101 protein-coding genes and 4 pseudogenes (1 of these 105 running past the window's edge) are annotated in these 115,343 nt (G+C 43.3%); 52 read left to right on the forward strand and 53 right to left on the reverse strand.

Translation table 11 applies throughout. From position 1 onward, the window contains the following. Positions 1–323 precede the first annotated feature (323 nt). Entirely contained in the window at positions 324–1,469 is a 1,146-nt protein-coding gene (locus CH367_RS00005; RefSeq protein WP_100760480.1) for a sensor histidine kinase, read from the forward strand. A 30-nt stretch (positions 1,470–1,499) separates the two neighbouring features. Here CH367_RS00005 and cyoE read toward each other — a convergent pair whose 3' ends face one another. Both cyoE and CH367_RS00015 read right to left on the reverse strand, forming a co-directional pair. Further along, entirely contained in the window at positions 1,500–2,369 is an 870-nt protein-coding gene (gene cyoE / locus CH367_RS00010) for a heme o synthase (protein WP_100760481.1), read from the reverse strand. A 15-nt stretch (positions 2,370–2,384) separates the two neighbouring features. Continuing rightward, positions 2,385–3,338 carry a COX15/CtaA family protein gene (locus CH367_RS00015; RefSeq protein ID WP_100761281.1) on the reverse strand — a complete coding sequence of 318 codons (954 nt, stop codon included), beginning with the start codon at positions 3,336–3,338 and terminating at the stop codon, positions 2,385–2,387. 183 nt (positions 3,339–3,521) lie between these two features. Between CH367_RS00015 and CH367_RS00020 the strand changes: the two genes are divergently transcribed. From CH367_RS00020 to CH367_RS00070, 11 genes are all read left to right on the forward strand, one after another. Next, positions 3,522–3,671: a hypothetical protein gene (locus tag CH367_RS00020; RefSeq protein ID WP_100760482.1), complete on the forward strand. Its 150-nt coding sequence runs from the start codon at positions 3,522–3,524 to the stop codon at positions 3,669–3,671. A 30-nt stretch (positions 3,672–3,701) separates the two neighbouring features. Then, a complete protein-coding gene (locus CH367_RS00025) occupies positions 3,702–4,541 on the forward strand; it encodes an SCO family protein (RefSeq protein ID WP_100760483.1) in 840 nt (279 codons plus the stop codon). Positions 4,542–4,551: 10 nt separating this feature from the next. After that, positions 4,552–5,553 (forward strand): cytochrome c oxidase subunit II, encoded by a 1,002-nt coding sequence (gene coxB, locus CH367_RS00030; RefSeq protein ID WP_208861961.1) that lies wholly within the window; start codon positions 4,552–4,554, stop codon positions 5,551–5,553. An 8-nt stretch (positions 5,554–5,561) separates the two neighbouring features. Beyond that, positions 5,562–7,166: a cytochrome c oxidase subunit I gene (ctaD, locus tag CH367_RS00035; protein WP_100760484.1), complete on the forward strand. Its 1,605-nt coding sequence runs from the start codon at positions 5,562–5,564 to the stop codon at positions 7,164–7,166. Further along, positions 7,153–7,803, forward strand: a complete 651-nt coding sequence (locus tag CH367_RS00040) for a cytochrome c oxidase subunit 3 family protein (protein WP_100760485.1) — start codon at positions 7,153–7,155, stop codon at positions 7,801–7,803. Before ctaD ends, CH367_RS00040 begins: the two co-directional genes overlap by 14 nt. Positions 7,804–8,033: 230 nt before the next feature. After that, complete coding sequence (locus CH367_RS00045; protein WP_100760486.1) at positions 8,034–8,339, forward strand: hypothetical protein; 306 nt, start codon at positions 8,034–8,036, stop codon at positions 8,337–8,339. Between the two features lie 84 nt (positions 8,340–8,423). Further along, complete coding sequence (locus CH367_RS00050; RefSeq protein WP_100760487.1) at positions 8,424–9,116, forward strand: hypothetical protein; 693 nt, start codon at positions 8,424–8,426, stop codon at positions 9,114–9,116. Positions 9,117–9,201: 85 nt separating this feature from the next. Then, positions 9,202–9,750, forward strand: coding sequence for a CarD family transcriptional regulator (locus CH367_RS00055; protein WP_010573325.1), 549 nt, complete (start codon positions 9,202–9,204; stop codon positions 9,748–9,750). Positions 9,751–9,791: 41 nt separating this feature from the next. Beyond that, a complete protein-coding gene (locus CH367_RS00060; protein ID WP_100760488.1) occupies positions 9,792–10,826 on the forward strand; it encodes a PIN/TRAM domain-containing protein in 1,035 nt (344 codons plus the stop codon). Positions 10,827–10,887: 61 nt separating this feature from the next. Continuing rightward, positions 10,888–12,480 carry a phosphoenolpyruvate carboxykinase (ATP) gene (gene pckA, locus CH367_RS00065; protein ID WP_100760489.1) on the forward strand — a complete coding sequence of 531 codons (1,593 nt, stop codon included), beginning with the start codon at positions 10,888–10,890 and terminating at the stop codon, positions 12,478–12,480. 247 nt (positions 12,481–12,727) lie between these two features. After that, on the forward strand, positions 12,728–13,048 hold the full coding sequence (locus CH367_RS00070) for a phasin-related domain-containing protein (protein ID WP_100760490.1): 321 nt from the start codon (positions 12,728–12,730) through the stop codon (positions 13,046–13,048). Positions 13,049–13,152: 104 nt separating this feature from the next. Here the strand turns inward: CH367_RS00070 and CH367_RS00075 are convergent, their stop codons facing one another. The 4 genes from CH367_RS00075 to CH367_RS00090 all read right to left on the reverse strand — a co-directional run bounded on the left by CH367_RS00075 (position 13,153) and on the right by CH367_RS00090 (position 17,486). Then, a complete protein-coding gene (locus CH367_RS00075) occupies positions 13,153–13,839 on the reverse strand; it encodes a hypothetical protein (RefSeq protein WP_100760491.1) in 687 nt (228 codons plus the stop codon). Between the two features lie 4 nt (positions 13,840–13,843). Further along, on the reverse strand, positions 13,844–15,673 hold the full coding sequence (locus CH367_RS00080; RefSeq protein ID WP_100760492.1) for a CHAT domain-containing protein: 1,830 nt from the start codon (positions 15,671–15,673) through the stop codon (positions 13,844–13,846). A 143-nt stretch (positions 15,674–15,816) separates the two neighbouring features. Next, positions 15,817–16,545 carry a hypothetical protein gene (locus tag CH367_RS00085; RefSeq protein ID WP_100760493.1) on the reverse strand — a complete coding sequence of 243 codons (729 nt, stop codon included), beginning with the start codon at positions 16,543–16,545 and terminating at the stop codon, positions 15,817–15,819. Positions 16,546–16,580: 35 nt separating this feature from the next. Beyond that, the gene (locus CH367_RS00090) at positions 16,581–17,486 is read right to left on the reverse strand and encodes an RNA polymerase sigma factor (protein ID WP_100760494.1); all 906 of its coding nucleotides are present in this window, start codon (positions 17,484–17,486) and stop codon (positions 16,581–16,583) included. An 85-nt stretch (positions 17,487–17,571) separates the two neighbouring features. Between CH367_RS00090 and CH367_RS00095 the strand changes: the two genes are divergently transcribed. Beyond that, positions 17,572–18,423 carry a M23 family metallopeptidase gene (locus CH367_RS00095; protein WP_100761283.1) on the forward strand — a complete coding sequence of 284 codons (852 nt, stop codon included), beginning with the start codon at positions 17,572–17,574 and terminating at the stop codon, positions 18,421–18,423. 121 nt (positions 18,424–18,544) lie between these two features. Here CH367_RS00095 and dnaE read toward each other — a convergent pair whose 3' ends face one another. Together dnaE and gatB are read right to left on the reverse strand one after the other, a co-directional pair. Further along, positions 18,545–22,063, reverse strand: a complete 3,519-nt coding sequence (gene dnaE, locus CH367_RS00100; protein WP_100760495.1) for a DNA polymerase III subunit alpha — start codon at positions 22,061–22,063, stop codon at positions 18,545–18,547. A gap of 207 nt (positions 22,064–22,270) precedes the next feature. After that, a complete protein-coding gene (gene gatB, locus CH367_RS00105) occupies positions 22,271–23,731 on the reverse strand; it encodes an Asp-tRNA(Asn)/Glu-tRNA(Gln) amidotransferase subunit GatB (RefSeq protein ID WP_100761284.1) in 1,461 nt (486 codons plus the stop codon). Between the two features lie 119 nt (positions 23,732–23,850). Here gatB and CH367_RS00110 point away from each other — a divergent pair, with 119 nt between their 5' ends. The 4 genes and pseudogenes from CH367_RS00110 to CH367_RS00125 all read left to right on the forward strand — a co-directional run bounded on the left by CH367_RS00110 (position 23,851) and on the right by CH367_RS00125 (position 26,403). Then, positions 23,851–24,627: a ParA family protein gene (locus CH367_RS00110; RefSeq protein ID WP_100760496.1), complete on the forward strand. Its 777-nt coding sequence runs from the start codon at positions 23,851–23,853 to the stop codon at positions 24,625–24,627. Between the two features lie 244 nt (positions 24,628–24,871). Continuing rightward, positions 24,872–25,405 (forward strand): annotated as a pseudogene (locus CH367_RS00115) (hypothetical protein); the annotation flags it as partial. 34 nt (positions 25,406–25,439) lie between these two features. Further along, positions 25,440–26,171, forward strand: coding sequence for a toxin-antitoxin system YwqK family antitoxin (locus CH367_RS00120; protein WP_100760498.1), 732 nt, complete (start codon positions 25,440–25,442; stop codon positions 26,169–26,171). A gap of 4 nt (positions 26,172–26,175) precedes the next feature. Continuing rightward, positions 26,176–26,403 carry a hypothetical protein gene (locus tag CH367_RS00125; RefSeq protein ID WP_100760499.1) on the forward strand — a complete coding sequence of 76 codons (228 nt, stop codon included), beginning with the start codon at positions 26,176–26,178 and terminating at the stop codon, positions 26,401–26,403. A gap of 13 nt (positions 26,404–26,416) precedes the next feature. On the opposite strand, the gene CH367_RS00130 is transcribed toward CH367_RS00125, so the two are convergent. Genes CH367_RS00130 through CH367_RS00140 form a run of 3 tightly spaced genes read right to left on the reverse strand, consistent with a single transcriptional unit; the run spans position 26,417 to position 29,626 of the window. Next, a complete protein-coding gene (locus CH367_RS00130) occupies positions 26,417–27,571 on the reverse strand; it encodes a tetratricopeptide repeat protein (protein ID WP_165783184.1) in 1,155 nt (384 codons plus the stop codon). A gap of 16 nt (positions 27,572–27,587) precedes the next feature. Further along, on the reverse strand, positions 27,588–28,595 hold the full coding sequence (locus CH367_RS00135; RefSeq protein WP_100760501.1) for an LIC_10230 family protein: 1,008 nt from the start codon (positions 28,593–28,595) through the stop codon (positions 27,588–27,590). A 14-nt stretch (positions 28,596–28,609) separates the two neighbouring features. Continuing rightward, positions 28,610–29,626 carry a hypothetical protein gene (locus CH367_RS00140; RefSeq protein WP_100760502.1) on the reverse strand — a complete coding sequence of 339 codons (1,017 nt, stop codon included), beginning with the start codon at positions 29,624–29,626 and terminating at the stop codon, positions 28,610–28,612. Positions 29,627–29,750: 124 nt separating this feature from the next. On the opposite strand from CH367_RS00140, the gene CH367_RS00145 reads away from it, so the two are divergent. From CH367_RS00145 to mtaB, 7 genes are all read left to right on the forward strand, one after another. Then, the gene (locus tag CH367_RS00145) at positions 29,751–31,124 is read left to right on the forward strand and encodes an ABC transporter permease (protein ID WP_100760503.1); all 1,374 of its coding nucleotides are present in this window, start codon (positions 29,751–29,753) and stop codon (positions 31,122–31,124) included. 1 nt (position 31,125) lies between these two features. Continuing rightward, complete coding sequence (locus CH367_RS00150; RefSeq protein ID WP_100760504.1) at positions 31,126–31,803, forward strand: ABC transporter ATP-binding protein; 678 nt, start codon at positions 31,126–31,128, stop codon at positions 31,801–31,803. A 180-nt stretch (positions 31,804–31,983) separates the two neighbouring features. Next, on the forward strand, positions 31,984–32,784 hold the full coding sequence (locus CH367_RS00155) for an ATP--guanido phosphotransferase (protein ID WP_100761285.1): 801 nt from the start codon (positions 31,984–31,986) through the stop codon (positions 32,782–32,784). A gap of 138 nt (positions 32,785–32,922) precedes the next feature. Continuing rightward, on the forward strand, positions 32,923–35,472 hold the full coding sequence (locus tag CH367_RS00160; RefSeq protein WP_100760505.1) for an ATP-dependent Clp protease ATP-binding subunit: 2,550 nt from the start codon (positions 32,923–32,925) through the stop codon (positions 35,470–35,472). 2 nt (positions 35,473–35,474) lie between these two features. Continuing rightward, the gene (locus tag CH367_RS00165; protein ID WP_100760506.1) at positions 35,475–35,900 is read left to right on the forward strand and encodes a hypothetical protein; all 426 of its coding nucleotides are present in this window, start codon (positions 35,475–35,477) and stop codon (positions 35,898–35,900) included. A 73-nt stretch (positions 35,901–35,973) separates the two neighbouring features. Then, on the forward strand, positions 35,974–36,717 hold the full coding sequence (locus CH367_RS00170; protein WP_425268791.1) for a tetratricopeptide repeat protein: 744 nt from the start codon (positions 35,974–35,976) through the stop codon (positions 36,715–36,717). Continuing rightward, positions 36,698–38,011: a tRNA (N(6)-L-threonylcarbamoyladenosine(37)-C(2))-methylthiotransferase MtaB gene (gene mtaB / locus CH367_RS00175; RefSeq protein ID WP_100760508.1), complete on the forward strand. Its 1,314-nt coding sequence runs from the start codon at positions 36,698–36,700 to the stop codon at positions 38,009–38,011. The genes CH367_RS00170 and mtaB overlap by 20 nt, the downstream gene beginning before the upstream one ends. 11 nt (positions 38,012–38,022) lie before the next feature. Here the strand turns inward: mtaB and CH367_RS00180 are convergent, their stop codons facing one another. Next, positions 38,023–40,131 (reverse strand): ATP-binding protein, encoded by a 2,109-nt coding sequence (locus tag CH367_RS00180; protein WP_100760509.1) that lies wholly within the window; start codon positions 40,129–40,131, stop codon positions 38,023–38,025. Next, on the reverse strand, positions 40,121–40,882 hold the full coding sequence (locus tag CH367_RS00185; protein WP_100760510.1) for a response regulator transcription factor: 762 nt from the start codon (positions 40,880–40,882) through the stop codon (positions 40,121–40,123). Before CH367_RS00185 ends, CH367_RS00180 begins: the two co-directional genes overlap by 11 nt. 76 nt (positions 40,883–40,958) lie before the next feature. Between CH367_RS00185 and CH367_RS00190 the strand changes: the two genes are divergently transcribed. Both CH367_RS00190 and CH367_RS00195 read left to right on the forward strand, forming a co-directional pair. Beyond that, the gene (locus CH367_RS00190) at positions 40,959–42,284 is read left to right on the forward strand and encodes a sugar transferase (RefSeq protein ID WP_100760511.1); all 1,326 of its coding nucleotides are present in this window, start codon (positions 40,959–40,961) and stop codon (positions 42,282–42,284) included. Positions 42,285–42,403: 119 nt separating this feature from the next. Continuing rightward, positions 42,404–43,186 (forward strand): prohibitin family protein, encoded by a 783-nt coding sequence (locus CH367_RS00195; RefSeq protein ID WP_100760512.1) that lies wholly within the window; start codon positions 42,404–42,406, stop codon positions 43,184–43,186. 60 nt (positions 43,187–43,246) lie between these two features. Here the strand turns inward: CH367_RS00195 and CH367_RS00200 are convergent, their stop codons facing one another. Further along, positions 43,247–43,909, reverse strand: coding sequence for a class I SAM-dependent methyltransferase (locus tag CH367_RS00200; protein ID WP_100760513.1), 663 nt, complete (start codon positions 43,907–43,909; stop codon positions 43,247–43,249). A gap of 109 nt (positions 43,910–44,018) precedes the next feature. Between CH367_RS00200 and CH367_RS00205 the strand changes: the two genes are divergently transcribed. Then, positions 44,019–45,581: a fibronectin type III domain-containing protein gene (locus tag CH367_RS00205; protein ID WP_100760514.1), complete on the forward strand. Its 1,563-nt coding sequence runs from the start codon at positions 44,019–44,021 to the stop codon at positions 45,579–45,581. Then, positions 45,578–46,714, forward strand: coding sequence for a tetratricopeptide repeat protein (locus CH367_RS00210; RefSeq protein WP_100760515.1), 1,137 nt, complete (start codon positions 45,578–45,580; stop codon positions 46,712–46,714). The genes CH367_RS00205 and CH367_RS00210 overlap by 4 nt, the downstream gene beginning before the upstream one ends. A gap of 42 nt (positions 46,715–46,756) precedes the next feature. On the opposite strand, the gene CH367_RS00215 is transcribed toward CH367_RS00210, so the two are convergent. After that, entirely contained in the window at positions 46,757–47,725 is a 969-nt protein-coding gene (locus CH367_RS00215; protein WP_100760516.1) for a metalloenzyme, read from the reverse strand. A gap of 58 nt (positions 47,726–47,783) precedes the next feature. On the opposite strand from CH367_RS00215, the gene CH367_RS00220 reads away from it, so the two are divergent. The 5 genes from CH367_RS00220 to CH367_RS00240 are packed head-to-tail and all read left to right on the forward strand — an operon-like array spanning position 47,784 to position 52,047. Continuing rightward, positions 47,784–48,716: a hypothetical protein gene (locus CH367_RS00220; protein ID WP_100760517.1), complete on the forward strand. Its 933-nt coding sequence runs from the start codon at positions 47,784–47,786 to the stop codon at positions 48,714–48,716. Further along, positions 48,713–50,818 (forward strand): hypothetical protein, encoded by a 2,106-nt coding sequence (locus CH367_RS00225; protein WP_100760518.1) that lies wholly within the window; start codon positions 48,713–48,715, stop codon positions 50,816–50,818. The genes CH367_RS00220 and CH367_RS00225 overlap by 4 nt, the downstream gene beginning before the upstream one ends. Positions 50,819–50,837: 19 nt before the next feature. Continuing rightward, positions 50,838–51,440, forward strand: a complete 603-nt coding sequence (locus CH367_RS00230) for a tetratricopeptide repeat protein (RefSeq protein WP_100760519.1) — start codon at positions 50,838–50,840, stop codon at positions 51,438–51,440. Continuing rightward, positions 51,440–51,634 carry a CopG family transcriptional regulator gene (locus tag CH367_RS00235; RefSeq protein WP_010573361.1) on the forward strand — a complete coding sequence of 65 codons (195 nt, stop codon included), beginning with the start codon at positions 51,440–51,442 and terminating at the stop codon, positions 51,632–51,634. Before CH367_RS00230 ends, CH367_RS00235 begins: the two co-directional genes overlap by 1 nt. Beyond that, on the forward strand, positions 51,631–52,047 hold the full coding sequence (locus CH367_RS00240; protein ID WP_100760520.1) for a hypothetical protein: 417 nt from the start codon (positions 51,631–51,633) through the stop codon (positions 52,045–52,047). Before CH367_RS00235 ends, CH367_RS00240 begins: the two co-directional genes overlap by 4 nt. On the opposite strand, the gene CH367_RS00245 is transcribed toward CH367_RS00240, so the two are convergent. The 4 genes and pseudogenes from CH367_RS00245 to serC form a co-directional block, all read right to left on the reverse strand. Then, a complete protein-coding gene (locus CH367_RS00245; RefSeq protein ID WP_244284438.1) occupies positions 52,009–53,916 on the reverse strand; it encodes a glucanase in 1,908 nt (635 codons plus the stop codon). The two genes, CH367_RS00240 and CH367_RS00245, sit on opposite strands and share 39 nt — an antisense overlap. Before the next feature lie 11 nt (positions 53,917–53,927). Further along, a complete protein-coding gene (gene rpiB / locus CH367_RS00250) occupies positions 53,928–54,365 on the reverse strand; it encodes a ribose 5-phosphate isomerase B (protein ID WP_100760521.1) in 438 nt (145 codons plus the stop codon). An 87-nt stretch (positions 54,366–54,452) separates the two neighbouring features. Then, positions 54,453–55,052: a hypothetical protein gene (locus tag CH367_RS00255; protein WP_100760522.1), complete on the reverse strand. Its 600-nt coding sequence runs from the start codon at positions 55,050–55,052 to the stop codon at positions 54,453–54,455. Further along, positions 55,052–56,178, reverse strand: a pseudogene (serC, locus tag CH367_RS00260) (3-phosphoserine/phosphohydroxythreonine transaminase). Before serC ends, CH367_RS00255 begins: the two are co-directional and overlap by 1 nt. A 125-nt stretch (positions 56,179–56,303) precedes the next feature. Here serC and CH367_RS00265 point away from each other — a divergent pair. After that, entirely contained in the window at positions 56,304–57,977 is a 1,674-nt protein-coding gene (locus tag CH367_RS00265) for a P83/100 family protein (protein WP_100760523.1), read from the forward strand. Between the two features lie 82 nt (positions 57,978–58,059). Continuing rightward, positions 58,060–58,716 (forward strand): hypothetical protein, encoded by a 657-nt coding sequence (locus CH367_RS00270; RefSeq protein WP_100760524.1) that lies wholly within the window; start codon positions 58,060–58,062, stop codon positions 58,714–58,716. A gap of 27 nt (positions 58,717–58,743) precedes the next feature. On the opposite strand, the gene fliE is transcribed toward CH367_RS00270, so the two are convergent. From fliE to flgB, 3 genes are all read right to left on the reverse strand, one after another. Beyond that, the gene (gene fliE, locus CH367_RS00275; protein ID WP_100760525.1) at positions 58,744–59,127 is read right to left on the reverse strand and encodes a flagellar hook-basal body complex protein FliE; all 384 of its coding nucleotides are present in this window, start codon (positions 59,125–59,127) and stop codon (positions 58,744–58,746) included. A 2-nt stretch (positions 59,128–59,129) separates the two neighbouring features. Continuing rightward, a complete protein-coding gene (flgC, locus tag CH367_RS00280) occupies positions 59,130–59,591 on the reverse strand; it encodes a flagellar basal body rod protein FlgC (RefSeq protein WP_100760526.1) in 462 nt (153 codons plus the stop codon). A 65-nt stretch (positions 59,592–59,656) separates the two neighbouring features. Further along, entirely contained in the window at positions 59,657–60,088 is a 432-nt protein-coding gene (gene flgB / locus CH367_RS00285) for a flagellar basal body rod protein FlgB (protein WP_100760527.1), read from the reverse strand. Between the two features lie 123 nt (positions 60,089–60,211). Here flgB and CH367_RS00290 point away from each other — a divergent pair, with 123 nt between their 5' ends. The 3 genes from CH367_RS00290 (at position 60,212) to CH367_RS00300 (ending at position 62,067) form a co-directional block, all read left to right on the forward strand. Beyond that, a complete protein-coding gene (locus CH367_RS00290) occupies positions 60,212–60,502 on the forward strand; it encodes an STAS domain-containing protein (RefSeq protein ID WP_100760528.1) in 291 nt (96 codons plus the stop codon). 116 nt (positions 60,503–60,618) lie between these two features. Beyond that, positions 60,619–60,966 (forward strand): LIC10301 family lipoprotein, encoded by a 348-nt coding sequence (locus CH367_RS00295; protein WP_100760529.1) that lies wholly within the window; start codon positions 60,619–60,621, stop codon positions 60,964–60,966. Positions 60,967–61,002: 36 nt separating this feature from the next. Beyond that, entirely contained in the window at positions 61,003–62,067 is a 1,065-nt protein-coding gene (locus CH367_RS00300) for a tetratricopeptide repeat protein (RefSeq protein ID WP_100760530.1), read from the forward strand. 51 nt (positions 62,068–62,118) lie between these two features. Here CH367_RS00300 and CH367_RS00305 read toward each other — a convergent pair whose 3' ends face one another. The 12 genes and pseudogenes from CH367_RS00305 to CH367_RS00360 all read right to left on the reverse strand — a co-directional run bounded on the left by CH367_RS00305 (position 62,119) and on the right by CH367_RS00360 (position 72,094). Further along, a complete protein-coding gene (locus CH367_RS00305) occupies positions 62,119–62,535 on the reverse strand; it encodes a YbaN family protein (RefSeq protein WP_100760531.1) in 417 nt (138 codons plus the stop codon). Between the two features lie 110 nt (positions 62,536–62,645). Continuing rightward, on the reverse strand, positions 62,646–63,248 hold the full coding sequence (locus CH367_RS00310; protein WP_100760532.1) for a hypothetical protein: 603 nt from the start codon (positions 63,246–63,248) through the stop codon (positions 62,646–62,648). A gap of 715 nt (positions 63,249–63,963) precedes the next feature. Further along, positions 63,964–64,158 (reverse strand): annotated as a pseudogene (locus CH367_RS21105) (WGR domain-containing protein); the annotation flags it as partial. 153 nt (positions 64,159–64,311) lie between these two features. Continuing rightward, positions 64,312–65,292, reverse strand: a complete 981-nt coding sequence (locus tag CH367_RS00320; protein ID WP_100760533.1) for a dienelactone hydrolase family protein — start codon at positions 65,290–65,292, stop codon at positions 64,312–64,314. A gap of 146 nt (positions 65,293–65,438) precedes the next feature. Continuing rightward, entirely contained in the window at positions 65,439–65,960 is a 522-nt protein-coding gene (locus CH367_RS00325; RefSeq protein ID WP_100760534.1) for a hypothetical protein, read from the reverse strand. Positions 65,961–66,198: 238 nt separating this feature from the next. Beyond that, a complete protein-coding gene (locus tag CH367_RS00330) occupies positions 66,199–66,660 on the reverse strand; it encodes a hypothetical protein (RefSeq protein ID WP_125226074.1) in 462 nt (153 codons plus the stop codon). Positions 66,661–67,234: 574 nt separating this feature from the next. Further along, positions 67,235–68,635, reverse strand: a complete 1,401-nt coding sequence (locus tag CH367_RS00335) for an NAD(P)(+) transhydrogenase (Re/Si-specific) subunit beta (protein ID WP_100760536.1) — start codon at positions 68,633–68,635, stop codon at positions 67,235–67,237. 4 nt (positions 68,636–68,639) lie between these two features. Next, a complete protein-coding gene (locus CH367_RS00340; RefSeq protein WP_100760537.1) occupies positions 68,640–68,924 on the reverse strand; it encodes an NAD(P) transhydrogenase subunit alpha part 2 in 285 nt (94 codons plus the stop codon). A 66-nt stretch (positions 68,925–68,990) separates the two neighbouring features. Further along, positions 68,991–69,740 carry a 7-cyano-7-deazaguanine synthase QueC gene (gene queC / locus CH367_RS00345; protein ID WP_100760538.1) on the reverse strand — a complete coding sequence of 250 codons (750 nt, stop codon included), beginning with the start codon at positions 69,738–69,740 and terminating at the stop codon, positions 68,991–68,993. A 9-nt stretch (positions 69,741–69,749) separates the two neighbouring features. Continuing rightward, positions 69,750–70,136 (reverse strand): 6-carboxytetrahydropterin synthase QueD, encoded by a 387-nt coding sequence (gene queD, locus CH367_RS00350; protein WP_100760539.1) that lies wholly within the window; start codon positions 70,134–70,136, stop codon positions 69,750–69,752. A gap of 83 nt (positions 70,137–70,219) precedes the next feature. Beyond that, on the reverse strand, positions 70,220–70,405 hold the full coding sequence (locus CH367_RS00355) for a hypothetical protein (RefSeq protein ID WP_100760540.1): 186 nt from the start codon (positions 70,403–70,405) through the stop codon (positions 70,220–70,222). A gap of 96 nt (positions 70,406–70,501) precedes the next feature. Beyond that, positions 70,502–72,094 carry a DNA ligase-like domain-containing protein gene (locus CH367_RS00360; RefSeq protein ID WP_100760541.1) on the reverse strand — a complete coding sequence of 531 codons (1,593 nt, stop codon included), beginning with the start codon at positions 72,092–72,094 and terminating at the stop codon, positions 70,502–70,504. 314 nt (positions 72,095–72,408) lie between these two features. On the opposite strand from CH367_RS00360, the pseudogene CH367_RS00365 reads away from it, so the two are divergent. After that, positions 72,409–74,952: pseudogene (locus CH367_RS00365) on the forward strand (penicillin acylase family protein); the annotation flags it as partial. A gap of 56 nt (positions 74,953–75,008) precedes the next feature. Here CH367_RS00365 and CH367_RS00370 read toward each other — a convergent pair. Both CH367_RS00370 and CH367_RS00375 read right to left on the reverse strand, forming a co-directional pair. Continuing rightward, entirely contained in the window at positions 75,009–75,953 is a 945-nt protein-coding gene (locus tag CH367_RS00370) for an ankyrin repeat domain-containing protein (protein ID WP_125226075.1), read from the reverse strand. Positions 75,954–76,271: 318 nt separating this feature from the next. Beyond that, positions 76,272–77,291, reverse strand: coding sequence for a ligase-associated DNA damage response exonuclease (locus tag CH367_RS00375; RefSeq protein WP_100760544.1), 1,020 nt, complete (start codon positions 77,289–77,291; stop codon positions 76,272–76,274). A 46-nt stretch (positions 77,292–77,337) separates the two neighbouring features. On the opposite strand from CH367_RS00375, the gene CH367_RS00380 reads away from it, so the two are divergent. Next, the gene (locus tag CH367_RS00380; RefSeq protein WP_100760545.1) at positions 77,338–77,949 is read left to right on the forward strand and encodes a uracil-DNA glycosylase; all 612 of its coding nucleotides are present in this window, start codon (positions 77,338–77,340) and stop codon (positions 77,947–77,949) included. Here CH367_RS00380 and CH367_RS00385 read toward each other — a convergent pair. From CH367_RS00385 to CH367_RS00415, 7 genes are all read right to left on the reverse strand, one after another. After that, positions 77,915–78,880, reverse strand: a complete 966-nt coding sequence (locus CH367_RS00385) for an alpha/beta hydrolase (protein ID WP_100760546.1) — start codon at positions 78,878–78,880, stop codon at positions 77,915–77,917. The two genes, CH367_RS00380 and CH367_RS00385, sit on opposite strands and share 35 nt — an antisense overlap. A gap of 20 nt (positions 78,881–78,900) precedes the next feature. Further along, positions 78,901–79,974, reverse strand: a complete 1,074-nt coding sequence (locus CH367_RS00390) for an alpha/beta hydrolase (protein ID WP_100760547.1) — start codon at positions 79,972–79,974, stop codon at positions 78,901–78,903. A 45-nt stretch (positions 79,975–80,019) separates the two neighbouring features. Continuing rightward, a complete protein-coding gene (gene msrA / locus CH367_RS00395; protein WP_100760548.1) occupies positions 80,020–80,550 on the reverse strand; it encodes a peptide-methionine (S)-S-oxide reductase MsrA in 531 nt (176 codons plus the stop codon). Positions 80,551–80,618: 68 nt separating this feature from the next. Beyond that, positions 80,619–81,914 carry an outer membrane beta-barrel protein gene (locus tag CH367_RS00400; protein ID WP_425268773.1) on the reverse strand — a complete coding sequence of 432 codons (1,296 nt, stop codon included), beginning with the start codon at positions 81,912–81,914 and terminating at the stop codon, positions 80,619–80,621. 175 nt (positions 81,915–82,089) lie between these two features. Continuing rightward, entirely contained in the window at positions 82,090–83,244 is a 1,155-nt protein-coding gene (locus CH367_RS00405) for a hypothetical protein (RefSeq protein ID WP_125226076.1), read from the reverse strand. Positions 83,245–83,266: 22 nt separating this feature from the next. Further along, positions 83,267–84,193, reverse strand: a complete 927-nt coding sequence (locus tag CH367_RS00410) for a DMT family transporter (protein WP_100760550.1) — start codon at positions 84,191–84,193, stop codon at positions 83,267–83,269. After that, on the reverse strand, positions 84,190–84,600 hold the full coding sequence (locus CH367_RS00415) for a MerR family transcriptional regulator (RefSeq protein ID WP_100760551.1): 411 nt from the start codon (positions 84,598–84,600) through the stop codon (positions 84,190–84,192). Before CH367_RS00415 ends, CH367_RS00410 begins: the two co-directional genes overlap by 4 nt. Before the next feature lie 134 nt (positions 84,601–84,734). Between CH367_RS00415 and CH367_RS00420 the strand changes: the two genes are divergently transcribed. From CH367_RS00420 to CH367_RS00430, 3 genes are all read left to right on the forward strand, one after another. Beyond that, complete coding sequence (locus tag CH367_RS00420) at positions 84,735–88,160, forward strand: hypothetical protein (RefSeq protein WP_100760552.1); 3,426 nt, start codon at positions 84,735–84,737, stop codon at positions 88,158–88,160. A gap of 182 nt (positions 88,161–88,342) precedes the next feature. Continuing rightward, positions 88,343–90,055, forward strand: a complete 1,713-nt coding sequence (locus CH367_RS00425) for an acyl-CoA dehydrogenase family protein (protein WP_100761289.1) — start codon at positions 88,343–88,345, stop codon at positions 90,053–90,055. 82 nt (positions 90,056–90,137) lie between these two features. Then, positions 90,138–90,788 (forward strand): CatB-related O-acetyltransferase, encoded by a 651-nt coding sequence (locus CH367_RS00430; protein ID WP_100760553.1) that lies wholly within the window; start codon positions 90,138–90,140, stop codon positions 90,786–90,788. Between the two features lie 15 nt (positions 90,789–90,803). Here CH367_RS00430 and CH367_RS00435 read toward each other — a convergent pair whose 3' ends face one another. Continuing rightward, positions 90,804–91,259 (reverse strand): hypothetical protein, encoded by a 456-nt coding sequence (locus CH367_RS00435; protein WP_100760554.1) that lies wholly within the window; start codon positions 91,257–91,259, stop codon positions 90,804–90,806. Between the two features lie 86 nt (positions 91,260–91,345). On the opposite strand from CH367_RS00435, the gene CH367_RS00440 reads away from it, so the two are divergent. Continuing rightward, a complete protein-coding gene (locus CH367_RS00440) occupies positions 91,346–92,140 on the forward strand; it encodes an SDR family NAD(P)-dependent oxidoreductase (RefSeq protein WP_100760555.1) in 795 nt (264 codons plus the stop codon). A gap of 20 nt (positions 92,141–92,160) precedes the next feature. Here the strand turns inward: CH367_RS00440 and map are convergent, their stop codons facing one another. Continuing rightward, positions 92,161–92,919, reverse strand: a complete 759-nt coding sequence (gene map, locus CH367_RS00445; protein WP_100760556.1) for a type I methionyl aminopeptidase — start codon at positions 92,917–92,919, stop codon at positions 92,161–92,163. Between the two features lie 221 nt (positions 92,920–93,140). On the opposite strand from map, the gene CH367_RS00450 reads away from it, so the two are divergent. Further along, positions 93,141–94,178, forward strand: coding sequence for a cyclic nucleotide-binding domain-containing protein (locus CH367_RS00450; RefSeq protein ID WP_100760557.1), 1,038 nt, complete (start codon positions 93,141–93,143; stop codon positions 94,176–94,178). Between the two features lie 23 nt (positions 94,179–94,201). Here CH367_RS00450 and amt read toward each other — a convergent pair whose 3' ends face one another. From amt to CH367_RS00465, 3 genes are all read right to left on the reverse strand, one after another. Continuing rightward, complete coding sequence (gene amt, locus CH367_RS00455; RefSeq protein WP_100760558.1) at positions 94,202–96,304, reverse strand: ammonium transporter; 2,103 nt, start codon at positions 96,302–96,304, stop codon at positions 94,202–94,204. 276 nt (positions 96,305–96,580) lie between these two features. Beyond that, positions 96,581–97,675 carry an MltA domain-containing protein gene (locus CH367_RS00460; protein WP_100760559.1) on the reverse strand — a complete coding sequence of 365 codons (1,095 nt, stop codon included), beginning with the start codon at positions 97,673–97,675 and terminating at the stop codon, positions 96,581–96,583. Between the two features lie 10 nt (positions 97,676–97,685). After that, positions 97,686–99,299, reverse strand: a complete 1,614-nt coding sequence (locus tag CH367_RS00465; protein WP_100760560.1) for a 7TM-DISM domain-containing protein — start codon at positions 99,297–99,299, stop codon at positions 97,686–97,688. 402 nt (positions 99,300–99,701) lie between these two features. Between CH367_RS00465 and CH367_RS00470 the strand changes: the two genes are divergently transcribed. Both CH367_RS00470 and CH367_RS00475 read left to right on the forward strand, forming a co-directional pair. After that, positions 99,702–100,295, forward strand: a complete 594-nt coding sequence (locus CH367_RS00470) for a TetR/AcrR family transcriptional regulator (RefSeq protein ID WP_100760561.1) — start codon at positions 99,702–99,704, stop codon at positions 100,293–100,295. Further along, positions 100,282–100,788: a PaaI family thioesterase gene (locus CH367_RS00475; RefSeq protein ID WP_100760562.1), complete on the forward strand. Its 507-nt coding sequence runs from the start codon at positions 100,282–100,284 to the stop codon at positions 100,786–100,788. The genes CH367_RS00470 and CH367_RS00475 overlap by 14 nt, the downstream gene beginning before the upstream one ends. Before the next feature lie 18 nt (positions 100,789–100,806). Here the strand turns inward: CH367_RS00475 and CH367_RS00480 are convergent, their stop codons facing one another. Further along, a complete protein-coding gene (locus CH367_RS00480) occupies positions 100,807–101,751 on the reverse strand; it encodes a cation diffusion facilitator family transporter (RefSeq protein WP_100760563.1) in 945 nt (314 codons plus the stop codon). Between the two features lie 186 nt (positions 101,752–101,937). Further along, positions 101,938–104,457 (reverse strand): SpoIIE family protein phosphatase, encoded by a 2,520-nt coding sequence (locus CH367_RS00485; RefSeq protein ID WP_100760564.1) that lies wholly within the window; start codon positions 104,455–104,457, stop codon positions 101,938–101,940. Positions 104,458–104,759: 302 nt separating this feature from the next. On the opposite strand from CH367_RS00485, the gene CH367_RS00495 reads away from it, so the two are divergent. The 5 genes from CH367_RS00495 (at position 104,760) to CH367_RS00515 (ending at position 112,765) form a co-directional block, all read left to right on the forward strand. Then, positions 104,760–105,770 (forward strand): hypothetical protein, encoded by a 1,011-nt coding sequence (locus CH367_RS00495; RefSeq protein ID WP_100760566.1) that lies wholly within the window; start codon positions 104,760–104,762, stop codon positions 105,768–105,770. Then, the gene (locus tag CH367_RS00500; RefSeq protein WP_100760567.1) at positions 105,755–106,189 is read left to right on the forward strand and encodes a hypothetical protein; all 435 of its coding nucleotides are present in this window, start codon (positions 105,755–105,757) and stop codon (positions 106,187–106,189) included. The genes CH367_RS00495 and CH367_RS00500 overlap by 16 nt, the downstream gene beginning before the upstream one ends. A gap of 27 nt (positions 106,190–106,216) precedes the next feature. After that, on the forward strand, positions 106,217–107,941 hold the full coding sequence (locus CH367_RS00505) for a GMC oxidoreductase (RefSeq protein WP_100760568.1): 1,725 nt from the start codon (positions 106,217–106,219) through the stop codon (positions 107,939–107,941). Between the two features lie 119 nt (positions 107,942–108,060). Continuing rightward, on the forward strand, positions 108,061–112,260 hold the full coding sequence (locus CH367_RS00510; protein WP_100760569.1) for an adenylate/guanylate cyclase domain-containing protein: 4,200 nt from the start codon (positions 108,061–108,063) through the stop codon (positions 112,258–112,260). 112 nt (positions 112,261–112,372) lie between these two features. Next, positions 112,373–112,765 (forward strand): hypothetical protein, encoded by a 393-nt coding sequence (locus CH367_RS00515; protein ID WP_100760570.1) that lies wholly within the window; start codon positions 112,373–112,375, stop codon positions 112,763–112,765. Positions 112,766–112,864: 99 nt separating this feature from the next. On the opposite strand, the gene CH367_RS00520 is transcribed toward CH367_RS00515, so the two are convergent. The 3 genes in view from CH367_RS00520 to CH367_RS00530 are tightly spaced (at most 48 nt apart) and all read right to left on the reverse strand, a layout consistent with a single transcriptional unit that may run on beyond the window. Further along, positions 112,865–113,575, reverse strand: coding sequence for a class I SAM-dependent methyltransferase (locus CH367_RS00520; protein ID WP_100760571.1), 711 nt, complete (start codon positions 113,573–113,575; stop codon positions 112,865–112,867). Between the two features lie 15 nt (positions 113,576–113,590). After that, entirely contained in the window at positions 113,591–115,159 is a 1,569-nt protein-coding gene (locus CH367_RS00525) for an FAD-dependent oxidoreductase (protein WP_100760572.1), read from the reverse strand. A 48-nt stretch (positions 115,160–115,207) separates the two neighbouring features. Continuing rightward, positions 115,208–115,343, reverse strand: partial view of an alpha/beta fold hydrolase gene (locus tag CH367_RS00530; RefSeq protein WP_100760573.1) — the 3' portion only. It continues 3,278 nt past the right edge of the window; only the last 136 of its 3,414 coding nucleotides appear in the window; its start codon lies beyond the right edge, outside the window — the gene reads right to left on this strand; it ends in the stop codon at positions 115,208–115,210.

A 115,343-nucleotide genomic window follows, 5' to 3' on the forward strand; every position in this document is an offset into this window, starting at 1 on the left:
TCAAGAACGGGTGGGGGTAGCGTTGTATTATGTGGTGGTGGGGGGGGCCACAGCTGTGGGGGCGGGGGGGGTCATAGCGGCGGCGGAAGTGGAGGAGGAAGCGGTGGTGGTCACGGAGGCGGAGGCCATGGCGGAGGTGGAATTTTGACTCTTTGACGTTCTCCAAAAATTGCGCGATGCGATGCGATGCGATCCGATTCGTTCTCGTTCGTTTAAAAAAATGCAATCGAATGTCCCGCCGATTTGTGGAAAAATAATTTCTCTTTGGGTCTCATTGTATAGAATACACAAAGGCGCTTTCGGCGATCGCCTCGGGAACTCGAATGGAACTTTCAGGAATGATTCGAAAAATCTATAAGGATCGGGATTATCTGACGCGAAAGAAAGCGGTTCATCTTTTCATATTCAACATCGCATCCATTCTCTTGGGGATTCTCGTAAATTGCTATATATGGATGACAAAGGGATATTTTATACGTCCCGGTTTTTCGCTCATGATGGTTTCTTCCATCGTATCCCTGATCTTTTTGTTTCGAAAAAAATTCGAAGTCGCTTTAAAGATCATTTTGATTACGAGTGTAGTGTCCGTCAGTGTGGGATGGTATTACGGCGCTTCCGGAGAGATCGCCGCCGTGGACGAGGCGAATCGAAATATCGTACTTGCGATATTTATAATGATCTTTCTCTACTTTACGAACGTAAAACAAACTTTCTTGATCGCACTCTATTGTTTATTTTTGATTTTTGCGGACGAGTTTTTTCAGGAACGAAATAACGGCATCGTTCACATCGCCGATCGGATTGCGTTGTTCGTAATGTTTTCCATCATCTCGATCATCGCGGTACAAACGTTGCACGGATCCGTTGAGGAAAAGAACGAACTGATTCAGGAAATTCATCATAGAGTAAGAAACAATCTTCAGGTTTTATCCGGTTTGGTGGAAATTCACAGCGGTTCGGATAAGGATAAGGTCGAGAACATTCTTTCGGATTTTCAGGATAGAATTCTCGCCATTTCACAGGTTCACAATTATCTCTATAAGTCCGAAAATTATTTCGACATCGATTTTTCCGAAGTGATTGAGGAAATCATCAAAAACCTTTCGGATAAATTCGATAAAAGAACGATCCGAGTGCGGGTCGAAAATTCCGCCGAACCCGTTTTTCTAAGAATCGAAAGCGCTCTTCCATGCGCGATGATCTTCAGCGAACTGATTTCAAATTCTTTGAAACATGCATTTCCCGTGGAAGCGGATCACGGAAACGTCAACGTGCTCTTTCAAAGAGAGGGAAACAAATATAGACTTCAAATCACGGATGACGGCGCGGGAATTTCCGATTCCAATTTATGGATGAAGCCGAAAACTTCCGGTTTTACATTGATTCAAATTTTAACGAAACAGATTAAGGGAAGTTTTCGAATCGTATCCGGGTCCGGATTTACCGCGATTCTCGAGTTCGGTAGTTGAGAAACGTCGAACCTGCGTTGATTCGATCGTTTAGAGGAGATGATCGATTACGATCATAATGTTCACCGCAAACAAATGAAGAATGGAAAAGAAGAAAAACTTTCTCGCGGATTGACGTTCCGGGTTTTGAATTAAACGATAGGAAAGAATTCCCATCCAAATACAAACCGATACTGTCGTAATCAAATACAACGGTCCCATCGAAGGTTCCAAGAAATAAAAACTAATGCAGGAAATTGAATATAGAATCGTGTAAAAGAAGATTGATTTAGCGGTTTGTTCGATTCCTTTTACGACGGGAAGCATCGGGAAGTCGGCATCCGAGTAATCCTCTTTGAGGAAAATCGCAAGAGCCCAGAAATGCGCCGGGGTCCATAAGAAAATCATTGTGAACAAAATCCAGGCTTGGATCGGTAAAGAATTTCCGATCGCCGCGTAACCGATCAAAGGCCCCACACAACCCGCAACTCCACCGATCACGATATTCTGAGTGGTTCTCGGCTTCAAAAGAATCGTATAAAGAAAAACGTAGGAAATCAAGGCCGCGAACGCACACAACGCGGTCAAAAGATTTACATAAACCGTAAGAAGATAAAAAGACAAGCCGGTCATTGCAAAGCCGACTAACGTGGCTTCGACGATTCCGATTCTTCCCGCGGGAATCGGACGATTGGAAGTCCGTTTCATTTTCGCGTCCCGGTCTTTTTCAATCACCTGATTGAAGATGAAGGAAGCGGAAGACATCAAAAACGTTCCGAAAAGAGTTACTGCGATCAAAAACCCGGAAGGGGATTGTTCCCCCGCGAGATACAAACCCGGAATGATCGTCGCCAATACGAGAGAGGTTACTCTCGGTTTAATCATCTGATTCCAATCGGAAAAGAAAGTGGAACTTGTCATCATACTATCCTGAAATTATCTTTCAGGCCTCCGTTCGTTTTCCGAAGTCAATGTTACGGCTCTGGAAATTAGGGAAAGATAAGAAGTCGTAAGAAGAAGAACCGCAAATCCGGTGTGAAGAGCGGTCACCAATTTCGGAAGTCCGAAAAACACATTCAGAATTCCTAAAATGATCTGCGCGACCAAAAGATACATGGAAATCTGAAGAAATCGTTTCGCGTTGGTCGGGAAATTCTTCCAAATCGAAAAGCCGAGTGCGATCGCAAGAAGGACCGCGACCGAATAAGCTCCAAATCTATGGATGACCTGAATTTTAACGATTTCTAATGGATGATCCGGAAGCCATTGTCCCCAGCAGGTCGGAAAATCGGGACAAGCAAGACCCGCGTAATGAGAACTAACGCGTCCTCCGAGAACAATCTGGGTCACAATTCCGATCAAAAGAAGAAAATAAAAAATATTATCTTTTCTGAATATGGTTTCGCTCTTAACAAAAATTTCCCTTTGATGAACCGCTTTCTCTCTTGAGTCGATCGACACGGTGAGGATCACCAAAAAGAATGCGATTGCGTTCAGCAAATGAAGATTCACGGAAGTCGGATCGAGTTTTAAGGTCACCGTCAATCTTCCCAAGTTGATTTGCGAAGCCAAAAGAAGATCCGCGAGCACCAAGTAGATAACGAATTCTTTCCTAAGGGTTTTATCCACAAAGGTCCAAATGGTAAGCCCTAAAAGAATCAATCCTATAAAACCGGAATAATAGCGGTGAGAGACTTCCATAAAAATCTGAAAGTCGAAAGTTGGAAATATTTTACCGAAACAAAAAGGCCAATCGGGACAAGCAAGCCCGGAGCCGGTCGCTCTCACTAAAGGTCCGTAGAGCAAATTCAAAAAGATGAGAATGCTCAAGAATAGGGAGATTTTATAAAACAGGCGAAATTTAGATGAAAGGTCCAAGTTAGAGTTCATTCTTTCCCGTGAACCCTCGCAAGAGGTTCTCAATTACCATACTCGGAGAACGGTCCTTAAGGGCAATGAAAGTAAAAATTAAATATTACTTCCAAAAAAACAGAATCATCCAATCCTGTCCTTGAATCTTTAAGATTTTCTTCTCTTCAAGAGAATGAGAATCAATTACAGGAGCCTTCTTCCATGGCACAACACGATTATAATAAACCAGGATTCTGGACGTTCATCGTCGTTCTTTTAGGAAATTTGGTATTCTTTACTTATATTTCTTTTTTCCATCCGGGAGTAAAAGAACATTCTCTCAATCTTCCTGCGAACATTCAGGCGAAGTAAAATCGGGAGTTTATTCCGGAGTTAAGAATCTTGATTTTCAAAAATTCCCTAATTTTAGGAATCGTTCTTTGCTTTTTCGCGACTTCTCTTTATTCGTACGATCCCGCGGCTCGGTTTGATAAGAATGAAAAACCGAAAGAGCTCGAAGGAGTCGGAGTTAAAGAGAAGTTGGGAAATCAACTTGATCTTTCTCTTTCTTTCCGCGATGAAACGGGAAAGCCCGTTCTTCTAAGTTCCTTTTTTAAAAAAGACAAACCGGTTCTACTTTCTCTTGTTTATTACAAGTGTCCTACTTTATGTAACTTTCATCTCAACGGAATTACAGATACTCTCAAAAAATTAAATTGGGAAGTGGGAAACGAATTTGAATACGTTGCAGTTTCCTTTGATCCGAAAGAAACCGCGGATCTTGCACAAGCAAAGAAGAATTCCTACATCAAAGATTACGCTCGCGGCAACGGAAAAGGTTGGCACTTTCTCACCGGAGATCAAAAAGAAATCACCGCTCTTTCCGAGTCGGTCGGATTTTCTTATCGATGGAATCCTGAGAACGAGCAATGGATTCATTCTTCCGTTGCTTATGTCATCACACCTTCGGGAAAGATTTCCCGTTATCTTCACGGCATCACGTTCGATGAAAGAACGTTGAAACTTTCTCTTTTGGAAGCTTCCGACGGTAAAATAGGGGATTTCACCGATCAATTTGCCCTTTTTTGCTTTCAATTTGACCCAGGCAAAAATACATATACTTTGTACGCTTATAATATGATGAAGTTGGGTGGTTTCTTCACTCTTCTCATTCTGGCGGCGTTCTTGATCCCATTCTGGATCAGGCATAACAGAAATTCCGAACTCATTAGGAAGGAGTAACTTCAAAAAAATGACCTGGTTGAACCTCATTACGGCAACAAGTTTCATGCCGGTTCAGGCTTCCGAAGTAGCTAAGAATGTAGATAATCTCTATGTCTTTCTACTCGTATCCAGTCTGATCTCCTTTGTCATTCTCATCGGGGGAATGACTTGGTTTATTTTTAAATACAGGAGAAAGACCGACAACGATAAGACTGCCTATATCACTCACAATACTCTGGCAGAATTTCTTTGGTCCTTTATCCCCTTAGTAATCATGATCGTGATTTTCTGGTGGGGCTGGGTAATTTTCGCAGACCTTAGAAAAGTTCACGATAAAGGCGATATCGAAATTCACGTTACTGCAAGACAGTGGCAGTGGACTTTCAAATATCCGAACGGTGTTACCGTTGTTTCTCCTAACGCGACTGAAAAGTTGGATACTCTTTTTCAGCCGAACGGTATTTACGTTCCCGTTGGAAAAACGGTTCGTCTTGTTATGACTTCTCAGGATGTTCTTCACTCCTTTTATGTTCCTGCCTTCCGGAATAAGATGGATGCGATCCCTGGACGTTATACTACTTTGACCTTCACTCCTTCGGAAAAGGGAGATTTCGTAGTTTATTGTACGGAATTTTGCGGAACTTCTCACTCCAACATGCTTTCCGCAATTCGTGTTGTGGATTCCGAAACTTTTGATAAATGGTATGCGGCCGCCGGTAGCGTGGATCTTTCTAAAGTTCCTCCTGCTGAACTCGGTAAAAAACTCTACGCTGAAAAAGCTTGTGCGGGTTGTCACTCGATCGACGGTTCTCGTCTGGTCGGTCCTTCCTACAAAGGTCTTTTCGGAAGCGCGAGAGAATTTGAAGCCGGTGCGGGTGTAAACGCGGACGAGAATTACATTCGTAAATCCATTCTGCAACCAACCGCTCAAGTCGTAAAAGGTTATCCGCCTGCGATGCCTTCTTATCAGGGACAGCTTTCCGATGACGAAATCAACGCTCTGATCGAGTATATTAAAACCCTTAAATAGGAGAGGACATGTCTACAGCAACTGCAAGTCATACTGACAACTACCTCAACCACGAAAAGGGAATCTGGTCCTGGCTCACTACGATCGATCACAAGCGGATCGGGATCATGTATTTCTTTGCGATTATGTCGTTCTTCCTTTTGGGAGGAATTTTCGCTCTTCTGGTTCGTATCGAACTTTTTACTCCGGGACAAACTCTCGGTTTCGTAACTCCGGACATTTACAATAGAATGATGACTTATCACGGCGCCATTATGGTGTTCATGGTAATCGTTCCCGGAATTCCTGCGATCTTCGGAAACTTCATTCTCCCGATTCAATTGGGAGCAAAGGACGTTGCGTTTCCAAGATTGAACCTCGCAAGCTGGTATATCTTTATGAGCGGCGCGGCGATCGCGGCATTCTCCCTTTTTACTCAAAAAGTGGATACCGGTTGGACGTTCTACACACCTTATTCGATCTCAAACTCCGTTTCCAACGGGGTGATCATGTTGGTAATGGGTGCGTTCGTAATGGGATTTTCTTCCATTCTTACCGGGTTGAACTTCATCGTAACCACTCATAAACTGAGAGCACCTGGAATGACAATGAACCGTATTCCTTTGATGGTTTGGGCGCTTTATGCAACTTCCATCATTCAGGTTCTTGCAACTCCGGTTCTTGCGATCACTCTTCTTCTGCTTGTTGCGGAAAGAACTTTGGGCGTCGGGATTTTTGATCCGACTCTCGGTGGGGATCCGGTTCTCTTTCAACACTTCTTCTGGTTCTATTCTCACCCTGCAGTTTACATCATGATTCTTCCTGCGATGGGTGTGATTTCCGAACTCGTGTCCACTTTCTCCAGAAAGATCATTTTCGGTTACACTGCGATTGCGTATTCTTCTCTTGCGATTGCGGCGGTTTCCTTCTTGGTTTGGGGACACCACATGTTCGTATCCGGTCAGTCCGAGTTTGCTGGGGTTCTATTCTCCTTCATCACGATGCTCGTGGGAGTTCCTACGGCGATCAAACTCTTCAACTGGATTTCAACGATGTATAAAGGATCCGTTCGTTTGGACGCTCCTATGTTGTTCGCAATCGGATTTATGTTTCTCTTTACCATCGGCGGTTTGACCGGCGTGTTCCTCGCATCCACAGGGATGGACGTTCACTTCCACGATACGTATTTCGTAGTGGCTCACTTCCACTACGTGATGGTGGGTGGAACGCTGATGGCCGTGATGGGAGCGATTATCTACTGGTTTCCTAAAGTTACCGGTAAAATGACTTCCGATCTTTTAGGAAGAATTTCCTGGGTCTTTATCTTCACCGGATTTAACGTAACTTTCTTCCCACAGTTCATTCTTGGAAACATGGGAATGCCGAGAAGATACTACGACTACTTACCTGAATTCACAAGCCTCAACCAGATTTCCACTGTGGGATCTTGGCTGATCGGAATCGGATTCTTAGTAGGTCTTACAGCCGTGATTCACGGATTGATCGCAGGAAAAGAAGCTGGAGCAAACCCCTGGGGTGGAAAAACCCTCGAGTGGACCATTCCTTCTCCACCTACACATGAAAACTTTGAAAAAACTCCGACAGTAACGGGAGGGCCTTATGAGTACCGCTAAGCACGCGGAATTTCACCATGCTCATCACTTTGATAGTGCTGAGCATCAGTATGACGCTTCTAAACAAGGAATTTGGTTATTCCTTGTTACGGAAATTCTAATGTTTGGCGCCCTCTTCGTAGGTTACACCATTTATCATTCTTTGTATCCTGAAGTGTTCCACGCAGGAAGTCATCACTTGTCCGTTCCGATGGGAGCGTTCAACACTGTGGTTCTTCTCTTCAGCTCGTTTACGATGGCGTTGGGAATTCACTACGTTCAAGTAGATAAGAAAAAAGAAGCGATCATCGCACTTGCGGTAACCGTTCTTTGCGCTCTTACGTTTATGGTTGTGAAGTATTTTGAATATTCCGCGAAGATCCACCACGGACTTCTTCCTGGAAAATTCTTTACAAACACCGAGATGGGCGACATCAAAAACGCGGCTATGTTTTTCGGTTTTTACTTCGTAATGACCGGGATTCACGGATCTCACGTTTTGATCGGAGCCGGACTGATCGTATGGGTCATGATCAAAGTGATTAAAGGAGAAGTGAATTCTTCCTATTACACTCCGGTTGAAGGTGTTGGTCTTTTCTGGCACGTAGTCGACTTGATCTGGATCTACCTCTTTCCGCTTCTTTACTTAGTAAGCTAAGGACGTAGTTCCGACCTGAATTGCGATCGAAAGAAAGCGATTTCACAAAGAAGACCCCGGCGAACCCGGGGTTTTTTATTTTCTTCCGGTGGCTTCTTTGTTCGTCGCTGGCGTTGTAGTTCCTACAATTTTGAACCGAGACGTGAAAATTCCTTCTCCCTTCCGTCGAAAAATTCTTTCCTAAAAAACCAAGCAATGGTCGGAACTCCGTCCTGTTGTTCAAACGAAGCATGAAAATACGATGGATCAACGAAGAAGTAAAACCGATTTCCGGCTCTCCTAAGTGGGTTCAGTTCACCGCCAAATATCCGTTTGTTTTATTTTTACCGGCCGCGGTTCTTTTCATCTACGCACATTACTGGAATCGATGGATTTTAGAATGGGAGTCCGGTGAAACCGAAAGTCTTCATCTGGGTTCTTTAAAACTCGCATACAATCTGTTCGGTCGAAACGGGGTCGTGGGATTTTACGTTCTACTCGGGGCTTGTTGTCTCTGGATTTTTTGGATTTTCGCGATCGGCAAACCCAAACGTTAAATCGAAACTTCTCTTCGTTTATCAAATTTTTTCGACGGAATTTGGGCATTTAAACCGATTCTTAATATAGAATCCAGGATTCCAATGCAGAATATCGATTATTCCAGAAGACTCAAACAATCTTCGATCCGAATGCCGGTCCGAGAAAATTCGGACTTTGATAGAACCATACAAACGGTCCAACATTCAAAAAAATCGGGATCACCGATTCAGATCTTTTCATCCACACGTTCCGCTTTTGTTTTACTCTTAGGATCGATTTCGCTTTTTACCGCGGGATTGGTTGTCGGACTCAAGTTGGATCAAAAAGAAGAAACCTTCGCACAGAACGAACTGCAGACTTTTAGAAACGTATCTTCTCAAGAAAAAAAGAATGAGAATGGAGGTCTGAGATCTTTGTTTTCTTCTTCGAGAGAAAATGACTCCGTTGAATCCTTAAAAAATCAGGAAACTCTTTCCAAGCTGAGTTCCAAAGAACCTTCTTCCGACAATGGAGCGAAGCAAAACGATTCGAAACTTCTTTATCCACCTCAAACCGGAGAAACGAATTATCTGGTCGTTGTTCCGACCTCCGATTCTTTACAAGCCGTCGAACTCGGGAAGAGATTGCTCATGGCTCGAAACGAGTTTAAGGGAAGAATTTTTCGTTCCTCAAAAGGTGAGTTGTATCTGGGATATTTCTATTCCGAAGATGAGGCAAAAGAAGCGCTCGAAAAAGTTCAACCTCTCAATGATCCTGCATTTCATTCCGCAAAGGTTCGTTCACTCAAACTTTAGTAGCCTTTTGGGATAATTTTGTTGACTTTCGCCAAATTTGTGCTATTTTCTTAGGCAGAGTTTTAACGGAAGTTATCATACTTACTTGGCTGCCAAAAAGAAAAATTCCGAGATCGAACACAAGGTAGGCGACTACGTAGTCTATCCCATCCATGGAGTTGGAGAAATTCTCGAAATCTCCAAAAAGAATATCCTTGGTAAAAAGAAGGATTGCTACGTTCTCGAAATCCAGGGTAGTAAGATGAAGGTTATGATACCTGTTGACAAAGCAGAACAGGTTCGAATTCGCCCTATCATCGATAAAAAAGAGATCAAGAAAGTCATCGCACTCCTAAAAAAAGACGAAGTCGACACGGAAGAAGACTGGAAGATCCGCTACCAAAATAACCTCAACAAGATCAAGTCCGGATCGATTTATGAGGTCGGAGAAGTCTGCAGAAACCTATTTCGTAGAGCAAATGGAAAAGAACTCTCTATTATGGAGAGAAAGCTTTACGAAAGCGCCTATAATCTTGTGAAAATGGAAGTTGCATTGAGCAAAGGTGTTACGCAAGAAGAAGCGGGGAATCTCGTTTCCGATGTATTGGCGAGCACCCTCTCTCCTAGTGAAAGAAAGGCAGAAGAAGAAGAGTAAAAAATTCCGCAAAAACTCAAATACAATTAAGGATTTGAGTTATGATTCATCTCTATAAAGTACTCACGTCTCTATTCCTCTCCGGTATTACCTTTGCGGTAACACACAAACAAGCCGGAGATCTTTACTTAGCCGGTCCTATAGCCGGAGTTGTCCTGGTAGTTTCCTTAATTCTTCTTTATGGAGAATCCAACCTTTTTCCAAAGCTCAAAGCCGACGTGCTTTTCTGCGCGGGTCTCGGGACTCTTCTCGGTCTTGCAATCGCATGGTTTATAGGCGAGGTCGTTCACTTTGAAGAATTGAACGTTGCACTTTACTTTCTATTTGCGCTTTTCGGAATTCTTGCCGGAGTCTCTTTCGCGAAAGAACCCGGTCTTGGAATTTTCGGCGGTGGCGGCGGTTCCGGAAACGGATTCGGAGTAGGAATCGAAAAGGAAGAAGTAAGAGATAAGATTCTCGATACTTCGGTTGTGATCGACGGAAGAATTTTAGACATCGCCGATACGCACTTCTTGGACGGTCCGTTGATTCTTCCTAACTTCGTATTGAGAGAGATCCAACTTATCAGCGATTCTTCCGATCCGATCAAAAGAGCAAGAGGAAGAAGAGGCCTTGAGATGTTGAACAAACTTCAACGCAAAGGTTCCATCGAAGTAAAAATCACTTATAAGGATTATTCCGATACCCGTGAAGTCGATGCGAAGTTGATCAAACTCGCAAGAGATACCGGCGGAAAAATCGTTACCAACGACTTTAACCTAAACAAGGTTGCGGAATTGCAGGGCGTAAAAGTTCTCAATTTGAACACTCTTGCGAATGCGTTGAAACCGGTCGTTCTTCCCGGTGAGGAACTTGGAATTCAAGTCATCAAGGAAGGAAAGGACGAAAATCAAGGAATCGGTTATCTCGAAGACGGCACTATGGTCGTAATCGAAAACGGCGGTCATCTCGTTGGAAAAGAAGTCAAAGTGACAGTAACTTCTATCATTCAGACCGCGGCAGGAAAGATGATCTTCACGAAAGCGAACCCAAATGGGGCTTCTGAGAAGGGAAATCGCCAACCTCATTCCTCTTGAATCGGTTGACTTTCAGCTTTATCGTAAAATAATTGAAATAGAATTCCCAAGGAGCAATCAAATGCAGGCCCAGACTCAGGTAAAAGGCTTGAAGGAACTCGGACTCGAACCTTCTGAAATATTCCATAACCTTTCCTATGACGAAATTTATGAGCATGAGAAAAAAAACGGAGAAACCGTAGTTTCCAGCAACGGAACCATGATGGTAGACACCGGAATTTTTACCGGTAGATCCCCAAAAGATAAGTATTTCGTAGATGAATCTTCTTCCAATGAAAACATTTGGTGGAGCCATATCAATTTCAAAGTTTCCGAAGCGATCTTCGACGAACTTTATAAGAAATGTGTTAATTATCTGAGTCACAAAAAACTCTACGTTTTCGACGGTTACGCAGGTGCGAACCCGGAAACCAGAGTAAGTCTTCGTGTTGTTTCCGAAAAGGCTTGGCAACACCACTTTTGCACAAACATGTTCCTTCGTCCTTCTAAGGAAGAATTAGCAGGTCTTGATCCTGAATTTACGATCATCAACGCATGCGGTATTAAGAACGAAAAGTTTAAAGAACACGGAATGAACTCCGAAGTGTTCGTAATTTTCAATCTTGCAAAGAAGATTTGTATCATCGGTGGAACCGAATACGGCGGAGAAATGAAGAAAGGTATCTTCTCCGTTATGAACTACAAACTTCCTTTACAGGGAATTTTGAGCATGCACTGTTCCGCAAACGTCGGTAAAGACGGTGACACCGCTCTTTTCTTCGGTCTTTCCGGAACCGGTAAAACCACTCTTTCTACGGATCCGAATCGTAAACTGATCGGTGATGACGAGCACGGTTGGGATGACAATGGAATCTTCAACATCGAAGGCGGTTGTTACGCGAAGGTAATCAATCTTGATCCTAAGACCGAGCCGGACATTTACGAAGCGATTCGTAAAGACGCTCTTCTTGAGAACGTGGTTTACGATCCTCAAACGAAAGTTGTGGATTATTCTTCCGCCGCAAAAACGGAAAACACGCGCGTTTCTTATCCGATCTTCCACATCAACAATATCCAAACTCCTTCTAAAGGAGATCATCCGAAAACCATTATATTCTTAACTTATGATGCGTTCGGAGTTCTTCCTCCCGTTTCCAAACTGAGCATCGAACAAGCGATGTATCACTTCCTTTCCGGTTATACTGCGAAGGTTGCGGGAACTGAAAGAGGAATTAAGGAACCGACTGCGACTTTCTCAGCATGTTTCGGCGCCGCGTTTATGACTCTTCACCCGACCAGATACGCAAAATTGCTCGGTGAAAAAATGAAGAAACATAACGTAAGAGCTTACCTTATGAACACCGGTCTTGTCGGCGGATCTTACGGAGTCGGAAAGCGTATGAACCTTCCTTCTACTCGTAAAATCATCGACGAGATTTTGAACGGAAACATCGAGAAGTCCGAGTTCGTGACTCACCCGGTTTTCCAAATGGCATATCCTAAAACGATCAACGGTGTTGATACTTCTATCCTCGATCCAAGAGAAGCTTGGGCCGACAAAGCGGCTTATGACGAAACCGCTAAGAAGTTGGGAGAAATGTTCATTAAAAACTTTAAGCAGTATGCTGAAGGTTCTAAGGACTTCGACTTTACCGCTTTCGGTCCAAAAATCTAAGATTCGATTTTACAATCGGTTTTTGATAAAAAGGAGATCCAATTGGGTCTCCTTTTTATTTTGTGAGAGGTCCTACAACGATTTGATTCAGCAACGATTGAGAATTTTCTTATGTCCCAATAACTTCGAAACGAAATTTGGACAAACAGTTCGGGTTTTTCGCCGCTTCCAATTCCCACTTGACACCTTATTGTGCGCCGCATAAAATTGGCGTATATTCTCAGTGTAGAAGACAGAGGAAAAAACTATGGAAAAAGAAATCAAGGAAGCGCTTAACTTTGCGATTGGAGCGGCGAAATCTCTCCGTGAGCAAGCTGACAGCATTCTCCTTAAAGTTGAAAAAGAATTCAAGGAACTTGCATCCAAAGGAGCTCAAGATCAATCCGAGGTTGCAAACAACCTTAGAAAATATATCGAAGAAGCTCTTCATTCAGTTGAAGGTGTTGCAGGTCAAGTCAACTCTAAGGTAGAGGAAGTTAAGTCGAAAGTTGGCCAAGGCGTTTCATCTGCAAAAGCTACTTTGAACGGTGCTTCAAAGTCTAAAGCAGACTCTACCACTAAACAATAATCGTTTTCCTTCCTGTGTTTTTACATGCAGGAAGGATTTTATCTCCCTTTTTTTCACACTCAATTCGTTTATTCCGAAAAAATAAACCGGAACATTCAAAAATTCTAAAATTCGAAGTCGTTTAACAAATCGGGAGCCAAGGTTAGGTCTAATCTCGCGATCAATCTTTCTTTGGCCGGAGTTTTTTCCACTTCCATCGGAATTTCAAAAGACGTATTCATCATCGCGACATTCGTATCGATTTTTCTTTGAACCAATCGTTTCAAAAGATCCTTGTGATTTTCGAACAGTTCTTCCGTAGAAATTCCTTTTTCAATGAAGGTATCTTCTATCAGATCGAGGGTTTTGTAATCGGAAGCGATTGCGGAATAAACGAAAGAATCCAAATCCATTTCACCTAAAAGATTTTCCCACAGTTTGGAACTTTTACGTTCCATGTTTCTGCATTCGTAACCTTGACAAATGGAAGACCCGTAAAAGGAATAATTCTGACTGAGAGGATCGCCGCTAAAAACGGGATGAATCATACATCCGATTTTTTTTCCGAAAGCGCCTAAGAAGGGACAGTTGTATGTGAGCTCGTCTTTTCTTACGATGGATTCTTCTTTTTTTTCGCGGACCTTTCTGTACTCGGCCATCGTCCAAGGTTTTTTAAAGTCGACGGACTTTTTAAATTCTTCCGTTCTTTCTTGGATTAATTTTCGGATCTCGTCGGGTTTTAAATCCAGATTGAAAATTCCGCAACAGGAACCGCATGAAAAATTACCCTGATCGGGTTGGCAAAGACTCAATAGATTAAAGATTTTGAATGGAGTTTTTTTCCGATTTAAAACCCGGGAAACTTAGCTCGAGATCCTTCGTTTCGGGATTTTCTATGACGCTACAAAGCATAGGAATGATCGTCATTCTATTCTCGTTGAATACGATCACCTTACCGCGGAACTTTTCGATTTGTTCCCCGATGTAATCCTGTTTTACTACGGGCGCGACCACCAAAGAAGTTTCGGGTTTTATTCCTCTGAAAAATAGATGATTATTCGAGTTTGTCGAAACGAGAAAGATGCTCGTTTTTTCCAATTCTTCCAATTCCATCAAAAGGTTTTCGTAGTAGTACTGAAATGAAATCAGATAACCGTCCGCGGAATCTCGGAGAATTTGACCTCGTCTATAAAGTTCGATCCATTGAATCATCTTTTGGATCGTATCCTTGTTCACTTGAAGGACTTCCTGGATATTGCTGATCAACGGACTGATCTCGAGCTTTCTGAAATCGGCAAGACATTGATAGATCAGCTCCCACCATTTTTTAACTTCAACGGCGTCGTCCGGATTATTGGGAATGTATTTTCCCAAAGAATGATGTTGATGATCGCTGAAAATGATCCCGCCGACGATCTTCGAAAATTCCTCAAAGGCAAGAATCAAAGACTGAATCAACTCGAAGGAACTTTCGGTTTCTTCTTTTTGTTTTTGAGTGAAGTTATAGTAAGAAGCGGCGATGTTCGAAGGATAGAATTTGGAAATGAGTGAAGGGTTGATAATCTTCTGAATCGGTTTTCCTTTTGTTGGATCCATCATCACTTGTTGATTCGGAATTCCGTGAAGCGAATAGTTGGTCCAAGTCAGGTCGTTCGTATCGAAAATTCTTCGTGCGTATTCTTTTGCGAGGAAGAGAGATTCTCCTATACTTCGATCGCTGAAAAGATAAGAATAAAACTGGATCGTAAAGTCGATCGTATTCTGGTTATCGATGATTTCCCAATTGGTTCCGATGAAACTTTTAATCCCGGACATCAAGAAGGCTCCGGCGAAATTGTTCATCAGGTCGGAGTTGAGAGTTCTCGATGCGTTCGAGTTCGATTGGCAAGAGTTTGAAAAAACCAAATCTGTATTAAACCCGGAGTTTTTGATTTCTCTTGCTTTGAGAACCTTTCCTTCCGATATCAACCATCCGTTTTCAAGAGGATCGTCCGAGAAGTAAAGATGGCCGGAGTAATGAATGATATTCTTCCCTTTGATCAAGGAAAGAAGTTTGAGTTTGGTTACTTGTTTTCCGCCGATGAACTCAATTTCCAATCGGGACGGTGAAACTTTTTCACTGAGAACCTTGAAGAGTTGTTCCCCTTCTTTTTGCGCCCATTCCAAATCCTCGGTCGGATCGGCGATGATGAGCATTCTCAACTTTTCCTTTTCTTTGAAGGAACTCTGGCTGGATTCTCCCCGAACCGTTTTTCCGATAAAGAATTTATCCGACAAAAAACAAGTTCCGTCGTGCAGGAGTTCCCACGGAATCACTCCGAGTTTCGGATCCATATTCAAGTGCAGATATTTTTCGGTCGTAAGTCGGAGTTTTTCTTGGATCGGCGCCGGGAAAAACTGATCGTAAAAAGTTTCTCCGAGGATTTTCAGCTCGTGAAGGATTTCGGTTTCGAGGGTTTTATGACTTACGCCTTTGGAGTTGACCGCATTGGAAACACGAACTAAATTTTCGATTTCCTTAATGTATTCTAAGATGAGATCTTCGTCGATCGTGGATTGAAGATGCGATTCCGAGCCGCTCCCCGAAGTATCCATGATGTTGAATACGTTTACGGTTCCGACTCTATCAATAATTAGGTTCAGCATGGTTCAAAATCCAGGGATCAGATTATAACACTGGAGTGTTTTTTCCAGAATTCTTTTTCTGCAGAAAATTAAAAACAAATTCCCTCACTGCAAAATCGATTTCGAGCAGTGCGGGAATTTTTTATCCGGAGATTCTTTCGGGTTTAGGCTTCTAACAGAATGAAAAGATCCAATGACTTGGAATTCTCTTTTCCCTGAAATTCTACCGTGTATTTTCCTTCTCTGAGTCCGGAGAAGTTCGCGATTCCTTCGTTGTTGAATTGATTCGAAAGAATAAATCTCGTGTCCTTATAAAGATTCACTCTTTGAAAGGAATCCGCATCGGGGGATTCTATCTTAACGCTTAGAAATGCGGTTTCGGGAGTTTCTTGAACCAATTGATACGTGAATTTGGAATTATCGAGAACCTTTTCCTCAAATACGACAAACTCGGAAGGGTCCTTTGTCACAGCGGAACGCATAGAAGGCGCGTAATCCACTCTTGTGTTAATTTGAAGAGATTCTACAAGACTTTCAAATATACGGGCGCCGGACTTCCCTAACTTTACCACGATGGATTCCTTAGAAGGGGATTTTCTCGCGAGTTCGAGTGTGACATAACGTCTGAGGTACTCGGGAACTTCTTTTGAAAGATAACCGCTGAGATCGGCCTTTTGAAGATCTATCGCTTCCTGAAGATCGGAAAACTTTCCCTTATGAGAGGCTTGGTCTAAATAAGACAGTGTTGCGGCGTTGATTCCCGCTTGGATCGACTCTTCCATTTGGATGAGTTGATTTTGCAGCTTTATATCTGTTGCCGCATTGGCTTCTTCTCCGTTTAAGAGTGAGAGCAGAAGCTCGTTTTTTTGATTCATTTCAGATCCCGAATCCATTTTGGTTCTCCAATATCATAAAAAGACGGAAAATTTTAAAAATCCAAATCACTAAAATCTAGCTTTTTCTGAATTTTTTCAATTAAACGAAGTAGAGTAACGCTTACGTTTCCCTCGGAAATTCCGATCAGGTCCGCAACCTCTCGATAAGGGGTTCTCGCGAGAAAGTGGCCTTTCTTTTTCTTTTCCAAAAGTTTCTTACGCTGTTCGTATTTCTTCTTCAAAGCGTGAGAAGTTTTGTCCACTTCCATAGGGAGAATCGGTGCGATCTTCGCCGTATTCTGTTGTTTTTCTTTTAGATCGAGAATATTCAAATAAAGAGACGTAATTTTGTCCTCCATTCTTATATTCTCTTCCTCTCGATTGGAAAGTTCCGAACGAAGATGAAGAATTTTTTCCTTAAGCGCGTCCGGAGAAAGCGCCGTTTTTTCCAGAAGATATTGAACTTCGTCTTCGTTTAGATTTAAGTAATAGATATAGGAAAGTTTAAAGATAACCCGTTTATCGACCCCGATTTCTTCCAAAGCCTGGTTGAATCTGTCGGAAAGTTCGCTCGCTTCTTCCTGCATTTCCGGACGAGTGTCGGGTTCGTCTTCGATCGTCGCGTATTCTTTCCCTTCTTTGCTGATTTTACCGAGGTTTGTGACCTTCAGTTCTCGTTTGGTTCTTTGCCAATCGATCAGCATGTTTCTGAGAACCGAATAGAACCAGGTTCTGAAGCTGGATTTGCCCTTGAAGCTACCGAATCGAGCTCCGGTTTTCAATCTTTCGAATGCATAGATAAAAAAATCGCCGGCGTCGTCTTCGCTTAGATGAAAGATTTTCATCGGGAAGTTGTATATGTCCTCCGAATAAATTTCGAAGAATTGTTTGAGCGCCTCTTCCTCTCCGTCTCCGCACCGAGAGACAAGATCCAGGGTTTTATCTTTTGACAAATTCATTTTGTATGAGTTACTTGCACTAGGGTTTGGGTCCTGAATGAAAAGAATTCTCTTTATCGCCGTCTGGACCGCGTTCCATCTGAGCATGGAAGCGGAAAATAATAAAGTAATAAATTATCTTGTCCCCGTCAAAACCGATCAGCTGGAAAACAAAATCACCTCGACTTTCGGAGAATCCAGGGGGGATCACTTTCACAACGGGATGGATATATCTTCCATGAACGAACCCGTTCTTGCGATGGCGGATGGAAAAGTTTTGTACAGCCGTTATGCGGAAGATCATCCTTTCGAGGACGAACTCGGAACCGGTAATTCCGTTTGGTTGGATCACGGATCGGGAAATTTTACGGCGTATTACCACTTGAAAGACGGTAGAATTTCGAAACTCTTAAAACCGGATCTGATCAAAGGCGGTGAAAAAATCGCGGTCACCGGAAATTCCGGTCACTCAAGCGGAGCGCACCTCCACTTTGTTGTACTTCGGAAATACGGTCTGGAAATTTTGGATCCTATGAAATTTCTTTCTCCGATTCCTGATAGTGCACTTCCGGAAATATCGAGTCTTCTCGTTCACGTAAACGGAAAGTTTACGAACATCAACGACGGAGACAATATCAATCTTTCGAAAGAGTTTCCTTTTACCGTTTCGATTGTCGACGCCGGCGAAAAAAAATCGCAGAGAAGGGGAATCACAAAGGTTCAATATTTTCTAAACGGAGAAGCTTTGCGTTCCGCCGACTTCGGTGCCTTACAATATTCTTCAGCGGAATGGAAGAATCCGGACGGTTTCTCCTTTACGAGTCTTTATCATAAGGATCAATATTTGGTCGGAAATCTGAATTTGAAATCGGGCGAGAATACGATCAAAGTAGTCGCCTGGGATTTCAGAGGAAACGTAAACGAAAGAAGTTTCACCTTTTACGTTAGTCGTCTTTGATTGAAGAATTCTTTTCGGTTAAGAATGGAAAGCCGATTGATTTTTTAGAAATTCGCGCGTCGCGCAGGCATCTTGCACCGCGCGCCGAATGATAATCAATTCATCATCGGCGATTTTTGAATCAACCGACGTTGCCCGCGACCTGATTCTTGTTGATCGCTTTGAGTTGTTCTCCCACCGAATAGAAAACGGAACGATCTCCTAAAAGATCGGCCAATCGAAAAAAGAGTTCGTTGATCGGTTGGATCGAATACGCGTCGTGCGCGCGGATCACTCTTTTCTCTTCCTCATTTTCCACGATGTGAAAGTAAACAGAAGATTCTCCCTTGTAACAAGCGAGTAACGCGTAAAGTTTAGGAATCAGTTCCGGGTCTTCCGTATGTCTTTCTTCGAGACGAAGATGAAGCGACTTTTCGAGTTTATCTTCGATCGTAGTATCGTCCAAAATTTCGATGCTGTTTACTTTGATCTGTCCGCGCAGTTCCGCGTCGCCGACCTCGATCTTATCCAAATCACCTTTGATAAAGATCGCTTGGTCTTCTTTTATGAATTCCTTAAATTTCTGATATACTTTCGAGAACGCGACACATTCGATTTCTCCGGTTCTATCTTCGAGTTTGAAATTGGCGAATTCTTCGTTTCGTTTACTGAGTTTGATGTTCTTGGAAGAAATCACACCCGCCACTTCGACCTTACTTCCTGATTTGAGATCGTCGAATTTTTCGATCGGGATAGTTCTAAGACTTTTTAGTTGTTTCTCGTATTTATCCAGAGGGTGGCCGGAAAGATAAAGACCCGCGACGGTTTTTTCACGTTTTAATTTTTCGTCGATTTCCCATTCGAGCGCGTCTTTCGGAAGATTGAGTGTGAAAGAACTTTCCGCGCCGCCGAACAAGGAGAACTGTCCTTCGTTGGCTCTTTCTTGTTCCCTTTGAGCAAAGGTAAGAATGGAATCCACGGATTCAAAAAGACATTTCCGAGTATAGCCGAAAGAATCCAACGCGCCCGCTTGAATCAAAGCTTCGAAAACTTTTTTATTGATCAATCTCGTATCGATGTTCAATGCGAAGTCTTGTAGGGTTTTAAAGTTTCCGATCTTGGTTCTCGCTTGAATGACGCTGTTTGCGGCGGTTTCACCCACACCTTTCATCGCGGAAAGACCGAAACGAATCGTTGTGTCGTCGATAACGTTGAACGAAACTTGAGATTCGGTAACGTCCGGGTTGAGAATTCGAATCCCCATCTCCCTTGCGTTGTTGATATACTTTACGATGTCCGTCGTTTTACCGTGATCGGATGCGAGTAACGCTGTAAGATATTCGATCGTATAATTCGCTTTTAAGAATGCGGTTTGATATGTGATGATCGCATAAGCTACAGAGTGCGACTTGTTGAACCCGTAACCACCGAATCTTTCCAACTGTTCGAATAGATCCTTAGCGACTTTTTCCTGATGTCCGAGTTTTACCGCGCCTTCCACAAACTGAACTTTCAGTTTTTCCATCATGTCGGCTTTTTTCTTAGCCATTGCTTTTCGGAGCATGTCCGAATCCCCGACGGAGAATCCACCGACAACTCGCGAAATACTCATCACCTGTTCCTGATAAACGGGAACTCCGAAGGTTTCTTTTAAGATCGGTTCACAGGAAGAAACGGGGTAGGTGACTTGTTTTTTACCGGACTTACGATCCAAGTATTCGTCCAACATCCCTTCACCCATCGGACCGGGACGATACAATGCGATCAAGGCTACGATTTCGTCGAAGTTGTTTACCTGACTTTTCGCTACCAGATCCGTGATTCCGGTGGATTCAAGCTGGAAGATTCCCAACGTATTCGCTTTTCTTAATAGAGCGTAAGTGTTCGAATCCTCGTACGAAATCTCGTCGAGATTGATTCGAATTCCCCTTCTTTGTTCGATGAGTTTTATCGCGAAATCCAGGGTTGTTAAGTTTTTCAGACCCAAGATATCCATCTTGATCAACCCAATACTTTCCAAGTTGTTCTTGTCGTATTGAGTTACGATGGATCTAAAACCGGGTCTTTCTTTTTCCGCAACCGTCGAAAGCGGAACGACTTCTTCCAATGGATAAGGAGAAATCACGACACCGGCCGCGTGTCTTCCAGGCTGGCGATAGTTTCCTTCGAGTCTTTGAGCGATCGCAAAAATCTTATGATTGATATCGTCTTTTTCGGAAAAGTTTTTCAACTCCGAAGAGGTCGTAAGCGCTTCCGCGATGGACATTCCCAGTTTGTTTGGAAACGCTTTTGTCATTTCGTTCGCTTCCCCGAACGGAAGATTCAAAACTCGCGCAACGTCTTTGAGTGCGGCCTTTGCCGCGAGGGAATTGAATGTGATTATCTGACCGACTCTTTCTTCTCCGTATCTTCTACGGATGTAATTGATGACTTCTTCACGGCGTTCCACGCAGAAGTCCGTATCGATATCGGGCATGTCCTTACGATCGGGGTTTAAGAATCTTTCAAAAAGAAGGTTGTGTTGTAGAGGTTCTACGTTTGTGATTCCAAGCGCGTAGGCTACGATCGAACCCGCCGCCGAACCCCTTCCCGGACCGACCGGAATTCCGTTTCTTTTTGCGTAGTTGATATAATCCTGAACGATCAAAAAGTAACCGGCAAACTTCATGTTCTTGATCGTGTTGAGTTCGAATACTACGCGGTCCTTGATTTCCGGAGAAAGGCTCGGGTATTTTCTTTCGATTCCTTCCCAGATCAGTTTTTCAAGATAAGAATCGGCGTCGTATCCGTCCGGAACTTCGAACTCGGGGAGAAGATAATTTCCGAATTGAAGTTTAAGATTTACTTTATTACTGATTTCTAATGTATTATTGAGCGCTTCGGGGATTTCGGGGAATAATCTGGACATTTCTTCCCGATTTTTAACGTAGAATTCTCCGTTGAATCCGAATTCCATCGGATCGGTGATGCGTTTTTGCATTCCGATTCTGAGAAGAATGTCCTGCGCTTCCTGGTCGTTCTTCTTTAAAAAGTGAGAATCGTTCGTAACTACGAGAGGAATCCCGGTTTTTTTTCCGAATTCGTAGATCTGTTTTGCCACGGTCATCTGTTCGGGAATTCCGTGGTTTTGGATTTCCATGTAGAAATCTTCCTTTCGGAAAATTTCGTTCAGCTTGCCCGCGAGTTGAAAGGATTCGTCGATTTTTCCTTCGAGAATTTTTCGGTTCACTTCTCCCGCAAGACAAGCCGTTAAACAGACAAGGCCGTCGCTGAATCTATCCAGAAGATCGTAGTCGATTCTCGCCTTTTTATAAAAACCTTCCGTATAAGATTTACTCGAAAGACGTATTAGATTTTTATAACCTTCTTCGTTCTTAGCAAGTAGGATGAGATGATACGCGTTTCCGTCCGCGATCTTCACCATTTCCGTTTCTTGTTTTCTGTTCGGAGAAACGTAGAACTCGCTTCCGATGATCGGCTTGATACCCTGTTTCATCGCCTCGTTGTAAAATTCCACCGCGCCGAACATGTTTCCGTGATCGGTCATCGCAACCGAAGACATACCGCAGTCCTTTACGTGTTGCATCAATTCTTTGATACGGATCGCTCCGTCGAGCATGGAGTAATTCGTGTGCAGATGTAGGTGGGCGAAATCCTGCATTGTAAGGGACATAATAGAATTTCGGCGAACTCGACGTCAAGAGTCTAATCGCTTAAAACCTATAGGTTAGACCAAATTCCGATACGTTTTATAAGATAGAATTTTTCGAATGTGCTTGGAAAAAGGAAGCGCGGATTTGAGGTAAAATATCTTCGGTCGAAGGGCGGAGCCAAGCCGCGCCGTTTTGGCACGACTTGGAATGTCCGATTAACCTTTTGGTGGGAGCGGCCCGAGTTTATCGAGTAACATTTGGTTGACCAATTCCGGATCGGCCTTACCTTTTGAGACCTTCATAACGTAGCCGACAATGGCGCCTAACGCGCGATCCTTTCCGCTTTTGTATTTCGTAACCGCGTCCTGATTGTTCGCGATCGCTTCGTCCACGATTCTTTCTATTTCCTTATCGTCTCGAACCACGATCAGATTTTTTTCGGTTACGATCGTCTCCGCGTCCTTATCGCTAATAAGAAGTTCTTCGAATACGGTCTTCGCGATCTTACCGGAAATTTTTCCGTCGGCGATCAGTTTTACAAGTCCGCCGATTCTTTGAGCGGAAACGGTAAATTCAGAAATTGTAATGCTTTCTTTGTTTACGATTCCGAGAATTTCATCCTTCACCCAGTTCGAGGTTTTTTTCGCGTCACCCGAAACTTTCAGAGCTTCTTCGAAATAATCCGCGATTTCTCTTTCCGCCGTTAAAACTTCCGCGTCGTATTTCGGAAGTCCCAACTTCTCCACAAAACGATTCTTTCTTTCGTTCGGAAGTTCGGGAAGTTTTGTGCGCACTTCTTCCACGGTTTCTTTTTGAAGAATGATTACGGGAAGATCGGGATCCGGAAAGTAACGATAGTCGTGACTCATCTCTTTGGTTCTCATCGTAACGGTTTTGTTCGCGACTGAGTCCCAAAGTTTCGTTTGTTGTTGGAAGGTCTTTCCTTCCAGAGCCATTTCGGTTTGCCATTCCACTTCGTAGTCGATGGCGGCCTTTACCGCTTTGAAAGAGTTTAGGTTTTTGATTTCCACTCTCGTTCCGAATTTATCCGAACCTTTCGGACGAATGGAAACGTTTGCGTCACAACGAAGAGAACCTTCTTCCATATTACAATCGGAAACGCGGATGTATTTCAAAACGGCCTTTAAGGAATTTAGATAATAATACGCTTCGTCCGAAGAACGCATATCCGGTTCGGAAACGATTTCGATCAGAGGAGTTCCCGCTCTGTTTAAATCGACATAAGATTGAGGAACGTTCGGATCCGCAGAGTGAATCAACTTGCCCGCGTCCTCTTCCATGTGAATCCGAGTGAGTCTTACGAAGCGGGGAGATTCTTCCCCCTTGATCGTAAAAGTAACTCCGCCTCCGGTGCAGATCGGTTTATCGAACTGAGAGATTTGATAACCTTTGGGAAGATCTGGATAAAAATAATTCTTACGATCGAATTTAGTAAAAAGGGTGATGTCGCAACCGAACGCAAGTCCAGCCAAGATCGCTTTTTCCAAAGCGACTTCGTTGAGGACCGGAAGGGCTCCCGGTAAACCTAAACACACCGGGTTTGTTTGAGAATTCGGAGGAGCGCCGAACTTCGTCGCGCTTGTAGAGAATATTTTCGATTCCGTGTTGAGCTGTGCGTGAACTTCCAGCCCTATGATCGTTTCAAATTCCGCCAACTGTATCTCCTTTTCCGGATTGTCATCCAAAACCGATTGAGGATTCTATCCCTAATCCTTGGAGAACGATCTCTAAATGTAGTCTCGGGAAAGCGGAATCTACGGGCAACGGATTTTTTATGAAACAGATCCTCTGTATAGCAAACCAGAAAGGCGGAGTCGGTAAAACGACGACTGCGGTACATCTCGCTTTCGGGCTCGCGCTCAAAGGAGAAAGAGTTTTGCTTTTGGATTTGGACGCTCAGGGAAATGCGACTTCCGTTTTTGCGCCTGAGAATTCCTTCTCCGTTTCGACGGAAGAAGGAAGGGAAAGAAGTCTTTATAAAATTTTTAGGGATGGAGGTGATCCGAGAGAGATTTTGATTCCGACTCGGATCAACGGTTTAAAGATCGGGCCGTCCCATTCTTCCCTTGCGGAAGTCGATGTAATGCTTTCGGGAAAGATCGACGGATTTTTTCATCTCAGAGATTCTTTGGAGTTGATCAAGGATGAATTCGACTACGCGGTCATCGATTGTCCTCCGAGTCTTTCGATGATCACCCTCAACGCGTTCGTCGCGTCGACCGGTTTGTTGGTTCCACTGCAGGTTTCCAAGTTTTCTCTCGATGGAATCGAAGCGATTCTCGAAGCTCATAAGAATACCGTGAAACGATTCAATCCTTCTTTGAAAGTTTTCGGAGCCGTACTTACGATGTTCAATCCGAGGACGACTCTTTCGCAAACGCTCGAACCGATGATCGAACCATATTTGAAATTATTCTCATCCAGAATTCCTCCTTCGGTCAGCGTGGAAGAAGCGCACATGATGAAACAAACCCTCTTCGAATATCAACCGAAAGGAAAGGCGACAAAATCCTATCAAGGTTTTGTGGAAGAGGTTTTGGCTCTTGGCTAAGAAGGATCTTTTAAAACAAGCCGCGGGTGCGCACGTTCGAAAGACTTTGGGAGGAGAATCGTCTCCGACGGAACCTTCGTCTTCGTCCGCTTCATCCGCGTTGTCGCCTTCGCCTTTATCGACGGACACGAAAGAAACGTCTGCCATCGAACCACAAGAACAAGAAATTGATTCTGCGGAAACCGCGGATCAAGGTCCGATCGGTTCCATTCAACCTTCGTCCACAACAACGGACGGCGATGTATCGATTCGGAATTTATCCTCTTCCGAGGCAAGAGAGGAAAAACATTTGCCCAAAAAGAACCACCTCCACAGGATAAGCAGTGTCATGAGATTGGAAGACTATACAAGACCGGAATCTCCCGAAAGAGAAGGTTCCTCGCGCTTTTTAAAGATTGCCGGAGTGATTCTTCTGGCGCTCGCCATTTGGTTTTTCTGGCCCGCAAAACATGAAATCTATATGGACATCGATAAGATGACTCCCGAAAAAGTTTCCGGAATGAGTTCTCAAAAGGAATATCATTTTTCTCATGGACAGGACTTTTTCATTTACTACAAAAAAGGTTGGTCCACTCCGAAAAGAGTCAGACTTACCATTTATCGCACTGACGGCGGTAAGGAAGAATTCTCCATCCAAGAAAAGGACTTCCGCAAAAGTTTCGAAAAATTTCAGACTTACTACGACGATACTTTTTTCGATCAACAAGGATCGTATGAAGTCGAGATCCGCGACGAAGACGGAGAATTGCTCGTGAATAAAAAGTTCACGATCGACTGAGTCTATTAGAAATTAAGTATATACAAAAAATAGAATGAACCTTAAATCTAAATCTTTTCTCGGAAGAATTTTCTTTCTTTTGATCTCCGTCGCGATATTCGGCGCCTGCGTGAAGGAACCGGTTCCTGAAAATATTCCTGCCGGCGCGAAGTTTCGAAAAGAATTCAACGCGTATGTTCTTTCCGAACCCGGTAGAAGACGAATTTATTACGACAACGGAAAGATCTATCAGGATTGTTCCGTAAATGAGCTTGGTTTGGAAAACGGTCTTTGCAGATTCTATTCCAAATACGACGACAAAGTATTAGCCAAAGGTCTTTTTGAAAACGGGGTTCGCAGGGGAGAATGGACTTGGAACTTCGACAGTGGAAATCTTTACATTCGTCAGAACTACGGAAAAGGCGCACGCAAACCCGAAGTGATGATGAGCGGCGACGAAGGAAACGAAGAAGGTCTTTACGAAAGATTTTACGAGAACGGTCAAGTGGAACTTCGCGGAACTTATGCGGACGGTTTTAGAAACAATCTTTGGCAGAAATATTTTCCGGACGGAGAATTGGAATACACGGGTTATTTTAAGAACGGAAGAAAGATCAGAACCTGGTTCTATTATTACCCGACGCATAAAACCGAAACGATCGAAGTTTTCGACGACAATGGCGGTTTTATTTCCAGAACCACTTATCTTCCCGACGGAACGGTCAATTGTGAAATCAAAAAAGGATCGGAAACGACCTGTAAAACTCTGACTTCTTTTAAAAAATAGAATCGTGAAAACGATCTTCGGAATTTTCTTTCTTCTTGTCGTTTATCTCAGCGTTTATTTTTCGCTGACCGTTTCAAATCTTACGATTTTAATTTCCACGTTTTCGGTCGTTCATATCGGACTTTTTCAAACGTTCCGCGAACATCTCAATCTTAAGTTCTATCTTTTCGCGGCGATTTTTCATCTAACTGCCGTTTTATGTTTGAATTTGTATTTCAGACAAGCCGGTTAAGTAGCGTTAACGATTAGCCGCAAACGTCCCCTTCATATCCTGCGTTTCTTGCTTTGGATAGATCCGCGCAACCCTTGGATTTATCCCCTTCGGCAATCGTCGATAATCCACGAATATAAAATCCGAGACCGCTTTTAGGATAAAGTTTTAAATACTGATTCGAAAGAAGAATTGCTTCCTTATGGTCGCGTTTTTTGTAAGCGGATAATGCGCCCATGATCAAAGCATCGTGATTGGATTTATTCAGAGAGTAGGCTTTCTTAAAATTTTGATGACTTTCATCATATCTCTTAAGAGATTCCAGGATGAGACCCTTGTTATAGTATCCGTCGTGAAAGCCCGGATCCAGTTCTACGGCTTTGTTAATATCAACCAACGCTTGATCGTATTTTTGAACTGCTCGGTAAACCAATGCTCTGTTCATGTAAGCGAGAGTAAAGTTAGGATCGATGGATATGGCTTTTGTATAACTTTCGATCGCACGATCGAAAATTTTAAGAGCGTTATATGAGTTACCACGATTGTAGTATGGGAATTCATTTTCCGGTTGCAGGCTAATCACTTTATCAAAGTTTTGAATCGCCTCCGCATATTGACCGGCCTTATTGTTTTCCATACCCTTTTTCATATACGTATTGTAAATATGGAATTTATACGATTCTTCGCTGAATTCGCCGTTTATTCCGTCCAGAAATAGATAATTCGTTTTGTCAAAAGTATTGTAGAACGCAAAGATCACGTTAGTCGAAATTTCTTTCTCTCGTCCTGCATAACCTTTAAGCGTGGAAAGGAATTCTTTCGGAAAGAATATCTTAATTTTTTGACTGTCTTTTTGATACGAGAATTCGTGCGTAAATTGGGCCATATAAAAGGAAGGTAAGGTTTTTAAACGCGCGTAAGAGTCGGTTAGGAACGTTTTATTAAAATCTGAAATTTCAGATATATTTTCAGGAACTCTAAGATTTAAACGATACGGATTAAAATAGAGTCCGATGCCGGAGCCGCTTAATTTTTCATAATCGATTGTTTGCGCGTATATTTCCGGCATATCGATCGCTTCATAAGAATTCGATAGGTGTGCATCCGTTCTTTTTTGGAAAGAACATTGAAACGAAAAGACAACCGCAAAAAAGAGAAGGTAATATTTTGTATTCATAGCAATTTGCAAAACGGATTTTCCGTTCTCACAAACCTTTGCTGGACGCGAAGTCCAGAACCCAGGTGTTCATCGAAAGAATCGTAAACAGAAGAACGACAAAAAGGATCACACCCAAAATCGCGAAAGTGATAAAGATCGTATTCCGAATAACTCTGAACTGAAGATAACTTACGGATAACGTAATGTTTCCGGTCGAAGTCAGTTCGTCGCTTTTTCCCATTCTGAAATAATTGCGGATATAAAAAAGCATCATCAGCATCAAAAGAAATATCAGAAGAATTCCGAATTCGAACGAGTAGTGTTTTTGAAGAAGAAAAATCGGAATGTAGATCAGGTTTCCTAAAAGAATTCCCGCGAACATAATCGCCGCAAAATGAAACAAAACGGGAATCCAGGAGATTTTAGAGGAAGAAGAGGATTGAATTTCTCCTTCTTCCCCGTTTTGAGCGGACTGAAGCACGGAAAAACGATCCGCGGTTTTGCTATCGTAAACCTTCGAAATCCCAAAAATCATGTAGATTAACAAAATCGTTAATGCGAACAAAAACAGAGAAGCGATCGATCCGATGATCGGAGTTTGTTGAATGCTCCGAACCGGATGTTGTAAGGACATCAGAACCGGAAGAACTGAAATCAAATATAAACTTCGATTCAAAAAGGAATAGAACCAAGCCTTGTAGTAGAGCGTTAGAAAGGATGTTACGGATAAGAATATTAGAAATCCGTAAATAAACAACATGATCTTTTGACCGAGAAGAATTCGATTCATTCTGTCCACGGTGGCTTCGAGCTGAGCGTCCGCGGGGATCGTCTTCTCGTTCAATTCTTCCATAACCTTGGAAGTGAGTCGTATTTTTGAAATTAAACCTCTTTCGATTCCCCACTGAGGAGCGAGTTCCCTTCCCGAACCTTCGAGAAGCGCCTCCATAGAATCCATATCTCTCGGATCGTAAAAGATCGGTTCAAAGGAGATGTTCACGAGACAAAAGAATAAAATGATAAAAGGAATGATCTGAGCGAGTTTTGTTTTCATGTTTGATTTGATTGTTAAAAAAGAAATACGAAGATTGCGGTCATTGCGATTCCGAGAACACCGAGAGCGATTAGGATCGTAATCAACAACCCCGAATCTTCGGAAGATCCCGAACCTTGAGAAGAACTTTTTGAAGAAGACTTGCCGCCGGTTGTCGCGATCGGCTTTTCACCCGTGTAGGGACGAACCTTGATCGAGTTTTCTTCTTCATAAATTTTTCCGAATATATCCGAACCGATTTGAACGACGGTTTCATTTTCAACGCCGTTGTTTTTGGAGGAGACAACCGTTCCGGGAACGGGACGAATTTGTCCTTCCGGAGTTTCCAATTTCATAGCTTCAATGATGCTCTGAGAAGAAGTATCGGACTTTAACAACTGGATCATGATCTTATCGCCGGGTTTCAGAGCGTTGACCTGAATTCCGGAAACCGGAGAAAGAACATACTTCATCGGAATCACTCTGGAACCTGCGGGAATGAATTGTTCCGTCGATTCGATCGGTCTGCTCGTTTCAATCGGAGGCGGTTCGAAAGTGGGAAGATCGGAATCCGATTCTTCCGAAGAAGAATCTTCTAAAGGACTTCCTTGATTCGTTTCATCGAGTCTTGCGCGATCCACGATCATATAAAATATCTGAATGTCCGGTTTGGAATTTCCGGTAGCTTCGTTGATTACTTGATTGAGAATATAAGAGATTTTGTTGTCGTCCTTACTCTTAAAGTAATGAATCAACTGTTCCATGAAGTCGTCGGATTTACCGTTCGACTGAAACAGTTCCATCAGTTTATTCGTAAGATTCTTAAGTTGTTTGCCTTCGTATTTTAATTTTTGGCAAACGTTGGCTACGTCTTTATGAGTGGAAACTGAAAGTTGAATCGAGCCGATGTTTTCGGATTGTCCGACCGCAATGACTTCGATCTTATCCATCTTCGCTTGTTGGATATCGATGACGCTCGTGAATAGAATATGAATGGAAGAGGCTGTGTCTCTCGAGATGAATTGAAACGAATAGACCTGATTGGAGCTCATGTATTTTTAACTTAAGAAGGCTCCGATTGGGAAACTTTCTTCTTTATTTTTGACATTCTGGTTCGGATTCAGAGAATTGTCAAACTAAGGAAGGATTTCACCTTCTAATTTTAAGAGTTTTTTGATGAAGTCAAATTTGTTCCGGGGTTCTTTGATATTTCTGGTAACCTCCCGTTATATTCGGGGTTCCCGGGTCGCTGGTCTCCTCTCATTAAAGTCTAGACTATCGTTCATCGTTATGACGGTCGGAGTTTCTCTTTTGATCGTCGTCTTATCTATCTTCAACGGTTTTCAAAGACAGGTTAAAGAATCTCTTTGGCAAGGCGGACCTCATATCACGATCGAAAACAATTTCGATTCCGGCGATATTCAAAATTATGAAAAGATAGTTTCTTGGTTAAGTAAGAATCCTTATTTAAAAGATAGAATTGTTTCCATCGGCGGAAGCATCACAAGTCACGGTTTAATTCAAAACAGCAATTCGTTTATTCCCATTATGGTTCGCGCTCTTCCCGTTGAAAATATTCAGGACCTGATCGGAAACAAACTTCCCAACTTCCCGAGAATCGTTCATCACAACCGCGAAGAAATCGTAAAATACAACGTAGACAATCAGGTATTGATCGGCAAGGAAATGGCCGGTCTTTATAACTTCGATCTCGGAGCCAATTTGACGATGGCCGTTCCGGGCGGAAGATTCTCCTTAGGAAAGGGAGTGGACGTTTCCATCAAAACGTTTAGAACCGTCGGATTTTTTAAAACCGGTTATTATAACTACGATACACATTACGTTTTTCTTTCGCTTCCAGTCGCACAACGTTTCTTTAATTTAAAGAATTCCGTGAATCAGATCGCGATCAAAGTTAAGTCTTTGGACGATTTACAAAATTGTAAAAGAGAAATCCTAAAAGAATTCAGAGATCCCGAATTCGAAAACGAAATCGGTTACTCCGCTTCTTTCAGCGTAAGAACGATCGCGGAAGAACAGGAAAACTTTTTCACCGCGTTGAAGTTGGAAAAGACGATCATCTCTATTATAGTTTTCTTATTTATCATTCTTGCCGCTTTGGGAATGGTCGCGAGCGTTTACAGTTTGGTAAGAGCGAAACGAAAATCGATCGGAGTTTTGAAAGCGCTCGGTCTTCCTTCTTCGGGAATCTTATTGATCTTTACTTTGAACGCGATGGTTGTCGGAGTTCTTGCTTCTCTTGTCGGAGGAGTTTCGGGAATTTTTATCGCGGGCAATTTGGAAACGATCGTAAACGGACTTTCCGAACTCATCAACATGGTCGGATTTTATTTTTATCATTCCGAGTGGACCAACGTAGAATTGGTTCCGAAGGACGTTTATTATTTCGATCACATTCCGGTCGATATAGACATTTCATTCATTTTTATGGTGACGACGGCCGCTACGATTTTATCGGGAATCGCGGGCTATTTCCCGGCGCGATGGGCGGCCGGACTCAATCCTGTGGATACGATAAGGAACGACTAACGTGAGTCTGATCAAAGTAAGAAATTTAGTAAAAAATTATCATATTCTCGATAAGGAATTTAAGATTCTCGATCATCTCGATCTCGATGTCGAAGAAGGTGAGATCGTTTCCGTGGAAGGAAAGTCCGGAATCGGGAAATCCACTCTTCTGAACATCTTGGGTTCTATGGATTCTTCCGATAGCGGAGAAGTCAGCGTTTGTGGAGTTTCCCTCGATCAAATTTCCGAAAACGGAAAAGAAAGATTTAGAGCGGAGAAGGTTTCCTTTATCTTTCAACATCATCTTCTTCTTCCGGATTTTACCGCGTTGGAAAACGTAAGCATTCCTCTTCTGATCAACGGTGTTCAACCGGGAAAGGCGAGACAACTTTCGATCGAGATGTTGGATCGTGTGGGTCTTAAGGATCGTCATGAAAATTTTCCTTCTCAGCTTTCGGGCGGAGAAAGTGCGAGGGTGGGAGTTGCGCGCGCGCTCGTTGCCGGAAAGAAACTCGTTCTTGCCGACGAACCTACCGGAAACTTGGATCGTGAGAATTCCCGCAATCTGATGGCCTTAATTTTGGAACTTCAAAGAGAACTTCGTTTTTCCATGGTGATCGTAACACACGATATGGAACTGGCATCGCTCGCTCACAAAAGAAACCAGATGGCTGGCGGAAAGCTCCAACCGATTTCTTAAAGTAAAGAGGAATTTCGCTTTAACGTTTGTTCCGACAAAGCATTTCGGTTGAAATCCCGCTTGCGTGGGAACGCCAACCCTGTTGTTCTAAAATTGTAGAATGTAGGAACTCATACTTCGATTTCTCGTAAAATTCGGAGTTGCGTGGTAGTTCCTACATTTCACAAAATAAAACTGCCGATGCCTTCTTCCGAAACTTGTATCTATTGTGGAACGACCTCAACGGTCTGGAATCAAAAAGGAAAAATCGGTTGCGCCTATTGCCTCAAAATTTTCCGCAAAGAATACCAAGCCCATCTCAGACAAAAGGACTTTGAATTTTCTTCCCGATTTTTGCAGGGCGCGGAGCTGAAGAATTTTCTTCGTTTCGAATCCCTTTCCGAGTCGGAAAAGATTCTCGAGTTGGATCGGATTTCTCCTCCGTTTACGTTTCGGTTGAGAATCGGGCGTAACCTAAAAGGGAGAATCTATCCGACTGCGACAAAGAGCGCCGGAGTTCCGACCCAAATCCTAAAAGAATTCCTAACGCAGACTTTAAACATAGACCCTACGCTTCTTAACCACAAAGAATTACCCGCTCGAATTCCTTGGGGAGAAGGAAATCTATTCTTCGGAGACGAGGACCATCTTCGTTGGGAAACCTTAGCCCCGACGGTTTCGGAATTATTTCGACAAATCGAAAATTCTCCCTTAGAAAAATGGGAGAATCAAAAACTTTTTGACTACGATCCGGACTTCGGTTATGTCACCTCCTGTCCGACCAATGCTGGTTCGGGAACAAAAATCAGCTTAAAGCTCTCGATGAAGTCCTGGAAGAATCAAAATTCTCCGTCGTTTAAGGTTCCCGGCTTTTTGGAGTTTTACCTTGAGAATTCATCCGAATTCGCAGTTTTTTATCTAAAAAATTTTGCTTTTTCTCAAAAAAATTCCTTTTTAAATTTAGTTTATTATTTAGCCTTACAGGTGGAACCGGCGTTGTAAGCCCGGAATTTACTCGAACTTCCGATCCTTTTTCGAAAACGTTCCGATACTGAAATTAAAAGCAGAGTTCCGCTCCTGGGTGGGAATTTCGAAGCGAATTCAGTCTAATCATTACAAATAAAAATCAAAGGCGCTGTTATGCTGGAATTTACTAAAAGAGCCAAAAGAGTCATCAACGAGATTGCTCAGGATGAGGCCAAGCGTCTTGGTAGCGACTATATCGGACCGGAGCATATTCTGCTCGGACTTCTTAAGGAAGAAGATTCGGTCGCTATCAAAATCCTGAACAACCTCAACATTAACCTCAACGAATTGCGTAAAGAGGTGGAAAGAAGAACGCGCGAAGCTTCCGGAGCATTGCTCATGGACGTCGCCGGAGGTCAGGATCGATATCAAAAAATTATCGAACTTTCCAAAGAAGAAGCAAAACGTCTCAAACACAATTATGTGGGAACGGAACACATCCTTCTTGCGTTGTTGAGAGATAACAACAACATCGCGGGCGGAGCGCTTTATTCTTTTAGCGTAAATTATAATGTTATAAAGAGCGAAATCTTACGTTTGCTCGGAGCTCCTCCAACAAGCTCCGTCGGAGTAAGTTCCGCCGCTCAAACCGGTCCGCAAGGAACTCAACCTCGTCAGGAGAAAACCAAAACTCCGATCTTGGACGAGTTCGCACGCGACCTCACTCAACTTGCCAGAGATAAAAAACTGGATCCGGTTGTGGGAAGAGCGATTGAAATTCAAAGAGTGATTCAAATTCTTTCCAGAAAAACGAAAAACAATCCCGTTCTCGTTGGAGAATCCGGTGTCGGTAAAACCGCGATTGTGGAAGGACTTGCACTTGCGATCGTTGAGAAAAGTGTTCCCGATCTTTTATTCGAAAAGAGAGTTCTTTCTTTGGATCTCGCGTCTTTGATCGCGGGAACAAAATACAGAGGAGAATTCGAAGAACGTCTGAAAAAGATCATGAAGGAAATCACTTCCTCCACGAACATCATCATCTTTATCGACGAGCTTCACACTCTAATCGGAGCAGGGGCCGCTGAAGGAGCCGTTGACGCGGCGAATATTCTCAAGCCCGCTCTTGCGAGAGGAGAACTCCAGTGTATCGGCGCGACTACAAGCGCGGAATATCGTAAGTATATCGAAAAAGATTCCGCTTTGGAAAGAAGATTCCAAGTCGTGAAAGTTGCGGAACCTTCCGTGGACGACGCGATTCAGATTCTCCAGGGATTGAAAAAAGCGTACGAGGCTCACCACAAAGTGAGATACTCCGATAAGGCTTTGGAGCAATCCGTGAAACTTTCTCACAGATATATCAATGATCGTTATCTACCTGATAAGGCGATCGATATCATCGACGAGGCCGGAGCGAAAGCGCGTTTGGCGAACTGTGCTCGTCCTCAAACGATCAAGGATCTCGAAGAGGAAATCAAATCTCTCGCGACCAAAAAAGAAGAATTGGTCCGCGCTCAAGAATACGAAAAAGCCGCCGGAGTTCGCGACGATGTGAACCGGAAAAAACAGGCTATGGAAGAAAAGATTCGTTCTTGGCAAGAGAAGATGGAAGACTTCGCGGTCAACATCGAGGAAGACGATATTCTTTCCGTAATCTCATTATGGACAGGAATTCCTTTGGAAAAAATGGAAGAATCCGAATCCGATAAACTTCTCAGACTCGAAGACGAACTCAAAAAACGCGTCGTTGGTCAGGGAGAAGCGATCGAAAAAATCGCAAAAGCGGTTCGTCGTGCAAGAACCGGATTCAAGAGCGAAAGACGTCCTACCGGATCTTTCATCTTCTTGGGACCTACGGGAGTCGGTAAGACCGAGCTTGCAAAAGCTCTTGCGAACTTCCTCTTCGGAAACGACGACGCGATGCTTCGTGTGGATATGTCCGAATACATGGAACCGCACGCGGTCAGCCGTTTGATCGGAGCGCCTCCCGGTTACGTTGGTTATGATGACGGAGGTCAGTTGACCGAGTTCGTCAGAAAAAGACCTTACTCCATTATTCTTTTGGATGAGATTGAAAAAGCGCACCACGACATTTTCAACATTCTCCTTCAAATCATGGAAGAGGGAAATCTGACCGATACGAAAGGACGCAAGGTCAACTTCAGAGATACGATCATCATCATGACTTCCAATATCGGCGCGAAAGAAATTCAAGCCGGTGGAAGACTCGGATTCGAGGATCGTAAAGACGAAGCTTTGAAATACAAGTCCGATCAAACCCGCGATCAGTTGAAGAAATACTTCAACCCGGAATTTCTGAACCGTGTGGACGAAGTCATCTACTTCGGATCTCTCACCAAAGAGAATATCATGTCCATCATCGATATTATGGTGATCGATACGAACAAAAGATTCCATGAAAAGACGATCCAAGTGTCCATCACTCAGGCCGCTAAGGATCATATCATGGATATCGGTTACGATGAGAAGTTCGGCGCGAGACCGCTTCGGAGAGTTTTCCAAAGAGAACTCGAAGATCACATGGCGGTTCAGACGCTCAAAGGCGCTTACAAGGAACCTACTAAAATCGAGATCGATTTCAAAGAAGGCAAACTGGACTTTGTGGAAACTCCGTGGACCGATTACAAACCGGCTGATACAAAAGCCGGAGGAGACGACAATTCTTCCGGTAATCCCGAAAGGTCGGAAGAGATTGCCTTAGTCTAAGGATGCCTATACTCATCCCTGTATTGATTCTGATTTCCTATCTTCTGATTCGGAAGATTTGGTTCCATCTTAGGAAAATCAGGACCATTGCAGGGATCGAGAAAATTTCTCTCTGCGTTTTTCACCCCGATTTATTTCTTCCCGAGGTACGGGTCTTTTACAAGTATTACTTTCAGGGCGGAGTTTACTACGGCTCCGGGTATATGCTCTTGGCCGATTTTCTCGGTCAGGAAGAATATTCGATCTATCGAAACGCCGATGGTCTTCCGGTTTTGGAAATGGAAGATCAGGTGGTTCTTTCGGAAGAACAGATCGAACATTTTCTGATGCAGAAGTATCCGAGTATCATCGTTTATATCGATCCGGTAGAACCGTTTCATTCTCTCATCGATTGTATCAATGCGAAGTCGATGAGCATGACCGCCTAAAAGAATAGAGAGTTTAGAAATGCAAATCCGTAATTTTCGATCCTTGTTTTTCATTCTGTGTTTAATCGTTCCGATGTTTTCCTCCCAAGTTTTCGCACAGACCGGGGAAGAATATTCTCTCGCGTTAAAGGAATACGAGAATCGCAACTACGAAAAATCCTTGGAGATAATACGCGCTCTTCACGATAAGGGCGGACGTTCTTACGAATCTCACTATTTGGCCGGACATTGTCATTTCGCTTTAGGTAGAACTAAATCCGCGGGAACACATTGGTCCGAAGCGCTTTCCATCAAACCGGGCGACGCGGCGGTCAGCTTGGATTATGCAAGATATCTTTTGAATAACGGAAGAGAAGACGACGGTCTGCAAGTAATCGCTCGCGCTTACGAACTCAATCCTCGCAATAAAGACATTCGTCTTCTTTTTGGAACCGCGCTTCTTTATAACGGAAAAGCGAGAGACGCGTTGAGCATCACCGAAAAATTAAAAGCCGAAGATTCGAACGACTATCGTCCTCTCGTTTTGGAAGGTCAGATTTATTATTATCTCGGAAGTATAGAAAAGGCCGAGGTGAGTTTAAAATGGGCGAACTCACTCGTTCCGAACAACGCGAACGTATTGAACAATCTCGCGCTCGTTTATGAAAAGGCTTCCAATCAAGAAAACAAAAAGGGCAAGTTGAACAGCGCGAAGAATTATCTGAACTCCGCAAAAGAACAGATCGAATCGGCGCTCAAACTCGAACCCGAAAATTCTCACTTTAAAGATAACTTAAGAAGAATCGAAGCAAAACTCAATGCTCTCTCCAATAGCTGAACAAACCGTTTTATTCAATACTCTCGGATGTAGACTTAATTTTTTCGAGTCCGACGGTTTGTTTGCTTCTCTCACAAAACACGGTTATCGTTCCGCCGAAGCGGAGGAACATCCGGAAGTTGTAATCATCAATACATGTACCGTAACGAATAAGGCCGATTCGAGAAATCGAAACACGATTCGAAACGCGATCAAGAAATTTCCGGGTTCTCAAATTTGGGTCACGGGTTGTTACGCGGAAACCGATCGCGGTTCCATCGAAGCGATTCCCGGAGTTGCGGGAGTAGTCGGCAACACGGAAAAATCCAAACTTCCCGCAATGATCTTGGAAAAGAAAGGTTTGATCGATTCGGAAGAATTGATCCGGGTTTCTTACGATCGTTTTTCCTATTCGGACGTTTTACCGAACGGACATACGCGCGCGTACTTGAAAATCCAAGACGGATGCAATCGTAAATGTTCTTATTGTAAAATTCCTCAAGCGCGCGGCCTCGGAGTCAGTAGAAAGTATCAGGACGTTTTGGATCAGGTCCGTTTTCTGCAAGACAACGGAGTCGGCGAAATCGTTTTAACCGGAGTCAATCTCGGTTGGTTTCGCGACGGAGAAAACAAAAAGGCTTTCAACAAAATTCTCGGCGATATATTAAACATTTTAGAATATTCAAGAATTCGAATTTCCTCCATTGAACCTCCCGATGTCGGGAACGAACTCGCGGAATTGATGTCTCATCCGAGATTTACTCCGTTTTTACACATTCCATTACAAAGCGGAAGCGCAGAAATTCTAAAAAGAATGAAACGCACTTATACGCCCGATACCTTTCGCAAACGTGTGGAAACCGCAAAAGAAAAAATTCCGGGATTGTTTTTGGGAACCGACGTGATCGTAGGTTTTCCGGGCGAAACCGAAGATATGTTTCAGGATTCCGTAAGAATGGTTCGCGAGCTTGGGTTTGCTAAAATTCACGCGTTTCCGTTTTCGGTAAGAAGAAATACGTTAGCCGAAACCTTTCCCGATTCCGTCAGTAAGGAAACCAAAAAGGAAAGGGTTCATATTCTCAACGCTTTGTCGAGAGAACTCCATCAAAATTACGCGATCGGAGAGAGCGGAAAAACCAGAGAAGCCATTCTCGAGCAGGGTGGAACCGCGGTTACGGACAATTATCTAAAAGTAAAATTGGACGAACCTGAACTTCGCAACCTCAAAGTGGGTCAGTTTTTAAACGTGGAACTTCTTGAATATCGAACCGAAGACGATAAAGAAGGCACGTTCGACGGCAGAGTTTCGAGATAAAAAGAATCTTCTCAAACTTGTTCCGGTAAAAAAATCTCGACCAACGCTTCGTTCGTATTCAAAAATTCTAAAGTAAGATAACCCCCGAAAATTTTCAACAAGGCGCTGTGGATTCGTAGTCCTTGTCCCGCTGATTCAAAGGAAGAATTTCGATCGGTTTCAATCCGATTTTTGATTCGTACTAAAACGCCGTTTCGAGGATCATTCCTTGCAAAAAACGAAACCGAAATGTCGTTTCGACCGCTTTCTCTCGAATACTTGACCGCGTTTCGAATCGATTCCCTACACGCATAAAAAAGAATTTCCAATGCTTCCGGTTTGGAAATCGGAAACCGCTCTTTCAACTCGGGTTCGAAATTCCAATCAAAACGAGAAGCCTCCCATTCGGCGCCGATTCTTCGGATCAACGCGTCGATCAAACCAAGCCTTGCGATTTCCAAACTCGTATCGGGAAGTTCTCTTAAAAAACTCGAAACACGTTTGTGTAAATTCGTAAGAAGTTGGATTTGTTCCGAAAATTCGTTTTCGTTTTTCAATTGAGAAAGAATTAAAATCGAGGAATGGATTTCGGGAAGAATTTCATCGTGAAGAATTTGTCTCGTTTTGTAATCTGAGATTCTCTGCTCTTCCATATGTTTTCTTTGTAAAGAACTTAGGGCCAACGAATTGCTCTCCGTAAAAAGAGAAGACAAGATCCAAGACACGGCGGCCTTTGCGGTTTCGATTTCCTCTTCCGCATACAAACCTCCGTTTCTTTTTTGACCTAAGAATAAAAGACCGTCTCCGGATTGATCGTTCTCGACCTTGATACAAAGTGCAAAATCGGAATGATTCTCCCGTTCCAAATAGGAAAGGCCGTCCTTTTCGAAAATCAGATTCAAATTTTTGAATGTTATTAAGTTTACGTCCGCGATTTCGGGTTTTTGGGATTCTTTAAATTCTTCGGTTGTGCCCGTGTTCGGATAACGTAGAATCATGTCCGCGATAAACGGAACTCTGCTTTCGTTAATAAATAGAGCCGAGGATGTTTCCAAAATATCCGAACAAAGAATGTCGAAGGATCTTTGGAATTTTTCCTTTAGATTTTTCGAATTCTCCAGAAGGTCGCCTTTAATTTCCTCCGTCTTTATGATGGAACTTAAGACGGAACTTTTCTCCAATCGCAAATCCTTGCTTTTTTTCAAAAGAAAGGTTCTTGCTACGCAATAAACGTAAGAACCGGTTAAGAACAGTTCAATTTTAGGAAAACTGAATGTAGCGGTTGCAAAGTAAAAAAGAGCCAGGATGAAAAAACCGAAGTTCGCGTTTCTCCATTCTTCCCTGAGGCTGATTTTCGGAAGAATTCGGCCCGTAAATATTTCGTAAGAGATCAACGCTTGTCCCAAAACGAGGATCGAGATCGAAACCAAAAATAAGATTCCGATGAGGAAACCGTAAAACGGAATCGGATCCCGGTCCGATCGGGCCACCGGGTCTTCTATGATACCGGTTCCTTGTCCTAAAAATAAAAAGAACACGAGTATAAAAACTCCGAAAAGGAGCAAGGAAATCGTTTTTAAAAAGGGGACCGCCTTGTTTCGAGCGATTTCGGGAAGTACGTTTTTGGAAACACGAAATGAAAAAAGCGCTATGATCGGAATCGTAATGCAGAATAGAATATAAACGAGATAGGAAAGTCGAAACGAGAACGGAACTACATTCCAAAAATGGAATAAAGATAACTTCAGGGAAATTTTTCGACTCCATACGAAAAAGAAAACGACCGCGGAGATTTGTGCGATCAAAAGAAGCCAAAAGAAAATTCTATAAATTCTTTTTTCTCTTAAAAAACCCAAGAACCAAACTACGATAAAAAACCAACCGAATGGAATTAAAATCAAACCGAAGATTCCCGGAAGAAAATAAACCGCCGAATAATTTGAAACGGTGATCAGACCCGATTCTCCGATCCAAGAAAAAAAACCGAACAATGCGGAAACTGAAATCAGAATCCAAATCGTAAACGTCGCGGAACGATCTCTTCTTTCCAAATTGACGAGAGTTGTGGACGCGAGCCATAACAGAATCGAGGATAAAAACAGAAATACGGAACAGATGAAAATTTCCGGATTAAGATTCAAGATTCGATTCCCAACGAACCCATTCTCCGGATCCGTTTCTATAATAAGCGCTTCCGTCCTCTTCCCATTGTAGAAAACGATTTTCTCGAACGATCAGCGCGGCTCTTGTGCGCGCGACTTTTTCGTCGACGTTGGATTCGTTTAAATCCCAAGCCGCGTAGATTTGTCCGTTGATTCTGCTGATCGTTCTTTTGTCTTTGAATCCGAGTCGAGCGGCAATTTGTTCGTTGCTTTGGCCCGTAGCCAACATTCTTGCCACGACCTTTTCGTTCGGTTCTAAGATCGCCATCGGGGAATTTTCGTCCTGATCCTTAACTTCCACGATTCTCGTTTCGATTTCGGGATCGATAAAACTTTTACCTTCGTATGCAAGATCGATCAAAGGAACGATCATCTTGGGTAACAGATAATTCGATTTGCGCACGTATGCGTAATGACTCAAAATTCCCGCTTTTCGAAACGTTCGAAAGTATTCGTCACTGTCTTGGATCGAATAGATGACGACCGGTTTTCTGGGAAATTCCTTTCGAACGGCGACGATCGTTTCGATTCCGTTTAACGTTCCCGCTAAACGGACGTCCGCGAGTAAAACGTCGAATTCGTTCTTTAAAGCGAAGTCGATCACTTTTTCGCCGGTCGCGCAGTCATAGACTACATTCAAACGTTCGAATTCTTTCAAACCTTCGATCAGTGATTTTCTCAGCTTTTCGTTGTCTTCCACGATCAACAGATTCAAAACTTTATCTTTCATAACGAAGACCCGATTTTAAGTTTTTGGAAGCGACATTGTCAAGCACTTGAGTGTCTTTGAGTCCGCACTCGAGAGGATGAAGTCCTTGAGAAGTTTTAGTATATTCTCAGGTATGAAAAGAATCATCGAATCCGTTTTATCCGTTCTCGCTTTGGCGTTGTTTTCTCCGATCCTGATCGGAGTCGGTTTGTTCATCCTTTTGATCGACGGTCGCCCCGTTTTCTTTTTACAGGACAGGCTCGGTCTTTTTAAAAAGCCGTTCCGAATTTTCAAGTTCAGAACGATGCACAACGGAGAAATTACGAAGCTCGGTTTTTGGTTGAGAAGAACCGGAATCGACGAACTTCCTCAGATCTGGAATATTCTGATCGGCGATATGAGTATCGTGGGTCCGAGACCGTTGACTTCGTATGATACGGATCGTTTGCGGTGGAATGAAAAGTTTCATGAAGTTCGTTGGTCGGTTCGTCCGGGAATCACGGGCTTATCGCAGTTATATTCGGGTTTGGGTTCTCGAATTTCTTTTTGTTTCGATCGTTCTTATCTCAAGTTGAGAAGTTTTAGTTTGGATCTTCGGATCGTACTTTTGACTTTTGTAATGAACTTATTCGGGAAGAATAGAGTTCGCGATCGATTGAAATTCTCTCTTAAAAACCGCAAAAGAAGAATCGAATGGAAAACTTGGAGAGATCATTTTCGTAAAAACGAACATCGGCCTTTGCCGAAAATCGTGTCCGAAGTCTTGGAACTTCGTCCCAACGAAATGAGTTCGATCGCTTATTCTCTCGCCATATTCCAGTTAGGCGAATCTGGCGAAGGAAGAATCGCAAAAGAAATCGATAAGACCATTCTTTTCGGAATCGACGATTTTTACAGGGAAGCGTTGAAACTTTTCGTAAAGGAAGAAGGAAGACACGCAAGAATTTTGGGGGAATGTGTGCGCGCCTTGAAGGGAGAATTGATCGAATCCAATTGGACCGAACGATTGTTTCATTTTGGTAGAAGATTGTTAGGAGTTCGACTTAAGTTGATGGTTTTGTTAGCCGCCGAAGTGGTTGGAATTTGTTTTTATCGTAAGATCGCGGAAAAAATTCCGAACGGTTTCGTGAAGTCGGCCTTGCTCGAAGTCGTAAAGGACGAGGAGAAACATCTCAAATTTCACGGAGATTTTTTTAGAGTTCGAGTGAAGACGTTCTTATCGAAGATTCTTTTTAGAATCCTTTGGAGAACGATTTCCATAGCCGCTTGTATCACGGTGATTTTGGATCATCGCAAAACGTTCCGTATATTAGGTATTTCTAATTATAAAACGTTTCAAAAATTTCGTGAAATTTCAGTTTCGGCGGAGGAATTTATCATCGAAGGTTTGACTTGGAAATTGAACCGGGCCTTTCGTTCGTAAGGACGACTTCGGTTTATCGGGAGCAGAGATAAAAAAGATTTTTTGAATTCGTCTTAAAAAAACTTGTCCGCGTTTTTTGGATTCGTTTATATTCGTATTCTCCAAAAAAAGAGGTGATTATGGAACAGGTTTTGGCGTTTCTCAAAAAACATTGGATCAAAGGATTCGGGTTGTTTTTGGTTTTCATTTTTAATCCGCTCGTTTGTATCGGGACCGGGCATCGCGGGGTTGTTACGAACCTCGGTTCCGTTTCCGATCGGATTCTCGGGGAAGGAATCAACTTCATCACTCCGGTCGTTCAATCTGTGAAAAGTATCGACGTAAGAATTCAAAAAGTCGAAGCGAATTCCACGGCTCCGTCGAGCGATTTGCAGGAAATTCATACGATGATCACTTTGACGTATCATCTTTCTCCGAATCAAGTCAACAAACTCTATCAGGAAATCGGAATGGACTACGAAGACACGATCATCGTTCCCGCGATTTTGGAAACGATGAAACACGTAACCGCTCAGTTCACCGCGTCCGATCTTGTTACAAAAAGAGAAAGTGTATCGTTGAAGATTCACGAGTTACTCCATACGAAACTCGGTAAGTTTTATATTCTCGTGGACGAGGTTTCCATGAAGGATTTTGAATTTTCGAAAACGTTTTCTGAATCGATCGAGCTAAAACAAAAAGCGGAACAGGACGCGCTCCGTGCAAAAAACGAATTGGAAAGGGTTAAAATCGAAGCGGAACAACAGATCGTAAACGCAAGAGCGGAGGCGGAAACGTTGAGACTGAAATCGCAACAGATCACTCCGATGATGGTCGAGATGGAACGGATTAAAAAATGGAACGGTAAATATCCAGATACGTATTTGGGAAGCGGTTCCAACACGCTCTTTCAATTAAAGTGATTCAAACATAAGGCCGGGTTATCCCGGCTTCTTTTAGATTTGTTAAGCGACTTCGGTTTATCACGAACGGATGAATTCTTCCGTTGTGTCTTCCTCTTCCCTAAGATCGTAAAAGCCGTATTCGAAATCTTTTCCCGCGACCACTTCCAAACCGTAGACGTGTTCGGAAATGCGGACGTTTTTAACGATGTCGAGATGATAGAGTTCGGCTAAGAATTTCATTTTGTCCAAGGAGATCTTATCGTTGATTTTAGGTCCGATCGTGTATTCGTTTTTGACCCAATCCAAAACGATCAACTTCCCGCCTTTCCTCATTGAACGAATGAGTCCGTCCATCGCGAGACCCGGATCGGGAAACGTGGACAAAACCAAAGAAGCAAAAACGGCGTCGGGTGTGGGAATCCATTCCGGTAAAAGAGGGTGATCCGATTTTTCGATAAAGAATGGAGTAAAGTTCGAGACTTCTTCCCGATTCTTCCAATGAAGAACCTCGTCGATTAAGTCCTGTTGACATTCTCCGCCCCAGATCCAAGCGTCTTTGGGCAGTTGTTTTTTCAGTTCCAAAGTGAAATACCCGAGTCCCATTCCGAAATCCACTAAGTGCATTACTTCTTTAAAGCTGAAATGTTTGAACACTACCTCGGGAGGCGTGAGTTCGCGGCGTTTACTTGAAATCAGAAAGTTCTGATATTCGGGGTTTTCGTAGTAATCCAGGTCGCCCATAATTCTTACTTGAATTATGTCTAATTCATCGTTTCCGAAATGTCAAATCCGAATTGGTGTTAAATAACGCGGTTTGGACTGTCGATATAATTACCAAGACATTCCTTTTATGAAAAGTCGTACCCGGATCATATTCATAGTATCATTCATAACGTTGGTTTCCTTTCCGGGAGCTCAGGACAATTCGTTCAATCAAAATCCTGTAGAAAACTATAGCATAGCCAATTCCATCAGCGCGGAGATTTTAAGAAAGGACGAGAATTCGATTCGAATTTCTTGGGATGCTCCGAGAGAAACGGGTGAGATCATCGTGGCTCGTTCTTCCAGCATGATCGATTCCGTGGAAAAATGTATGGTCGCTGATTCTCTCGGTAAGTATCCGAGCGGCATCGCGGGCGGAGTGACTCAGATCTTCGATTACAATCTCAAACCGGGAACTTATTATTACGCGGTTATTCTCGCGCATCACGTTAAGAAGAATACGATCCGTCTGGTTCCCGGAAGAAATTTTACCACGATTCCAATCGTCATTGAACACGCTCTTACTCCCGGAACTCCGAACACGGAAAATAAAACTCCCGAAATTCCGGACGACGCAAGAGTCGCCGATTTAACGGTTAAAAAAGAAGGCAAACATCTCAGACTCAATTGGTCTCCGTATGAGAAGGCGATTCCGAACGCGACCGTTTACACCGTGTATCGTTCTTCGGAACCTATGTCTTCTTTGTCGTTGATGAGAAAAGCGGAGAAGCTTACCGAGTTGAGCCATCCCGAATCGACTTTCTTGGATCAGGATTTGGGAAAGTCTCAGACGATTTACTACGGGGTCAGCGTTCGATCCGGTGCGAAGGAAATTCTTCCCTTGGTCAACGGACAATCGTTTACTCGATTCTTTTACATTGGCGGACCGAACAAGGGCGGCAACCAGAATCAAGAAGGTATTACAAGTCCTGAATATTCGGATGATGAAATGCACGTTCGCGATCTTACCGCGGTCGTCGACGATATGAACGTCAAACTCGAATGGAAGGCACCCGATAAGGCGGACGAGAATACGGTTTATACGATCTATCAAGCCTTGAAACCTTTGAGCGGAGGAACCGCGACCTTTCTCGGCGGAAACGTTCGTAAACTCGGAGAACTCAATCACCCGGATATTTCGGCTCAGATCCGTTTGAAGTCCCTCGATTCCAAAATTTATTTCGGAGTTACCGTAAAACATCAGGACAAGGAAGGATTCAACCTCGTCGAAAACGAATCCTACGTCGCGATCAACGGGGATAAGGAAGAATCATCGGTTGCGGATAACGCGGAAGAGAAACAACAACCCAAGGTTCAGGACAATCAAAAGAATCCTGTGGAAGACAAAAAAGAGGAAGAAGAGGAATTTTCAGGAAACGACGACGAGCTTGATAAGATCTTAAAAAAGACTTATTGGAAACGGGAATACACCGATGCGATCCACGATTTAAAACCTTATACGGGAAACGGAAATTCAACGGGAGTGAGAGGAAAGGCGAAGTTTTTCACTGGACTGTCCCACTATAAAAAACGGAATTATAAAGAAGCTCTCAAGTATTTCATCAATAAAGATAGTAAATTTTACAATTCAGAACGCTCGGAGTTTTGGTCGAAGCGTTGTCTGTCTCGGATCTCCGGAGGAAATCCATGAACCGCTCCATCATCTTAATTACTGGATTCTTATTTATCTGCGCCGGTCTTTTAACCGGAGTTTATCAAACCACGGTTCAAGACGAGGATTCCAAACGGAAGAACGTCTTGGAGCGGATTAAAGAAGGCGAGGAATATCTAAAGCAGACTAACGCGAAAGCCGCGGAGAAGGCAGTGGATATTTTTTCCGAGTTATCCGCGCGCGAAATTCCCGAAGAACATTCCTTTCGCGTAAAATACGATATGGGAAGAGCCTTGGAAAGAAATCAGGACAGCCTTCTTGCGCTCGGAATCTATCGTGAACTCAATCAAAAAGAGGGCCTTGCAAGGGACGAACGTTCCAAGGTCGCTTATTCGATGGGAAATCTTCTTCTGCAACTCAATCGCGACGAGGAAGGAAAAGGCCATCTCGAAGAAGTTCTGAGAATTTCCGCGGACGCAAAACTTCGTTCGAGCGCGTTATCCGCCATCGCGGACTATTATATGAAGAAGGGAAATTACGATCTTTCCCGTAAGAACTACGTTCTCGCTCTTCAAGAAGATCCTGAAAACGTAAAAGCCCGCGTTCGCTGGGGAAAATCCTTACGAAGAATGGGCAAGGATTGGTCCGCATACGACGTTTACGACGACTATGCGCAGGCGGGATTCTACTTCGATCCTGAAAAGGAAAAGGTAAGTTCCGAGTTTAGAAGCGGCATCTTGGAAAAGGCAAGACAACTCTACGTTCGCAAACAATACTACGGTGCGATCGAAACTTTCAGAAAGGCTCTTGAAATGGGAGTCAGTCCGAAAGCGGAAGAGCAGGCTTTGTTTTATATCGCTGAAAGTTACGAAGCGATCGGAAAGTCAGATTCTTCCCTTCAATTCTTAAATCGTGTTTTAGGAAACCAAGACGGTTCTTTGGATCAAACCGCTCTTTTTAGAAAGGGAACGATCTACTTTAAAAACGGAAAATACGAAAAAGCGGCCGCGTTATTCCAAGAAGCAACGGATAAGTATCCTGATTCTCCGGTTGGAAGAAAGGCGAGCGCTTGGAAAAAAGAATCTCTCGATCAAGTAGAGGATAATCTTCATTATAAGAACAGCGATAAGGAAAAAAGCAAAGAGGACTTGGAACAGGAACGATTTGATTGAAGGTTTTGATCGAAGAAATTCAATTGAGAATATTGTAATATTCTAAGGCTCCGTTTTGATAAACTCTTCGTCCCTGAGCTCTATCTTGATTCCGAGCGCGTCGTAAATCGCGTGTGGGATGTCCACGATCGCGCGGATTTTCTTTTCCATTTCGGACGTGTATTTGCCGTAAAGAACGGTCGGAACCTGATTGACCGTGTGAACGTCCACGCTCAAATCCTCTAAGTTTCCGTGATCGGAAGTAACGATCAGTTGATCTTCTTCCGGATTCAATTCCTCCAAAACCCCCGCGAGAAACTCCTCCAATTCGCCGATGTATTTTTCGGCGGCTTCCCAGTGCATCTTGTGACCGACCTTATCCGTTAAAAAGAATTCATAGATACAAAGAGTATAATCGTCTTCTTTACAATTGCGAATGATGGACTTACCGGTTTCGTAAGGATCTCTTAGCTGAAACAATTCGTCCGAATCTTCCAAATAACCTCTGGAGAATTCCTTCAGATATTCGTGGGTGATGTCCATATAAAGACCTTTTCCCTTACGAAGATCCTCCATGTTCTTGAGAGGTTTGTCGCTCGCCATCTGAATCAAGGTCGAAGCCGAAACGTGACGCGGATTCTTTTTAACGTGATCCGTAAACGCAGGAGTATAACAGTTTAAAAGATCGGCTTTGAAACCGCGTTCTTCCAAAACACGAATGATGGAATATTTACTGATGATTTTTTTCAGAGTGAAGGTCGGAAAACCGCTCAGATGTCTTTGAAGCACCTGGCACGCGTTGATTCCGGTCCAAAGCGAGGTTTGGCCCGTTGCGCTTTGGGGAAGACCTTTGATTCCCATGCTTGCATCGGTTCTTAAAAAGACGGAATTTTTCAGCGGAGCCGGGGCGTTTTCCGGAATCTGCTTTCCGGCGAGCGGCAGAAAAAACGACTTAGCATATCTGGAAAACGGATTGGTTTCCGGTTGATCCGGTCCGAAGCCGATTCCGTCGATGAACATATAAAAGATCATAATTTTATAGCAGGTTTTCTTCTTTCAGGTTAGACCAAACGGGCCGATACTAAGAACAGTGACGTCCAACTTTTACAGAAAAATCGCCTTAGGCCTAACACTGATTCTATTAGGGCTGATTCCCCTTTCCATCCCTTTTTTCAGGGAAGAATGGAAAGAGTCCGCCGCGGCGTTTTCATTGAACCCCGCCGGCAATGAAGGATTTTTAAAACGCGACGGATTCTTAAAAGTTTGGTCCGAAGCGAAAAAAGCGCCCTTGTTCGAAGCCGGTTCGAAGATAGAATACGCGATCCGTAATTCTCCTCTTCCGAAAGAAGCGAAGGAACTCGGCGAAAGTTTGATGAAGAATCTGGAACTCAAATCGATCAAGATTTACGATTCTTCCTATCGTCTCGTGTATTCAAGCGAGGAAACCAAAGAAATTTTCAACGGAGATCTTCGATTGGGCGATCTTAGAATTTCTCCTTCGGATATAAACTTCGACGGATCCGGAATTCCGATTTATCGAAGCAGGGACGGAGAATGGTTTCTTTGGATGAAGGGATTCGCCCTCGGCAAACACGTATCACTTCCGTTTAACATAAGAGACAAACAAGTCTACTGGATTTTCGAACCCGGCAGAATCGGTAGCGATTCCCTGATCGGATCAAACGATTTGAGATCGTTGAATTATCCGGATAATCTGGAAGAAATATTAGCGGAATTTAATAAACCCACTATCGAATGGAAGGATCGTCCTCTTTGGGAAAAGAATAAGGTAGGGAATCACACGATTTTTCTTTCCTACGATAAGGGATCCAGAATGAAACAACTCTTCCAGATTCTCGTGTTTCTTTCCTTTTTACTCGGGGCCTGCGGATTGGGAATCATCTCGTCCACCTTAGTACATTCGATCGTAGTCGAAAAAGAATTCGATCATAGGGAAAAAATTCTCAGGTTGAGGGACGTTTTTCTAAGAATATTACTGCTTCTGAAACGGGAGGCGTCATGACCGGACTCAAACTGAGGATCGCGATTTCAATCCTATCGGTTCTTTCCTTTTTCTATTATATGCTCGCTCCGTATTTTCCGGAAGGTGTATATTATAAAAATCGAATCAATTCCGTTTTTACGAATTTGAACGAGGAACTTCATCGACTCGAATCCGGTTTAAACAAGGTGAAGTCTCCGTCCGAATTGGAAAATTTGCAGTTGGAATTTCCGATCGTATCCGGTTTGAAATTCGTAAACGAATCCGATCTCGCTTCGAGAAAGGACGCGGAAGGAAAACTTCTCGCAGAAACGTTGAAAGAGGGTGCAAGTCGTCTTTTCTTTTTAAAACCTTCTTTGGTATTTTGTCTTCCCGTTACGGATGAAAAAAAACTGATTCTTGCGGAACTCAGAGAGGATATGCTTCGTGTTTCTTTTTCCGGAACCGAATCCATTCTAATTCCGGATTTAAAGTTCGGCGGATATGTGGAGCCGGGCAAACAAGTTCACGGATTGAGCGGCGATCAAATTTCTTCCCTTTTGATCGGTGGAATGAATCGTTCCAAAAGCGCGGTCAATCGGATTCAAATCGGATCGTTGCCGTTCATCGGATATTATTATGCGACGCCGGAAAATTCTTACGGTTTCTTAAAGGGTATTCTTATCTTAAAACCGGGCAACGACGGACTTTCCTTTTTGTTTTTGTCCGGTTTTCTTGCGCTTCTGTTTCTCATCGATTTGATGATTCGAATCCTAAGAATGAAAAAGGATCTTTTTTCGGATAAGGAAGGAAAGGAGATTCAGGAAATCGTAGGACAGATTTCAAAAGGAGTCAACGGGCTTCAACTCGCAAAACAAAAGGCCTTGGAGTTGGCCGAAAAGGATAAGGTCGAAGAGATACGAACTCTTTCTTCTCAAGAAGTCGACGAAGATCTAAAAACGCTTCCGATCACTTTGAAGGAATTAAAACGCGACGACGGTCCTTCCATCTTTGTTCTTCCTTTCGAATTGAAGGGAGAAGGTTATATCTCTCCCGCGTTTTTAAGGGATCCGGAAAAATTTAAAACACACGCGGCCGTTCCCCCGGAAATCGAAAAGAAACGATCGGAAATATTCAGTTCCGAACTTCAGAATTTGATCTCCAAGGTGAACGAACCGCAAAAGGAAAAGGCGATCCCCCCTTCGGAAGAAACTCGGGAAAAACAACCCGAGCCGAGAGGGACACATCATCTCGAACTCGGCCCCGGTTATATGAAGTGGCTGAGTTCGCTTCAAATCCGGGATCGCAGAAAAATTTTGGAAGTTTTGGACGAACTCGGATACGGATTGGAATCCGAATATTCGTTTATTCTAAAATACTACATTTCCGTTTTTTCATATTTGAAACTTTCCGGATTTGCGATTCACTACTACGATCGAAGAAACGGAAGTTACAGTCCGTTCGCAACCTACGGATTGAAACAAAGAACCTCCGAAAATATGATCTTTCTCTACGACGATCAATACATCGGGAAAGAATCCGGTTCTTATTCTATGATCGGAATCACCGAGGAAAGAAAGAACGATCGTTTTTTTAGAAAGAAATTCGATCCGATCGATTTGGAATCCTGCATCTCCATTCTTACCATTCCTTTGTCCAATTTCGGAATTCCGTTTCGGTTCTTTTTATTCTTTAAGGACCCGCCGATCGAAGAGACCGCACTGGAAATCGAAAATCTGATCTTCCATTCTTTGGAACCGGTCGTTCCCGCGTTCGAAGAATATGATCGAAAGATTTTGGGAGAATTGTTTAGAGATAAACGCGACGTCGTATCCTCCCGTATTCATCTTATGAGAATCGCAACCGACGGAGAAAGAGGAGTTACGAAATCCTTTCGAATCGAATTTCACGGAAAGGATTTTAAAAAGCTGGAAGCGCTTCGTAAAAAAGCGATGTCCCAGATTTCCGAAATCATCGGACCCGAGGATATGTGTTTCGGAATCGGAGTCGGTGCACTCGGATTGTATACGAGAAAGGATTTGGAGGAACAGGTTCGTTCCCTTATGGATCAAATCGGAACCGCGTACGATCTGAACGTGGACGTATATCCCGCAAACGGAAAGAATCTTTTTACGTATCTCTAAGATTCGATCGAATCAAAGTATGATTCTTGTTCGCTTAACGATTTGGTTTTTGTTTTTGACGTTATTCCATTCTTCCGTTTTTGCAAACGAGGAGAATAGAAAAGAATGGAACCGCGCGGTGAAACAAAAGATTCTCAAGATGAACGAGGATCGACAAGAAACGGAATCGATTCCTTATCTCGAAAAGTTCGTAGAAAAAAATCCCTCCGATCTCACCGTAAAACTCTGGTATGCGCGGGCCTTATTCTATCGAAACGACTTGGAAATCCCTGGACACGCAGAGGACATTTTTTCAAGAATGGAAAAGCTCAAAAAGATCAAAGAGAATTATCTTTTTGCCGCAAAGACCTTCGAAGAAGTTTTGGAATATCTCGCGCAAGCGACTCCCCGCGATCCGGATCTCGGCAAGTGGCATTTTCTTTGGGCCATGTCGGAATGGTATGCGGGAAGAGAAGATCGTGCGATTCAGATCTTTAAGAAGTCTTTCAAATACGATTTTAGATTGAACGAAGCGAACTACAATATCGCATCGATCTATCAATCGTTGGGTCAGTTGAAAGACGCCGATATTTATTTTAGAATTTATTTGAAGAACGATAGGGAAATGAGAGAAGATAACTGATGGCGAGAGTCGATAAACGATTTCAACTTCTGATGACCGAGGAAGAACTCGAACTTCTTAAGAACGAAGCCGAAAAAAGAAATCTCTCCGCGGGGGAGATGTTGCGTCTTTCTCTGCGTAACGAAGTCTATCGATCCGATTCCTACGAAAGATTGGAAGCGCTCCGAATTCTTTCAAACTTAAAAGAAGAATGAAATACTATCTCTCCAAATCTTTATTGAAAGTTCTCATCGGAAATCCGTCCGACTTGAAACCGATCGTCGTCGAAGCCCTCGAAAAATTGATCAAAGGTCAGCATCTTTTTTATACCGGAACCGTTTCGGTTCTTCCTTTGCTCGAAGAAGAAAAGGACGCGGTCAAACGGGAAATTCTCTGGAGTCAGATCAAACGTCTTTGTCTCGGAGTTTTGGATTTCAGACCCGAGAATCTTTCCTTAGCGCAAAAACTTTCCAAAGAATTCGGAAATGCTGAATGGGTTTGGAACGAGATTTCGATCGCGATCGAAAAGGATTTGGACGGTTTTATCACGGTCGATAAGAATCTTCCCGATCAAAAGATGATCCGAGTTTTACTCGCTCAAGAAGTAGACTTCGACCGGATCGCTTAAACCGGAAACCTGATCCTTTCCCGTCTGAAAATGATAGAACTTGTTGTAAGCGCTGATTCTGAAAAAGTAAGTCGTTCCCTTTTTTAAAAACAACTGATTCTTTTCCAAAAGAATCTCCGAGTTCAATGAGATGATCCGATTGTCTACGCAGGCCGACAGTTTATTATAATATTCTTGTATATTGCTTGAATTCTTTCCCGAAGGAAGTCCGGTGATCGGATCGAGATAATCCGAGGCCGGATGTTTCGGTCGATTTTTCTTATTGGGCGCCTCTCCCGTTTCCGAAAACGTTCCGCGAACGATTCCCACCATTCGATCGGGATGAATTCCGTAGTGGATGAAATAACCGCCGCCGTGGATCACTTCTCGTTCCGGGTTCGATTTCCAGTTGAGGCAAACGCTCGGACCGGAATCGTCCACCGAATTCTCCGCAACCTTTAAACCGAGAGGGCGTACCGGCGGATTTGTTTCTCGAAATGTGAGGGAGATGTTTTTCAGTTCGGGAGTTTGACCGCCGCTCGGATCCGATTTCAGTTTGATTCTCCATTGGTAATAACGAAACGGAAGAATATCTTCTTTGTTCTCCGAGATTCCCAAAAACTTTTTCAGGGAATTTTTCAAAGGAATTCTATACGTATCGGGATCGAGAGAATCTATTTTATAATTTTCTAATTTTCTTAAGTCCAAAGAAATCCAAGCCGGGGATTCCGAACTCGGAGTAAACGGAGTCGGGGAAACTCTAAAATACAGTTCCATCGCGGAAGAGGTCGGAACTACGGCCTTCAACTGAACCTCTTCCAAAAACGAACTCGAATACTTGGTTTTGTAAACCGGAGATGTTCCTACGCCGAATTTGGTCTCGGTCGTATGAGTTTCGGGATCGAAGTCCTGACCGGGAAAGGAAGAATCTTCCGAACTCGGATTGGGTTTACCTTTAAAGACCGCAAAATTCTCCATCCAACCGTAGTAAGAACTCGCGATTCGAAACGAAGTCGTATCGTCGGGATGAAAACCGATTCGTGTCAGATTTTTATGGGTCGGAATTCCGCCGCGCGCGGTTTCCTTTCCGTTGAGATATAGAACGACTTCCTGTTCGGAAGGATTGAAATAGAGAAGCACTCGATTCCATTGATTCTTTTTAAGAATGGTGTTCGAAGTGAGTTGTAAGGATAAAAAACGTTTTTCTTCGGTTTCAAAGAAAGAATGAAAACTTGCCTTCAAACGATCGTCCGAAATTTTAAGATCCCAACCGTATGTGTTTCCCGATGTTTCATACAACCTGGAAATTAAGGTCGCATCTTTTTCCACCGTCCCCGGAAGAAAACTGAATCCGATATAAAAGTCTTCGGTTAAATCCTTGGAAGTCAAAAGACCCGAGTTGGAATGTGCGATTTTAATTCCGGTTCTTTTTCCCGAGAACCGGGCGCTTCTTTTCGAATGAAATACGTTTTCCGTATCCGCGAGAAAAGAAGACGTTAGTACTTTATAATTTCCTGATAAATCCTTTAGGTTGGAAGGATCTCCCGTTTCGAAATTCAGATAAAGATCCGCGCCCGCGCTTCGATCTCTTGTTTGTAATTTTAGAATTTTTTGATCTGAATTCTTACCCGAAAGTTCGAGTCCGTTTTTTTGAAGATCGACTAACGGAAGAATTTTAGTTTCTGAAAAAACGGAAACCGTCGCGGGAAAAAGAAACAAAACAAAAATCGATAAATGGACAATCGTTAATCGAAAGATTGGGAAACGAACGGAGAATAAACGGGAAATTGTTAAACGAGACGGAGACAAACGTGATAAATACGAATCAAGACGGGACAAAAAAGCCGGAGGAATGGCGTCTCCGATTTTAGAATTTGAAATCAATTCCATCCGGTTTGTTGTTAGGAATTTAAGGTTTCGAGTTGATTGACTCTTCTTTCGTGACGTCCGCCTTCGAAAGCGGTGTTGAGCCAGGTACGGACGATGTTCAAGGCCAGTTCTTTGCCGAGAATTCTTCCGCCCAAAACAAGCACGTTCGCGTTGTTGTGGCGTTTGGACATTTCCGCGGTGAGCTGATCGTGACAAAGGGCCGCTCTGATTCCGTGTAAACGGTTCGCCGCGATGGACGCTCCGATTCCGGTTCCGCAAAGGGCGATCAAACCTTCCACTTCGTTGGAAAGAACTTTTTTACACGCTTCCGAGATGACGATGGGATAATCTACGGACGTTTCGTCCTTGGTTCCGTAGTCTACGATTTCTAATTCTCCCGCGAAAGAATTGCGGAGAAATTCCTTGAGTTCAAAGCCTCCGTGATCCGAGGCGATTCCGATTTTTTTCATGATCTATATTTGGTTATGTCCGACTTTACTCAGGTTTCAAGCAAATAATTCTTCCCTTGTTCAAATCGTCAAAATCGAAGAATCGATCTAAAGAACGGAATCCCGATATGTCTTCGGCATCGCGTCCCAGAATTCCACTTGAAGGAGGAATAACGAGAGATAGATCATCGAGAAGTTTTCCTCGGAAATCCTTTCGCCTTTGAGCGCGTAACCGGTCGCGTCGTTGAGTCGAGATAGAAGTTCTTTTTTTTGTTTGAGATGTGTGGTGAGAAGTTCCCATTCGATCGAGTTTAGCGATCTGGTTTTGTCGTCCGAAAGAATATAATTCTCATAATAAGAATTCAACTCCGCGTACGTCGAAAGATGGCGGTTCCAATCCAGTAGAAGTTTTGTTAATTCCTCTTCCGGTAGATTCTTGCCTTGAATGCAGGAGATCGATTGAAATCTGGATTTTCCTTCCTTATAAGCGATCGTTTCCGCGATTCTCTTTTTTTCTTCGAGTGGAAGCGCGCTTTTGAACAGATTGGCGAGCTCGGAAGAACCCGCCTCGTTTGCAAAACAATCCTGAACCGCGACTTGGGAAACGAAATTCAGACCCGATGCGAAAAGGTTTTCCGCGGAAACGCAGACACAAATTCCGATCGAGATCGGAATCAAAAAGATATTTCTTAAGAAAGAAAGTTTCATTAAGCTTTGGATTCGAATTCCTTCATAAAGGATACGAGTTTTTGAACTCCCGCGAGAGGCATGGAATTGTAGATCGAAGCTCTAAATCCTCCCACCAATCTATGACCTCCCAAACCGTGAAGACCGTTCTTTTCCGCTTCGTCCAAAAACTTGGAATCCAAATTTTTATCCTTCAAAAGGAACACTGCATTCATCTTGGAACGGGATCTTTTTTGAACCGGACAAGTATAAAGCGAGGAAGAATCGATGAAGTCGTAAACCAACTTCGCCTTTTGTTCGTTTACTGTTTCCATCGCTTCGATTCCGCCTAACTTTAAAAGCCATTCGAAAACGAGCTTTGCGATGTAGATGGAATACGTGGACGGAGTGTTGTAAAGGGATTGGTTCTTTACCATCACGGAATAATCCAAAAGAATCGGAATCTTTCTTCCCGAAATTCCGAGAAGATCGTTTCGAATGATGATCAAACTCAAACCGGAAGGTCCGATGTTCTTTTGCGCGCCGGCAAAGATCACTCCGAAATCCTTCACGTCGATTTTTCGGGAAAGAAGTTCGCTGGTCATGTCCGCGACTAACGGAATATTTTTGATCTTCGGAATCTCAGGATATTGAGAACCGTAGATCGTATTGTTGGATGTGATATGAAGATACTTTCCTTTTCCGGAAAGACTTGCGTCGGTGAGAACGGGAGTGTCCGTAAAATTATTTTCCGTCGCATCGTAGATAACGTTGACCCCGTTGAATTTAAGACCTTCTTCCCAAGCCTTCTTGGTCCAGATTCCGGTGTGTGCGATGTCGAAACTTTCCCCGTCTTTTAATAAATTGAGGGGAAGCGCGGAGAAGTGAAGCGTCGCTCCGCCTGAAAAGAATGCGATCGAGTAGTCGTTTCCGATGTTTAGAAGTTTGCGTAAAAGAGATTCGGCTTCTTTGAGCACGTCTTCGAAAAGAGGTTCCCTGTGACTGACTTCCATGATGGACATTCCGGAGCCTTTGTAATTTAAGAATTCGGCCGCGGCGATTTCCATCACCTCGTTGGGGAGCATCGCGGGGCCTGCGCCGAAATTGTAGATTCTTTCCTGGAACTGATACATAAGGCTAGGGTTGCAGAGGGGAGGCTGGGGATCAACTTTCTTCCAAGAAAGAAGACTTGAGATCGGGAAAAATCCTTGTCTCAATAGAATGCTTGAGGATAGCATATCCCCTGGTCAAATGACTGCTTTCACTTCCGAGGATGAAAAGGAGTATTTTAGAATGTTCAGAATCTTGATAGCGTTTGTATGTTTCGGTTTTTCTTTATCTATATTTTCTCAGGAAAATTCCAAACTCGGAGAGAAAGAAGTTCGTTCTTCTCAAAGGGTTCAATTTATCAATCGTTCCTCCGCTCGCGCCGGAGAAGAAGTCCGCGGAACCAACGAGAAAGTCGGTTCGGGTCTTGCGGATATTCTGAAAAAAGAACCGGATAAATCTCATACACAAGGCGGAGTCAGCGTTACGAGAATCGCTCCCGAAGAAAAAAAATTCGGCGCGGACGTATTCGGGATTCTCGAGGATTCGGATTACGGTCACATCAATTCGATCCAGAGAATTCTTTCCGGATTCGTAAAATCGAACTTCGGATACGACGATAAGAATGCGGACATTCTCGCCACGTACATTCTTTACTACAACGCGATTCATAGAAAGGACAAGGCTTACATCGGAAAGAAATATTCAAATTCCGTAATTAAGTTCGTAAGCGTAGGTTCCATCGGAATTTCGAAACGTTATTCGGAATGGCCCGGTAAAACTCAGATCATCATTCCTCTTATGGAAGACGTTCTCGGAAAGGACGTTCACACCGACGAACTCGAGGACGAAGTAAACAAGGATCTGGATAAGAAGAAGGAAGGACAATCCGAAAAGGATAAGTTCAACGATCTTCAAAACGAAAAGAACAAGAAAGAACTCGAAGAACTCAAACGCAGAAAAGAAGAGAATCAGAACAAACAAAAGGAAATTTCCGATAAGGAAACCAAAACCGATAAGGAACTTCAGGAACTCAATAAGGATCCGGTAAAAAATAAAACCCAGATCGTCGAAAAGAAAAAGGAAAAAGAGCAGATTCAAAAAGAAAAGGAATCCGCTAAAAAAGAGGAACAGAAGTTAAAGGAAAAAGAAAAAGAAGTAGTTAAGAAAGACGAAGAAAGAAAGAGCAACAACAGTTCTTCAAGTTCGTCCAGCTCTTCCAGTTCCTCTAAATCCGATTCCAAAAACGATTCGGGAAGTAAGTCCGGGGGCGATAACAAATCTTCTTCGAACGATAAAAAATCCGAAGCCGAGTTAAAGAAAGAACTCGCGGATACTAAAAAAGAATTGGAAACCAAAAAGGAAGAAGAAAAGAAAAAAGAGGAGTTCGATAAGAACGTTGTCGGCGGTAAAATTCTTTTCTTAAAAACCTTAAAGTATTTGGACAAAGGTCATTATAACAACGAACTTCAAGTGTTGGATCCGACCAAAGACGATACGATCTTTCGCGGTGACTTTAACAAGATCTGCGGAAGAACATTCGAAATCGTCGATGGAAAGGCTCTTGTGATCGGTTTTGAAGACGGTCACTCTTCCAGTCACAAGCTGATCTTGATCGATCAAGAAACTCTGAAGCCGACTCTTTCCGCGGAAGATAATATTTTCTGGAGATCTCCGATGATCGTAAAAGGCGACGAAATTTACGCCTTTGAAGAGGTTCAGGAAAAATACTATCTTTCCCGTTTCGGAAAAGATCTGAAAAAACAGGCGAAGTCTTCCGAAGAAATCAGCCCGAATTCGAACGTAACTTTCTACGGAGAAAAAATCTACGTAACCGGTAAGGAAGAAAGTTCCGGTAACGTTCAGATCACCGTTTTTAACAAAGCAGATCTGAAGTTGATTAAAAAGATTAAGCCGTAGTTCCGACCTTCTCCATCGGTCGAAAAAACTTCAAGAAACCGGGAGCTTCCAGCCCCGGTTTTTTATTTTAAGGATTATATATTTGGAATTCGATCCGAAAATTCTCAGAGAAATCATCGACGGGTTTATAACCGAATCGGCGACATTCTTTCCTGCTTGGGAAGAATCAACAAACGCGGAAAGACCCTTTCAAGCGGAACGAAACTTTTATTCACAAGCGGTGAAACAGAAAGAGTTCCAGGAACCGATTTTGAATTACGTTCGAAAAATTATCGATCACAACCGAAACGGTTCGATTCTCTGGTCCTCGGAAGAAGAACACGCAGGAACCCGCGCGGTGATGGCTTTGGCTCTCTTCGACAAAACATACATCAAAGAATATATCGACTTTTTACGAACCAACGATCTGGATCATGAAGTGTATCAAAGCGACGACATTCAAGAACTGATCGAAAGATGGGGTTGGTGCGAGGAAACGTTATCTTTGGCCGCGGCTCGTAGTTTCCGCGGACAATTCGGCTCCGATCAACTCGGAGAAATGTTGAGCGACGGTCTGGAAGAATATCTGACGAAAACGGATTCCATCGAGTCCTTTGTCGAACGCATCTGCGAAGAACTTCGAAACGATTCTGCCATCCGCGAAGAGGAATACGAAGAATGGATCGCGATCGTTTCCTATACGTTTGGAGAAAATCAAAAATCCGTTCGACGAACGATGAAACAAAAACTTCAGGTCTGAACGGAATTTTATAATATTAGAAAATTCTTATCTTAAAGAAGTGAGTTCTCTGTAAGCACGAACAACTCCGTCCGCGATCGTCTTTGTAAACGTCAAAGCGACTCTCGCTTTTTCGGAGGTGATCATCACTTCGTGAGCGTCCACCGAATTCGGATCAAAAACCATTTTCTGAGTCATTTCATCCGCATCCACTTGGAGATCGTTCACGGAGGTAAGAGCGTTCTTCATCGCTTCCGAAAAACTTTCAGCCACGTAATCCGGAGAAACGGGTTGTTTAACGTCTTTGTAATGTCTATCTTCGGTTGTGGATACGTTCACGTTATCGCCTTTCGGGCTGAGAGGATGCGCCTTACCGCCGTTGTATCCGGAATTGTAAGTATACCAAAGAGACGAGTTAGAATTGATTTCCATGATTAAGCTCTACCTATTTCCAAAGCCTTGTTGAACATCGCTTTGGATCCGTTGATCATCTGAACGTTCGCTTCGTAAGATCTGGAAGCCGAGATCATATCCGTCATTTCGGTAACGATGTTGACGTTCGGCATTTCCACATAACCTTTCTTAGGACCGATCTGAATCGAGTCCGGGTGAGTCGGGTCGTAAACCAGACGAAGAGGGGTCATATCCTTTTCGATTTTCATCACCTTCACACCTTTACCTTCTCCGGGTGCGACTCCGAACGGATATACGGGACTTTTCCACCTGGTTCTCAGATTGATCGGAGTCATAACGACTCGATCCCTTCTAAAAGGACCGTCCCCGTTCGTATTGCGAGTCGTAGTCGAGTTTGCGATGTTATTCGAGATAACATCCATTCTCAATCTTTGCGCGGATAAGCCTGTAGCGGAAATGTTGATCGATGAAAAAAGGCCCATGACTACTTCCTAATGTTTAAAATTATGTCTCATTAAAATCAATTCAAATAAATAAAATCCGAATTTTAAGCCATTCTCATGACTTGCTTCAAGTCCCTGTAGTTCTGGTTGATTCTTTCGGACATCATCATGTATTGCATTTGGGAATTGGAGGCTTCCACGACTTCCTTTTCCACGTCCACGTTGTTCCCGTCCGCTCTCATGGTAGTTAAGTAATCGATATTCGCTTTCGATTGAACTCCGCGGTAATCCAAGGGTTTGAAAAATTGAATGTGACGTTCGTCCGAAATTTGGGTCGGAACCTCTTTGATCGCTTCGATCTTTTCGGATTCGACGGCTCTTTTGATCATGGATTCGAAGATGACTTCGGATCTTTTAAAATGAGGGACGTCCGCGTTTGCAATGTTGTCCGAAATCACTTTTCTCTTGAAAATGGAATTATTCATCCCTCTTTCCAGGAGATCCTGGGTTTTCATGAAATGGGTTTTCTCAAACATTATTTCTCTCCCCTCCAAAAAATCGGTTGAATTTGCGATTTCCAGGAGAGATTTTTTTAGGTAGAAAGTTTTTTTTGTCCGAAACTTACAAAGTATACGGAAGAACTTTTAAGCGAATCTTTCATGTCAGAGAACCCCGAAACAATCGAAATCACCCCGGATCTTTCGATCCTATTCAACGATTACTACGCATTCCGGACGATGCTCATGGATGCGATCGCGAAAAAACCGAAGAATATCATTCTCAATTTGGGGGATATTCCGGTAATGAATTCGATTTCGATCAGTTCCCTCGTTTGGTTTTTAAAGAATGCCCGTTCCGAGGGAATTTCCTGTACGATCAGCGCGATTCATCCCGATCTTCTCAATACCTTCGAAGTCCTGAATTTAAAAGAATACTTGGACGCTCAGTAAATTCTTTCCTTACGATTTTAGAATCCGTTCTATCTTAAAGATTCCGGATCATTTATGCCTTTTGTTCGCAACGATTTTCATTGGACAGGGGGAGCCGGATCTCTATGCTTGAATCTATGAAAAAATTAGTTCTCATAACATCCTTGATTCTGTTTCTATTCTCCGCTTGTAAGAAAAAAGAAGAATTAGTCTTAGGAGATTGGATCAAAGTAAAAAATTGTCCCGAAAAGGGAGAATGCCCGAATCCCGAAAAAGGAAAGGGATCTCATCTTCTCATCCTTCCCGAAGGACTTGCAAAATACGATACGTTCCATCTTACTTATAAGATGCAAGGGGACGACATTCATTTCAATCTTGCGGATTTGGCTTTCGATTTGGAATATAGAATTCTCAAAGTAAACGATAAAGAATTACAACTTTTGAATAAGAAAGAAGACAGCGTTGAGTTCTTCGAAAAAAAATAAATTCGAGAATTCGATTCTGATCGGATAAGAAATTTTATGAATCGTTTGTTTCTTTCTTTTTTGATTTTGTTTTTTCTTTCATCGGAAATTTTTTCCGACGACGAAGACGAAAATCTTCCGGGAAATTCTCCACCCGTTCCGAATATGGAACATTCTCCCGGAGATCCGACCGAAGCGGCTCGTAGAAGAGTTCAGATCACCGCGCTCAATACCGAAACCGTCAATCTCATTCGTGCGAATAATCTTGCCCGCGCTTCCGTCAATATCGATAAGATCAAAAAGTTGGATGAGAATACGGTAGAATATCATTATCTAAAAGGTTCTTATCTTTACGCACAAGGACGTTATCCTCAGGCGAAAAATTCTCTCTTAAGAGCGATTCAATTCCATCCGGGTCACGACCCTTCCTACTATCAGTTGGGAATGATCTTCGTTCAAAGATCGAAGTGGGGGAGATCACTGGAATACTTTCAGAAAGCGGTGGAACTTTCCAATTACAATCCGTTCTATCGTATCAACTTAGCGCTCGCTTACTTCGAAACCGGTAATTATTTAAGGGCAAAGGCCGAAGCCGATCGCGCGATCGAACTCAAACCGAATTTTAGAGCGGCAAAACTTCTTCTTTTAAAATCCAATTTTCTTTTAGGTAACAAAGCCGATGCGTATTCTCAGTGTGTGGATTTCGTAAAGGAAGGTTTCGTTTCCCGCGAATACATGCTGATCCATGCAAGACTTGTAATGGACATTCATCAGAATTATAGAAAGGCGATTAAGATCTACAATCAATACGGCGAACTTCCGTTTCAGGAAAAAAGATTTTTAGCGCACGCATATTACAATACCGGCAACTACCGAATGGCGGCGGCCACGTATCAAACCGTGATTCAATTTAGGATCGCCGAGGAAGAGGATAAGATTCAATACATTCGTTCTCTTTCGTTCATCAAGGATTATAGAAGACTTGAATCTTTCGTTACTTCTTGGCTTCAGGAAGAACCGGACAAACGAAGAAAGGTGCAAGAAGCTTTGGACATCGCGGAACTTTTGAAGGAAAACGAGTCCAAGGTTTTTCATATGTTTCCTTCCCGTTCTCCGTATTGAGGTTTTGTAGGAACTCCGACAATGCTCCTCAAAAAAAATCGTCGCCGAGTTTTAGCTTTTCGGCTTTGTCGGAATCCGAATCAAATAGATCACGACTAAAATTCCGATCAACGAAACGAGAATTTTCACCGCTAAAATCGGAATGAAAAAGAAAACGGTCGTGCTGATCGATAAAAAAATCATAGAGATCGCAACGATCTTAGCACGGAGCGGAATCATTTTGTGGATTCTCCAATCGCGAATATAAGAACCGAAATATCGGTTGTTCATCAACCAATTGTAAAATCGATGCGAGGCTCTTGCGTAACAAGCCGCGGATAAAAGCAGAAAGGGGGTTGTGGGAAGAATAGGTGTAAAAATTCCGATAATCCCCAAAGCCAAAGAAACCGAACCGGCGATGAACAATAAAAAACGAATGATCTTGGAACGATGCAGACGGACTTCGTCGCTGTAATCTTTTTTCTCCATAATCAATAGAATCAAAATTGTATGTAACAATTCAATTCTTTCTTAGGTGCGAATTTGGACCCGTTTGACTTTAAGATTTGATTTTTTCGTTCCTCGTTCGAGGGAGAATTTTAGTTCTCCCAGGCCCGGTCGTTTTCGAACCAGTGGTTGAACTGTTGGACGTAATTCTCTTTCGAGAATTTTTTGAGCGATTCCAATTCAGCGGGAGAATACAACTTCGTGAGTTTGAATAAAACATCCGATTGAGCCACCATGTGATCCAAATCCAAAGAACTCAAATATTGAATATACAGATCGAGATGTTTTAGATTTTTTTCGAGAAGCCAAAGCATCGTGTACGTTCCCGTTTCCAATTCTTCGTGCGTGACAAGTCCTTCGCCGTCGTCCTTGTTGTATCGAATCAACTCTTTGATAAAACCGATCGACGCGGCTTGGATCTCTTCGTCATCTTTGGGGATTTTGGAAAAAATATCCTGTTCGTTCAGAATTTGATCTTCAATAGTAACACCGAAGCCGAACCAAGGATCCGATTTTTCGAAAATCGGATCGGATAACACGGATTCTTCGGCGTCCTCGAGAATCTTCGTCCAACTTAAGATCGCTTTGCCGATTTCTTTTGGATTGAATTCGGAAACCGGCACCACAACGAGGTGGGCCGTAAATCCGACTTCTTCATCCATAATCACCGTTTTAAGAGAGAACTTCGGTTTCATTGTGTGATCCTATATTAAAAATATCTTAAGAATAAACTTCCGGAAAAAAATCGATATCTAAGATTCTCTGAGCGAGAATTCTCAAAAGAACCTGTCCGAATAAAAGCGAATCCGTTCCCGGAATTTTAACTGCCTCGCAATCTTCGTGCGAAACGAAAAGGTAAGCGGGTTCTTTATGAGCCGTTTTTTTCAATGGATCGCTTAAGATCCAATTCTGTCCGAATTCTATGATACAAGGAACGTCGTCGACAGAGAGTTCCTTTTCTTCCAGAGCTTCGAGATATTCTTCGTTGTCGCCTTCTTCCAATGCTTCCGGCTCCCATCCGCCTTCGTTCATGTTTCCTTTTTCGTTGATTCCGAAAAATCCGATACAACCTCCGCCTAAGTCTTCAAAGTAAATTCCGTTGTGAACCTGAGAGGTTTTCACGTAACTCTTTGGTAAACCTTTTGCGGGAGAATTCGTAAACGGCGGGTTACAACGGATTTCGCAAGGTTCCGAGAAACTTGGATCTCCGTATTTGAGTTCCGCGACCAACACGTTTTCGGAAGAATCGATTTGAATTTTCAAAATCTGAGCGGAAAGTTTTGTTAAAATTTCCTGGTCTTCTTTCGTTTCCGTTAAGAATGAAAAATGTTTGAAAAAGGTTTCGGGAAGATTCTTACTTTCGCAGAGTTCTTTCCAAGTTTCGAGGTAGTTCGCGGAAGCGCCTGCTTGATATCCCTTCTTTACTTTCTCTTTGAGTAATTTATCGGCTTCTTTGAGACAGGTTGCTTCGTCATCGAACGTCTTTGTCTGCGTTTGTCCCGCCGTTCCGGTTTTTCCATACGTTACCGTAAACGAGTTCCCGGACGTTTCGATGTTCCAGAATTTATCGGAAGAATCGTCTTTGAAGAAAAGTTGGTGTTTCATTTTGAATTTCCATTGTAGAAGGAGAACATTCTCCTAATTTTTTAGAGTTCTTTTTAATTTTTAGTTATTTAAAATATTATAATATATCTTTTCGCAGAATAAAATCGCGGATTCTTCAACGTAATCTCCTTCTTTTGTTCTATTCCGTTTTTCTTATGGATTATAGAGCTGGAAAAAATTCACCGCTTCCTGATCCGCATTCGGTTTTGCGGCCACGTCGTTTGCGTCGAATTTTGCCGAAACCGCCTTGGCTTCGTCGAAGCTATGATGTGTATTCGGGTAAACGGTTATGGCGATCGAGTTGTTTGTTGCGGCGCTTGCGCCTAACGTTTGTGCTCTGGAAATTCTCGTGTCGCAATAGCCGCCCGTGTAAAGAGGATCCAATCCTGCCGCGAGAATTTTTACATGTGTAAACGGTAAATATTGGCTCGTGGATATTCCGCCGAACGCGTTGTTCAGGCCGCATCCCGGATAAAAAGAAATCACCGCTTTGAATGGTCTTGAATTTTCGGTTCGATATTGAGCCGTAGTGCTCGTATCCGAGGTTGATAAAACGCTACTTCCGCCGTGCGACCATCCCAATAAAACGATTCGATTGTTGTTGATGATCTTGGATCTTTTTACGTAACCAAGCGCCGCATACGCGTCCGTTGGTCTATCTGTTACTTCGGATGTTCCTACATTCGATCCGTTACTGCATTGATTTTGATCCGCGTTTCTCGGTGTAAAACTATCAATCAAAAGAGTCGCGTATCCCAGATCCTTCCCTCTACCGGCCCATTCCGTGAATAAGGAAGCGGGTGGTTTTGTAGCGTCGCTGTTCGAATGAGCGCCCGCACAACCGTGCATCATCACGATCAGAGGGAACGGTCCCAATCCGGCGGGTTTGGAAAAGTAACCATCCAAGATTAAGTTTTGAGTTGGATTGTAGATTTTGAATTTGTAGTTCGTAAGCTCCGAATCTTGATCAATCAAAACCGGTCCGGATGTAATACTTTGGATTTCGATTTGCTGAGCGATCACCGCGGCGCCTCCCGCCAAAAGGAAGGGAGAATCATCCTTCGAATGTTTACAACCAACAATGAGAATCGACAGGAATAGAAAGATACTTGGATTGATTTGATGTAACTTCATGCGAGGAATAACAGTGGATACTGGAAACATTTCATTCAAAATTAAGAATTATAAATCTTATTATAGTATGACCGAAACTTTAGAATTCTTGAAGATAAGAATGTGGAACATAAGCTTCAGTTTTTTCCTTTTAAGAATCGAATTTTTCATTCAACCGTTGCAATGTCTCTGAGCGCTTTTTTGAAATGCTCTTTAGTTGCGATCGTATGTTCGAGAATTGTTTTGTTCTTTAGAGTGACGCTCACCTTGTCCGCAGAACCGGCATTGTTTTGAAGTTCCTGGATCACCGATTCTTCCAAATAAAAATAAAGGACTAACGCATTGGAAGAAACGTCCGATTTGTAAAAACTTCCATAGTAATTCTTTTTTGGAGTTTTGAAAACGATCTGAGAATAAGCGTCCGTACCCGAATATACGTAATTGTTTACCCAAAATTCTACATTGTATGCGACGTAGGATTTGTCGGGCGTCATGGTTTTCGTAAAAACTAGAAAGTGATTGTATCCGTTCGAATCTTTTAACGTGATATCTATGTTTTTGCTGGAGAATATTTTTTTCTCCGCTTCTTCCGCTCGCACGGTGGTTGCAGAAATTCCTAAAACAAATCCAATGAGTAGGATCGTTTTGAGAATTCGTTTTGTTTGAAATGGATTCGGGTTTTGATTCATTCTTATCCTTCTCGATCGTAAATTCTAATTTTATAAAAATAGAATTTTAACAGAAACAGAAAGTCCTTTCTCGTCACTTTATCAGATGACTTCCCCTAAGAGTTCGCATAAGCATACTTCGACGAAGAGAAAGGATTCCGAAGTTTGCGATAAAACAACGGAATTGTCGAATCAATTTTACCGAAATGATTTCGGTGCTTCTGTCGAATTATCGGGTATGAAAATTCGACACAACGGATTAAGAATTGAAATGTTTTTTGGTGGCGATAGAAACTGCGCGGCCCATGGTTCGAGTGATTAGATTCATCGCATATATGCTCAAAACGTGATACGCTTCGCTTTCCGCGCCGAGTTTTTCCTGGGCTTCTGCCAGAATATTCTTCGGTTCTTGTATCGAAAACTTTTCCGCATTTTTAGAATCGATTGGAGGATTTCCGTTTTCGTCGATTTCCTCTTGGGCAAAGGAAAACGTTTTGAAATAATCCTTGGAAAGAATTTCTTCATATTCGCTCCAAGGCAAAGAAGAAAGTTGTTCGAAGTAAGAAGTCAGTTCGGGGATTTTCGAAACTGCAACTTTGAGTTCTTCTACTTTTTGTTCGAGCTCATCATTCGTAGGATTGCTCGGATAAAAACTGTTCTTTGGAGAACGTGTGAGTTCTGAGGATTCTTTAGAATTCTCGTTATTCTGATTGTCTGACAATGTTTTTTCCGGAAATAAAATTACGATCGGTTTCCACATGAGTCATTGGTAAAATCGCCGTAAGATTCTCGGATAATGATATCTCTCTTTCGGTTCCTTACGGACATTCTTTTCCGAATCTTTGCTATTTTGCCTAACGTTTCCTAAGACCTCTTTTGAAATTTTCGGGTTTCAAAAGAAAACGAAAAACGATCGGAGCAAGGTAAGATCGATATAAATACGAGGTTAAAATTCTGCCAATGGATTCTATTATAAGTTCTTATAAACAATCCGCTTAAATCCAGGATTTTGAAAATGCTTGTGAGGGCAATCCCATATTCAAAGAATCTTATATGATATTAATGCGACATGGAAATTGAAACAATTGACATATACGATCGTTCATTGGCGGGTATTTGGTTTTACCAAACATATTTCTAAGATTCGATGACTTTTGATGGAAGAATGAGCCTTTCGATGTGCATAACGTCTTAAGAATAAGCGTCGGATTCATCGGGCTCGTGAAATCGAAAATAAAAAAGCCGGACCTTTGCAAGCCCGGCTTCGAACATTCTCAGGTTGAGAACGGAAACGATTAGGTATCTTTGAGAGCGGTAACGATCTCTTGAGTCGCTTTCTTTCCGTCTTGGAAATACATAAGAGCGTTGTCTTGGATAAACAACGGGTTTGGAACTCCCGCAAATCCAGGGCTCAAGCTTCGTTTGATTACGATAACCGTCTTAGCTTTGTCTACGTCCAGAATTGGCATTCCCGCGATCGGGCTACTTGGATCCGTTTTCGCAAGAGGGTTTACCACGTCGTTCGCACCGTTGATGATTACCACGTCTACTTGTTCGAAAGATGGATTGATTTCGTCCATTTCTTTCATCTTGTCGTAAGGGATATCCGCTTCCGCAAGAAGAACGTTCATGTGACCCGGCATTCTTCCCGCAACCGGGTGAATCGCGAATTCTACGTCGATTCCTCTGTCCGTTAGAATATTATAAAGATCTCTTACTGCGTGCTGAGCTTGTGCAACCGCCATTCCGTAACCGGGAACGATTACAACTCTTTGAGCCATATCCAAGAGCATTGCAACTTCTTCAGCGGAAGTGCTTTTGGTTTTTCCAGCGTAGATGTCTTCACTACCTTTGGAGTTGTCGACCGCCGCGCCGAGTCCGCCGAAAAGAACGTTCGGAAGAGAGCGGTTCATCGCCTTACACATGATCTGTGTAAGAATGATTCCGGAAGCTCCCACGAGCGAACCCGCGATGATAAGAACGTTATTGCCGAGAACGAATCCCGTTGCGGAAGCCGCGATTCCGGAATAAGAGTTTAGAAGCGCGATTACCACAGGCATATCCGCTCCACCGATCGGCATTACGAGAAGGATTCCTAAAACGGAACCTGCTACTACTACATACCAATACCATTCGATTCTTTCAGGTTGAGTTACAACGTAATAGCTCAGTGCGATCGAAGCAATGAAGAAGATTACTTTTACGATTTGATCGCCAGGATAACGAACCGCTTTTTCGGAAAGAATTCCCTGTAACTTTCCGTAAGCTACGAAACTTCCCGTAAGAGTTACCGCTCCGATGATTCCGGATGCGGCGGTTGAAATCGTAAATTGATACGACTTGAGGACTTCAAGATTGGTTCCTTGGTGAAGGACTTCCATTACGGCCGCACCAGCGACTAAGAAGGAACCAAGACCACCGAAACCGTTCAGCGCCGCGACGAGCTGAGGCATGGAAGTCATCTCCACTTTTACGGAGAGATAAATTCCGATCGCGGTTCCTACGACGAATCCCGCTAAGATATATTCGTAAGCAAGACCCTTTTCTACGAGAGCCGCGGCTACGGCAAAGAACATACCGACCGCGCCTACGAAGTTTCCTCTCACCGCAGTCTTAGGGTGAGAAAGAAGTTTCAATCCTACGATAAAAAGAACGGAGGAGAGAAGATAAATTAAATTGATAATTGATTTTTCCATATTCTTACTTTTCTTTCTTCTTGAACATTCCTAACATTCTGTGGGTTACCCAAAATCCGCCCACGACGTTGATGGTTGCCGCAACCATCGCGATAAATCCGATAATATTGATCATAGGACCGTTGATTGAATGAAGAGAAAGAATCGCTCCAATGATCGTGATTCCGGAAATCGCATTGGAACCCGACATAAGAGGAGTATGTAAAAGGGGAGGAATTCTAGTGATAACCTCGAAACCTACGAATACGGCTAATAAAAAGATCGTCAGGTAGCCTACGAACTGTTCCATAATAACTTTTCCTAATAGAGATTCCTTCCTTTGGAGAGCTTAGGAAGGCCGGGCGAACCGATGGGATCACTTTTCAGAAACTCCTGTCTCCTGAAAACCTTTTTTTCTCAAGAGACAGGCGTCGCATTTTCCACAGGCTTTCCCGTTCTTTGGGTCGTAGCAGGAGAATGTAAGATGAAAGGGAACCTTCAATCGATTCCCGAGAAGAACGATTTCTTTCTTCGTAAGATTTTGAAGCGGGGTTAGGATTTTGATCGGAGAACCTTGGCTTCCTTTTTTGGTTCCGAGTTGGATCGCCATCTCATACATCTTGATGAACTCCGGTCTACAATCCGGATAACCCGAATAATCCATCGCGTTGACGCCGATATAAATCGAATCGGAACCGGTTCCTTCCGCGAGAGAAACCGCAAAGGAAAGAAATAGAATATTCCTTCCTGGAACGTATGTGTTCGGGATCTCGTCTTTTCCCAAAGAATTTTTCGGAACCTTGATCGATTTTTGAGTGAGAGAAGATCCTAAAAACAATTCAGGTTTTAACTTTTGAATCGTGTGAGGAATTCCTAATTTACGGGTTATCTTTTTTGCGTAAGACAATTCGATTCTATGTCTTTGTCCGTAATCAAATGAGAGAGCTTGGATTTGTTTTCCGTCCGCCAAGGCTTGATAAAGACAGGTTGTGGAATCCAGCCCGCCGGATAAAAGAACGACCGCTTTGTTGTTCGAAAAATTTTTGGAGGATTCTTTTGAAGATTTTTTCGGATTCTTCGTATCGGAATTCTTCCGTTTTAAATTCGTATCGTTTGTTGGATTCAAAGTTCGAACTTATCCTTGGGAAGAATTTTTCGGACCTTCATAGATGCTGGCGCTTGTGCACGTTTCGTTCAGAGTAATTTTATAAAGCAAGGGCAACAAGGGTTTGATATGATTCCAAAGCCAGATCGAAATGTTTTCCGACGTAGGGTTCTCAAGTCCGGGAACTTCGTTGAGATAATAGTGATCGAGATGATTTTCGATGAGAGGTTTAACGATCTTGCTGACTTCCGCGTAGTCGATGAGCCAACCCGTTTTAGGATCGATCTTTCCTTTTAAATGAAGTTTAAATCGAAAGCTATGACCGTGCAGTCGTTTGCATTTATGGCCGTCGGGTACGTTCGGTAAAAGATGAGCGGCGTCGAAGCGGAATTCTTTGGTGAGTTCGATTTCTTCCATTGCGGTCCTGCCCGGTTTTTAAAATTCGGAAGATCTAAAGGTCGTCGACCGGGATCAGGTGAAGAGACTGAGAAAAAGCCGGTTTATTTTACCAGCTCTTTCAAAATTTCCTGTCTTTTCTGGTCTTTTTGATGCTCGTTCAAAACCAACCATTCTCTTTTGATTTGTTTAGAGCTTACACCCTTAAGTTCTGCGTATTTGTTAAGAAGTTTTGCAGTTTTCTGGTTCATATCGACCAAAAAATCGGAAGGAGAGTCCCTGTCAAGCATCTCAGTTTGAGTCTTCTTGTTCTCGGAAGAATTTCGTGGTAGTTCCTACATTTTACGATTTCGACAAGGCTCTGTTCTTGAAAGTTGTATGAGTTCCTACATTTTCAAAAGAAGATCGAGGTGATCGATCTCTTCTTCTACGCCGATTCGTTTTCCAATCGAGACATCTTGAAGATAAAAACCAATCTTATGTCTCTTTGACTCCACTCGACTTTGAAACAAAAGCTCCACTTTCCAAATTGTGGGAACTCCTCGGATCGGGCCTTTCTTTTCGATCGTATTCTCCTTAAAGAAAAGATCCAACTCCGCAAACAAAGAATCTTCCGACCCGACGCTCGTCCTCGCGATCGTGACCAGGGGAGAATCTTCCCCATCCTTCCGAAGACCAAAGCTCAATTCCCAAAAGGAGAATCCTTCCTCGTTCATCGCCTTTCTTCCATAAAGCAAAACGGCTTTGACGCTTTTAAGCGCGGGCTTTATCGAAAAAAATCGAGAACCCTGTGGATCAAAAATGAATGCCTCCGAATTTTCACCGAGGATCTCTTGTCGAAACCGATTTGCATTCGACGAGCCGCTCATCGAATCCGAAACAGGAACTCCAACCCGATGTGCGATTCCGACACGCGGAGAATTTTCGCGAAAGAGCGAGTTTAGAATTTCACTTCGACGAGATATCGTTTGCTTGAAAAGATCTTCGCCTTTGTATCTAAGAATATCATAAAAAACGAATGCCTTTTCGGAATCTTTTTCGATCAGCCAACCTAAAAGTAAAATCGGTAACGTCAACGGATCGGGCCCGGTAAACTCCTTTGAAACCATCGAAGAAAAAAGTCCTTCCAAGGTTTCGGAAATTTCCTTTTGATAGATATAACTTTCACGAGTCCACACCGCAGTCCCGAAAGAATTCAAAACGACTTGAACCAAACGGCCATTCTCCGGTATTAGAAAATACGAATGTCCTTTTAAAGAATTTTCTTCGGGGAAATCCCCGGCTTCGACCTTGTTCCATTCCACGTGCAAGGACGGATCGATTTTATTCTGAATTTCCGTTTTTGATAAACGAATCAGTTTGCCACGATCGGGAAACCAGTTCGTAAGAGTTTTCAAAAATGAAAAAGATTTCCAAGGGGCGCCGAACGAATTTGTTTTTTCAAAAAGAATCGCAATTTCCAAATCGAAACAATCGGCGATCGCCGAAAGCAAAATCGAATCCGGAATTTTAAGAATCTGTTTTCCTAAAAGAATTCTATGAAGAAAGATCTTTTCGGAAACAACTGCCGAATTCCAAAAAGAAAAAAGAATTTCTCGGATTCGTTCCGAGCTTTCGGAAGCGGGTCGGGTCGATAGAATGGATCGGATTTCTTCCGCTATCTTTCGGATCGAAAGAAGCGTTATCGTTTTATTTTCCGAAGAATTCTCCGTTAAAAGAGCCAAAGCCTCCGCGAAATCTCCCACTTCTTGAATCGAACTTTGAATCAACCAACTCGGTTTACCCGAGAATTTAGCAACGAGCGAAATGAATTCTTCCTCTCGGAAAATTCCTTTTTCTTTTTTGCCGTTTAAGTAGAAGAGTGCGACATCGAGTTCGTCCGGATCGCAAGACGAGAAATAGCCCGCAAGAAATCTCCTTTTTCGAATCGGATCGGATTCTTCTTTGAGTTCTTCGCAGAGTTTAAAAAAGGAATTCACAGCGGATCGTTATACAAGATGCGATTCTAATTTTTGAAACGAAAGAAAAGAATGAAAGCGAATTCTTTTTCCGTTTTGTAAACTTTCAAGATCGTTTTAGCTGGATTTCCGTTTCGTTCAGGGAGGTCGCCGTGTTTGTCCTATAATTCCGCGCGATTCGTATTTATAATTTCGAATTCGATTCTCAAATTATCAAAAAGCGTTTCGAAAAAAGTAATTCCGATAAAACTTTTCTTGCTATTGAAATCGGATTGGATAAGCTCCTTTTTCTAAACTATAGAAAAACCGGTTAGGCTATGAAAAATTTCGTTCAATACGTTTCCAATTTTTGGAATCGAACTCCGTTGTGGATTCGCAGGTCCTTGGTTGTCGTTCTTGTTCTTATCGTTATTTTAAAAGCGGCGTTCGCATTTTTAATCTATTCGAAAGCGCCTCGTTTATCCGGCGAACTCAAAGCGCCCGGACTCGCCAAACCGGTTTCGGTAATCCGGGATTCTTACGGAGTTCCGCACATTCAATCCGAAGATTCCGCTTCCGCATACTTCGCGTTAGGTTATGTGAGCGCCAGCGATCGTTTGTTTCAGATGGAAATTCTCAGAAGAGCGGCTAAGGGAGAATTATCCGAAGTGTTAGGAGCGGACTTGGTTCCAACGGATACTTTTTTAAGACAGATTCTTTTAAAAAGAACGGCCGAAAGAATGTTAAAGGAAGCTTCGAAAGGAAATCCGCAGATCCTCAAAGAACTCGATTCTTTCTTGGAAGGAATCAATTTCTTTTTGAAAACGGAATCTCTTCCGATCGAGTTTACGATTCTCGGTTATCAACCGAAACCATTTGATCGAATCGACGTATTGAGTGCGCTTTCTTTGTTGTCGTTTTCTTTTGCGGAAGCGTTGCGAACCGATTCTCTTTATACGATTTTGGAAAGAAGACTTCCGAATCGAAACGTCGGCGATGTGTTCCCGAGACACGATACGGAAGATCCGTTTTCCATTCAGGAGAATCAGCCTTCCTTTTCTCCGAAGAAACTCGCGATCTCAAGAAAAAACTTTTTTCCAAGCAGGGATAACAAAGAAAACAGAAACGGCGAAGATACAAATCCATTCTCCGTTTCCAAATCGGAAAAACTTTCCACGGTAAACTTGGATGATTTCGGTTCCGTGATTCAAAAAACGAATCGTATCTTGGAAGAACTTCCTTTGTTTTTAGGAAGCAATTCATGGGTGATCGCTCCGTCTCGATCAACGACGGGCGGTGCGATTCTCGCAAACGATCCTCATATCGGTTATAGCAATCCGGGAACTTGGTACGAGGTTCATCTAAAAGCCGGAGATCATGAAACGTACGGTTATCATCTTCCGATCGTTCCGTTTCCTTTAATCGCGCATAACGTTAAAAAAGCCTGGGCTTTGACGATGTTGGAAAACGACGATATGGATTTTTACGAAGAGGTTTTGCATCCTACGAAATCGAATCTCGTAAAGGAAAAAGGCAACTGGGTTCCGGTCGAAGTTTTTAAAGAATCGATCCCCGTAAAAGGGGAAGAATCGAGAGAGATCACGATCCAAGTGACTTCTCACGGGCCGATCGTTTCCAAACCGATTCCCGGTTATAACGGTCCGGTCGTTTCGATCTATTGGATTTTTCATCATCTTTCCGTTCCTATTTTGGAAACGATTTATTCTCTAGGACGTTGTTCCACTTTGCAGGAATGTTCCGCTGTCGCCGCAGATCTTCCCGCGCCCGGTCTAAATGTTTCTTATGCGGACGCGAAAGGAAACATCGCATGGTGGGGAGTGGGAAGATTTCCGCTTCGTAAAAAGAAAACCAACACGCGTAAAATTCTAAACGGTGCGACGGGAGAAGACGACGTGATCGGTTATCTTCCGTTTGCTCAGAATCCGAAACTGATCAATCCGCCGGAAGGAATCATTCTTACCGCGAATCATCTTCCCGCGTATGATCTCAAAGGTTTCGGAAAACCGGAAGGGTATTGGCAGGAATCGGATCGGGGAAGAAGGATCTACGAGCTTCTTTCCCAGAAAAAAAATTGGTCCGTGGACGACGTCAAAAAAGTTCAAACCGACGTTCATTCTTTTTCGGCGAGAACGATCGTACCTTTGATTTCTTTGGAAATCGAAGAGGATAAGAATTGGTCCGGCGTTTTTAAGGAAGCTTTGGATATTTATCGTAAGTTCGGCGGCGAAAACACGTTAGACTCATCGGGAGCAACGATCTTTCATACGCTCAATCAATTCGTAATGTTGAATCTATGGCTTGACGAGTTCGGAGAAGCGGATCTTCACATATTCGGTCAGAGCGCGGAACGTTGGAACGCTTACAAGTCCATTCTTGCTAATCCGAAGTCGGATTTTTGGGACGATCTTGCAACTCCGGATAAACGCGAAACGAGAAAGGATATTCTCATCCGTTCCTTTACACAAACGGTTCGTTATCTTTCCAAAGAACACGGAGGTTCTCCTTCTTCTTGGAAATGGGGGAAGGCCCATCAGATCACTTTCGAACATCCGATGGGACAGGTTCCGTTACTCGGATCGATTTTCAATCAAGGACCCTTTCCGGTCGTTTCGGGAGAATCCGTGATCAACCTGATGAATCATAAGGAAATCAATCCTAAGATGACCCCTCGCGTAGGTCCGTCCAAACGAAGAATCGTCGATCTTTCGGATCCGGAAAATTCTTGGTCGGTGTTGCCTACCGGAAATTCGGGAAATCTCGGTTCTCCGTTTTACGGGGATCAGATTCGCATGTTCTTAAACGGAGAACATCGAGAGATTCGATTCTCGCAATCTCAGATCGAGAAGGATTCGAAATACGTTTTGAAATTCGTTCCGTAAGAATTTTAAGATCGATCACATAATAATTTTATAATGTGATCGATCGTCCTCTCAAGTTAACGAGATTTGGAAAGGATTTTCGATATCGGGGTTTCCTTTCTCGTTTCCAAAAATTTCAAAACCTGTTTTCTAGTTTTTGTATCCGCGATGCTCAAAGCCGAATTCGGATTTTCCAAATCGAGATCGGCTCCGTTTTCCAAAAGATATTCGATGATCGGAGTCTTATCCTGAGGTCCGGGTCTGCACGCGAAATGCAACGGAGTATAAGCGTGTGTATTCGGAATCCAATTCGAAGCGGAGTTGAGATCGCCTCCATTCTCGTGTAAAAATTTTAAGATTTCCAGATAGTCGGAAGGATTGTGATTGGAAGGACCCAAACACGCTTCATGAATCGCGTTTCTTTCGTAAACCTTTGTATTCGGATCCGCTTTTTGTTCAGTGACCAAATAACGAACCAGATCGAACTTTCCCAAGTTTACGGCCCTGGGAAGAACGGAATCTTCCAGTTTTAATCCTTGTTCTAAAAGGAATTTCACCGATTCTAATCCGCTAAAAGTCGCGATCTCGAGAATCGTGTAGTGGTCGTTTCGAATATTAGAGCTTTTTAAATCGATTCCCGCGCTCTGATATAACTTTAGAATTTCGATTTTTCCGGAATGTGCGGCCTCGACCACGTCCTTAGGATCGGGCATTACGTTTTTATGAAGTAGATATTCGACGACTTCCGCTTTTCCCCGATCACGACACGCGTAAAAATGAAGCGTGTTTCCGTTGGAATCTCTTGTGTCCAAGGGCAATCCGAAGCTTTCCAGGAATTTCAAAGTCGCGGGGCTGTTTTCGCTCGCCGCAAAAAATAAGGGAGAATTTCTGTAGAAGTCTTTGCCTCTCAGTTCTAATTCTTCCCTTATCATTTCGATTTCGTTCTTTTCGATCCATCGCATCAGAGCGTAACGATGTTCAGCTTTGGCTTTTATGAATTTAGGTTCGCGGGTTTCGTTCATGATCGGACTCCTGATTTGACAACCGAGATCGAATTCTTTTTGAATCGGAATTTTAAAAATGTCCGATCGTGTTCTTTTTGATTCTAAATAATTTTTTTCCAAAATCCTATCGGCTTATAAATAGAAAGAGAATTCCGATAAAACCGTGATTTTGAAAATGTAGGAACTGCTACGATCCGAAAAAAGGACAAGATATTGACGGAAACGATCCGACTTCTACACGAACCGTTTTCTTTTCATGCGAACCAAAGAATAGAATATTATAATTTTCGAGTATTCGAAAGCGATGTAAGTCCGTTTATGAGACTAAAGTCCGAATTATCGGGAATCTAAGGATTCTCCCGATTCCTCGGAATGAAATTTCGTTTTCAGAGTTTTTGCATTCTTCCCTTGATCGGAAAGAAAACGAACTATGTCTTTTGTATCTCCATGCGTAAGGAGAATTTCCTCGGCGCCGGTGGATTCGATCGTATGAATCAACTCGTTCCAATCCGCGTGATCGGAAAGCACAAAACCTTTGTGAAAACTTCCACTCTTTCTATTTTTGGAAAGTTGCATCCAACCCGAACAAAACGCGCTTCGAATTTTTTTCGAACGACCATTGGGGATCGAAGAACCCGGAGGTGCGATCAAAACGAAAGGATTTTTGGATTCTCCTTTGAACTCGGATAAACTTTCGGTTTTCGGCAAAAGGATTCCGGATTCCTTATATCTTTCGTTCATGGAAAGAATGGAATCATGAACGAAAAAATCCAAAATGACGCCCGAGTTTTCCGCCGCGATCGAAAGACCCTTGAGAATTCTCTGCGCCTTTCCCAAGGAATATCCGTAAAGAACGGTGATCTCGTCCTGCTCTCGGTTGTCCAAAATGTAATTTAGAATATTCTGAAATACGAATTCCGGTTTTTCCCAAGCGTAATACGGTTTTGCAAAGGTCGCTTCGGAAAGAAATGTGTCGCATCTCAGAATTTCGATCGGTTCACAGGTCGGATCGGGAACGGTTTTGTAATCTCCGCTGACGACGGTGATCTTACCGTTGTATTCGATTCTTACCTGAGCCGAACCGAGGATATGACCGGCGGAATGAAGACTGATCTTGACCCCGTTTCGATACACGGCTTGGCCGTAACGAAGAGTTTCTATGTTGGAATTCTTCCCCAAACGTTCTTTGGTAAGAGAAAGTCCGCTTTCCGCGCAGAGATAATGACGGGAACCCTTTCGAGTATGATCGGAATGTGCGTGCGTTAAAATCGCTCTGGGAACACCTTTCCACGGATCTACGTAAACGTCCGCTTGTGGAACGTAAAGACCCGCATCGGTAAGAACGATCATTTCCATTGACTCCAGAGAAATTCTTTTTCAGTCTGGATGGAACGTATTTTCAATGAGCAAAGAAGAAAAACTGAGAAGGTTAAACCTCGTTCAATCCGAGGTTTCCGCTTGTAAACTCTGCAAACTCCACACGACTCGAACTCAAACCGTTTTCGGGGAAGGCAATCCGGATTCGGAAGTCGTTTTTATCGGGGAGGGCCCCGGCAAACAAGAGGATCTCACCGGCCGTCCTTTCGTGGGCAGAGCCGGTGAACTTCTGACAAGAATCATAGAAAAGGGAATGGGTGTTCCGAGAGAATCGGTTTACATCGCGAATATCGTAAAGTGTAGACCGACCCTCGATATGATGTTCGAAAAGGACAGACCGCCCGAAGAAGAGGAAACGCGCGCTTGTGCTCCGTATCTTTTGAGACAACTCGAAATCATTCAACCGAAAGTGATTGTTACATTAGGAAATCCTTCTACAAGATTTATCTTAAATACGAAGGAAGGAATCACCAAACTCAGAGGAAACTGGGGAGCTTTTTTCGGAATTCCGGTGATGCCTACGTATCATCCGAGTTTTGTGATTCGTAACGGTGGGGAGAATAGTCCTCTCAAACGCGAAGTCTGGGAGGACATCAAGAAGGTTATGGATTTGCTGGGGTGGAAGAGGCCTTCGTAATCTCGACTTCTTTTTCCTTGAGCCAGTCGGCGATTCTTTGATAGATATCGGAAGGTGCGTCTTCGTATGCGAAAAGTCCCAAGTGATCGTAGTCGATCGACATTCCGTTGTCTCTTCCCGCTTCCCAATATTCCTTTTTCCCTTTTTTTCTTTTATAAACCGGATGAATACTTTCGGTCGGAGATACGTTGTCGATTCTTCCTCCGATAAAAAGAGAAGGGAAGTTCGTGGACTCGAACGACTCCCAGGTTTTCGGATTTTCCTCAAGGGCCGGTAAGTAGTTAAAAAGATTCTGATATACGAATAGAGTTGTGGGATCGTCCGCGTCGAAGGAGATGAATCGTTTGCAAAAGCTGTCCTTGTTTTTGCAGGAAACGCTTAGGTCGGTTCCGAATCTTTTTTCGGTTTTCATCTGTTCGATAAAACTATCGTTGTATTTGTAATCCATTCCCGTTCCGAGAAAGAACGCTTTGGAAATATCCGGAATTTTCTTCGCTTTAAAAGAATGTAATACGGCCTGACCTCCGAGGGAAACTCCTCCGAGGATGTATTCCTTTTTGCCGGTAACTTTTTGAATTCTTGAGATTACGTCCGGAATCAGATTCTCCCCTATATCCTTTAAGTTTACGGATTTATGATCTTCGAAATGAAGAAGCCAAACCGAAAATCCGTTTCCGTTCAGAACCCCGATCAACCCGGATTTGTCTCCGAGATACAAAGCCTTTTTGTTGATGAACACCGGATCCACCAAAAGTACGGGAGGATAGGAAGAATTCTCGTATGAGAAAGTAGTTAAGTAAACGTTCGGAGCGATGTTCGCGGTTTGTGACGTGAATTTCTGTTCCGTAATGACCACATAACGTGTGCAACTGAAAAGAAGCGCGATCAGAAGTGCGGCGATCGAAGTCGATATTGTTTTTGTGAGTTTCATTCTTAAATCCAAAATAATGATTAGTTTCTTTTATCCAGCCACGAGACGATCGGCGTAAATACGTCCCTGTCCGCATTCTTCCCTACGATCAGATCCGTATGACCGTAATCGTCGGAATGATTGTTCGATCTCGAAGCGATAAAAAGGGATTTGTCTTCGGAAGAAATCGTATCGTATGCGTAACGAAGAGAATAAGACATTCCGAGTTTATCCCTTCTACCCGCGACGAACAAGGTTGGAATTTTGATATTCTTCAGTCCGTTCGTATAAGAAATCTTATGATCCAGACTTCGGATCTCGCCGCTTTCCGAGAGGTCTTTGAACTGAAGAATTTCCTTTTTCGCTCCGGGATTGATCGAAGTCGTTTTTACTCCGGAAAGAACGGAAGAATCTATATTCGCCTTATGCCAGAAAAGTTCTTCGAACGATTTCTGAGGAAGAAAAGGAATTCCGGTTCCGCCTTGAAGTCCCGCCCAAGTTTCGGTGGGAACGACGGGCCAAAGGTTCATCAACCAAGTAAGAGAACCCCATCGTTTGATTGCGGCGCTCGGAGGATCCATGATCGCCGGAGAACCGATCGCAACGAAGTTCGCGATTCTTTTTTCGCCGAGACTTCCCACTCTTCCGTATACGATCATTCCGCCCATACTATGACCGATCCAGTTGACCTTGTCCTTTCCGGTTGCGTTTAACACGTGTTTGATGGCAGTATCTACGTCGTATTGGATGTAATCGTCCATGCTGTAAGAAAACGTTTTATCCCCGAAAAACAGGGAAGGATAACCTGCGTCCCTTCTTCCTCTCAGATCCAACAACCAAACGTCGTAACCTTCTTTTTGAAGTCTTCCGACGATGGAACTCTTCTCGTTGATCTTTAAATACGTTCTATTTGCGATCAATCCATGGCATAAGATGACCGGATATTTTTTAGGCGCGTGACCGGCCAAAGGAGGAAAATGTTCGAGAGTCAAATCCCAACCGTCTTCGGTTTTAGGATGATGCATTTCGCCTTGAAGCTGAATGCTCGCCTTACATTGGGAAAGAAAAATTCCCAGGAAAAGAATCAGAAAAGTTCTTCGGATATTCGCGTTCATTAAAGAATCAAACTATCGATTTATCCGAAGAGGATCAAGTAGAATTCAGGAATTTACGCGTTTCACCTTAAAACCTGTTTTGAGATATTTGTCGATCTTCGGTTTCACCACGTAATGACAATAAGCCTGATCGGGATTCGTTCTGAAATAATTTTGATGATAATTCTCCGCCGGATAAAATTCCTTGAGAGCCTCCACTTGAGTCACGATCGGATCCGAAAAATGTGAAGCCGCTTTTTGGATCGATTCTTCCGCCTGTTTTTTTTGTTCGGGAGAATGATAGAGAATGATCGATCGATACTGGGTTCCCGAATCGTTTCCTTGTCGGTTTAACGTAGTCGGGTCGTGACAGATCCAAAAGATTTCGAGTATGTCCGAATAGGTTATGATTTTCGGATCGAACGTGATTTGAACGACTTCCGCGTGTCCCGTGCTTCCGGAACATACGGATCTATAATCGGGATTTTGAATATGTCCTGCGGAATATCCGGATACGATGGATTCCACTCCTTCCACCATCTGATACACCGCTTCGAGACACCAAAAACAACCGCCGCCTAATGTTGCTTGTTCCATACTGAACGATTCGAACCTTTACCGAAAAGGTTTCAAGTGAATTCCGAATTCGAGCTCGAAATCGTTTTTTAAATTTTGATCGTGACTGCAAAGACGATGAATTTTTCCTCTTTGGATTTCGATTTATCCCGATCAAAAACCGGATCGTAAGAACGAAAGTATCTTCCTTCCAGTCTAACGAGCGCGTTTTCGTTCGGAATATAATCGAAGGTCATCGTCGCTCCAGAAGTTAAAAATCCGTTTCTGGTTCCGGTTTGTATGATCGTTTGTTCGGGGTCGTACATTCTTTCCAAACGAAGAGAGGTTCTAAACTCTTCGACCGGTCTCCAAGTGATCCAAAAAGTCGCGTGATACCATTGTCTATACGCGCGTACTCCCGGATCCGGAACGCGTTGAATCCCCACGTCGCCCGATCCTGCGACGATGAAATGTTTCGTAAAGTGATATTGAAGTATTATGTTATTGTAATATCTTGTTTGGCGCGGTTGGTTGTCCGGCGCCTCGTTGCCTACGAACGTGTTGTGCGTGATCTTGAATTTATCCGTAACCTTGTAGTCGATCTGCGTTCCGATCGCCTTATCCCGGTTCGTTTCGGTGATATTGGACCAACCGTTCATCAGATGAAGTTGAAACGATAGTTTATCCGAATATTGATACGAAAGACGAAAACCGCTCGAATAATATGGAACGTAATCCAGGGCCAAGGCTCTTGAGTAGTTCCAGTTGTTATGCGAAATCCAACTTTCCAATCCTATGTTTCCGAAATAAATTCCTCCGTCGAGCCAGAGATTTTTTGCGAGTTTCACACCCGCGTACGCTTCTTGAATGTTTCTTACCGAAAGTTCGTTCGAATTTTTTCCGGTACTGACTTCGTTTTTGTAGTTTGCGTTCACGGAGTTTCCGAATTGAAACGCAACACGTCCTCTGTATCGATCCGTTTCCACCTTACCGTCGATATACGCGAGGTTGATGTTGATCTCGTCCCAACGCGCGGGTTGGGTCAGATATTTGTTGTCTCTTGAATTCGGCCGATACGGATTGTGCGCGTAATAAGAATCCACGAAAAATCCGAACACGGGATGATGTTTGTTATCCTCTTCTTTCTTTTCTTTCGAGGAAGATTGTTCCGATTTTTTAAGAACCTTTTCGCTTTTTTCCACTTCGTCTTTGGATTGAAATTCTTCTTCGTCGTCTTCGCTTTCGTTTTTGTCCCGCTCCTTGTCCTTGTCGACCGAGTTCGGTTGTGTCAGTGTTCCGGTTTCTTTTTTTTCCTGAGAATCGACCGAAACGACGCCGAGCACAAAGTATATAAGAAAAATCGAAAATACTGTTTCTAACCGTGAAAGATTCTTTTTTTGTGTCATGATTGAATCTTATAAAATCTCTCTCAAAATTCAAGGGCCGAGAAGCCGATTCGGAATAAGGATCGGCACATTCGAGTTAAGAAAGAATTAAGATTCTGCCTTGGGAGCTTTTAAAAATCCAGTCAAAAAGAAAAACCGGTTCCGAAATCCTTCGGACCGGCCTTTAAGAGATGTTCTAAAATTTTGCGACGTAACCCAGGCTGACGATGAAGTGATGTTTGGGAATATGCTGTTGTTGGTAAGCGTTCAAAAGATAGTTTTTAGAAACGCTGTCCAACGCGAGCGATTGAATCGCAGACGCGGCCGTTTGATTTACGGTTCCGTGGATTTTCGAAGGATCGGTGACTTTTCCGTCGTCCGCGTTCGTATCCGATGCGACTCCTGTAGGTTTCGGATAAACCCGATCATTATCGAAAATATAAAGATCCGGTCTGTAAACGTCGCTTACGCTTACGTTCATTTCCTTGAAGTTCAATTGAAGTTTCGCGGTTATATCGGTGACACCCGATCTTTTATCGGTGTTATTGTTGTAGTATTGATAACCGGTTTGTAAACCCGGAGTCAGTTTCCAATCCTTGGTCAGTTCGTATTCGTGGCTTAACGCAACCCGGTGATGACTGTTCCCCTGATTGAGTCCGCTCGTTTCCGAAGATAAACGATAATACGAAACAAGTTCCGGTTTGAGATAATTCAAAAACGCGGGTTTCCAACCGAGAGTATAGTTAAACAAACTCGCGTTAGTCGGATAGTTCGCGCTGTTTACAATCAAAAATCCGGTAAAGAACTGACCGATGGAAGAATTCCATTCGTAAAGAATCTGACCGATAAAGTAATCCCGAACACCGTTGTTTTCCTTTCTCGGTTTTACCTGATTGGGATCGTAAGACAACTGACCCGATTGTAAGGATTGAAACACCTTATACGTTTCGTCCGTGCCCCCGGGAGTAGATTGATAAACGAAGTCGTTATCCGTGTTGCTTCTGCCGATCAAAGGATTGGCCATGATCAGATTCATACGAAAGCCCGGGATCGGCGTAAAAAAATTGACGAAGGTTCCCAAAATCAAACCCGGCGAGAATGTTTGATAAGGATCGTTGTCTCTTCTGCTTAGCTTTTCTCCGAAAAGACTGTTTCCAAAAACGAACACGTCGTTTGCGAGAGTTTGACTAAAACCGAACTCGGCTTTTTTATCCGTAGGTTTCGGCAGATTCTGCGCGTTGTCCTCGGGAATCCCCGAGCTTATATCGGGGCTTTGTTTGTCCTGTGCTTGCAAAAGACTTGCAAAAAGAAAAATCGAAAGAATGAGAAGGGCTCTATTTGTATGTTTCATTTTTTTTATATCCATCAGTAGTTCAATTCACGGTTGAAGTTTTTATATCGGGACTCGTTTGAATTTTTTTCGCTTTAGAATTTACGACGAAGATTCCCAGGATCACAAAAAAGGTACCGAGAATATCGAATAGATTCGGAGTTTCACCCAAGGACCAAGCGGTGAACATCGCGACAACCGGAATCAGATTTCCGAAAACCGCGGCCTTGTCCGGACCGACTTCTTGGATGCCGTAGTTCCAAAAAAGATAACCTAAGAACGCCGTGAAGATCGCCATATAAAGAATGGCGAGCCATGCCTGGAACGGAAAGGAGAATATGTTCGGGTTCCATCCTTCCATAAAAAGTAGAAACACGACGAGGGAAATCATACCGAATAACGACGTGTAGGCGGTGATCTGAATCGTGGAAACTCCTTTGAGATATTTTTTGATTCCCACGGAGTAAAAGGCCCAACATACCGCGGCGAGGAATATGTAAAGAATTCCCTCTCCTTCCAAAATACTTTTTAGAGCGCTCAAACGTCCGTCCGAAATCACCAACAAAACGCCGATAAAGGAGACTAACGTTCCTAAGTAATGAATCAGAGTGATTCTGGTTCTTAAAAGAAAATAGGAAAGAAAGGCCGTGATCGCCGGGCCGAGAGCTATGATGATCGCGCCGTTGACCGTGGACGCCTTTCTCATTCCCAAAAAGTAAAACGAGTTGAATCCGAACACGCCCACGACTCCCAAAAGAATCAGACTTTTCAGATTTCCCGAATCGACTTTGAGAAGTTTTTTATCCGTAAAATAGACGAACGCAAACATAAAGACGACTGCGATCACAAAACGAAACGCGCCGGTTTGGGCCGCGCTGAAATAATACAGAGCTTGTTTTGCGACTTCGAAAGTGACCCCCGTAATCAGCGCAAAAAAGATCAGAAAAAGATACGGTTTAAAGGATTTCATTCTAAATGTTCCTCCTTGGAAAGAAGAGTGTCATATTCCTTAATTTTGTTTTTGGTGAGTTTGATCGTCGCCTCAAGGTCCTTCTTTTTTTGTTCCAAAGTCTTGAGGTGCGCGGTGAGAATCCGAATTCTTTTGTTCAAGGGAGGTTTTAAATTTTCTCCTTTGGAAATCTTATCCAAAAGACAACCTTCTTTGATGAATTCCTTGATGTCCTCCAAAGGCATATTGAGTTCCTTCAGAGTTTTGATACACTTCAGATAGTTGATATCCTTTTGCGAATACATTCTATCCTTGCCGTGGTTTCTTTCCGGTTTGGGTAGAATTCCCACTTTTTCGTAGTAACGAAGAGTATGCGGCGTGAAGTGAGTCATCTCCGAGATTGTGGAAATGCTGAATGAAGCGTTCATTCGGATCCTCCTAAATTCGATCCTGAATTCTAAAAGTTGGACGAACTTAGAGTCAACTCTAGGTGGAGAATTTCCTTAAAAAAAATCGAATTTAAAAAAGAATCAAAAAAAGATTCCATTTCTGTTATGTTGTTATGACACAGAAATCCGTTCCTTCTTTTAAAAAAAACGATCTTTCCTCGGGGAAATTGGCCGAGATCATATCGGATCGAATGTTGGTTAAACAGTCTTATCGGGATTCTTTTTGGAAGGCTTTCTCATCCAAAAAAAGAAAAGTTTCCCAGTCATTTTTGGATCAATTCGAAAAACTATACGGATTCCGTCCTCCGGAAGAAATTTTGGAATGGGAAAACGTTAGATACGCTTATCAAGAAATTATGTATAACGTGAGCGATATTTGGAATATGATCGACCACGAAGGCGGAATTCAGGACGAAGAGGAATTCGAAGACGATTCCGAAGAAGAGGAAGAATCCGACGATTATTATCCGGACTACAGAGCCGTTTCCTTTCAGAAATTTCTTCTTCCAAAAGCGAATACGATCGAGGAAAAACTGAACGCATTGATCGGATCGTATCAAGGTCTTATGTTTTTATTGACCGGCGTCGCACATTTCGGATCGGACGGAGGTGGCGACAGTTGCTGGGTCAATTTTTTCCCGCATTCGGAAAACTCCGCCGAGGTTCATAGATACAATCACGAAATCGGAGAACTCGAAGACGAACCGTTCTTCTCCATCAGTCATTTTGTGGCCGCGAATTGGTCGAACGAAGACGATGATTACGACGACTACGAGGATGAAGACGAGGACGACGAAGAAGAAGGAGAAAATTCTAAACCGGACGAAAGGGTAGAATCATCGATGAACGCAAAGATCATCGATCAATACGAAAAGGAAGCCCAAAAGAGATACGATAAAAGACCGTTTTATACAAAGTCCTTGGATCTTTTTGAAAGATCTTCTTGGTTGCTCGGGCATACTTACGGCGACCCCGCGTATGGTTACGCGGAAAAGTTAGCCTCCGCTCCGAAGTTTAGCGATTGGGAAGAAGAAAAAAAACTTTTAGACCGATCGCATTCATTGGCTGTGTATTGGATTCTTGCGCATTACTTTATGAAAAACGAAAGCGCTTGTAGGGAAGCTTGCAACCTTTCAAAAAAAATTCCCGGAAAGATCGTTCCCGCGCTCGCAAAAACCGTTCTTTCATTGCTCGACGGAAAATCGGATTCATTAGGAAAAGTGAATGCGAAAAAACTTCAGGATCTAAGAAACGAAACGTTTAAAAACTGCGACGCTAAACAGATCGAACCCGCGAATCGAAAGTTACTGGAAGAGGCGACCGGACTTGCGGGAAAGAAAAAAATCGCAACCGCCGATTTGAAAAAAAGGATTCAAAACGGAGAAACTCCACTTTCTTTGATCGAAGAATTTCCCGAAGACGTGGAAACACACGACTTCTTATTAAAAGAAATCGGAAAAAAAGATACGAAGTTCGCAAAGATCGTAGAGGAATACTTCAAAGAAAGAACGGATTCAAGTTACAACGAATGGCCTTACGATAAAAAGAATTTGGACAAACGTCTATCTCTTCCCGTTTCCGCGGCGTTTCGACAAGGACTTCATTACGATTCCGAAAACAAAAAAGCATACGCGGGTATCATCAAAACATTGGGCAAGTTCGACGATCAAAACGCGATGAACTCGTTTCGGGACGCGATCGCCAAACTCAAACAAGACGATAAACGTCTTGAGGAAGTGATCGAATGTCTTTTGGACAGCGAACACGACGAAGCTCAATCGATTCTTACCGAAGCCTCTTGGAAGTTCTTCGAGACGATGGACGCCGCTTTGGAAAAAAAGAAGAAGGTGGAAGACGAAGGCCCGAACTTAAACAATATCTTTACCGTATTCAGTTATCTGCAAAGAGCCTTAAACGAACGATTGATCGTAGGCGACGAAGAAGCCGGAAAACTCGCCAACAAGGTTCTAACGTATAGAAATCAATTGAGCATCTTCGGAATCGCATTGGGATATTCGTTTGCGATTTCGGCTAAGTTGGGATTTCGGGAGAATCTGGAATACATCCGAGCGTATCTGGAAATGGGATCTCAGATCAAGGACCGTGGATCGAATTCTTATCTTGAATTCAATCAGTTGGTCAATCTTTCCGAAGGTGCGATGGCTTGGACCGTTCTTGATCCGGTAAGCGCTAAGATCGGATTGAAAGAACTTTTTGACAAAGCGGAAAAACATTCGAGTCCCGGGATCGCGATTGATCTTCAGGCTTGTTATCTTGCCGGACTTCTTCTTTTGGAACCGAATCGGGAAGAATGGATTCAGTTAGGACATAGAATTCTCGGGAACCGAGGAGAAGAATATCGCGTCTACGGACCGATCCGCGCGGTTGGAAAGGCGAAGATTCAGGAACTCAAACAACATCTTTACTATCACGTGTATGCCGATCCGAATCCTATGGTCGATTATACTTGGACGTATATAGAACACGCGGCGAGACACACTTGGACTCAGTTAACCGATAAGGAACTTCCTCCTTTCGACAGCGACGACGAATACGCGAACCGGCTCGCAAAAAATCCAAAGGATCTTTCCGGCGGAATTTTAAAACCGGAGAAATACAGCATTCAACACGTGTTCGAGAATATTAGAGAAAAGAAATATAAGGATCCGAGCGTAATTCAAATAGGCGGACCTTGGCTCGAAGAATCTCTTCGTTATTCAAGGGACGAATATCGATATAGCGGAAACTACGATCGATGGGAGGCGATGAGAGCCCTTTTTATTCAAGGAGAATCCGCCATTCCCGTATTCGCAAAAATATTAGAACTTCCTTATGCGTCTTCGGATTGGAAACTTCATTGTCTTCAGTTTTTGCGTTTTGTGGAAAAGGAAGGAAGTAAATGGGCGCAGATTCTTTCCATGAACGAGGAATCCGTGTTAAAAGCGATTCGATCCGAATCGTTCGAATGGGCGGCTTGGGGAGATTTGTTGATCGCTAAGTTATTCTTAACAAAGGGGAAAGAATGTTTCGAAACCTTTCTTCCCTTGTTGAAAAAACGACTGAGTTTTATGAATCCTCACGCTTATACTTCTTCATCCGTTGAGGAAGCCCTTGCTTCTCGATTGCCGAGTATTCTTACTTGGTTCGGAAAAGAAGGAGATCAAACGTTGGAAAGGCTTTGGAAAGAATCCGGTCCAGATTCCGAAACCAAATACATTTTGGATTCTGCCGCGAGAAAAAATCCGGACATCGAGTTGAAGGAACTTCCCGAGTTAACCGCAGACGGAATCGAACTTGAACAAAGAATCAACGGCGGAGAATACGGTCCGAGATTTTGGATTCATCTCGGTTTGAAAGAGGTGCGTTTCGGAATCGAAGAATTTCATCTTCACAGTATTTTGGAAAATTCGAAGGCCGAGTCTTCTTTGGATTCTTCCATGCTCAAAAAAGATCCTACGAAAACGTTGTCGGATATTTGGAAGATGGCGCAAATTCTCGGTTATACGGTTTCCAAGAAGAAAGCTAAGAAAAAACGATAAAATGGGCCGAGAATGTAGTGGTCATGGCTCTGTTGTAGGAACTGCAACGGAGCCTTTTCGCTTCCCTTTGGAAATTGGCCGTAGTTCCGACCAAAATTGCGACGTTAATTGTAGGAACTCCCACAATTTTCCTTTTCTCTCCCTTTCCAATCGCGTACACTGGTGGAATCCACGGAGGTACCATGATTCAGAACAATTACTTTTCCGATACGCAAGACATCCAAGATCATTTCGATCACATTCTCCCTTGGACCGAAATCATACTCGATTACGAAAACGAATTCTCCGACGCCGAAAACGGAGGACCGACAAATCCATCGGAAGCAAAAGAATATTATAAAACCGTTTTGGAAACCGTCGGCGACTTAGCCGGAAACATTCTTTCTCCTCACGTTGCGGAACTGGATCGTGAAGGGCTTCGATTCAAAGACGGAAAGGTGGAATTCCCACCCAAGATGCTCGAGCTCGTTTCCAAAGTGGTCGAAGCGGGAGTTCAAGCCTATGGATTCTCCAGAAAATACGGCGGACTCGGCGTACCTTGGAGCGTGAAATCATTTATTTCTGAAATTTTTTACAGAGTGGACGCGTCACTCGCCATTGCCGTGGGATGTGTGAACCTCGCCGAAATTTTGGAACGTCATGCGACACAGGCCATGAAGGACGAATGGATTCCGCGTTTAGCCGCGGGTGAATTCGTATGTGCGATGGGACTTACCGAACCCGATCACGGTTCCGATCTTCCGAATCTCAGAACGAAGGCGACCAAGGATGAGAATGGAAATTGGGTGCTCAACGGAACCAAACGATTCATCACACACGGTTGCGGATTCGGAGATACGCCCGCGGTCTTGTTGACTCTGGCTCGTTCCGGCGAAGTCGGTTCGGGCGCGAGAGGACTTTCTTTTTTTCTCGTTCAAAGTCCGGACGTACAAATCGCGGGAATCGAACATAAACTCGGACTTCATTGTTCTCCCACTTGCGAAGTAGTATTCGAAAATTCTCCGGGATTATTGATCGGGGAAGAAGGTTATGGCCTCATCAAATATACGATGGGAATGTTGAACGGAGCGAGAATGGGAATCGCACAACAATCGACGGGACTTGCCACCGCGGCATATTACGAAGCTCTAAAATACGCAAAGGAAAGAATTCAATTCGGAAAACCTCTTATAGAAATTCCGGCGGTTAAAAAAATCATCGATCGAATCGAAAGAGAAACCTACGCGATGCGATGTTTGACCTTGGAAGGATCCAGAGTAATGGATCGTTATTATTGGAGAGCGCTTCGATTGGAAAAACAAGGAGCGAGCGAAAAAGAAGCGAAGAACGATACGGTTGTTCGTTATTGGGAAAAGATCGCGAACGTGCTGACTCCGATAAGCAAATTCTATTGTTCCGAATCCTGTTTGAAAGTCGTGAGCGACGCGCTTCAAGTGCACGGTGGTTCGGGTTATACCGAAGACTACGACATCGCGAGAATTTATCGTGACGCGAGAATCACAACGATCTACGACGGAACTTCCCAGATTCAGATCAACGCGAGTATCGGAGGAATCACGTCCGGATTGACTCATACTTTCGGAGAATATCTTTCCGAGCTTGTCAATCAGTTGGATTCTTCCTTGGCTCATAAACTCTTTCATGGGTTTCAAGAACTGGTCGGTCTTTACAAGGATCTCCCCGGAAGAGAGGACAAGGATACATACGCGGAAGAAATCGTTTTTACTTGTTCCAGGGTATTGGCCGGAATTCTACTCGAACTTTCTTGCAGAAGACTTCCCGAAGATAGAAAACAAACAAGACTCAAACACGCGAAGGATTATCATCTCGATACTCTTTCCGTATTGGAAGGGAATCTTGCAAAGTTGAAAGAGGTAAGCGGGGTTCTCGCATAAGTAAAAATATTCAGTTTTCTGAATATTCTATTTTTATTCTCCATCAAAAACGAACACCCGCGCTTGCGCCGGAGGTATATCCATGCAAAATCCGAATTCTTTCGGACCCGATCCCTTGTCTCCTTATCCGTTTCCCGAATATCCGAGAATCGGCTTTCTCAAAAATTTTATCCGATCCACTCTCATCGAAGTGGGGGATTATACATACTACGACGATCCGAGCGGTCCGGATAATTTTGAACGGGAGAATGTACTGTATCATTACGATTTTCGAGGAGATAAACTCGTGATCGGAAAATTCTGCGCGATCGCCACCGGAGCAAAGTTCATCATGAACGGAGCCAATCACGTAATGAACGCGTTCTCCACGTATCCGTTTGCGATCTTTTCAAAAGGATGGGAACGGGTTATGCCGAAGCCGGAGGATTTTCCTAACAAAGGAGATACGATCGTAGGCAACGACGTTTGGATCGGAACCAACGCGGTGATTCTACCCGGAATCAAAATCGGAGACGGGGCGATCATCGGAGCTTATTCCGTGGTCTCCAAAGACGTTCCCGCGTATTCGATCGTCGCCGGAAATCCTGCTCGAGTCGTTCGAGAAAGATTTTCACCCGAAGTAAAAGAGAAACTTTTACGATTGAAGTGGTGGGATTGGAGCGCCGAAAAGATCACGAACTCTTTAGAGTTTTTGACGAGCCTCGATTTTAAAAAATTGGATGACTTCGTTTAACAAAACGGGAATCGTTTATTCCTTTTTTTGAATACAGGATTTGTTCTTACGATCGAAGGGATTTTGGACGTTCGAGGAATTCGTAATCCACGATTTTCCGGTTTTGGGACAATGATAAAGAACCGCGCCCGAACGATCGTGATAACCGATGACCTGTTCCAAAAGGGATACGAGTTCCATATAAAGTTTTTGTTTGCTTTTTAGGTCCGAAGTTTTACCAAGTTCGACGACGATGGGAAGAGCTTTTCGAAATACCGTCGAATCCTTTTCCGCTTCGCCGCCTTGTTTCAATAAGGTTTCAAGCGCATCCGTCGTTACGGAACCGGGATTTTCCAAATCGATTCGATCGGTAAGTTTGGAAAATTCTTCCAGAACGAAACTCGGTTTTCCTTTGTGAGCGAAAAGGGAATGGAAACAACCAAGAAGAAAAATTAAAAAGACAATTTTTACGTTTTTAAAAAGCGGGCTCATGTTCGCATTTTATCCGGAACAAAAGAATGAAAATCCAAATTTAATCCGAAATCTCGATTCAAAATTTAAAAAGTAAAAGGTGAAATATGAAATACAAACTCGCGTTGATTACCGGAGCTTCCGGCGGACTTGGAAAGGAATTTTCCAAACATTTAGCGGAACAAGGAACCGATTTGATTCTCACCGATCTTTCTTCCGCTTCGCTCAAACCGGTCCAAGCCGACTTGGAAAAAAGTTATGGAATTAAAGTAGAGATCGTTCCTGCGGATCTTTCCGTTTCCGAAGGCAGGGAAAAAATCGTATCACATATTATTCGCAAAAAGTCGAAACCCGATCTTCTCATAAACAACGCGGGGCTAGGTTATATCGGCGATTTTTCAAACGAACCCGATGCGAGTTTTTTAACCACGATCCGAGTTAACGTGGAAGGTTTGGTTCATCTCACTCGTAAAATTCTTCCCTTATTTTTGGAAAACGGAAAAGGGAGAATCATAAACGTAGCTTCGACGGCTTCTTTTCAACCGGTTCCGTATTTTACGATTTATGCGGCTACAAAGGTTTTCGTTTTGTACTTCACGGAAGGTTTAAGCAGAGAACTCAAAGGAAGTGGGGTCGGAGTTCACGCGGTTTGTCCGGGGCCGATTCGAACTCCGTTTTTTACCAAAGCGTTCCCGAGCGGATTTTGGACTCCAGATTTTATCTGGCTCACTCCGCCTCAGGTCGTTCGAGCCGCGTTTTCCGGCGCGGAAAAAAATAAAACCGTGATCGTAGTCGGTTTTGTGAATCAAATCCAAAACTTTCTGACTTCGATCGTGCCGAGAAGTTTCTCTGCTTGGGCCGGTTCCAAACTATTCTCCATGGGAAAGGACAGAAAGAACTAAATTATAATTTTAGAATATTCTTAAATTCCGTTGCTCGCAGTAAGAAGAATCGGTTCCCGATCGGTGACTACGATCGTATGTTCCTGTTGAGCAACGTAACTTCCGTCGTGAGTAACCAAAGTCCAACCGTCCGAGGTTTCGAGTGCGATTTCCGATTTTGTGGAGATGAACGTTTCGATCGCGAGAACCATTCCCGATTTGAGTTTTTGCGAATAACGTTTATCTTCGTAACAAGGAATGTATTTCGGAGCCTCGTGCAGACTAGATCCGGTTCCATGTCCCATTAAATTTTTGATCACCGTAAAACCGTGAGACTTCGCTTCCGCGTGGATGGCTCTTCCGATATCGCTGATTCTATTTCCGGTTTTCGCCGCGGATAAACCTTTGTGAAGAGAGGTTCTCGAACAATCCACCAAAGAGCTGAGCACCGGATGTCCTTCGCCTAAGATAAAAGAACTTCCGTTGTCGCCGAAGTAACCGTCTAACTCCGCCGATACGTCTATGTTGACGAGATCTCCTTCTTTTAGAATCGTTTTGGAAGAAGGGATTCCGTGTGCGATCGCGCGATTTACGCTGATGCAGGTCGCGCCCGGAAAGTTGTAAGTGATCGCAGGAGCGGATCTGGCTCCGTATTGTTTCAAAAGTTTTAATCCGAAGTCGTCCAATTCTTTCGTGGACATTCCGGATTTCGCGTAGGCTTTCATTTCTTTTAAAACCAGACCTACGATTTTTCCGATTTTCTTGAGCCCGATTAGATCTTTTTCGGTTTCGATGGACATTGAATTTCTCCCGGATGGATTTATTTTTTGAAAAGTGCGCGTTTTGCGGGATTGAATTCCCGTTCTATTTTACAAAACGGTATGACCGTTGTTATGATCCGCGAATTCATAATCCTTTTGGGTTAATGAAAACAAAGGCGGCTCTTTTTTTCAAATTAATTTAAGAATCATTCCAAACGATTCGTCTCTTCTTATTAAATTATTTTAAGAACGTGTAACGCATGACATCTGAATCACCGAATTTACTCAATCACATTCAACCGATCGATTATTCAAAAGGACAGATTATTTTTCGTCAGGGAGCTCCTTCCAAAGATCAGATGTTTTTTATTTCCAAAGGTTCGATCGTTCTTTCGGAAACCGTGGACAGCAAAGAACGAGCTATATGTCGCATTAATGAAAATAACTTTTTCGGAGAAATGGCTCTTTTAACCGGAGGAAAAAGAACCGCTTCCGCGATCGCCGCAGTGGACGGAACCCGTCTTATTTCCTTAGACAGTAGCATCATCGAAAATATGATTCATAAAAATCCGAAGTTTATGTTTCGTCTTTTATTAACCGCGGCGAGTAGACATTACAGGGAAGAATTGAATTTTTCCAAACTTCAATATTTGGTTAAAATCGATCCATCGGATCTTGAATTTTCCCAAGAATATGAGAATTGCAGAATTCATAATTTAGGCGTGATCTCGAGAATCTACGGTCATCTCAGCAATTATTATCCACCCGGTAAATATGTGTTCCGTTCCGGGGAACCTGCTTCTGAAAAACTTTGGTTTGTGTTACAAGGAAAATTGGTTCTTTGTAAAACCGCAAAAGACGGAAGCGATATGGAAGTAAGAGACTATCATCCTGGAGACCTTTTGGATCTTTCTTCTTTGATCGGTTCCAAACCGCGAGTTTTTTCGGTTAAGGCTGTGGATGATACCGCGGTGATCACATCGATCGACAGAAATCTTTTGTATCGAGTTCTTACTCTCAATTCTAAATTGTTCTTCAACGTGTTTAAGACGATCGTCTACGATTTTACGATCTTAAATCATTGTTTTACTTTGAGCAAGGAAGCGGAAGCGAACCTTGGAACCTCAAGTTCTGTTGCGACTAACGCGGATTCCAATTCCGAAGCTACTGCGGCTTCTACGGCGACGCAGGAAGTGATTGCGGAAGAAGTCAGCGGCGAAGGTTTGGACAATCTGGCCGAACAAGCCTCGAACGCAAACGAACAAGACTTGGAAACCGCAGAAGCCGCGGGTTCCTGATTTTTTAATACGAAATCGTTTTCTTAACTGAATCCGAAGAACAATTCTTCGGACGGGGATTTTTTCCGTGCGGTCAGGATGAAAGTGTCTATTTTTCCTTTGCCTTTGATTTCCACGTCTTCCCTTTTTTCCATGGAGAATTCTTCCGAAATCAAATGTGCAGTGGACGGTGTGACTTGGATTTGTCCGCTCAGACCGTGAGATTCCATTCTACTCGCAACGTTAACCGCATCTCCCCAAATATCATAGATGAACTTTTTGGTTCCGATCACGCCGGCAACGACGGGTCCGGTGTTGATGCCGATCCTCATATCGAGTTTTAGATTTCCTTCTCGAATTCTGAAACGTTTTAGAAGATCCATCATCTCCCAAGCCATATGAGCGATTGCTAATGTATGATTTTGTCTCGGTTGGGGTAAGCCGCCCACTACCATATAAGCGTCGCCGATCGTTTTGATTTTTTCCAAGCCGTATTTTTCCGCCATCAGATCGAAAGCGGAGAACACCTTGTTTAAAATCCTCACGACTTTTTCGGGATGAAACTTTCCGGCGATTTCCGTAAAACCGACGATATCCGCGAATAGAATGCTTGCTTCGCTGAAACTTTGTGCGATTACCGAACTGTCTTTTTTAAGTTTATCCGCGATCGATTTAGGCAATACGTTTAACAAAAGTTTTTCGGCTCTTTCCTGCTCTTTTTGAACTCTCGCGTAAGCCTTCGCCAGTTCCTTTCTGGCTTTTTCGTTTTCTTCCAGAGTGTTTCTTACGGTTCCGAGAACTTGATTGTAACGATTCGCAATTTGCCCGACTTCGGTGAAAGGTTCGACGGGAACGTCGTAGCTTAAGTCCCCCGTTTTCTTTTGATGTTCCATCACTAAAAAAAGATCGATGAGTTCCGTGGTTGCCTTGTGTTCCGAAATGTTTAGACCTTGGTATTCCTCTTCGAGGTCCACTCTCAGTTTAAAGAATCGATTGATGATCGAAAATAGAATATAAGAAGTTCCGAATGCGAATATACCGATGGACGCAATTCCCAAAAGTTGAACTTGGATTTGTCCCCAACGAGAAAGTCCCGAGTTTAGAATCTGAAGATTTCCGAAAATTCCCACACAAAGAGTTCCGAAGATCCCCATTCCCAAGTGAACCGGAACCGCTCCGACCGCGTCGTCTATTTTCAATTTTTCTAATATGTCTTCGATCGGAGAAACCAAAATTCCCGCGAACAATCCGATGACTCCCGCTTCCACCGCGTTGACTACGTTGGCACACGCTGTAATCGCCACCAATCCGCCCAAGGAACCGTTCAAAGGAAGAACCGCGTCCGGATAACCTTTTCGAAACCAACCTATGAACAAACCGGAGAACATCGCGGCGCCCGAAGCGAGTACGGTGTTCAATAGTACGGTGGGAACATGTCGATCGAATGCGAGAGTACTTCCACCGTTGAATCCGAACCATCCTACCCAAAGTATGATTCCACCTAACATCGCTAAGGGGAGATTGCTTCCCGTTACTTTTCTAGGAGGTTCTCCTTCGACGAATCTTCCCGCACGCGGACCGACTACGAGTAAGAACGCAAGCGCAACCCAACCGCCCACGCTATGGACCACCGAAGAACCGGCAAAGTCTCTGAATCCCAATACGGAAAGCCAACCGTGTGTTTCGGATTGATACAGTCCGGACCAAACCCAATGACCCGCGACAGGATAAATAAAACCCGAAATTAAAATCGTGGAAATGATATACGAAATGAATTTAAGTCGTTCAGCGATTGCACCCGAAACGATCGTCGCCGCAGTTCCGCAGAAAACCAATTGGAATAAAAAGAATGCGGGACTCCAAACGTCGTCCGGAGGAAATACGGGAAGAAACCAAGAGGTTCCGATGATTCCTTTCCAGGATTCGCCGAACATCAAGCCGAATCCTATAAACCAAAACAGGACCGTGGCGATTCCGAAATCCGCGATGTTTTTAATCGCAACGTTGATCGAATTCTTAGCACGAGTCAGTCCGGATTCTAAAATCAAAAAACCGCCCTGCATCAAAAGAACCAAACCCGAGCAGAGTAAGATCCACAAAACGTCCGTTAATGTTTTTTCAGTCGCGCCCATAAACATCAAATGCATGCATACTTCCCTGTAAGATTAAATCCCAACATCTAAGTTTCTTTTTATATATCGGCTTGATAAGAATCGTTTCTACAACGATAACGTTATTCACTTTAAAAGATTCTTTAGATGAATAAGAAACAGAAGATCATAACGTTGTAAAACGATTTATTGGGGTTCTTAAAAAGAATCGAACCGTTTTGTTAAGCGCAATGGATTATGATTAAAATTGAATACACTTTTTAAGCGCAAGATTCTTAAGAACGCAAATTGCAGATTCTTTCAATGATTTGTTTATTTCTTCGGCAGTATCAAAAGAATTCTTCCCTGGGTTTGAATCCTTCCCGCTTGTTCTTCGGCCTTTTTACCGGTTCCTAAAAAGTAATCGAGTCTTCCATGACCCTGAATTTTAGAACCTCGATCGTGAACGAACACGATTCGGTTTTTTTCCGTTAAAACGGGGGATTCAAACGTGATCAAAGCCGGAATCCCTAAAGGAATATTCGGATCCATCGCCACCGATCGTTTCGGAATCAATTCGATTCCACCGCTTCCTCGGGGAGAGGAAGGTTCTCTTTTGAAAAAAACATATCTCGGATTTTTTAAAATCGCGTCCCGGACTTCCTTCGGAAATTCGACGATACAGTTTCTCAGATCGGAAGGAATCAGGCTTTTACAGATTCCTCTCAAGGATTCGGCGGGGCTCAGATATTCTTTTCCGTTATCGGACGAATACGTTATACGAAACGGATCCTTGTTCGGAGTTTGGATTACGGCGGAACCTTCGAGTTGTGCTAGATGTAGGTCCGTGATTTTAACGTAAGAGATCGCCTTTGTTTTGTTTTTCCATACGGAAGGTTCGAACAATTCGATTCTCGTTTCGTACGGAACCAGATTTCCGTTCGCCGATTTTACGACGATTCTTTCGTTACCTTGTTTTTTTACGATCAAATCGGAAGGTGTTTCCAAAATAGGATGAACGAATTCCCCTTCCGGAAAAGTTCTACCTTCCATTATAACTTCATAATATGCGGTGATTTTTCCTTGGTGTTGGTCTACGGTTTCGAGAATCGAAAATGAATTTTGAAATCGATTCCGAAACGATTCCGGATCTTTCTCCTTAAAGATTTTTTTTAAGGTTCTTATGGACTTCAACAGTTCGTTTTTGTTAAACGAAGTTCCGTTGATAGTTATCTTCCATTCGGGTGAAAGTTTTTCGTAATACGATTCCGATTCTCGAATCGCACGATACAAACTGTCCGTGTTCGGATCGGGTGAGAATAAAGGCGCTTCGCCAACGGGAATAAAGCCGGATTCTTCCAAGTCCTTTCCTTGCAAAAGATTCGTGCAGACGAGGAAGAATAGAATGAAAAGAAACACGAACCTCATGGGAGGATATTCAAATGGATTCTGGAAAAAGCATCAATTTATATTCGGAGGGTGTCATCCCGGTCAGAGTCTTAAAGGATTTTTCCATCTCGCGACCGGAAACGAATCCCGCCCTATGTGCGATCTCGGAATGTTTTAGATCGGTTCTGGTTTTTAAAAGATGTTTCGCTTCTTCCACTCTGTATTGGTTTACATAAGCTTCGAAAGAAGGTACGTTCGAATATTCCTGAACGAATTTATCGAGATCTTGAGGAGTGACCTTTAAAATGCTCGCGAGATCGTCCTTGCTCAGTTCCGGATTTTTGAAAATTCTTTCCACCTTCAAAAGATGATCCAAACTGAATTGAATCGAAGGGGTTTTGCTCTGAAATTCCATGCCGGAAATTCTCGCGGGTGCTTTCAACCGTTCCTGCATCTGTTGAATATCGTAGGCTCGGCTGAGGGATTTTCTTCTTACGAACTTTTCGCGATCTCCGAGGCTGATCATCACTACGACGTAAATCGTGGGAAGAGAAAGTACGTAGGCGTGTACGTAATATTCGTGATATTTTAGAATATCCAAATAGTATAATACCGTAATCAATACGCTCCCCGCTATCGGAATCATACAAAGAGCGATTTTTCTTGCGGGTGCGAAACTTCGGATTACCGTAAGAGTGGAAATTACGATCAAAGAGGACGCATATACGAATGTCCATAAGAAGGAATTTACGACCATCGGGCGATCGGAGATGAATGCGGAAAAAACCGCAAAGGCCACGATCGAAATCGCCGTTGTAGACAACGCGGAATGAAAGAATTTGTTAAGCGAAGAAGGCGAAAGAAACTGAACTATAAAGTAAGTGGAACAGGCGAGGGCTAAAAACGCGAAAAGAGGAGGGGTTATGTTCTGAAACTCGGGAGCGTTCGGCCATAGATATTTATATCCGTTCGCATAACAGGCCCAACCTTCCAAGGAAACAAAAACTAAAAATCCCACGATGTTCAGATAAATCGGATCCAATGTCTGACGATAGATGAATCCGGTTAGGAGTGTTACGAATAAACTCAGAACGAGAGTGAACAAAATCAAAAGATTTCTATAATAACTTCCTTTTTCGTATTCGAGACCGGATTCGAGGAGAATCGGAAAGTTGATGATCGAAGAGGTTTTGATCCAGAGGTAATACCGATTGTCTTCGTTTTGAACCTCGTAGGGTTCCAGATGAAAGACCGGATAATAATCGTCGATCGATCTTTCCGAATATTGAAAACGATCCCCCGAAATCTGAACCGAGGATTTTGAAAAAAGAACGGCGGCGTCTAACGTCACCTGAGGGATTCTCACGAAACATCTGGATCGAGGTTGTTGTTTGACGTTGAATCGGAGCCAGACGGCTTCCTTGATAAAACCTAATTTTAGAAGCGGATTTTCCTTCGGTTTAAAATCCAAATTCGTATTCGGAATCTTGGGGATTTCCCGGGAAGAATCGCCGTCTAACGCGAATTCTATTTTATCAAATTCGCATATTTCCGAAGCGGGCTCGGAATGTAGAAATTGAGGAGACACAAAACAAAAAAACACGATCAATGCGGCGATTCGAGCGCCTTTGTCGGCTATCAATTTTATTAAGCGAAGAGGCATTTCAATCAATGATTCTGTTTTAATTTCCACGGAAGCACCGGTGTTTGATAAACGAACATCGGATTTTTGTATTTATTCTTCCGAGGGATAACCTACGACTGATAATAATATCAACGGCGACTCCTCCAGTCAAGATTTCAATATAAATTAACCGTATTATATTTTCATTTTGTTATGCGAACTCGTTTCGCCGAACAATTCTTTTTCGAATAGAAACTTCGTTCTACAAGATTCTCCCTCAAGTGAGTCGTTCGATGATTCGTCTTTTCGGAACGAAAACGGCGTTCTTGATTTTCCTCGGAAAAACCCGTAAGAACGGAATGTATTTTTTTTAAGAAAAGAATCGTCTAAAATGTAAAAATTTATCTTGACTTACCTACCTACTGGTAGGTAAGTGGACTTATGAAACTCGCCGGAGATACGCGTGAAAAGATCGTAACCCTTGCCAGACATTATTTTCAAAGTGTCGGCTTTCAATCGTTCAGCTTTCAGAATATCGCGGACGATTTGGGGATCAAAAAGGCGAGCATTCATTATCATTATCCCTCCAAGGAAGAATTGGGCCTTGACGTACTCGAAGTTTATTATAGGGATTTCGAAGAATATACGAAAAACCTAATAGAGCGTCCGCCGAGGGTTCGTTTGTTCGGTTTATTCAAACTTTACGAAGGTTATACCGGTGAAAACGGAAAGATCTGCCCGTTCGGCGTGGTAGGCACCGAATATCACGTTCTTTCCCAGACTATTCGGGACAAGACCTTGGTTCTTCACAATCAACATCGCGATTTTCTAATACAAACCCTTCACGACGGAATGAAAGACGGTTCGTTTGTTCTTACTCTCAACGTAAAGGATACGGCCGACTTATTCATGTCGGCGATTCAAGGGTCGATGCAGATTTCTAGAATCCGAAAGGATAAGGAATATTTTCCAAAAATGATCAAAAGTCTTAAGTCAATGATACAAATGAAGGAGCATAAAAATGCCGGTTTCTGAATCCGCTACCAAAGCATGGGAAGAAATGAACAAGATGGCCGATAAGATGGCCAAAGAATACGGTCTTACTCTGGAACTTCCGCCGAAATCTTTTAAAGAAATGAAAGCCGAGTTCGTCGAGTTCGAAGGTGGGAAAAAAATCGTCGTTCGTATTCCGTATGACGAGCGTTTTGCGAACCCGATGGGAATCTTTCAAGGTGGAATGCTCTGCACCGCCTTGGACAACACCTTCGGTCCGCTTTCTTATCTCGCGGCGAAAAGACCCTGCGTCACAACGGATTTATCGACTCAGTTTTTCAGGACCTTTTTTCCGAAGGACGAATACGTTTTGATCGAAGCAAAGGTCGTTTCGAAATCTCCCGCGATGATGACGATGCAGGCGGAAGTAAGAAATCCTAAGAATAAACTCATTGCGATCGCGACTTCCAGCGTGTTGATCTTACAAGAATCTATGCTGAAAAGAATGACGAGCAAACAAGAACAAGAAGATTGATCTAAAAATCGACTGCGGTCAGTTACAGTCCTTCTGTCCGCAGTTTTCTCGTTCCTCTTCCGTTTCCAGAGTTACGTGCGCGATCCTAAGTCCCTTTAAAATTTCTCTCGCCTTCGACTTGATAACCCTTTGACGTTCCCAAGGAAGATCGTTTTTCAAAACGAGATGAGCCGTAAGAGCGTTTTCGGTCGTGCTCAAGGACCAAATATGAACATGATGAATGTTTAATACACCTTCTATGGACTTGAGTTCCTTTTCGACGGTTTCCGATTGAATCGTATCGGGTGTCGAATCCAGACTGAGCCTTAAACTTTGTTTAAAAAGAGGAATGTTGCCGTAGACGATTACCACTGCGACCGCGATTCCCACGATCGGATCGATCCAAATATAATCCAGCCATTGGATCATAAGACCGGAGATGATCACACCCACGGACACAAGACCGTCCGCAAGAAGATGCATATACGCGCCCTTCATGTTCAGATCCTCGTCTTTACTTTTGAAAAACAACAAGGAAGAGGAGAAGTTTACGATCACACCGATAAACGCGACGATCGCGATCATTCCTCCCGGAACCGGAGTCGGTCTGGATAACTTTTCGATGGATTCGTAAGCGATAAAAAGAACCGTACCAAAAATCAAAATCGAATTGAGTAAACTCATGAGGATGGACGATTTTTTCCAGCCGTATGTAAAACCCGGAGAAGGTCTTTTATCCTGAAGTTTGACGGCGATCAACGCGAGTATCAAAGAACTTACGTCCATTAAGTTATGCCCCGCGTCCGAAATCAAAGCGAGGGAACCGTTCCAAAGGCCGAATCCGGCTTCTATACCCGCATAAAGCAAATTGAGAACGATCGCGATTACGAGACTTTTACTCGCGCTTCCGTGATGATGCGCGTGGGAATGATCCGAGTGATCGTGAGAATGGTTATGAGAATGATGATGGTGGTGATGTCCCATGAGTTCTTCCGAGTTTGAATGATACCTTTCCCAGAATAGCCGAGCCACAAGTCTGTAAACAGAAAAATAGGGTCGTTGTTGAGAATCGGTTCTCTTAAAAGAAACGCTCTTCGATCCGAGCGCCGATTTTTCCGCCGTGATTTTGTAAGAGTCGCTTTCTATTAGACTTTTCTAAAGAAGAATCCGTCAGTTGGATGAGTTCGGATCGAATGATTTTTTACCGTTTAAGGAACGGAGAATCTCCTCAAGTTTCGAAATACGATCCGAGTTCTTTAAACCTTTGTAAGCCCGAATGAGATTTCGAAGATTACGCGCGTTTTTCGGATCTCTGGTTCTGAGTCTTTCGCCCACGTCCACGGCTTGATTCATATCACCCGCTTTGCGGAGCATTCTCGAGGTATAGCCGAGCATGATATCGTCGGAAGGAACGGCACTAAGATATTCTTGAGCGCAGAATGTCGCTTTAATATATTCTCTCAAACGAAAATAAGAAAAACTCAGCTCTTTCAAAGCCGCCGGATGTGTTTGTTTTCCTTCCTGGATATCGGAAAAGAATTTGTCCAAGGATTTCTTGTCCTTTTTGGCGAGTTTGATCCTCACTCTTTTGGGGACTTGTCCGTTCCATTCAATTTTCATAATGGAAAGATCGTCTGTAAGAACTCCTTCCCGATTCAATTGAGAATTGATCTTTTCCAAACTTCCGTTCGATTCCTCCACGATGCGGAGAATTCTCGTTTCGTCGTAGTTCATATTCTTTTTGCCGTCTATGTTTTCCAAAAGAATATCGTCTCTTCCATCCGAGCCGTTGAACAAAACGTCCCCCGGCATAAACTGAAACGTTTGAACGGACAAGGCGCCTTCCACAAGTTGAGAACCTAACTTTCTATAAAAATGATTCTCCCCAAGAAAGGAAGCGATTCCGTCCCTGTAAAGAATGGAATACGGATGTTCCGCATTCATGTAATACGCGAATCCAGTCTCGTCCTCAATCACGCCTAACACGATCGATACGAGCATGGAACCTTCGAAACTCTCGAAAACTCTATGCAATTCTATGAATGCGTTTTTGAGCCATCTTTCCGGATAAAGATCCTTCATAAAGGAGCTGAATCTTGTTCTTTCGATGATGGATTTGAAAACCGCTCCTAAAACGAGAGCCCCGCCCGCACCTTGCATGGATTTTCCCATCGCGTCCGCGTTGAAAAAAACGGTGACCCTTTTTCCCTTCAAAACGATACTTTCGGTTTTACAAAGATCGCCCCCGATCTCGTTTTCCCTGTTTTTAAAATGAAATTGTTTCTTCTGTTTGATGAAAAATTCTATTCTAACGTTTTTGCTTTCCGCGTTGTTTTGACCGAGAGGATTGATGAGAAGAGAAGTAAGAAAATAATCCCCGTCCTGTTGATCCTTAAGAATACTCAAATTTTCTAATGTTTCCGAAAGTTCCTTGGTTCGTTCCTCGACCCTTTGTTCGAGGTTTGCGTTGAGTTCTTCCGTTTTTGCGTGTAGTTCGCTGAATCGTTCCGCAAGAATTGTGGCGATTCCCATTACGTAGAAAAAAAATCCGTATTTGCTGAACGCAAAACCGGTGTTGAAAAACATCGAATCCAATACGTCGTAGAACGCCGTAAAGGTGATGATGACCGTCCCCAGAAACAATCTTCTTGCCGCGGGAAGTTTATGGCGAATTCCGCGGATCAAAACGTAAAAGTTCATCGGAACCGCAAAGAAAAGCGCGCCGATCTGCCAAACTCGCAACAGATATTCGCAGATATACATCGGAGCAAAAAAAGTGGGAATCGTTAAAAGGGCGTTGAAGATCGAATAATAAAAAATCGGCCGGCTCGTTCTTCCGTTAAACAACTGACTCATAAACGTAAAATAACAGGAGATGCAGATATACAAACCGATCAGCTCGATCCTTTGGATGATCGTGGAATCGATCGGATTTTCAAAAACGGGAGAGGATCTTGTGTAGATATAAAGTCCGATCAAAAGGGCGAACAAACCGAACGTAAGATTGTATCGTTCCTTTCTTCGTTTGATAAAAAGAAAAAGATGATATAACCCCGTTGTGATGTAGATTCCGATCAGAATGAGGGTAATTCTATCCTGTTCTTTGTATATAAGATCTTTATAATATCCTACGTCGTAACCCGAGGTCAGATAAAAACCCGTATGATCGAATTTCGGATCTCCCGAAATTTTAATCAGAAGACGGTTGTTTTCGGTTTTTAGAATCTTACGATCGATTTCGTAAACCTGACCGCGAACGGTTCTGTGAAACGAAACTCCGTTAGCGGAAATTTCTCCCTCGTTAGCGATCGGTTTTCCGTTGATGTATACTTCGAAAACTTCTCCGATTTCTCCGAAACGGATTCCGGGTTCCAGAGAACTTTTTAAAAAGTCCCGAGGCAGATCGAATTCGGTATAAAACGAAAACGTATGAACTTTGGATTTGTGAGGATAAAACTTATTCGTCCAGATCGGAAAGGATTCGACACGTTTCCATTCCTTATCGGGAACGAAATCCTCTTTTAAAAAACGGTCCTCGTATCGATCGAGAATACGCCAGGTCTTCGGCTTACATTCTCCGTTTGAATCGCAGGTTTTTATAAGATCGATCGAGTCTTGTGCGGAAAGCGAAGTCGAAAAGATCGAAAGTAAGAGGAATGTATATGCAAAAATTCTAAACTGATAACTCATTTGTTTCTTTCTGAAACGAAAAATTCCCGTTCCGGAATCGCGATCCTTTCGTTCGGTCGAAACTCCTTAAAGGATGGAGAAAGGGCCGAAAAAGATCTTATTTAAAAAAAGATTCTCAAATCTTAAAAGATCCAGGGGAGAATGAATCGGAACGCCTCTTTTACAAGCATATTTTTCGAATTCCAGACGGAGCCGTTTGTTCTTTGCGAACTCAAAGCTTTTCCTAAAAAATGTCGGGAAAATTGTCACAGAAGTAAACTATTGTTGCAATTGTTGTTAAAAAAAGTATTTATTGTCGATTTATGTTTTGGAAGAAATTGACTAAATTCTTTTTCATTCTTCTTTTGCTGTTATGTCACAGCCTGAATGCGTATCAAGAAGATGGACATTTTTACACGGTGCAAACCGTTTTAAATAATTTTCATACTCCTTCTCCGTTGACAAAGGATGAAATCGCTCTCGTAGCTTTTTGCACTCAACTTCCCGACGAGGTTCCCGAGTTAGACGCGATCACCGTTTATAAAAAACTTGCACTTAAACATCCGTTCGATTATCTACTTTGGGTTTTTACCGATCACGGTTCGCCAAAGACCCTGGGAAGAATGGCGGAAGTGCAACAGTTGCTTCACGGTTTGACCGGAGGTGACAGCGAACATCTGAGAAACGTTGCGCTCGTTACCTTGGATCGTCTTCGAAACGATCTTACCTCCAAAAAAGAAAAACCTCCCGAAAAACTTTGCGCGTTGGGTTTCGCATTTCATCTTTTGGGAGATTCTTTCGCACATCGTAAACTGCGGAATGATAAAAAGATGTACCCCACTGGAAGAGGTCACGCTTCCGATATGACCTTGCCCGATCATCCGGTTCACAGTATGGAACGTGTTTCCGATTGGGAGAATTACGCAAAGGGAATTCCCGGTTTGTTTCGTTCAAACTTAAAAGAGGTCGTGATCAATGACGACTTCCCGAAGGCAAAGGAACTTACCACCAACAATCCTTGGCATTGTATTTTCGGAACCAAGTGCGAGGATAAACTTAGGAAAATTCTTCTCAATCGTTTGACCGAATCCAAGTCGTATCCGAAATACAATCCGATTCAAAAGGAACGTTATCCCGCAAACAATTGTCAGGAATACGTTCAAAGAGTTGTGGAACAAAAAGATATTCCTTTCACTCCCGATTGCGGAGGTTCTTGGAAAATTTATAAACAAGTTTCTTTGGATGTTTGGAAACGGCTCGGTTATTTCGACGACGAGAAGTCCCGCAAACAAATCCAACTCTATGAGGGAGACGACCTATGGCAGAATCGTTAAGCGAAGAGAACCCGCGTAAAAAAAGAAAAAAGAAAGTAAAGAACAAGGCGATCTGGGGAGAAGTTCTGATCGTATTCGCAGGTCTTCCGATTCTGATCGGTTGGATCGTGGCCCGCACCTTTGTATGCTGGGGCAACTTAAGTTTTACGGGAGAAGTGTTCTGTACGATCTCGGGCGGGATCAATCCTCTTCTTCTTATCTTGACCTTTTTCCTGATCTTATTCAGTTTTTTCGATCTTCATCAACTCGGAGACGAAATCGAGGAACTGCCGAAGTGGTCTTCGAAACGAATTTATAAGGGATTTAAGTCCTTAGAGAACTGGGATAAGTTCCATTTTATTTTTTCCGCGGTTTCGTTTTTGGGCGCGTTGATCATCGGGATTTATCTTTTGAATCATTTCGAGTTTAGTTTATTCTGATATACATATATAGTCTTTGGGGTTGTAATGAAAAAATATGAAGCGGTTGTGATTGGTACCGGTTTCGGCGGAGCCGTAAACGGTTGTAGATTAAGTAAAAAGTGGCCGGGACAGGTTTTGATTCTGGAACGGGGAAAACGTTATCCAAAGGGTTCTTTCCCGCGTTCTCCGCACGATATGTCCAAAAACTTTTGGAATGTTCCCGAAGAAAACAGCTCCAGGGTTCGTCCTAAAAAGTTGTCCAGGTTGAATCAAACCGGGTTATTCGACATTCGAAACTACAAACACATGGACGTTGTGATCTCCGCGGGTTTAGGCGGGGGATCCTTGATTTACGCGAACGTATTTCTTGAACCGCCCGATCATATCTTCGACGAACGTTGGCCCGCGAACGTAAAAAAGAAAAGCCTTACATCGTATTACAAAATCGTAAAAGAGGTTTTGGGTTCCAGACCGATTCCGATCAACGACGATCCGCGTAGAAAAATCGTACGCACCGAACTCTATCAAAAGTTCGCGAAGTCCGCGGGAAGAGAATCCAAACTCGCCGACATCAACGTATTCTTCGGAAACGATTTTAAAAAACCGACAGAGATCGGACTTCAGGAAAAAAATCGTTACGGCGCGGTTCAAACATCCTGCGTTTATTGCGCGGAATGTGATATAGGATGTAACACACATTCCAAAAACACGTTGGATCTGAATTATCTATTCGTTGCGGAGAATAAATACAAAGCCGACGTTCGAACCGAACACCTCGTTCATAAGATCGTGCCACTCGGACCGGACGGAAACGACAATCCTTCCGCACACGGAGAAAACGGATACAGGGTTTATTACAGAGACTTCGGAGGAAAGACAAGGGAACTCACTTCGGTCGTTACAAAACGAGTTGTGGTCTCCGCGGGCACGTTAGGAAGTACCGAACTTCTTTTGAGATGTAAGGAAGAATTTAAAACACTTCCGGATATTTCCGATCATCTCGGACTTCAATTCTCGGGTAACGGTGACTTCTTATCCTTTGCGGTGAAAGGAAAAGAACCTGCGAATCCGAACTATGGTCCTGTTATCACTCAATACACGGATTATAATTTATTCAAGAGTTACGATCCTAAAAAAGCGTTCGTACTTCAGGATGCGAGTTATCCGGTTTTCGCTTCTTACTTTGCGGAAGCCGCGATTCCTTGGTTTTTAAGAATCGGATTTTTCTTTCACATGATCGGAGAGCTGTTCAAACGATTTTTGAGCGGAAAAATTTTCGGGAAAGTGGGTTATCTATTGAGCGAACTGATGAAGGGAGATTTGTCCTATACATCTGCGGTTTTGCTTTGTATGGGAATCGATCGCGCAGACGGAAGAATGGTATGGGATCGAAAAAGAGGATTTCAAGTTCAATGGCCGCAAAAGAACAGTATGTCGCTTTATCAGGCGATTCTCGGAGTGATGAAGGACTTCGCTTCGTTTATCAAAGCGGATTCTTACTTTCCTCTTCCCACTTGGGCTTGGCCGATTCGAAACAACGTCTCCGTACACCCGTTAGGCGGTTGTATACTCGGTAATTCAAAAGTAAACGCGGTAACTTCTGCGGATTCCAAGACATTCGGTCAGGTTTTTTCGTATCAAGGATTGTATGTTGCGGACGGAAGTTTATCTCCGACCGCGATTGGCGCCAATCCTTCGATGACAATCGCCGCTCTTTCCGAAAGAGTTGCGGAGGGGATTACGGGAATTAAGCCGACAGCGAAACTTTAATAAAAAAATCATAATTCTGCAGGCGCTGAAACAATGTGGAGAATTTTTAGCCAAAAATATTCGTCTAACAGGCTTGCAGAATTAAATACACAAAAATAACATTCGTTTTTAGGATTAATATGAATAGCGCAACGGAATCCACCAAAGACACACTGGAACTGATCAGACCTTATCTCCCCTCCGCGATCGTTCGGAGGTTGGCGGATTCCAACGAATCGAAACTGCAACGATCCCAATCGTTTCACGGCGCGGTTTTATTCTTCGACGTTGTCGGATTCACTCCCACCACACTCGCGTTAGCCGCAAAAGGAACCCGAGGTATAGACGCGTTACAAACCGTTCTTTCCAATTACTACACCGCTTTGTTAAAACATCTCAACGAATGGGGAGGAGCCGTTTATCAATTTGCAGGCGACTCCGTTCTTGTAAGTTTTGAAAAAAAGGAAGAAGAATCGGACGCGGAAGCGGCACATCGAGTCGCAACCTGTGCATTAGGAATTTTTAATTCGATTTCGGAATACAGCTCCAACGAACTTTTGGGGGAAACCGTAAATCTTCCCGCGCGTGTGGGACTTGCTTACGGAGAATATCAGGAATTTATTTTAGGAGAACAGGATCGATTCTTAAGAGCGGTGATCGCCGGAACTCCTGTGGATCAATCCATCTCTGCCGAAAAACACGCGTTAGGCGGTGAGATCATTCTCAGCGCGGATCTTTGGAACCTCCTTCCCGCTTCCAAATCGGGGGACGCTGTGAATCCGAACTTCTACCGTTTGATCGATTGCGAAAAGTGCGAGAACATCGTCGAACCTCCTTCGCGTTCGAAAGCGGAGGATCGGATTTCGGACGAACGATTCTTTAAACGATGCAAACGTTTTATCGTTCCGGAATTGTATCAAAGAGCGACGAGCGTTCATAAGGCGTTTTCGGGAGATTATCGGGAAGTCGCTTCGGTTTTCGTGCGGATCGATTCTCCCTTGGAATCGAGTACGGATTCCAGAAACTTCAACGATTTTTTTACGCACGTTCAAAGTGTAGCCGCGGCTTGTTCGGGAACGTTCGTGGTTACGGACTTATCCGATAAGGGCGGCGTGTTCAGCATTCTTTTCGGAGCGCCCGCGGCTTTGGAAAACAAGGAAGCGTTGGCCGCAAGATTTTCGATTCGATTGATGGAAGGCGCCGTAAATTATCCGGCGGCTAAGAATATTCAAATCGGAATCTCGACCGGAATGGCGTATTGCGGAGATTTGGGCGCGCCGTTTCGAAAGGACTTCACGGCGATCGGCGAGATGATGAACATCGCCGCGCGGCTTGCAACGCTCGGTGGTCATGACGGAATTCTCATCGATTCTCAAACCAAAAGCAAATTGGGTAAGAATTTTTCCTTTCACGAAATCGGAGACGTGGAACTCAAAGGGGTTTCCGGCGCGAAGAAGGTTTTCCAACTCACTTCCGAACAAAAGAATATTCCAGGACTTCTGATTCAGTACAGAGATACCATGATCGGAAGAAAGGAAGAAATCGATCGTCTTCATAAGATGTTGGATACCGCCATCGAAAAAAACGGCGTCGTTTGTCGAATCATCGCGGATGCCGGACTCGGCAAGTCGAGATTGACGAACACGTTTATCGATCAGGCTTACGATCGGAACGTGGAGATTCTCATCGGTTATTGTTATCCTTACGAAAAATTCACTCCATTCTATCCTTGGAAAGAATTGTTGAGTCTCTTTCTCGGAATTTTCGAAGACGATTCCGTGGAAACGAGAGTGTCCAAGGCGGAAAAAGCATTAGAAACTTTGAATTCGTTCGACCTCGCATGGGCCAAAGCTCTGGTCGCTCTTATGGGCGTTCCGGTCGAAGAAGATCCTCTTACGAAAGAACTCGATCGTAAACAAAAGAACGAAAGATTGTTCGAGATCATCATCTCTTTATTAAGAAAAAAAGCGGAACAAAAACCTTTGATGCTGATCTTTGAAGACGTTCACTGGATCGACGAACTTTCCAGTCGTCTTTTGGAAAAACTCGCGGCCAGTCTTTCTTCCATGAAGTCTATGTTGATTCTCGTTTCCAGACCGGAAGGTCAGTTCGCGGAAGAAGCGGTTTCGCCTAACGAGGAATTGATCCGTCTGAAGGAATTCAAACCGGAAGAAGCGAAGGATTTTCTCATTCATAAGTTTCACATGGACACAAGCCAAGAGGAATTTTTGGATCAGATTCTCAACCGATCCAGCGGCAATCCGTTCTTCCTTGAATCCATCGTTCACAACCTGATCGAAGAAGGGACTTTGAAAAAACTGGAGAATGGAACCCTTTCTCCTTCGGATAAAACCAGAGACATTCAGATTCCGAATACGTTAAACGACGTTCTTCTCGCGCGTGTGGACCGTCTTCAAGAAAGAGAGAAGATCGTAATCAAAACGGCTTCCGTGATCGGACGTTTGATCAACGTCGAAACTTTGAATCATTTGTTGCCCGTCGAGTTCCGTTCCGAAATTCAGAATATCCTTCAGAGTTTGGAAGGTTTGGATCTGACTCCTTTGGAAATCACGGATCCGCTTACGTATATCTTCAAACATATCGTGATTCGAGACATCGTTTATAACACTCTTCTGCATTCCACAAGAGAGGATCTTCACAAAAGAATCGCGTCGTTTATCGAACAAGAAAACGAGGACAACGTCATGGAGATGGCGGACATTCTCGCGTTCCATTATCAACAATGTTCCGATTTCGAAAAGGCGTCTAAGTATTCTTTGATGGCCGCGCGCAAAGCGAGAAGCAGATATGCGAACCGCGACGCGATCTATCACTACGGTAAAACTCTCGAGTTTATGGCTCAGTTCGAAAAATCGAAAAGCGATACGTATTATGAAATTACACAGGAGTTGGCGCACGTTCATCGCCAGCTCGGAGAGTATTCCGTCGCAGAAGTTCTTTTCAAAGAATGTCTCGAAAACAAATCCAATCTCAATCTGATTCGTTCCTATACCGGGCTCGGTCAGGTGTATCAGGAACAGGACGATATTTCCAAAGCGATGGAAACCTTGGAAAAGGCGCTTCGGATTACGGGAGTTCGTCCTCCCGGAAGCAGACCCGATACGATTTTCAAAATCGTATTACAACTTCCTTTTGTTCTTAGATTCTCCTTATTCGGTTCTTCTTATACGTCGGCGAGCAAGGCGGAACGTCTGAAGCTCAGATGTATGATTCTCGTGACTCTCGCGAAGTTATACATCATGAAGGACATCAAGAAGTTCGGCTGGTCCGTATTCACTCAATACAATGCGACACAACGGTTTAACGATCCGGTTCGTCAATCGCTCGCGGAATGTGCGCTCGGTCAGGTTTTTGTGGGAATGAATCTTTTCGGACCTTCGAAACATTTCTTGATCAAGGGACGCGAGCTCGCCGAAAAAACCGGAGATCCTTACGCAAAGGCGATCAGTCTTTTGGTGCAAGGCGTATATTACATGATGCTAAACCGTCCCGATCTCGGACTTCCGTTTCTCCACGATTCGATTTCGATCTATCGTCAAGTCGGGGAAAAATGGGATTTGTTATCCGCGCTTTCTTCGGGCGGGTTTCTCTACTACTTTCAATCCGATTTTAGAACCGCGAAAAAATACTTTGACGATATCGGAGAAATCGCGAGCGACTTGGGCGCACAACTTCAGCTCCGATGGACTCGGATTTGGTCTCCTTATTTCGGTTATGTTCTCGGAGAAGTGGAACCGCTTGAATTGGAGAAACGATTGATGATCGAAGTCGAAAGAGCGGCTTTGGAAAACGACGTAATGAACGAACTTTCCACGATCAATAAACTTCTGAAGCTCTCCATTCTGGAAGGTTGGCCCGAAAAGGCGGCGCATTGGTCCAAAAGAAGTTATGCGGGATTTTTAAAATGCGAGGTGAAGTTTCCACAACTTCAAATCGGAAACGTATATCTTGCAGAAGCGGCTCTATATGCAAAGAATGAATTGGGCGATAAGAGTTTGAATAAGATCATCAACTACGGTTTGAAGAACGGTTTAAAACTCGGGAAGTCCCTTCCTTATCTTTACGGACCGGCTCTGATGCTCAAAGGAAAGTTGAAGTTTTATGCGGGCGATCGAAAGAAAGCCGAAGTCATCTTTAAGGAAGCTGAATCCTTTTTGTCCAACACGCCGAATCAATGGGAATACGCGACCGCGTTGTATGAAGCCGGTCTTTTACTCGAGGATAACGATCGGATTTCAACTGCGAAAGGAATTCTTCAGAAGCTCGGAGCCAAGGCCGATCTTAAACATTTGGAAGAAAGTATTTCGATTCCGGTTTGATTAGATCGTATTCTGCAAAGTTAAGAATGGAGAATGCGTGCTTGAGTAGTGAACGATTCGAGACGCGCGTTTAATAATCGTCGAAACACACGTATCAAAGAAAGATTATTGAATGATGAATGATCCTGCGTTAGAACACATTACGGATGCGAATCTCAAAATTGTTTACAAACAACTTCCTTGGGAGCCGGTTCTTGCGTTGAAATTTGGGGAAGAATTTTTTCCAAATTCTCCCTTTAAATTGGCTATGTTACAAGCGATGAGATGTTCGATCGACGCGATCATATCGGATATTAAAGAACATCCTCAACACATGAAAGACGGGCGCTATAACGAAGAAGGAATTCCTTTTTATCAGAGAAAAATCGAAGAGATTGAAATGCTTATCGATGTTCAAAGATCCTCGGGACAAACGAACGAAATCTATTTAAACTGGAAAATTTCCAGAACGACTTGGAAAAGTCGTGAAAATATAATCGCCGATTTAAAAAAGTGGGAATCGTAATTCACGTTGGAATTCCCGGTTCATTTTTGCGAAACGAATTCGGGAACTGTAACTCTTAGATAAGATCGCGAGAACGTGAAAGTTTCGCGATCTTATCTATTACTTCGCTTTTTTTCCAACGAAGAACGCGATCGCACCGATCACATACAATTCGTATTCTTTGAAGTTTTCTTTCAACGCCGCTTCGAGATCGGGAAGAGTGTCCTGAGTATTGTGAAACACGCCTTTTTTGTTTAAATTCTTCATTCCTCTTCTGGATAACAAATGAGTTTGACCGAGATCGTGTAAACCCGTGGAACCGAAGATCACGCCGTCGGGCGTGCGGATTTTCAAAAGATTCTTAAACGCGGTGGATGCTTTTGTGCGGATCGGACCCGGAACGCAGTGAAATAAAAAACTCATTCCGATCGAATCGAATTTTTCCTTCGTGTTGATCGGCTCGAGAATATTGGCTCTATACGCGTTGAATTTTCCTGAGAGATGAGAAAGTCTTCTTCTTGCTTCGATCAAACTGTTTGCGTTGAGATCCATAACCGAGATCGTCGGTTTTGCAACGGGGAATTTCGCCTTCTGTAAAAGATAACCCGTTCCCACTCCGATATCCAAATGATTTCCGGTTAAATTTTTCGTGTATAAATCGACCATGTTTTGCGGATCACAACGCCAAAACCATCGACTGATAATATGTAAAACCACGAGGTCGTAAATTCTTAAAAAGCTGGTCGTATAGACTTGTTGTCCGGCGATCACTTCCGGGCTGTATTGATTCTCGGACATGCCAAGATCGATATAAAGTTGGTCCTGTTGCATTTTTTATTCCTTAAATTATAGGCCGGCACAAATCGAAGCCGCGGTATGTTCCGCGACCGCCGAGATCGTCATTACGGGATGAAATCCGATCGAAGAAGGAATCACCGATCCGTCCGCGATGAATAGATTTTTATAACCGAAAACTTCTCCGGTTTCCGCAACAACTCCTTTGTCCGGGTTGGCCGCAAGAATACAACCGCCCAACGAGTGAACAGATATGATTCGATTGAATATTAGAAAAGTTGCAAGTGGTCCGAATTGTCCGCCGTATGCGTCTCCAACCTGTTGCATCGAGGCGGTCATATCCTTGATGAGAGTTTGATTCTCTTTGGAGTAATTCCACTTAACGTCGATGTTCTTTCCGCATCGAACGATTCTTCCGTTTGCGTTGTCTCTTCCGATCGCGAACAGGTTCGTCATATAAGTCGGATTTCCCGCACCGGGTGCGCCCGGCGGAAGGGGTTTGGACAGTAATCCTTTTTTAAAGATAAATGGAAGAACCCATTTCAGACTTTTCCAAAAAAGAGGACCGATCAATCTCAAGAACCAATTCGGTTTAGCGATTCCTAATGAAGCAAGTACGGTCATCACAGGCTGATTGAACGTAGGCGCGGCCATCGTGAATTGAAAACCTTTCGGAAAATAATTGATTACCGTGGTCACGTCCGGACCGTCCCAAGGTTTGAGATCGGTTTTGCTGGATTCGATTCCGCCGAGAAAGTCCCCGTTGCCGGAATATCCTTTGCCGAGATGTTTGCTCAGGTTCGGAAGTGTTTTGTATTTGTCCCTGCTGTTGAAAAGAATTCGGTTGGTTCCCAAGGTCCCCGCGGAAAGAACGACTCGTTTCGCGTACACGGAATGTTTTTGTCCGGTTTCGGTGTTCTCATAATGGACTACGTAGCCGTTTTTTGGGTCGGGAGCGATATGAGAAACCAAAGAATCGGTTTGAAAGACGGCTCCGTTTTTTTGCGCGTCGGCAATATAATTAAAATCTAATGTATTCTTCGCTCCGTGGTTGCAACCGAATTCACATTCGGCGCATCGAACGCAGGTGGATTGCCCGGGTCTTGCGGGATTCAACCAACTCGCGGCCTCGTCCGGATCGAAATACGTATGTTGATTGAGTTCCGCGGCGGCGCGAAATTTATTTCGTTTCGGAAGGTCCCATTCGGGAGGAACCGGTTTTACGTCCAATTTGGAAGCGACCTTATCGTAGTAAGGATCTAAAAAACTTCTGTTAAACGGCGCGGGCCAACGAGGATCGTCAAAAACTTTTTGATCGGGTCGGATATGAATGTTCGCGTAAATTAAAGAACCTCCGCCCAAACCGGAAGCGGTGACGGTTCCCAGGCCGCTGAAAAAGTTCAGTTCGTAAAGACCGAGTGATTTTCTTTTTTTGGGATAACGCCAGAGGAGATTGTTCACTTGGGTTACGTCTCTCGGGAATTGTCCAGGTGAATATTTTTTCCCCCTTTCCAAAACGAGAACCTTTTGTCCTTTTTCGGAAAGTCTGAGCGCGCTGATGGAGCCTCCGAATCCGGAGCCGATGACGATTGCGTCGTAATATGCGTTGTCTTGTAACATTCTTCCTGCCGTTCGCTAATATTATGAAATTTTAAAGTATCCGATTCTTCAGTATTTGTTTAAAGACTGAAGAATCAGAGGAAACACGTCTTTGTGCGCGTTCTTACCGAACATACAGTCGATATGTCCGTAACCCGGAATCACGTGACGTCTATACTGATTCGGATCGAACCGATTGATCAGC

This window comes from Leptospira barantonii (assembly GCF_002811925.1).
GTDB classification, from domain to species: domain Bacteria; phylum Spirochaetota; class Leptospiria; order Leptospirales; family Leptospiraceae; genus Leptospira; species Leptospira barantonii.

Excerpts from the sequence above, each read along its gene's own strand:
- CH367_RS00110 (WP_100760496.1), top strand. The coding sequence starts at position 23,851 with ATGAAACAGATCCTCTGTATAGCAAACCAGAAAGGCGGAGTCGGTAAA.
- cyoE (WP_100760481.1), bottom strand. The coding sequence starts at position 2,369 with ATGACAAGTTCCACTTTCTTTTCCGATTGGAATCAGATGATTAAACCG.
- mtaB (WP_100760508.1), top strand. The coding sequence starts at position 36,698 with ATGCTCTCTCCAATAGCTGAACAAACCGTTTTATTCAATACTCTCGGA.
- CH367_RS00080 (WP_100760492.1), bottom strand. The coding sequence starts at position 15,673 with ATGCTGAACCTAATTATTGATAGAGTCGGAACCGTAAACGTATTCAAC.
- CH367_RS00525 (WP_100760572.1), bottom strand. The coding sequence starts at position 115,159 with ATGTTACAAGACAACGCATATTACGACGCAATCGTCATCGGCTCCGGA.
- CH367_RS00515 (WP_100760570.1), top strand. The coding sequence starts at position 112,373 with ATGATGAATGATCCTGCGTTAGAACACATTACGGATGCGAATCTCAAA.
- CH367_RS00005 (WP_100760480.1), top strand. The coding sequence starts at position 324 with ATGGAACTTTCAGGAATGATTCGAAAAATCTATAAGGATCGGGATTAT.
- CH367_RS00090 (WP_100760494.1), bottom strand. The coding sequence starts at position 17,486 with ATGAATTTGTCAAAAGATAAAACCCTGGATCTTGTCTCTCGGTGCGGA.
- CH367_RS00485 (WP_100760564.1), bottom strand. The coding sequence starts at position 104,457 with ATGAGTTATCAGTTTAGAATTTTTGCATATACATTCCTCTTACTTTCG.
- CH367_RS00060 (WP_100760488.1), top strand. The coding sequence starts at position 9,792 with ATGATTCATCTCTATAAAGTACTCACGTCTCTATTCCTCTCCGGTATT.
- CH367_RS00120 (WP_100760498.1), top strand. The coding sequence starts at position 25,440 with ATGAACCTTAAATCTAAATCTTTTCTCGGAAGAATTTTCTTTCTTTTG.
- CH367_RS00040 (WP_100760485.1), top strand. The coding sequence starts at position 7,153 with ATGAGTACCGCTAAGCACGCGGAATTTCACCATGCTCATCACTTTGAT.
- CH367_RS00460 (WP_100760559.1), bottom strand. The coding sequence starts at position 97,675 with ATGAGGTTCGTGTTTCTTTTCATTCTATTCTTCCTCGTCTGCACGAAT.
- CH367_RS00465 (WP_100760560.1), bottom strand. The coding sequence starts at position 99,299 with ATGCCTCTTCGCTTAATAAAATTGATAGCCGACAAAGGCGCTCGAATC.
- CH367_RS00420 (WP_100760552.1), top strand. The coding sequence starts at position 84,735 with ATGACACAGAAATCCGTTCCTTCTTTTAAAAAAAACGATCTTTCCTCG.
- CH367_RS00045 (WP_100760486.1), top strand. The coding sequence starts at position 8,034 with ATGAAAATACGATGGATCAACGAAGAAGTAAAACCGATTTCCGGCTCT.
- flgB (WP_100760527.1), bottom strand. The coding sequence starts at position 60,088 with ATGTTTGAGAAAACCCATTTCATGAAAACCCAGGATCTCCTGGAAAGA.
- CH367_RS00160 (WP_100760505.1), top strand. The coding sequence starts at position 32,923 with ATGCTGGAATTTACTAAAAGAGCCAAAAGAGTCATCAACGAGATTGCT.
- CH367_RS00200 (WP_100760513.1), bottom strand. The coding sequence starts at position 43,909 with ATGGGCGACCTGGATTACTACGAAAACCCCGAATATCAGAACTTTCTG.
- CH367_RS00500 (WP_100760567.1), top strand. The coding sequence starts at position 105,755 with ATGGCAGAATCGTTAAGCGAAGAGAACCCGCGTAAAAAAAGAAAAAAG.
- fliE (WP_100760525.1), bottom strand. The coding sequence starts at position 59,127 with ATGGAAATCAATTCTAACTCGTCTCTTTGGTATACTTACAATTCCGGA.
- CH367_RS00185 (WP_100760510.1), bottom strand. The coding sequence starts at position 40,882 with ATGAAAGATAAAGTTTTGAATCTGTTGATCGTGGAAGACAACGAAAAG.
- msrA (WP_100760548.1), bottom strand. The coding sequence starts at position 80,550 with ATGGAACAAGCAACATTAGGCGGCGGTTGTTTTTGGTGTCTCGAAGCG.
- CH367_RS00210 (WP_100760515.1), top strand. The coding sequence starts at position 45,578 with ATGAACCGCTCCATCATCTTAATTACTGGATTCTTATTTATCTGCGCC.
- CH367_RS00495 (WP_100760566.1), top strand. The coding sequence starts at position 104,760 with ATGTTTTGGAAGAAATTGACTAAATTCTTTTTCATTCTTCTTTTGCTG.
- CH367_RS00085 (WP_100760493.1), bottom strand. The coding sequence starts at position 16,545 with ATGGATTCGGGATCTGAAATGAATCAAAAAAACGAGCTTCTGCTCTCA.
- CH367_RS00325 (WP_100760534.1), bottom strand. The coding sequence starts at position 65,960 with ATGAATCAAAACCCGAATCCATTTCAAACAAAACGAATTCTCAAAACG.
- CH367_RS00505 (WP_100760568.1), top strand. The coding sequence starts at position 106,217 with ATGAAAAAATATGAAGCGGTTGTGATTGGTACCGGTTTCGGCGGAGCC.
- ctaD (WP_100760484.1), top strand. The coding sequence starts at position 5,562 with ATGTCTACAGCAACTGCAAGTCATACTGACAACTACCTCAACCACGAA.
- CH367_RS00265 (WP_100760523.1), top strand. The coding sequence starts at position 56,304 with ATGTTCAGAATCTTGATAGCGTTTGTATGTTTCGGTTTTTCTTTATCT.
- CH367_RS00355 (WP_100760540.1), bottom strand. The coding sequence starts at position 70,405 with ATGCTTGACAGGGACTCTCCTTCCGATTTTTTGGTCGATATGAACCAG.
- CH367_RS00225 (WP_100760518.1), top strand. The coding sequence starts at position 48,713 with ATGACCGGACTCAAACTGAGGATCGCGATTTCAATCCTATCGGTTCTT.
- CH367_RS00020 (WP_100760482.1), top strand. The coding sequence starts at position 3,522 with ATGGCACAACACGATTATAATAAACCAGGATTCTGGACGTTCATCGTC.
- CH367_RS00140 (WP_100760502.1), bottom strand. The coding sequence starts at position 29,626 with ATGAGCTCCAATCAGGTCTATTCGTTTCAATTCATCTCGAGAGACACA.
- CH367_RS00050 (WP_100760487.1), top strand. The coding sequence starts at position 8,424 with ATGCAGAATATCGATTATTCCAGAAGACTCAAACAATCTTCGATCCGA.
- CH367_RS00165 (WP_100760506.1), top strand. The coding sequence starts at position 35,475 with ATGCCTATACTCATCCCTGTATTGATTCTGATTTCCTATCTTCTGATT.
- CH367_RS00245 (WP_244284438.1), bottom strand. The coding sequence starts at position 53,916 with ATGGAATTGATTTCAAATTCTAAAATCGGAGACGCCATTCCTCCGGCT.
- flgC (WP_100760526.1), bottom strand. The coding sequence starts at position 59,591 with ATGGGCCTTTTTTCATCGATCAACATTTCCGCTACAGGCTTATCCGCG.
- CH367_RS00215 (WP_100760516.1), bottom strand. The coding sequence starts at position 47,725 with ATGATCTTTTATATGTTCATCGACGGAATCGGCTTCGGACCGGATCAA.
- CH367_RS00190 (WP_100760511.1), top strand. The coding sequence starts at position 40,959 with ATGAAGTCCTTGAGAAGTTTTAGTATATTCTCAGGTATGAAAAGAATC.
- coxB (WP_208861961.1), top strand. The coding sequence starts at position 4,552 with ATGACCTGGTTGAACCTCATTACGGCAACAAGTTTCATGCCGGTTCAG.
- CH367_RS00400 (WP_425268773.1), bottom strand. The coding sequence starts at position 81,914 with ATGACACAAAAAAAGAATCTTTCACGGTTAGAAACAGTATTTTCGATT.
- CH367_RS00240 (WP_100760520.1), top strand. The coding sequence starts at position 51,631 with ATGAAATACTATCTCTCCAAATCTTTATTGAAAGTTCTCATCGGAAAT.
- rpiB (WP_100760521.1), bottom strand. The coding sequence starts at position 54,365 with ATGAAAAAAATCGGAATCGCCTCGGATCACGGAGGCTTTGAACTCAAG.
- CH367_RS00425 (WP_100761289.1), top strand. The coding sequence starts at position 88,343 with ATGATTCAGAACAATTACTTTTCCGATACGCAAGACATCCAAGATCAT.
- CH367_RS00310 (WP_100760532.1), bottom strand. The coding sequence starts at position 63,248 with ATGAAACCGAAGTTCTCTCTTAAAACGGTGATTATGGATGAAGAAGTC.
- amt (WP_100760558.1), bottom strand. The coding sequence starts at position 96,304 with ATGCATTTGATGTTTATGGGCGCGACTGAAAAAACATTAACGGACGTT.
- CH367_RS00235 (WP_010573361.1), top strand. The coding sequence starts at position 51,440 with ATGGCGAGAGTCGATAAACGATTTCAACTTCTGATGACCGAGGAAGAA.
- CH367_RS00305 (WP_100760531.1), bottom strand. The coding sequence starts at position 62,535 with ATGGAGAAAAAAGATTACAGCGACGAAGTCCGTCTGCATCGTTCCAAG.
- CH367_RS00450 (WP_100760557.1), top strand. The coding sequence starts at position 93,141 with ATGACATCTGAATCACCGAATTTACTCAATCACATTCAACCGATCGAT.
- dnaE (WP_100760495.1), bottom strand. The coding sequence starts at position 22,063 with ATGCAGGATTTCGCCCACCTACATCTGCACACGAATTACTCCATGCTC.
- CH367_RS00410 (WP_100760550.1), bottom strand. The coding sequence starts at position 84,193 with ATGAAATCCTTTAAACCGTATCTTTTTCTGATCTTTTTTGCGCTGATT.
- CH367_RS00145 (WP_100760503.1), top strand. The coding sequence starts at position 29,751 with ATGAAGTCAAATTTGTTCCGGGGTTCTTTGATATTTCTGGTAACCTCC.
- CH367_RS00295 (WP_100760529.1), top strand. The coding sequence starts at position 60,619 with ATGAAAAAATTAGTTCTCATAACATCCTTGATTCTGTTTCTATTCTCC.
- CH367_RS00335 (WP_100760536.1), bottom strand. The coding sequence starts at position 68,635 with ATGGAAAAATCAATTATCAATTTAATTTATCTTCTCTCCTCCGTTCTT.
- CH367_RS00375 (WP_100760544.1), bottom strand. The coding sequence starts at position 77,291 with ATGGAAATGATCGTTCTTACCGATGCGGGTCTTTACGTTCCACAAGCG.
- CH367_RS00170 (WP_425268791.1), top strand. The coding sequence starts at position 35,974 with ATGTTTTCCTCCCAAGTTTTCGCACAGACCGGGGAAGAATATTCTCTC.
- CH367_RS00195 (WP_100760512.1), top strand. The coding sequence starts at position 42,404 with ATGGAACAGGTTTTGGCGTTTCTCAAAAAACATTGGATCAAAGGATTC.
- CH367_RS00475 (WP_100760562.1), top strand. The coding sequence starts at position 100,282 with ATGCCGGTTTCTGAATCCGCTACCAAAGCATGGGAAGAAATGAACAAG.
- CH367_RS00470 (WP_100760561.1), top strand. The coding sequence starts at position 99,702 with ATGAAACTCGCCGGAGATACGCGTGAAAAGATCGTAACCCTTGCCAGA.
- CH367_RS00390 (WP_100760547.1), bottom strand. The coding sequence starts at position 79,974 with ATGAACGCGAATATCCGAAGAACTTTTCTGATTCTTTTCCTGGGAATT.
- CH367_RS00300 (WP_100760530.1), top strand. The coding sequence starts at position 61,003 with ATGAATCGTTTGTTTCTTTCTTTTTTGATTTTGTTTTTTCTTTCATCG.
- CH367_RS00290 (WP_100760528.1), top strand. The coding sequence starts at position 60,212 with ATGTCAGAGAACCCCGAAACAATCGAAATCACCCCGGATCTTTCGATC.
- queD (WP_100760539.1), bottom strand. The coding sequence starts at position 70,136 with ATGGAAGAAATCGAACTCACCAAAGAATTCCGCTTCGACGCCGCTCAT.
- CH367_RS00510 (WP_100760569.1), top strand. The coding sequence starts at position 108,061 with ATGAATAGCGCAACGGAATCCACCAAAGACACACTGGAACTGATCAGA.
- CH367_RS00380 (WP_100760545.1), top strand. The coding sequence starts at position 77,338 with ATGAGCAAAGAAGAAAAACTGAGAAGGTTAAACCTCGTTCAATCCGAG.
- CH367_RS00095 (WP_100761283.1), top strand. The coding sequence starts at position 17,572 with ATGGAAGCGGAAAATAATAAAGTAATAAATTATCTTGTCCCCGTCAAA.
- CH367_RS00255 (WP_100760522.1), bottom strand. The coding sequence starts at position 55,052 with ATGAAACTTTCTTTCTTAAGAAATATCTTTTTGATTCCGATCTCGATC.
- CH367_RS00385 (WP_100760546.1), bottom strand. The coding sequence starts at position 78,880 with ATGAAACTCACAAAAACAATATCGACTTCGATCGCCGCACTTCTGATC.
- CH367_RS00480 (WP_100760563.1), bottom strand. The coding sequence starts at position 101,751 with ATGGGACATCACCACCATCATCATTCTCATAACCATTCTCACGATCAC.
- CH367_RS00370 (WP_125226075.1), bottom strand. The coding sequence starts at position 75,953 with ATGAACGAAACCCGCGAACCTAAATTCATAAAAGCCAAAGCTGAACAT.
- pckA (WP_100760489.1), top strand. The coding sequence starts at position 10,888 with ATGCAGGCCCAGACTCAGGTAAAAGGCTTGAAGGAACTCGGACTCGAA.
- CH367_RS00205 (WP_100760514.1), top strand. The coding sequence starts at position 44,019 with ATGAAAAGTCGTACCCGGATCATATTCATAGTATCATTCATAACGTTG.
- CH367_RS00520 (WP_100760571.1), bottom strand. The coding sequence starts at position 113,575 with ATGCAACAGGACCAACTTTATATCGATCTTGGCATGTCCGAGAATCAA.
- CH367_RS00340 (WP_100760537.1), bottom strand. The coding sequence starts at position 68,924 with ATGGAACAGTTCGTAGGCTACCTGACGATCTTTTTATTAGCCGTATTC.
- CH367_RS00155 (WP_100761285.1), top strand. The coding sequence starts at position 31,984 with ATGCCTTCTTCCGAAACTTGTATCTATTGTGGAACGACCTCAACGGTC.
- CH367_RS00430 (WP_100760553.1), top strand. The coding sequence starts at position 90,138 with ATGCAAAATCCGAATTCTTTCGGACCCGATCCCTTGTCTCCTTATCCG.
- CH367_RS00015 (WP_100761281.1), bottom strand. The coding sequence starts at position 3,338 with ATGAACTCTAACTTGGACCTTTCATCTAAATTTCGCCTGTTTTATAAA.
- CH367_RS00435 (WP_100760554.1), bottom strand. The coding sequence starts at position 91,259 with ATGAGCCCGCTTTTTAAAAACGTAAAAATTGTCTTTTTAATTTTTCTT.
- CH367_RS00070 (WP_100760490.1), top strand. The coding sequence starts at position 12,728 with ATGGAAAAAGAAATCAAGGAAGCGCTTAACTTTGCGATTGGAGCGGCG.
- CH367_RS00440 (WP_100760555.1), top strand. The coding sequence starts at position 91,346 with ATGAAATACAAACTCGCGTTGATTACCGGAGCTTCCGGCGGACTTGGA.
- CH367_RS00320 (WP_100760533.1), bottom strand. The coding sequence starts at position 65,292 with ATGAAGTTACATCAAATCAATCCAAGTATCTTTCTATTCCTGTCGATT.
- CH367_RS00415 (WP_100760551.1), bottom strand. The coding sequence starts at position 84,600 with ATGAACGCTTCATTCAGCATTTCCACAATCTCGGAGATGACTCACTTC.
- CH367_RS00135 (WP_100760501.1), bottom strand. The coding sequence starts at position 28,595 with ATGAAAACAAAACTCGCTCAGATCATTCCTTTTATCATTTTATTCTTT.
- CH367_RS00405 (WP_125226076.1), bottom strand. The coding sequence starts at position 83,244 with ATGAAACATACAAATAGAGCCCTTCTCATTCTTTCGATTTTTCTTTTT.
- map (WP_100760556.1), bottom strand. The coding sequence starts at position 92,919 with ATGTCCATCGAAACCGAAAAAGATCTAATCGGGCTCAAGAAAATCGGA.
- CH367_RS00230 (WP_100760519.1), top strand. The coding sequence starts at position 50,838 with ATGATTCTTGTTCGCTTAACGATTTGGTTTTTGTTTTTGACGTTATTC.